The sequence below is a fragment of the Primorskyibacter sedentarius genome (assembly GCF_004342065.1).
Lineage (GTDB): Bacteria > Pseudomonadota > Alphaproteobacteria > Rhodobacterales > Rhodobacteraceae > Primorskyibacter > Primorskyibacter sedentarius.
The window spans coordinates 1-113,920 of record NZ_SLZU01000002.1; the positions used below are offsets into that span (position 1 = coordinate 1).

Sequence of the window (113,920 nt, forward strand, 5' to 3'; positions counted from 1 at the left end):
CCGCCCCGTCCGGCGTCCCGTTAGCGCCTCAGCGCCGCCGGTGAAGGGGGTTCTACGGTTAGTTGACGATGCCCGCAAGCAGTTTTTTGAAGAAACCGCATCTTTTTTCGGATTGTCTGTTTTTCTGTTTATTTACAGGTAGTTGCTCGACAACATTTTCCGCAGACGCTCGGATTTCCGCTGTTAATGCGTTCACGACGGGGCTTTCACCAGGGCGGAATCGCTGCAATGCGGCACAAAGCGAAACAAGATGTTGGGTTACCCACAGACTTACCCCCAAGACGCCGCGACTCGACCTTGAAAATTGCTGCGACTCGCCCCGGCGATTCACGCATTGCAGCAGACTCGGGGGCCCATCAGGGCCGAAAATGGGGGGCGAAAAGGAAGATTTTTTGGGTGAAGGTGCGTTTTCGATGAAATCAGAGCTTCTCAGAGCGCCCATTCCATCGCCTGACGCCCCTCAGGCCGCCGCTTTTCTAAGCGGAATGCGAACTCTGAGCGCGAGAAGAGCCAGTATCGTCGCCAGATACATCAATGGCTCGATCTGAAACCCCTTTACGAGCATCACATAATGGAGCGCGCCCAACAGGACTGCGCCATATGTAAGCTTGTGCAGCTTGCGCCAAGTTGGTCCCAGTTTGCGCACCGACCAGTTGTTGGACGTCAGGGCGAGCGGGACAAGCAGCAAGAAGCCCACCATCCCAACAGTAATATAGGGGCGCTTCAGAATGTCGGCCCAGATCTGACCAAGAAGCTGCACATCAAGCACCAACCAGACCAGAAGATGTGCCACGACATAGAAGAAGGCCACGAGGCCCAGCATGCGGCGGAACTTCAGAAGATTGACGCCCAGTTGGCGGCGAAGTGGCGTCACCGCCAGGCCCGCGACAAGAAACTGAAGCGCAAGCTCGCCCAGCTTGTGTTCGAGCGCCTTGATCGGCTCCACGCCCAGCCCCCCGGTCAGGCCCAGATAGAAGAACCAGACCCCCGGCAGAACGGCGAGCGCATATACAGGTGCGGTGGGCACGCTACGCGCCGCTGCGTTGAACCGATCAACCAGTGTCATACGATATGCCTCAGAAGTTCGCCTTGAGGTCCATGCCCTCATAAAGCGCGGCCACCTCTGTTTCGTACCCGTTGAACATCAACGTTGGCTGCCGCTTGGCAAACAGCCCGCCACCGATGGGGCGTTCGGACGCCTGCGTCCATCGAGGGTGATCCACAGTCGGGTTCACGTTCGAATAGAAACCGTATTCGCTTGCATTGGCCTTGTTCCAGCTGGTGGGCGGTTCATCGTCTGTCACGGTGATCCGCACCACGGACTTGATCGATTTGAATCCGTATTTCCACGGCACGACAAGGCGCAGCGGAGCACCGTTCTGTATCGGGATGTCACGGCCGTAGATACCCGTCGCCATTATAGTGAGCGGATGCAGTGCCTCGTCCAGCCGCAATCCTTCGACATAGGGCCAGTCAAGCACCGGGTAGCGGGCGCCCGGCATCTCTTCGGGCCGGTGCAGGGTTTCGAAGGCCACGTATTTCCCGCCCTCCTGAACGCCGGCCAGCGCCAGAAGGTCTGCAAGTTCGAAACCATTCCACGGCACGACCATCGACCACGCCTCGACACAGCGGAAACGGTAGATGCGTTCCTCAACCGTCATTTGTGACATGATCTCGTCGAACGCATAGTCGCCGGGACGATCAACAAGACCGTCGATCTTGACGGTCCAGGGCGCAATGGTCAGCTGGTCGGCGTATTTGGCGGGGTCTTCCTTGCCGGTGCCGAACTCATAATAGTTGTTGTACTGGGTGATCTCTTCCCACGTGTTGGGCGTGAGGTCCCCGGCCTCTTGCGCCATAGCGGGCGAGATCATGGTCCCAAGTCCAAGGCCAGCCGCCCCGGCGATGATCTGGCGCCGGTTCAGAAACGCCGCTTCGGGCGTCACGTCAGCATGTGTCAGTTTGTTTATCCAGCGTCCGGCCATCGAGTTCTCCTAAAGATCTTCAAGACGGTGTAGTCGAAATGGTCCGTCTCTCAAAACAACATCGTTTCACGAAGGCGTGCCGGCATTGTAACTTGGGGTCAGCGTGTTCATCGCCACGGATCGCCCATCCGCTTGGACCAGACGAACATGGCGGCGGCGCATCAGGCGCGGCTCGGCCACGCCGACCGAATGGGCAATCGTCTCGACCTCGTGGATGACAGAGCGCGCGTAATGCGCGACCCGGTGTTCTTTCTCCTCGACCACCAGACCCTTTTGCAGACCGGCATCATGCGTGGTGATCCCTGTCGGACAGGTGTTCCGGTCACAGCGCATGGCCTGAATGCACCCCAAAGAGAACATGAAGCCGCGCGCGGAAGTCACGAAATCCGCGCCCGCACACAGCGCCCAGGCCACGTCACCGGGATTGACCAGCTTGCCACTGGCCACCATGCGGATACGTTCCTTCAGATGGTGACGGTCGCGCAGATCGACCATTTTCACCAGTGCTTCCCGCAGAGGCATACCAACCAGATCCATCAACGGCATGGGCGCCGCACCCGTCCCGCCTTCGCCCCCGTCAATGGTGATGAAATCCGGCGCGCTTTCCGGGCCACGCTGGTTGATTAATTCGAACAGCTCCACGAACGGATCCGATGAGCCGATGCAGGTCTTGAAGCCCACCGGCTTGCCCGTAACTTCGCGAATGTGGCCGATCAGGTCCAGTAGCTGTCCGAAATCCTGTACTTCGCGGTGCCGGTTGGGCGAGATGCTGTCCTCTCCGGGGTGAATCCCGCGGATCTTGGCAATCTCAGGGGAGATCTTGCTGCCGGGCAGGATGCCGCCCTTGCCGGGCTTGGCGCCCTGACTCATCTTCAGCTCGAACATGCGGACATTTTCATGTGCTGCAATCTCTCGCAGCTTGTCGTCGTCCAGATTGCCCGTGGCGTCCCGCACGCCATATTTCGCCGTGCCGATCTGAAAGACGATGTCGCACCCGCCCTCCAGATGAAACGGCGAAAGCCCGCCCTCGCCGGTGTTCATCCAGATCCCGGCATGGGCCGCCCCGCGTGACAGTGCCCGAACCGCAGGCTTTGAAATCGCGCCATAGCTCATCCCCGAGATATTGAAGATCGACTTGGCGCTATACGGCTGCCGGCAATGCGGCCCGATCACCATCGGCATGGTGGCTGCGAACTGGTCATCCAGCGGAGGGAAGGCGGACGGCATGAAGATGGTCGTGCCCGGCACGTTCAGGCTGCGGGTCGATCCAAAGGCCACCATGTTGCTTTTACCGACTGCCGCACGCTCCACCCAATTTCGCTGCGCGCGGTTGAACGGCATTTCCTCGCGGTCCATCGCAAAGAAATACTGACGGAAGAACTCGCCAAGCTCCGTAAAGAGGTGCCGGAACCGTCCGATCACCGGATAGTTTCGGCGAATGGCGTCGCCTTTCTGTGACCGGTCGATCACGAAGAAAACCACCACCACGAGCCCCATCAGTCCGAGCAGCCCGATAAAGGCCACGGCGAGCAGTTCCAACGTCGTCATTGTGAAGCTCATAGAACTCTCCCAGCTTGATCCTCGTCAAGGCGTCCTCGACAGTTGCTGTCAGACTGGACAAATACCACCCTGCGGGCAAGCCTGCCCGTCATGATAGATGGAGGAGACACCATGACCCCCAAGCTGATCCCGTTCACCGCCGCCGTGATGACCGCAGGCATGGCGCTTGCGGACGACCCGGTCACCTACACTGTCGAACAAAGCTTCGAGGATGTCAGCTTTGGCTTGGAAAGCGCCATTCTGGATGCGGGCCTCGTGATTGATTCTGTCAGCCATGTCGGCGACATGCTGGAACGAACCCGCGCCGATGTCGGCTCAGATACAACGCTTTATGCGCATGCAGACGTGATGTCCTTCTGCTCGGCCACCCTGTCACGCAAGGTGATGGAGGCTGACCCGATGAACATCCAGTTCTGCCCCTACGGGATCTTCGTGATGCAAAGCCCCGACAGCCCGACGCAGACGACCATCGGCTATCGCAGCTTTCCTGATGGCCCGATGAAAGAGGTCGAAGCCCTTCTGGATCAGCTTGCGCGAACCGCTGTCGGTATGGATTAAAGTCACGGGGCGCGCACGTCCCGACACAAAGATGTGATTGGAAACAAACGGCGGCGCGGGCTTAGTGCCGCCCCGCCTGATGTCAAACCTGCCCGGCAAGAATCCCCGGTGAACTGACCGCCTCCACGGCCCGTAACCAACTCGATGCCAGTGACGGCATTGTCTTGAACCACAGTTCACCTGGAGGAATTTCGATGTTTCGCAGAACTTGCCTGAGCCTGACCGCAGCCGCCCTGATCGCAGCCCCGGTTTTCGCCGGAGGCCATTCCAAGGATATCGTCGACACAGCTGTCGAGGCCGGCAGCTTTACGACACTCGTCGCCGCCGTAGAGGCCGCGGGTCTTGTCGATACCCTGAAAGGCGACGGTCCCTTCACGGTCTTCGCACCGACCGATGACGCCTTCGCCGCACTGCCCGAAGGCACTGTTGAAACCTTGCTTCTGCCCGAAAACAAGGACCAGCTGACCGAGATCCTGACCTATCATGTCGTGCCGGGCAAAGTGATGTCGGGCGATCTGTCTGACAACATGATGGCGGCCTCGGTTCAGGGCGACAATGTCACCATCAAGACCGAAGGCGGCGTGATGGTGAATGACGCCAACGTCGTGACGCCGGACATTGAAGCCTCCAACGGCGTCATCCACGTGATCGACAAGGTCATCATGCCCAAGTAAGCGCGCCTGTCGCGTCAAACGGCGCCTCAGAGATGGGGCGCCGCACCTACATTCTATTGGAGGAAACATTCATGAAACGTCGTACTTTCTTTGGCCTTGCCAGTGCTGCAGGCCTCTCGCTTGCCGTGTCCGCCTGCGCGCCCATGGGGGGCGGACAGCCTGATATTGTTGATATTGCGGCCTCGAACGAACAATTCGCGACGCTGGTCGCCGCAGTCACCGCTGCCGATCTTGTTGATACATTGAAGGGGCCGGGGCCGTTTACGGTCTTCGCGCCGACCAATGCCGCATTCGAAAAGCTGCCCGCAGGCACGGTCGAGTCGCTGTTGATGCCGGAAAACAAAGATATGCTGGTCAGTGTACTGACCTACCACGTGGTGCCCGGCGCCGTGACATCCGACCAGTTGGCCGGAACGCGCACCAGTGTGGCGACCGTGCAGGGCCAAGACGTGCATATTGACGGACGGCATGGGGTCAAGGTCAACAACGCCCGCGTCACCCAGGCAGATATCATGGCCTCGAATGGTGTGATCCATCGGGTAGATACAGTGCTTTTGCCGAAATAAAGAAAACGCGCCGGTCCACCCGGCGCGCTTTCAACTTGTTTTAGTGGACCACCGCGTCATCCGGCTTGGGCCGGTTAGAGGCTCCGACCCGGTCACCGATTATAAGACCATCCACCCCGGCGCTTACCGGGATCGTGGACCCATCGACAACGTCACCCGACAAAAGCATCTCGGCCAGCGGATCCTGCAACGCCCGCTGAAGCACCCGCTTCAAAGGACGCGCACCAAAGACCGGATCATAGCCCTCATCCGCCAGCCACGTCTTCGCGGCATCATCGACTTCGAGCGTGACCTTGCGCCCAACCAGTCGCTTGAGCAGACGGCGCAACTGAATCTCGACGATTTCGGTCATGTCCTCGCGCTTGAGGCGGTCGAAGATGATCGTCTCGTCCAGACGGTTCAGGAATTCAGGGCGGAAATGGGCCCGCACTGCATCCATCACATCCCGCTTTGCCTGCGCGCCATCCGCGCCGTCGGGCAATTGGCTAAGCGCCTGCGACCCGAGGTTCGACGTGAGAATGATCAGCGTCTGCTTGAAATCCACGGTCCGGCCCTGCCCATCGGTCAGCACACCGTCGTCAAGCACCTGCAACAGCACGTTGAAGACATCCGGATGCGCCTTTTCGACCTCGTCAAACAGCACCACCTGATAGGGACGTCGCCGTACGGCCTCGGTCAGCACACCGCCTTCGTCATAACCGACATAGCCCGGAGGCGCGCCGATCAGACGGGCGACGGAATGCTTTTCCATGAACTCTGACATGTCGATGCGAACCATCGCGTTGTCATCGTCAAACAGGAACTCCGCCACGGCCTTCGTCAGTTCTGTCTTACCAACACCCGTCGGCCCGAGGAACAGGAACGACCCAAGCGGCCGGTTCTCGTCATTCAGGCCCGCACGCGCGCGGCGCACCGCGTTCGCGACCGCCTTGACCGCTGCATTCTGGCCGACCACGCGGCGATGAAGGTCATCCTCCATCCGCAGCAGCTTTTCACGGTCACCTTCCAGCATCTTCGATGTCGGAATGCCGGTCCAGCGTTCAACCACCTGCGCGATCTGTTCAGGGCGCACGGCCTCTTCGACCATGACGCCGTCCTGCTGCTGTGTCTCGGCCTCGTTCAGCTGTTTTTCCAGCTGCGGGATCACCCCGTAGGAAAGCTCCCCGGCTTTCGCCAGATCGCCGTTCCGCTTGGCAATCTCCAGCTCGGCACGAGCCCGGTCCAGCTTCTCCTTGAGATCCCGGGCAGAGGCGAGCTTGTCGCGTTCAGCCTGCCACTTCGCAGTCATCTCGGCAGATTGCTCCTGCAACTCGGCCAGATCCTTTTCCAGCTTTTCCAGCCGGTCGCGCGAGGCGGTGTCGTCCTCTTTCTTCAGCGCTTCCGCCTCGATCTGCATCTGCAGGATGTTGCGGTCCAACTGGTCCAGCTCTTCGGGCTTGCTGTCGACTTCCATGCGCAGACGGCTGGCCGCTTCGTCCACAAGGTCGATGGCCTTGTCGGGCAGGAACCGGTCGGTGATATAGCGATGCGACAGCGTCGCAGCAGCCACAAGCGCGGCGTCGGAAATACGCACACCGTGGTGCAGCTCGTATTTCTCCTTGATGCCCCGCAGGATCGAGATCGTGTCCTGCTCGGTCGGTTCCTCAACCATCAACGGCTGGAACCGGCGGGCAAGGGCTGCGTCCTTTTCCACATGCTTGCGGTACTCGTCCAGCGTCGTGGCACCCACGCAATGCAACTCACCCCGCGCCAAGGCAGGTTTCAGCAGGTTGGAGGCGTCCATCGCACCATCCGCCTTGCCCGCACCGACCAGCGTGTGCATCTCGTCGATAAACAGAATGATCTCGCCAGCAGCTGCGGTAACCTCTGACAGCACCGCCTTCAGCCGCTCCTCGAACTCGCCGCGATATTTCGCACCAGCAATCAACGCCCCCATGTCGAGCGACAAGAGCCGCTTGTTAAGCAGGCTTTCAGGGACATCGCCATTGACGATGCGCAAGGCAAGGCCTTCGGCGATTGCGGTCTTACCGACGCCGGGCTCGCCAATCAGAACCGGGTTGTTCTTGGTACGGCGGCTCAGCACCTGCATGGCGCGGCGAATTTCTTCGTCACGGCCGATGATCGGGTCGATCTTGCCCTCGCGGGCGCGCTCCGTCAGGTCCAGCGCGTATTTCTTCAGCGCGTCATAACCCTCTTCGGCCGAAGCACTGTCAGCCGTCCGGCCCTTGCGGATGTCATTGATCGCCCCGTTCAGCGCCTGCGGCGTCACAGCGCCCGCTTCCAGCGCATCTTTGGCCGCAGATTTCACCAAGGCCAGGGCGGTCAGCATACGCTCCACCGGGACAAAGCTGTCACCGGCCTTCTTCGCCAGCTTCTCGGCCTCGTCCAGAACCTTGCCGGTGGTGCTGTCCAGATAGACCTGCCCCGCGTCACCGGACACTTTCGGGATCTTCGCCAGCGCCAGTTCCAGGGCCTGAACGACACGCTCGGGCGCACCGCCCGCGCTCTTGATCAGGTTGCTGGCCAACCCTTGATCGTCATCCATCAAAGCCTTGAGAATATGTTCCGGGCTAAGCCGTTGGTGGCTTTCCCGCATCGCGATCGTCTGCGCGGCCTGAATGAACCCGCGCGCCCGCTCGGTGAACTTCTCCAAGTTCATCGTGTCTCTCCTTTGTTAAGCGCCCAACTCGACCATGCCTGCAATGCAGCACACGACTTTTCGGGCCTTCGGGAATAAGGTGGAGACGTTCCCGCTCTGTTTCAAGTACTTCACGACGAAACATCTCCGGTCCTGAATGCAAAGCCCGCCTGTCACCCATTGTGACGTTCAGGCGCCTGCCGTCATGCCTGCCTGCCCCCGGCCCAACCCCAAACTAGCGGCTGGCCCAACGCAGTCCTTGATACGGGTCAAATTCGGCCACGTCCTCGCGGCGTTTGCCCGCGTTCTTGCCACGACGACGTGCAAGTTTCCTTGACCTCGGCTCTGGCCTGCCGGAAAAGGACCCGAATTCAGCAAATGAAAGGTTACCCCATGTCCGATGACCGCCTCATCGTCGCCCTTGACGTGCCAAACGCCGTGCAGGGGCTGGAGCTGGCAAAAACGCTGGGGGATACCGTCTCCTTTTACAAGATCGGGCTTGGCATGCTGACAGGCGGCGGGCTGGCGCTGGCCAACGAGCTGAAACAGGAGCAGGGCAAGCGCATATTCCTCGACATGAAGCTGTTTGACATCGGCGCCACGGTCGAGGCGGCTGTGCGCGGTCTGGCACAGTTCGATCTGGATTTCCTGACCGTGCATGGTGATCCGCACGTGGTCCGCGCGGCGCGCGAAGGCGCGGCGGGCAGCGACATGAAGATCCTTGCCGTCACGATTCTGACGTCGCTTGACCGCGCTGATCTTGACGCCTGCATGATCCGGGACGGCGCGTTGCCCGACCTCGTGGCAGAGCGCGCCGCACGCGCCCTTGAGGCCGGGGCCGATGGCGTTATCGCCAGCCCGCACGAGGCCGCCCTGATCCGCGCCCTGCCCGAGGCAACGGACCGCCTGATCGTCACGCCCGGCGTGCGCCCGACCGGGTCCGACAAGGGAGATCAGAAGCGGATCGCCACGCCACGCAGCGCCGTCGACGCGGGCGCGGATCACATCGTTGTCGGACGCCCCGTCTGGCAGGCGAAAAGCCCTGCCGATGCCGCGCGATCCATCGTGGACGAGCTTCGCTGACGGGCACTTTACGGGCGCAGGGGGAACAAAACGCGGCAAAACGGCGTTAACGCATCATAATTCAGGCTCAGGAGTCCGGAACGATGCAAAATCCCCTCGCCCAGATCAGTGACGTCACATACAACGCGGCCAGCCAATGTTTCGAGGCGCTCGTCACCCTGCATGTCGGCAAGACGCTCGTTCACGTGGCCAGCGCGTTTCACGCGCCGATGAACACATCCTACCGGATAATCACCGGCGGTCTGACCCGCGTGGCGCTCAGGGATCTGGTTCGTGGCAATGCGATGCTGTCCCGGCGCAGCGCACACGCCCACACCAGCAGTGTCACCCCGCAACCGCGCTGGAAGACGCAGCTTTCGGGGCGGCGCGCCTCCTGACCTTCAGGCGTCTTTCTGTGTTGCGAGGTAATGTGCCACCTGATCGCGGAAATGCGGGATGGCATCGGAACGCGACAGATATTCCTCCGGCTCCATCAATCCCCAGCCCAGACCTTCATCGCCAAAGGTGATCTGCGCCTCGGCGCCCTCTGGCAAACGCGCGACAAAGAACCATGTCCGCCCACTCGGCCGTTCCAGCATATTCCGCCACACGATGTCCCCGGAATCGAGGGTCAGACCGACCTCCTCGCTGGTTTCGCGAAGCGCGCAGACTTCCGGGCTTTCGTCTTGCTCGCGTCCGCCACCCGGAAAATCAAGGAACCCCGGCCAGGGGATGCCCTTGGTGTAATCCCTTCGAATGACGAGCAATCGCTCCCCGATGAACGGGATCAGCTTTGCCCCGATGAAATTGGTGTCGTCCGGCATGTCGCTTCTGTTACAAGGGGCCCCGACGACGCTGATAACAACTCTCACCCGGAATAGCGACCATGCCCGCGCTTTGCCGCGATTGCCTGACAAGATTTGATGCAGGAAAGCGCTGCCCGGCCTGCCACAGCCGCCGCGTTGTGCAAAACGATGAACTTTTTGACCTTTCCATCGCGCATATGGACTGTGATGCCTTTTACGCAAGCGTCGAAAAGCGCGACAATCCCGAACTTGAAGGCAAGCCTGTCATCATCGGCGGTGGGCGGCGCGGCGTTGTGTCGACCGCCTGCTATATCGCGCGCATCAAGGGCGTGCGTTCAGCGATGCCGATGTTCCAGGCGCTGAAGCTTTGCCCGGAGGCGATTGTCGTCAAACCGCGCATGTCTGCCTATGTCGAGGCAAGCCGCGCGATACGGGCCATGATGGACGAACTGACGCCATCGATCGAACCCCTGTCGCTGGACGAAGCGTTTCTTGACCTGACCGGCACGGAACGCCTGCATGGCGCACCACCGGCGGTGATGCTGGCGCGGCTGGTGCGCAGGATGCGCAACGAGCTGGGGCTTACCGGTTCAATCGGCTTGTCGCATAACAAGTTTCTGGCAAAGGTCGCCTCGGACCTCGACAAACCGCATGGGTTTTCTGTGATCGACAAAGCGGGGACAGAGGCGTTCCTGCGGCCACGTTCGGTGCGGATGATATGGGGGGTCGGCCAGGCCGCTCAGGGCGCACTTGAAAAGGCGGGGATACGGACCTTTGACGACTTGCTGCGATGGGAACGCCGTGACCTGCAGGCGCGATTCGGGTCCATGGGCGACAGGCTCTGGCATCTTGCACGTGGGGAGGACCGGCGCCGCGTATCGGCGCATACGCCGATGAAATCGATCTCGAACGAGACCACGTTCCACGAGGACACCTCGGACCCGGATATTCTGGACGGTCACCTTTGGCGGATGTCGCAAAAGGTCGCTGACCGGGCAAAGGCGAAAGAGCTCGCAGGGCGCACCGTGACGCTAAAGCTGAAACGGGCGGATTTTTCGCTGATTTCCCGGCGCACCACATTGCGCGATGCCACGCAGATGGCCGACTCGATCTACCGGTCCGCGCGGGGCTTGTTTGACCAAGTGGGCAGCGTGGGGCCTTACCGGCTTATCGGCACGGGCATTTCTGACCTTGTTCCCGAAATCGATGCAGACCGCGCGCCCGATCTTTTGGACACCGGTGCCGCCAAGCGCGGACAGGCAGAGCGGGCGACGGACAAGATCCGCGCGCGGTTCGGCCCCGATGCCATTGTCAAGGGTCGTTCGCTGCGCTGACGCCTACATCACCTCGTCTTCTTCGTCCGAAGCCGAAATTCCCAATGCTTCAAGCGCGCTCTCCAGATGATCCGAAAGATGGGGCGTGCCGATCAGGTAATCGGCCGTGGGCGTCGTCGCTTCCTGCTTCGCGGTTGCGATCGCCTCTTGCAGATCGTCCACCTCGAAGCTGCCGCGACCGATCCACATCAGGGCCACAAGCTCTGCCTGTTCATCTTCGTTCAGCGTATCGATGAACGCGCGCAATTCGCCTTCGGCGCGGTTCAACTCCCGCGACATGACAATGATCTGGGCAACCTTTCGCGTACTGATATCCAACATGTGCGTCTCCTTCATTCCTGCACGTCACACAGGACATCGCATCCCTGAGGCGCAGCTGTCTTTGATCCTACGCAAGAAATGCCTAACCGAATATCCGGAAATACAACCAGTCCGGCATCAGCTGGCTGGCGCGGACCACAAGCGAGAAGAGCCGCGGAAAGCTGCGCTTGAAGGCCCGGCTGTTCATATGGGCGAACATCTGCGCCGCTGCCTCCTCCGGCTCCATCAGGAAGGGCATGTTGAAATCGTTCTTCTCGGTCAGCCTTGTGCGGATGAAGCCGGGATTGACGACCTGTACCGCCACGCCGGTCCTGCGCAGGTCACAGCGCATCGATTCTGCCAGAGCGAGGATGCCGGCCTTTGACGCGGAATAGCCGATCGCCCCCGGCAAACCGCGAAAGGCCGACAGGCTCGCCGTCAGCACGATATGGCCCGTGCCCCTGGCCACCATCGCGGGTACGACTTGCCCCAGAACCCGGAACTGGCCGGTGAAATTGACATCCGCCATGGCGACGCCGTGGTCCAGATCCCATTCCTTTGCGTCCATCGGCCAGTAGACACCGGCCAGAAAGACCAGACCGTCAATCTCGCCTATGGCCTTGATTGCCTCATCCACAGAGGATTGATCTGCAACATCCACCGTCTGGACCTGCGCATTGCCGGGAAGCTCGGACGCCAGCGCCTGCAACGGCTCCTGCCGGCGGCCGGACAGAACAAGCTCTGCGCCCGCTTCGCTCATTTTCATCGCCAAAGCGCGGCCCAGGCCTTCGGAGGCGCCGATCAACCAATAGCGTTTTCCGGTCCAGTCCCGCATCACGAGGCCTTTCTGGCAGGGGATGAATCTTCGCAGGCCGACACTTCTGCCGCCGGAGGGGATGGCCGATTGCGATATTTCGCCCCTTTCCACCACAGCTTCAGCGCCTGCCAATGGATCAGTCCCAATACCCGGCGAGAGCCGAAAGGTCGCCGCAGACACGCCGTCAGAATACCGCGATTGGTCAGCGGGAGGCGCGGGCCGGTCAGCGTGGCGATCAGCCCGCCATCGCCTGCCGTGTAGTCGATCCAGATGCCGATATGGTCTTCGCGAATATCGAACCGAAAGACATATCCACCCTCCACCGGCTGAAACGGCGAAACATGCAGCAGTTTCACGGCTTTCAACCGGTCCTGCGCCGTGATCGCGGCGCCATCCTCGTGGCGCACAAGATAGCTGTGGCGGTCGCCAAACGTGTTGGTGACCTCTGCGATCACCGCCCGCAACACTCCACCCTCATCGTGGCAAAGCCAAAAGCTGACCGGGTTGAAGACGTGCCCCAATACGCGCGGCTGCGCCATCAGCAAAAGCGGCCCAGTGAGGCCCGTCCCGTGTGCCGCCAAAACCTCGCGCACCCACGCGGCCCCGCGCCCCCGTTTCGGCGCGCCGCCATGATCGCTTTGGTGCATCGAGGTCAGGTTTGCGCGGCCCATCGAAAAGAGCCGCGGGCCGTCCGGGATGGCTTCGGGGTCCACCAGAACGTAGTCGACCGAATAGCGAAACCCGTTCTCTACCGCGCCCTTGCGGCCATGAAACGTGTGGCCCGGGATATGTTCAACGCGGCTCATGCGACCTGGTCAACCGCGTCTCGGGCCCGGATTGCCTGCGCGACATCCAGCGCGGATTTCAACCCATCCTCGTGAAAGCCATGACGCATCCAGGCGCCAGTGAACCAAGTGTTGCGCGTCCCGTTCAGCCTGCGCACTTCGTCCTGCGCCTTCAACGCGGCAAGGTCGAAGACAGGGTGGCGCAGGGTCGTCTGATCGTAAATCAACTCCTCCCGGATCGGGCGGGTGGAATTCAGCGTCACGAACACCGGATCATCCTGCGGGATGTCCTGAAGGCTGTTCATCCAGTAGGTCAGGTCGATCCTGTCAAAATCGCGCGACGCCCCTTCGGCGTAATTCCACGACGACCAACAGGCCCGCCTGCGCGGCATGATGGAAGCGTCGGCGTGCAAAGTCACGCTGTTGGGCTGATACCGTATCGCCCCTAGCGCGGCTTGCTCGTCCGGGCTGGCATCCGACAATAGCCTGAGCGTGTCATCGGAATGCGTGGCGAAGATTACGTCGTCAAACCGTTCCCACTCGCCACCTTCGGCCCGAACCTCCACACCAAGCGGCGTGCGTCTGACCCCGGCAATGAATGTCGACGGGCGCAAAGACACGCCGCGCCTGCGCAGCGAGTTTTCCAGCCGACGGACATATTCAACCGAACCGCCCTTCACCGTCCACCACTGATGCTGCCCAGTATGGCTGAGCAAAGCGTGATTTTCGAAAAACTGCACCAGCGCATGGGCCGGAAAATCAAGAATCCTGTCGGTTGGCGTTGACCAGATCGCACCAGATAGCGGGAGAAGGTAGTAATCTCTGAACCAATCGCCCGTCTGCAACTGTGCAAGAAAATCCCGCAACGGCTGCGTTCGGTCTGTCGCAACGGACAGCGCGCGCGCATTGAACCGCATGATGTCCCGCACCATGCCTATGAAGCGCGGCCGCATAAGATTGGATCGCTGCGCAAAGAGCGATGCCATGTTCGCGAGGCCATATTCGATTTTCCCGTCGCGGAGCGAGGCCGCAAAGCTCATGTTGCTTTTGACGACCGGCACATCGAGCCGCGCAAACAGCTTTTTCAGCGTCGGGTAGTTGGCGTAGTTGAAAACGATAAATCCCGTATCCACCGGCTGGTCGCCGCGCCTACCAGCCACGATGGTGCGTGCGTGGCCACCAAGCTTTGGGCCCGCCTCGAACAAGGTCACGCGAGCGGTGTCGGACAGGAAATGCGCGGCCCCCATCCCAGAGATGCCAGCCCCGATGACGGCGACTTTGCGGGGGGTGGCAGGGCGGGCTTCGAAAGGCATGTGGCATCCACTCATATAAATTACGGGTATGTGAGGTACGGCCCGGCACCCCGATTGGATGCAAAGAAAAATGCGCCCCCGTGATCCGACTGGCCCTGACAGGCGTATTCAACGCATGCTAAGCAACGTCGAACATCAACGAATACAGCCGCAGCACGCCTTTCGCGGATCCGCGTCGCGTGTGGTGGCAGGCTTTGTAGTGCCGGAGAACGTGTGTGTGACAAGGACAGTTCGCAGCGACAGAGCCGATTGGGTAGATCACGTGCGCCGCATTCGGGACGCGCAGGACCAAGAGGCATTTCGCGAACTGTTCGAATACTTCGCCCCCCGCGTGAAGGGTTTCGTGATGCGCGGCGGCACGGATGCGGCCCTCGCCGAAGAATGCGCCCAGGACGTCATGGCGACGCTTTGGCGCAAAGCGCATCTGTTCGATCCAAGCCGCGCGAGTGTGGCGACCTGGATCTTCACGATCGCGCGGAACCGCAAGATCGACCTGATCCGCAAACAACGCCGCCCCGAGCCAGAAGATCTGACCTGGGGCCCCGAAGCAGAGCCCGACCAGGACGAGGTTCTTGGACTGCAACAGGAAAGCGAACAGCTGGGGCGTGCCATCTTGGCCTTGCCCGCGAAACAGCGTGAACTGATCGAAAAAGCCTATTTCGGGGATCTCAGCCACAGCGAGATTGCCGAACAGACGGGCCTGCCTCTCGGCACGATCAAATCCCGAATCAGACTGGCGCTCGACCGTTTGCGCCATGCAATGAAGTGACGATGACCATGATAAAGCATCATATTCCCGACGATATGCTGATGCGTTATTCGGCTGGGACGCTGCCAGAGGCGTTCGACCTGATAATCGCGGCGCATATCTCCATGTGCGACGAATGCCGCGCCGCTGCCGAGAGCATTGACGCCATTGGGGGCAGCCTGATCGGCGACGGGCCGGGCGAAAGCCTGTCACCGGGAAGTTTCGAGCAAACATTGGCGCGGATAGGATCCGGGGTTCCGGTTGCACCGAGGCTAAGCCGTGATCCCGCCCTGCCGGTGCCGCTGTCCGACTATGTCGGCGGCTCGCTGGCAGAGGTGAAATGGCGGCCCGTCGGTATGGGCGTGAAGCAGGCGATCCTGCCAACCGGCCCCGAAGCAACCGCCCGGTTGCTATACATCCCTGCGGGCACCGCAGTTCCGAATCACGGGCATTCGGGCATGGAACTGACGCTGGTATTGCAGGGCGCGTTCGAGGACGAAACCGCACGTTTTGCACGCGGTGATGTCGAAGCTGCCGATGCGGATGTCGAACACACCCCGATCGCGGATATTTCCGAGGATTGCATCTGCCTTGCGGTGACCGATGCGCCACTGCGTTTCAAAGGCTGGTTGCCACGTCTGGCGCAACCGTTCCTTAAGATCTGACCGGCTGAGCAGCCACAAAAAAAAGGACCGGCAAGGGGCTGCCCTGCCGGTCCTTGTTCATGAAATCGGCCAGTCTCAGCCTTTCATCGAATCCCAGAAGTTCTTGACCGATTTGAAGAAGGTCGAGGATTCCGGGTTATTCTCTTCGCTCAGGTTTTCGAATTCGCGCAGCAGTTCTTTCTGACGGCTCGTCAGGTTGACTGGCGTTTCCACGGCAAGCTCGATGAACATGTCGCCGGAGGGTCCGCCACGCAATCCGGGCATGCCCTTGCTGCGCAGACGCATCTGCCGACCGGATTGGCTACCCGCCGGGATCTTCACCCGGCTTCGGCCGCCGTCGATCGTCGGCACCTCGATATCCCCGCCAAGAGCGGCGGCTGTCAGCGCGACCGGAACCCGGCAAAACAGGTTGTTGCCGTCCCGTTCAAAGATGTCATGCGGCGCCACTTCGATGAAGATATAAAGATCTCCGGGAGGGCCCCCGCGCATCCCCGCCTCACCCTCACCGGCAAGCCGTATCCGCGTGCCGGTTTCGACACCTGCGGGAATATTGACGCTCAGCGCGCGCTCTTTCTGAATCCGACCATTGCCACCGCATTTGGTGCAAGGGTTCTTGATGATCTGGCCAAGGCCGGAACAGGTCGGGCAGGTCCGCTCGACGGTAAAGAAACCCTGCTGGGCCCGCACCTTTCCCATGCCGGAACATGTGGGGCATGTCGTGGGCTCCGCCCCGCCTTCGGCTCCGGACCCGTCGCAGGCATCACATTGCACCGAGGTCGGCACGTTGATGGTTTTCTGCAAGCCGCTGTAAGCGTCTTCCAGCGTGACCCGAAGATTGTAGCGCAGGTCGGCTCCGCGCGCGGCGCGTTGACGTCCGCCCCGGCCACCCCCACCCATGAAGTCGCCAAAGAGATCGTCAAAAACGTCCGAGAAAGCGCTGGCAAAATCGCCGTTCTGGCCGGGATGAAACCCGCCACCCGGACGCCCACCGCCGCCGCCCATGCCACCCTCAAAGGCCGCGTGGCCGAACCTGTCATAGGCGGCTTTCTTGTCGGCATCCTTCAGGACCTCGTAGGCTTCGTTCACTTCCTTGAACTGGCCTTCGGACTCGGGATTGTCGGCATTGCGGTCGGGATGTAGTTCCTTGGCCTTTCTGCGGTAGGCTTTCTTGATCTCGTCCGCGTCAGCGCCCTTCTTGATCCCGAGAACATCATAATAGTCGCGTTTCGACATGTCGTTCTCCTTATCGCGGAACGAAACGGGCCGGTCCGGCATCCGGACCGGCCCATAGATGTTCCGCGGGCGCGGCCTTAGGCCCGCTTGCTGTCGTCGAGATCCTCGAAGTCGGCATCGACGATATCGTCGTCACCGCCGCCATGGGCCTCATCTGCCGAAGTCGGCTCGTCCCCGCCTTCGGCCTGGCTCGCCTTGTAGATCGCCTCGCCCAGCTTCATCGCCGCTTCAGTGACGTTCTGAATGCCCGAGCGGATCTTGTCCGCATTCTCGGTTTCCATCTCGTCCTTCAGCGCGGCAATTGCCAGTTCGATCGCTTCGACAGTTGTCGGGTCGACCTTGTCGGAATGCTCTTCCACCGATTTCTCGGTCGAATGGATGAGGCTTTCCGCCTGGTTTTTCGCCTCGACAAGCTCCTTGCGGGCCTTGTCGGCTTCGGCGTTTTCTTCGGCCTCGTGAACCATCTTTTCGATGTCAGCGTCAGACAGACCGCCCGATGCCTGAATGGTGATCTTGTGCTCTTTGTTGGTACCCTTGTCCTTGGCGGATACCGACACGATGCCGTTGGCGTCGATGTCAAAAGTCACTTCGATCTGCGGCATACCGCGCGGCGCGGGCGGGATGTCCTCAAGGTTGAACTGGCCGAGGATCTTGTTGTCGGCCGCCATCTCACGTTCGCCCTGGAACACCCGGATCGTCACGGCGTTCTGGTTGTCTTCGGCGGTCGAGAAGATCTGGCTTTTCTTCGTCGGGATCGTGGTGTTGCGGTCGATCAGGCGGGTGAACACGCCACCCAGCGTCTCGATGCCCAGCGACAGCGGGGTCACGTCGAGCAACACAACATCCTTGACGTCGCCTTGCAGAACGCCGGCCTGAATGGCAGCACCCATGGCCACAACCTCATCCGGGTTCACACCCTTATGCGGCTCCTTGCCAAAGAATTTGGTCACCTCTTCGATGACCTTGGGCATGCGGGTCATACCGCCAACCAGAACGACCTCGTCGATCTCGGACGTGGAGATACCGGCGTCTTTCAGCGCAGCAGCGCAGGGCTTCATCGACGCCTTGATCAGATCACCCACGAGGCTTTCCAGCTTCGCACGGGTCAGCTTCATCACCATGTGAAGCGGCTGGCCGTTGGCGCCCATCGAGATGAACGGCTGGTTGATCTCGGTCTGGCTGGAGCTGGACAGTTCGATCTTGGCCTTTTCAGCCGCCTCTTTCAGGCGCTGCAGGGCCATCTTGTCCTGAGTCAGGTCGACCTGATGCTCTTTCTTGAACGCGTCCGCCAGGTAGTTGACGATGCGCATGTCAAAGTCTTCACCACCAAGGAACGTGTCACCGTTGGTGGATTTCACTTCGAACAGACCGTCATCGATTTCGAGGATGGTCACGTCGAATGTACCACCACCAAGGTCATAAACGGCGATGGTGCGGGTCTCTTTCTTGTCCAGACCATAGGCCAGGGCAGCGGCGGTCGGTTCGTTGATGATCCGCAGAACTTCAAGACCGGCGATCTTGCCCGCATCCTTGGTGGCCTGACGCTGGGCGTCGTTGAAATAGGCAGGGACGGTAATGACCGCCTGTGTGACCTCTTCACCAAGGTAGGATTCAGCGGTCTCTTTCATCTTTTGCAGGATGAAGGCCGAAATCTGGCTGGGCGAATATTTTTCACCCTTGGCGCGCACCCATGCGTCGCCATTGCCGCCGTCGATCACTTCGAACGGCATGTTCTTGCGGTCCTTGGCCAGATCCGGATCGTCATTCCGGCGGCCGATGAGGCGCTTGACGCCAAAAACAGTGTTTTCCGGGTTGGTGACAGCCTGCCGTTTCGCGGGCTGGCCCACGAGGCGCTCGTCATCCGTAAATGCGACGATCGAAGGTGTGGTGCGTGCACCTTCCGCGTTTTCGATCACGCGCGGCTGCGATCCATCCATGATGGCGACGCAGCTGTTGGTGGTCCCAAGGTCGATACCAATCACTTTGGCCATGTTGCGATCCCTTTCTTATTCAAGGCGATGACACGAGGTCTGGACCCGTTACGGCATCCCTGCCCCGCTTTGTTTTGGACGCGCCAGAGTTGGCCACCCTGACCCGCGCTTCGCAGGCTATATAAGGAGGCGGAATTGACGCTGCAAGCGCCGCAATCCGACAGAGCCTGCAAAATTTTCCGATTTTCGTTGCACGCGGCGGGCGGACTGGTCGAAATGGCGATATGAAACCCACGCTTATGCTGCGCGAATTCGCCATCTATCAGGGCTATCTGGATCGTCCAACGCAGGACGCACTGGTCAATGACATTCGCGAAATCGTCGCCGCCGCGCCCCTGTTTTCGCCCGAGACCCGCTGGGGCAAGAAAATGTCGGTCCGCATGACCTCTGCCGGACGATTTGGCTGGATCTCTGACCGTAGCGGGTATCGCTACGCGGAAGAGCACCCGCAAGGCATGGCGTGGCCTCCGATTCCCGACCGGGTGATGAATATCTGGAACGACCTGTCGCAAAGCAGCCGGTCGCCGGAATGCTGTCTGGTCAACTGGTATGGCGAGGGCGCACGCATGGGACTTCACCAGGACCGCGACGAGGCCGATTTCACCTGTCCCGTCGTGTCGGTATCCTTGGGTGACGAGGGTCTGTTCCGGGTGGGCACCCAGGAACGGAAGGGCTCGACCGAATCTGTTTGGCTGAAATCGGGCGACGTGGTGGTGATGGGCGGCGCGGCGCGGCTCACGCATCACGGCGTGGACCGAATCCGCTTTGGATCGTCGAGCCTCTTGCCACAAGGCGGGCGGCTCAACCTGACGCTGCGGGTGGTGACCTGACCGGTGCAGTTCGCCAAGGCTTAGCGGCGCGCCGCCCAGGATGCAGAGGCGCGCTTGCGGGTGTAGAATTCGCCCATCAGGCCAAGAACGATCAGGACCACCCCGAGGTAGAACGCATATTCCCAGTTTGAATTGCGCGGGTTGTAATCGATGAACGCGTAACCCCTTGACTGGTCGATGGCGTGAAACAGCGGGTTCCAGTCAAAAAGCGAGAGCATGGCAGGCGGCAGCGTATTGGCCACGAACATCTTGCCCGAGGCGATCATGTTGGCGCGCTGATAAATCGTGCTGATAATGCTGACGGGCGTCGGAAACCACGGGCGCAGGGCCAGCAGAACCATGCCGATCGCGGCCCCGGTGAACCATGCCAGCAGAAGCATCGCCATGCAGCCAACGGGGTCGTGAATGTCCTCGATCACGTTTGGGTTCACCAGCACGTCATAGGCGAACAGAATCACGAACAAAGACAGGATCTGGATGTAGAGCGCTGACAGCATCGCCGAACAGATCACGATCGCTGTGTTCATCGGAGCGTGCTGCATCATCGGGCTGGTCGGGCCTTCGGCCCCCGACACGGCGCCCAACGTCTTTACATGGGTCATGAACAGGAAGACGCCGGTCATGATGTAGACCATGAAATCACCGCGAATTGCCATTCCACGCAATCCCAGCACGATAAACATGAAATAGAACGCCATCACGAAGATGATCGTTTGCAGCATGTTGATGAACAGTGACATGAAGGCATTGCCGTGGGTCTTGCGCACGGATCTGACACTGCTGTGGTAAATCAGCTCTGCTATATTGATGGCGGACCCGAAAACGGAGCGCGGTTTTGATTGTTGAAACATCAGCACAGTGCTCCAGCAGCTGGGACGCCGGGAACCCGGCCTTCTTGCCGTTCCGACTGGCGCACATCATAAGGGTGCAGACCCTGCTAATCAATGAATCCGCAGATCACATCGCGCGGGCACCCGAAGGAGACCGGAATTGAACTACGAAACCCTGACAAGCGTAATGCGCAAACTTGCTCTCGAAGCCGGCGATGTCATCATGGAGATTTACAACGCCGACGATTTCGAAGTGAAGGTGAAATCCGATGACAGCCCGGTGACGGCCGCGGATGAGGCGGCTGATGCCCATATCTCGGCCGGGCTGAAAGCGGCGTTCCCCGATGTGGCGCTGGTCACCGAGGAACAGGCGACGAGCCACACTGTCGACGCCAAGACCTTCCTGATCGTCGACCCGCTGGACGGCACCAAGGAATTCATCAACCGCCGGGGCGACTTCACGGTGAACATCGCGCTGGTCGAAGACGGCGTTCCGACACGCGGCGTCGTCTATGCGCCCGCCAAGGGGCGGCTGTTCTACACCGGATCGGCGGGCGCCTCTGTCGAGGAAACCGGCGAGCTGAACAAGGACGTTGCGGGCGAAACCAAGCCCATTCGCGTAACCGATCCTGACAACAGCGCGCTGATGGTCGTTGCATCGAAGTCTCATCGCGATCAGGCGACCGACGACTATATTGGCAAATACGATGTCAAGGACATGACCAGCGCCGGATCCTCGCTGAAGTTCTGCCTTGTCGCGACTGGTGAGGCCGATCTTTACCCGCGCCTCGGCCGGACAATGGAGTGGGATACCGCTGCGGGCCACGCCGTTTTGGCAGGCGCTGGCGGCAAGGTGGTCCGGTTCGATGATCACACGCCGCTTGCCTATGGCAAGGAAGGCTTTGCCAACCCGTTCTTCATTGCCTACGCGCCCGGTGTCACGCTGCAAAAGGCCTGACATGCGCCACATTCCAGAGGCGGCGGTCAGTTTGCGCCGCCTCTGACGTTATTGCATTTTGGTTAAGACGTTTTCGAAGGCGGTCGCCAAAATACCGCTCGGTCTGAAACAATTTGCATCAAATGTGTCAAATTCGATCCGCGCTCGGCACAATTCCCCGGTAAACAGCCGCATTATTGGCACTTTTTGAGTATGAATGTTAGGTATTGTTCGACTAAGAAGGTCCAGAAGCCATCTGGATTTTATCCAAGTTGACAAGGTCAGGAGTAGTTGCATGCGAAACAAGGTAACAAAGGCGATTTTTCCCGTTGCCGGTCTTGGGACCCGCTTCCTGCCGGCCACGAAATCGGTCCCGAAGGAAATCATGACCTTGGTTGACCGGCCGTTGATCCAATACGCGATCGACGAGGCGCGCGCCGCAGGGATCAAGGAATTCATCTTTGTCACGTCGCGTGGCAAGGGCGCGCTGGAAGATTACTTCGACCAGGCCCCACAGCTGGAAAGCGAGCTGCGCAAGAAGAACAAGACCGATCTGCTCGACATCCTGAAAAGCACGAACATGGAATCCGGCGCCATTGCCTATCTGCGCCAGCACAAGGCGCTCGGGCTTGGTCACGCGGTCTGGTGCGCACGTCGCCTGATCGGTGACGAGCCCTTCGCCGTGATGCTTCCCGATGACGTGATCGCCGGTGAAGTGCCCTGCCTTCAGCAGATGGTCGAGGCCTATCAGGATACTGGCGGCAACATGGTTGCTGCGATGGAAGTTCCGCGCGCCAAGGCCAGCTCCTATGGTGTTCTGGATATCGAGGAAGACATGGGATCAAAGGTTTCGGTCAAGGGGATGGTCGAAAAACCCGCCCCCGGAACAGAGCCGTCAAACCTGGCCGTGATCGGCCGTTACATCCTGTCGCCCAACGTGCTGAAGAACCTCAACAAGATGCGCGCCGGTTCGGGTGGCGAGATTCAACTGACCGACGCCATCGCTCAGGAAATCGGCTCAAAGGACGGGGTCTACGGCTTTCGCTTCCGGGGCCAGCGTTTCGATTGTGGGTCAAAGGCAGGGTTCCTGCAGGCCACCGTGTCCTTCGGTCTTGCCCGGGAAGAATTGCGGGACGATCTCCATCGCTACCTGACAGAGATCATTTCGACCGACAAAGCAGCGGAGTAACCCATCTCGGTGAAAAGAGGCGACCTTGCAGACGACGACGGCCAATCCGGGTCGGACGCGATCAAAGCGTTTCCCGGTGGTCGACGTCGTCACGCTTCTTTCTCCCGAAATGCGGCATGCAGAGGCGCGATTGCTGCAGGCCCGAGATCACTACCGAAATCACGCCGTGATGCGTCGATCTTCGCTCTGATCGGCAGGGTTTTGTCGCGTCCCGGTTTCCAATCGCGGCACCCAGATATTCGCCGTGTTTATCCTGCCGGAAGGAGCGCCCAGGCTACATGCCCTCATCCGACAAGAACGTCGCAAGTGACCATGCGATCTTCGTCGGGGCGCTAGGCCATGACCCAGCTGGCACAGCACGACCTCTGGACCGGGTATAAGCTTCGATGGAAACGGCGCAGGTTGCTATTCAGGGCGTTTCGCAAGCGTCGGCAGCTTGAACCCGTCATTGATCGAACCGGGTCAATCCCGTCCGACGGCATCCTTGTCTTCACGACCGTTCGGAACGAGGCCCTGCGCCTGCCGTTTTTCCTCGACCATTACCGGCGGTTGGGAGTGACGCAATTCCTGATCGTCGACAATGGCAGCACCGATGGCACCAAAGAGCTGCTCGCAGATCAGCCGGACGTCTCGTTGTGGCACACTTCCTACAGCTACCGGCTTTCACGGTTCGGGCTGGACTGGCTGACCTGGCTGATGATCCGCCATGGTCATGACCATTGGTGCCTGACCGTCGATGCAGACGAAATCCTGATCTATCCGCATTGGGAAACACGCCCCCTTCCGGCCCTGACTGAGTGGCTGGACGAATGCGACACCCGTTCCTTTGCAGCGATGATGATCGACATGTATCCCAAGGGGCCAGTCAACGCGCAGCGCTACGAGGCCGGGCAAGACCCATTCGATGTGCTCGAATGGTTCGACCGGGGCAACTACCGGATCCAGATGCAGGACCCGCTGAAGAACCTCTGGATTCAAGGCGGCGTACGGGCACGGATGTTCTTTGGCGACAGGCCAGAGCGCTCGCCTACGATGAACAAGACCCCGCTGGTCCGCTGGGACAGGCGCTACGCCTACCTCAACTCCACACATGCGTTGCTGCCCCGGCGCCTGAACGAGGTCTACGCAGAGCAGGAAAAGCTCTCGGGCCTGCTGCTGCACACGAAATTCCTCGACACGATTGTCGAAAAATCCAAAGAGGAAAAACACCGCAAGGAGCATTTCAACAATAGCAGTCTATACGACAGCTATTACGATGCGTTGATGACGGCACCAGAGCTGTGGTGCGAACGGTCGACCCGCTATCTTGGCTGGCGCCAGATGGAATCTCTCGGGCTTATGTCGCGAGGCAACTGGATATGACGCGCGACAAGTTTACTGGACGGATCAAAACGCCTATAGTCTGTTACAAATATCCAAACGACCCGGGGCCGCCCTCAACTCAAGCGCTTCCCTTTTTACAGTGCCAAGACCAAAGTTACGTTAACCAGTTCGGAATACACATGAGACAACGACCCGATGCAGTCGTTGCGAGGGATATGAATTGAGTTTGATCGATTCATACAAGCTGCGCCTTGAGCGCAAGAGGTACCAGGTTCGCGCCCGGCGCAAGAGCCTTGGCCTGCGCTCTGTTGCGAACCGAACCCGCGCCATCCAACCGGGCCAGATCCTTCTGTTTTCCACGATGCGCAACGAACTGGTCCGCCTGCCCCATTTCCTGCAGTATTATCGCGACCTTGGCATCGACCATTTCCTGATCGTCGACAATGACAGCACGGATGGCACGCGTGAATACCTGCAACAGCAGTCGGACATTTCGCTCTGGACGACCAAGGACAGCTACCGCGATGCGCGCTTCGGCGTCGATTGGCTGAACTGGCTGCAAAGCAAGTATGGCGACGGTCACTGGACGCTGGTCGTCGATCCGGACGAGCTGTTCCTGTACCCCTTCTGCGACTCGCGGCCGATCCAGGCGCTGACGGATTGGCTGGACAACTCGTCTATCCGATCGTTCGGCGCGATGCTGCTGGACATGTATCCCAAAGGGCGGCTGGATGCGCAGCGCTACAGACCAGGCCAAAACCCGCTGGAGATCGCATCCTGGTTCGACGCGGGCAACTATACTATCAGCCGCAACCCCAAATTCTGGAACCTCTGGATACAGGGGGGGCCAAGGTCGCGGGTCTTTTTTGCGGATGAGCCCGAAAAAGCCCCCGCGCTCAACAAGGTGCCACTTGTTCGGTGGAAACGGCGCTATGCCTATGTCAGCTCGACGCATATGCTTTTGCCGCGCGGGTTGAACAATGTTTACGATCAGGGCGGCGGCGAAAAGGCCAGCGGCGTCCTGATGCACACGAAATTTCTGGACACCTTCCCCGACAAGGCAGAGGAAGAGTTGAGCCGCAGGCAACATTATTCGGGATCAAAAGAGTATATCGCCTATACCGATGCCCTGCGCCATAACCCCGACCTTTGGTGTAAGTTCTCGGAAAAGTACATAAATTGGCGACAGTTGGAAATTCTGGGCCTCATGTCGAAAGGAAATTGGACGTGACCGTCGGCATTGTGATGCTGGTACATACCGCGCTTGACCGGGCCGCGCAGGTGGCGCGTCATTGGTCCCGTGCGGGCTGCCCGGTCGTGATCCATGTCGACAAGGCCGTGCCGCGGTCGGAATTTGACAGGTTCGCATCCGATCTCTCCGACGTCTCTGACCTCAGTTTTGCGCCCCGTTATCGTTGTGAATGGGGCAGTTGGGGCATTGTCGCCGCGACACAGGGCGCGAGCGAAATCATGCTGGATCGTTTCAAGCATGTCAGGCACGTCTACCTCGCGTCCGGAGCCTGCCTGCCCCTGCGCCCGGTGGCAGAGCTCGTTGCGTATCTCGACGACCATCCCCAGACCGACTTCATCGAAAGTGCCAGCCTGGCGACGGTGCTCTGGCCGGTTGGTGGGCTGGACCACGAAAGGTTCACGCTAAGATTTCCGTTTTCCTGGCGAAAGCACCGCTACATCTTCGATAAATATGTCGACTTTCAACGCCGAATTAATTTCCGAAGGCGCATTCCTGACGGCCTCTCCCCGCATCTGGGCAGCCAATGGTGGTGTCTGACTCGGCAAACGCTTTCGGCCATCCTTCAGGATCCGGCCCGCAAAACGTATGACAGGTATTTCCGGCGGGTCTGGATCCCGGATGAGAGCTACTTTCAGACGCTCGCACGGCGCTACTCGGTCAAGCTGGAAAGCCGTTCGCTGACACTGTCGAAATTCGACTTTCAAGGCAGGCCGCATATCTTCTACGACGATCATTTGCGTCTTCTCAAACGGTCCGAATGCTTCGTCGCCCGCAAGATCTGGCCGCGTGCAGACAGGCTGTACGAGTCTTTCTTGTCCGATTCTGCCGATGCTCTGAACACGACAGAGCCAGACCTGAACAAGGTTGACCGGCTGTTCTACAAGGCCACCCAGCGCAGGATCAAAGGTCGTCCGGGCCTGTATATGCAAAGCCGCTTTCCGCGGGGTGGGTATGGAAACGCCGGCACGGCCGCGAAATATTCGGTGTTCGAAGGTTTTGCCGATCTCTTTCAGGATTTCGACGACTGGCTGTTCAATGCGACCGGCACCAAGCCGCACGGGCATCTCTTCGGCCCGGATCGTGTCGAATTTGCGGGGGGCAAAACGATCGTCGAAGGGGCCCTGACCGACAGCGCCGCCCTGCGTGATGCCAATCCCCGAGCCTTTCTGACCAACCTCATATGGAACACGAGGGGCGAACGGCAGTGCTTTCAATTCGGTCCTGCCGACAATCAGCGGATCAGCAAGACCATCGCCCATGACCCGAACGCGCAGATTTCCGTTATCAGCGGGGCCTGGGCGATCCCCCTTTTCCGGTCGAACCTGAATTTCTCTGAGATCCGCAAGCAAGTCACGCGGCTACAGAAGATCGAGGCCGAACATCTGGCTGTCTTGCGATCGTCCAAGGCGAACGCCCGGATCAGGATCTGGACACTGTCGGAATTTATCGAATCACCGATCGGGTTGATGCAGCCCATCATTGATGAAATGTGCCAAAATCCCGCACGACGATTGGCAGAGGCCCCGCGCATGGTTGATCTGACGGGCTTTGGTCAGTTTCTGCAAAACCTCAATAACCAAGGCGTGCAGCCCTATCTGATGGGGGATTTCTGCAGCGAAGCCGCCCTGATCGATGACCCGGCGGTTGCCCAGAAGCCATATTTGGTGCGCTGACAGATGTCCTCACGTTTTGACTATTTCGTGGTGTTCGCTGAAATGCGCACCGGCTCCAACTTTCTGGAGGCCAATCTCAACGAACTTGACGGGATCACCTGTCACGGCGAGGCGTTCAATCCGAACTTTATCGGTTATCCGAATTCAAAGGACGTTCTGGGCGTCACCCAGACGCAACGCGACCGTGACCCAGAACTGCTGATCGGGGCGATCCGCGACCAGACCCCGGGATTGGGGGGCTTTCGCTTCTTTCACGATCATCACCCCGGCGCGCTTGACCTGATCCTGAATGATCCGCGCTGTGCCAAGATCATCCTGACGCGTAATCCGGCAGAAAGCTATGCCAGCTGGAAGATTGCGAAAGCCACCGGCCAGTGGAAACTGACCAATGTGGAGCGCAGGAAGGACAGTCTCGCGTGGTTCGACGCCGCAGAATTCGAAAACCATTTGGCACAGCTGCAGGCGTTTCAAATTCGTCTTCTGAATGCGCTGCAGACCTCCGGACAGACGGGTTTTTACATCGGCTACGAAGATCTGCACGACATCGACGTCATGAACGGTATGGCCACGTGGCTTGACGTGCCCGCCCGTCTGGACAGTCTGAACAAGAAGCTGAAGCGTCAGAACCCCGAACCTCTATCCGAGAAGGTCGCCAATTTCCCAGAGATGGAGACGGCGCTTGCCCGGCTGGACAGGTTTAACCTGACCCGTACGCCGAATTTTGAACCGCGGAGGGGTCCGCAAGTCCCCAGCTACGTTGCGGCCCCACAAAGCGCCCTTCTGTACATGCCGGTACGGTCAGGTCCCGAACAACAGGTTCTGGACTGGATGGCAGAGCTGGACGCGGGCAATGAGCGTGACTTGCAAACCCGATTTTCGCAGAACAGCCTGCGGAAATGGATGCAGGCGCATCCCGGGCATCGCTGCTTCACAGTCATCCGGCACCCGTTGGCACGCGCCCATTCCGCGTATTGTACGAAGATCGTCTCGCGTGGCGCGGGAAGTTTCGCGAGGATCCGGCAGACCCTGCAACGCGCACATGGGCTCGACCTGCCGGATGATCCGACGCATTCAAGCTATGACGTCGCCCAGCACAAGGCCGGATTTGCCGCCTTCCTGAAGTTTATCAAGGCCAACCTGAACGGACAGACTGCGATAAGGGTCGATGCGCATTGGGCCAGCCAGTCACAGTGCCTGCAAGACATGTGCGCCTTCGCCCTGCCCGACATGATCGTGCGCGAAGAGGAGATGGCCGCATACCTGCCAGCGCTGGCTATGCAGGTCGATCATGGCGCACCGCCCGACCCGCTGGTTGCGCACGCCGACGCACCGTTTACCCTGGAGGAAATATACGACGCCGAGCTGGAGGCGCTGGCACGCGATGCCTATCATCGCGATTACCTGAGTTTCGGGTTCGAGGATTGGCAGCCCTGATTCAACGCCGCGCCGCGCACCAAGAATTGGACGCGGCGGAGTAAGCCTCTTCTGAAACGCGGCGGGTCAGGCGACGGCGGCGGTCTCGCCCTCAGTCAGGATGCTGTAAAGCGTCGCCGTGTCCGGATTGGCGCGCAGTTTTGCGCAGATCGACGATTCCCGCAAAGTCCGGGAAACCAGTGCAAGCGCCTTGAGATGTTCAACGCCCGCATCTTCGGGCGCGAAAAGACCAAAGACAACATCCACGGGCTGGCGATCAACGGATTCGAAATTGATCGGCTTTTCCAACAGGATGAACGCGCCGACCACATCCGACAGCTCGGGAATGCGGGCATGGGGCAGAGCCACCCCGTGGCCCACACCTGTGGGCCCGAGGCTTTCGCGTTCCATCAGCGCCTCAACCGCGGCCGGGGCGCTGATGCCATAGGCAGTTTCGGCCAGATCAGCCAGGTCATGCATCAGTCGTTTCTTGCTGGAAACTGCGCCAACAACCTTGACCGCTTCCGGTTTCAAAAGCTTCAGAAAGTTCATCACATGCCTGTTTTCTGGGCGAGTCGTTCACAGCCTTGCGGCGTGCTGCCTCGTGGTCGATTAAGGGTCGATCCAACCGATGTTACCGTCATCGCGGCGGTACACCACGTTCACCCCGTCCTTTTTTTCGTTCCGGAACACGAGGACCGGCGCGCCGGCAAGTTCCATCTGCATCACCGCTTCACCAACGGTCAGGGATGGGATCTTGGTCTCCATCTCCGCCACGATGATCGGCTGCAACGTGTCCGTCTCCGACTCTTCCGACTCGGAATCGCTGGCGAGGATATACGAGGCTGCCCCGAAAAGTTCAACGGGTTCCGTCCGGTCCTTGTGGTGATCCTTCAGGCGGCGTTTGTAGCGACGCAGCTGCTTTTCCATTTTCTCGGCGCAGCTATCGAAAGAGGAATATATTTCAGTGGCATAAGCCTTCGCAGTCGCGGTCAGGCCAGTCGAAAGGTGCACAGTCACCTCGCAGACAAATTCATGGGCGCTCTTGGAAAAGATGACATTCGCGTCGGTGGGCCGTTCCGCATATTTCTGAACGACTGAGCCCAGTTCGTCCTTTACATGCGTTTGCAGGGCTTCGCCGACATCGATGTGTTTGCCTGTGATCTGGTAGAGCATCCTGAGATCCTTCTTATCTGACACTTCGGGCATGGGCGCACTGGGAAATCCGCAATGCGTCAGGTCCGAAGCGGGGAAAAAGACATCATTGCGAAAGAGCGTTGGCCCTCCATCGGAGAGTCCGGGATGCGGCGCACGGTGGTCGATCGCAGTGCTGTCATGACACCCATTTGAGGCGAGACGCAGGCCCACTGTCAATCGAATCCGGCCGCGAAACGCAGAAATTCGTACAAAATTGCGCCGTCTTCGGCCGGCTGCCCCTAGGTCAGGAGATCTTGAAGTTGTCGCCCAGGTAGACGCGGCGCACATTTTCGTTCTGGACGACCTCTTCGGGCGTGCCGGACATAAGGACAGTCCCGTCATGCAGGATATAGGCCCGGTCAACGATCTCCAGCGTCTCGCGGACGTTGTGATCCGTGATCAGCACGCCGATGCCCCTTTTCTTGAGGTCGGCCACCAGATGCCGGATCTCGTTGACAGAGATCGGATCGACGCCCGCAAAAGGTTCGTCCAGCAAGAGGTATTTCGGATCCGCCGCAAGACAGCGAGCAATCTCCACCCGGCGCCGCTCGCCCCCCGATAGCGCCAGCGCAGGGGCACGGCGCAGATGTTCGATGGAAAACTCGCTCAGCAACTCTTCCAGCCGCTCGCGTTGTTTGTGATGGTCCGACTGGCTGATATCCAGAATGGCGGCGATGTTGTCTTCGACCGACAATCCACGGAAGATCGACATCTCTTGAGGCAGATATCCGATACCCAGCTTCGCCCGTCGGTACATTGGCAGGTAAGTCACGTCGCGCCCATCGATCTTGACCTGCCCGCCCTCGGGGCTGACCAGACCGGCAATGGCGTAAAATGTCGTCGTCTTGCCGGACCCGTTGGGACCCAACAGGCCAACAACCTCCCCGCGCTGCAACGTCATGCTGACGTCGCGGATCACCACCCTTTTGCGATAGCTCTTGCGCAGGTGTTCGACGGTCAGGCCGCTGTCGCCCTCCGTCACGGTCAGTTCCGGCGGTGCCATCACTGGTCGCCGTTCTGAAGAAGCGTTTTCACCCGCCCGCTCATCTGTGCGGTCCCAGCATCCAGATCGACGACCATACGCTCGGACGTGACAGCGCTGGCGCCTTGCGTCAAAAGCACGTTGCCGGACATCTCGATGACGCCGCCTTCGATGTTGTAATCTGCCCGCTGCGCCTCGGCAGCATCCTCGCCGCTCACCAAGGTAACACCGCCGGTCGCTTCAAGCCGATCAATCTTGCTGTTGTCTTCGGTGAACACGACAAGCACACGCGGTGCAGCCAGGCGCATCTCGCCTTGCCCGATGACCACGTTGCCAGTGTAAAGCGCAGTCCCGTCAGATTGGTTGATCGACAGGTTGTCAGCGGTAACTTCCACCGGTCCGGAACTGTCCTGACGGGAGGCACCAAACGCGACATTCGCCCCTTGGGCATAAAGCGGCAGGGGCAGAATCAAGACGAGCGACAACAGCGCGGTACGGATCGGCAACATTGGGCAGACTTTCTAGTTTTGCGGTTCGTATACCAGTTTTACGCCATCGGTGAACAGTAAACGAACATCCTCGCCGTTTTCGATCGTCTCGATCCGCATGCGCCCGGCATTGATCGTGCCGGCGGGCCCGTCGGCCTGCACCGGCCCGGTGCTCTCCGCCTCGATCCGACTGAGGGACGAGACCAGCCCGGCGGTCCGCATGACATAACCAGTAGAGCTTTCGATCAGCACATCTCCGGTCAGAACTGCGGTGTCGTCAAGATCGCTGATCGTGGCATCATCCGCCGTCAGCATGATCTGGCTTTCGTCCTTCATTTTCATCCGGGCGGTGACGTCATTTGCGAAGGCCCGTCCTGCCTCCGTCGGGTCCGGCCGACCCGAAGTGGCAGAGATGGTCAGGCTTGCGCCGTTATTCGTGGTGCCGGAAAAATAGGGAGCGGTCACTTGCTGGGACTTGGCCCGGTCGGCCAGTTCCGCGTCACTGAAGGGCAGTTCGGTGCTGGTTTCAAGATCGGTGGACAGCAGGAAGACCGTCGACAACAGCCCGAGCGCGGCCAGCGGCAGCAGGATCTTCAGCCACGAGATGACGTGCGAATATATGCCTGCTGAACGCACCATTCCCGGATCCGCCTAGTGAGAGAAAATGTCGATTTCAGGCCAACCCGCGAGGTCCAGCCTGGCCCGCATTGGCAAAAAGTCAAAGCAAGCCTGCGCCATCTCGGTGCGCCCTTCACGGGCCAGCATTTCATCAAGCGCCTCGCGCAACCGGTGAAGGTAAAGAACATCCGACGCGGCATATTCAACCTGGGCGCGGGTCAGCTCAGCAGCGCCCCAATCGCTGGATTGCTGCTGCTTTGAAATGTCGATGCTTAGCAATTCCTGCAGAAGGTTCTTCAGCCCGTGGCGGTCCGTATAGGTGCGCACGAGTTTCGACGCGATCTTGGTGCAGTAAACCGGTGCCGTCAGCGCCCCGAAAGCATTGTACATTGCTGCAATGTCGAAACGGCCAAAGTGGAACAGCTTGAGCACATCCGGATCTTCCAGAAGTCGGCACAGGTTCGGCGCAGCATCCTGACCCTTGGCAACCTGCACCAGATGCGCATTCCCGTCGCCCCCCGAAAGCTGGACAACGCAAAGCCTGTCACGATGCGGATGCAGGCCCATCGTTTCGCAGTCAATCGCGACAACGGGTCCAAGATCTAGATCATCGGGCAAGTCGCCCTGGTAAAGAGTGTTCGCCACGGAGCTTCCCTTCCTTGGTCTGTTGCCTGTCAGGTAAACTCTCGAAGAGACGCTTGCAACTGCGGGCAAGCACCGTGACTGATGCCAAGAAGAGTCCGACTGACGCTAATGCGCGAAAACGCATGGCCTGAACAGTGTCAGCGATTCGGAAAAATCATCACGGATTGACACAAATCCCGACAAAATCTGAAACATATTGTAACAATGCCTTGTGTTTCGCCATGCCAGCATCCGCCAGGACCAAGAGCGCAATCACCCTTGCGTAGAACTTTGGCGGTCCGGGACAGGGCAGTCTTCGCGCGATCTGAGGCAAAAGGTCGTCGAGCCCACTCAGGCCACCATTTCCCCATCTATGCCTTTGATTGCACGTCGCGCAAAGATCGAAAGCCCAGCTAAATTCATATAAATAAGGCGGTTGCACCGGCGTCGCGTACCATCCAAACGCAGAAAGGCAACATTCCCGATTTTCAGGCAGTGTGAACGAAGCCAGGTTTCGGCCAAAATCCAGCCGCACAACGGGCATAATTCGTCGACTTTTCCCCTGAAATCTACCCGCGCAAAAACTTAGGTCAGCTGTGGAAAATGTCGCATGGCAGCCGCTCAAATCAACCTAAAGATGTTTGAACGGCCGCCAGTTGACGCAAACACGCCGGAAGGGCATAACCCGATGAGACAGTTAAAGTTTAAGTAACTTTCGAGTAAATGTCGCAGGAAGCTTTGGGGAAGGTTGACGGTGACAGTAATGAGTGAGGCTCAGTTTTGTACCGCCCGACATCACCACAAGGTTCCAGGTCCAGAAGAACCGGATACCCAATCTTTGGCTTTGGGGTGACATCGCCGCGCGAGACCGGGAAAACCGGCCTGTTGGCGATGACTGATGATGTCTGGACGTTTCATTTCATGTGCTGATTTTCCGCCTTCAAAGGGGACGGTTTAGTGACTTTACATATGACAAACATGACGCCTAGCGCAGAGCGCGAAGCTGATGTTGCTCTGACGTCCGGGCTTGGCCTGGCTTATTCCGGGTTTGGCAAGCGTTTCTTGGACGTCGCTCTGGCAATCATTGCGTTCATTCCGCTGCTGGCGATCATGATCGTTCTGGTTCCGCTCATCATGCTTGATGGCGGTAACCCGTTCTATTTTCAGGAACGCATAGGTCGTAACGGCAAGCGCTTCCGGATGTGGAAGTTGCGCAGCATGGTGCCCCATGCCGACGCGGCGTTGGCCTCTTACCTTCAACAGAACCCCGAGGCGAAGGCGGAGTGGAACCATAGCCAGAAGCTGCGCTACGATCCGCGCATCACCCGCATCGGTCGGATCATCCGCAAGACGTCGCTGGACGAGTTGCCGCAGCTTTGGAATGTGCTGATGGGCGACATGTCCATGGTTGGTCCGCGTCCGATGATGCCTTGTCAGCGCGGCATGTATCCGGGAACGGCATATTACGCTCTGCGCCCCGGCATCACTGGTTTCTGGCAAATCTCTGCCCGCAACAAATCCGGCTTTTCCGAGCGCGCCGCGTTTGACACGGATTACCTGCATCGGCTGTCTTTCACGACTGATGTGAAAGTCTTGCTGCGTACGGTGGGCGTTGTGCTGCGTGGAACAGGCTATTGAGGAGACCGGGCCGCGTCCTCGCGGCCCCTTCGCCGCAGCGGCTTAGCTTTTCCGACGCAAAGCTTCGCTGCGCAAATTCCCCATAAGCTCCTTCAGAACTTTCTGATATTGCTCGTTAGGTAACCTGTCGGCCTCGTCGAACTCGCTTGTCGGCCTCGCCAAGTGCATTTCCGGCCCCGGTAGCACATGCGGCCGGAAGGGGTTGAGGCACAATCGCAGCACCCATTGCGACCGCTCTCCACCCGCGCGCCCTGCAGCTGACGACATCACCGCGACGGGCTTGTCCAGCCAGGGGTTGCCTTCGGTACGGCTGACCCAATCCAGCGCATTCTTAAGCACGCCCGAGATGGCCTTGTTGTATTCCGGCGTAGAAATCACGACGGCGTCGGCAAAGGCGATCTGGTCGGCAAGCAGTTGAACCTCTGACGGGATGCCGGGGCCGTCCTGTATGTCTTGGTCAAACAGCGGCAATCGCAGATCGCCCATCATGAATTGGGCGTCTTCGAAATACCGTGCGGCTTCATGCACAAGTTTCGTATTTGTCGATGCTGCACGTAAGGAACCGGAGATACCCAGCAAGGTCAATTCAGTCATGTCAATCCTCTGATGTCATGTGGATTGAACGTAGCCCCGCCAGCTCTTCGCGCAAGGCCGGTCTCGACTTGCGCTTGTTGCTGCGCTGACGCAGTGTCACGCAAAGGGTTAACGTAAGGGGCGACAGATGACACGGCACGGCGGACAAATACTTGTCGATCAACTGGTCGCGCTGGGCGTCATCCGCGTGTTTTCCGTCCCGGGCGAAAGCTTCCTTGCCGCGCTGGACGGGCTGCATGACAGCGGCATCTCCAACATCGTCTGCCGCCAGGAAGGCGGCGCCGCGATGATGGCGGAAGCTCATGGAAAGCTGACCGGACGTCCGGGCGTTGCCTTCGTAACCCGCGGCCCGGGTGCGACCAATGCCAGCGCAGGCGTCCACGTCGCGCGGCAGGACAGCACGCCGATGGTGCTGTTTGTCGGTCAGATCGCACGCGGCCACCGCGATCGCGAAGCATTTCAGGAAGTGGACTACCGCGCCATGTTTGGCCCGCTTGCGAAATGGGTGGCAGAGATCGAGGACACCGCCCGCATTCCCGAATACGTCGCCAAGGCATTCCGCGTGGCATCGTCGGGCCGTCCGGGCCCGGTTGTTCTGGCGCTGCCCGAAGACATGCTTTCGGCCAAAGCCGACGTGCCGGATTTCAGCGGCAGGGGCGCCAGTCCTTCTCGACCCTCGCCGGACGATGCACAGGCCCTTCTTGACCGTTTGCACCAGGCGGAACGTCCGCTGGTCGTTGCTGGTGGCCCATGTTGGAGCGCCGATGCTGCCCGAAACCTAGCCAGATTTGCCGAAACCCAGCAGATCCCCGTAGCCGTCAGTTTCCGCAGGCAGGGGCATCTCGACAACCGCCACGCCTGCTATGCCGGGGACCTTGGCGTCGGGGCCAACCCGAAACTGGTACAGCGCCTGCGCGACGCAGATTGCCTGTTGCTGCTTGGCACCCGGTTCGGCGATATCGAAACGGCGGGTTACACGCTGGTCGACCCTTCCAGGCCGGACAAGACCATCCTGCACGTCCTGCCCGACCCTGACGAAATCGGCGCCGTCTATGGCGTTGACGGATCGCTGACCTGCACGGCGCCTGCGGCATTGGACGTGCTTGCCGAACTTCCGGGAAGCCAGGGATGGCCCGACTGGACGGCCTCTGCGCGCGCCGATTACGAAAGCTGGCGCGAGCCGACCGAAACGCCGGGAGAGGTGAAGCTGGAACGCGTGATGCGCTGGCTGTCAGACACATTGCCGGACGACGCGATCATCACAAATGGCGCGGGAAATTACGCGGCCTTCATCCACCGCTACTACCAGTTCCGGCAGCATGACAGTCAGGTCGCCCCGACCTCCGGCTCCATGGGATACGGGTTCCCGGCGGCGACTGCGGCCAAGCTGGAACATCCTGACCGGGTGGTGGTGTGCATGGCGGGCGATGGTTGTTTCCAGATGACGCTGAACGAAATGTCCACGGCCGTGCAACATGGCGCTGCTGTTATCACTGTTGTCGTCAACAATGGGCGCTACGGCACGATCCGCATGCATCAGGAAAAGACCTATCCGGGCCGCGTGTCCGGCACGGAAATGGCCAATCCCGACTTTGCGGCACTGGCAAAGGCCTATGGCGGCCATGGTGAGCGGGTGGAGAAAACCGAAGAGTTTGGCGCAGCCTTTGAACGCGCGCTCGCCTCTGGCCTGCCTGCGGTGATTGAAGTGGTCACCGACCCTGAAATGCTGTCAACCACGATGACGGTCAGCCAATTCCGGGCATTGGGCGAGAAGGCGAAAGGCTAACGCCCTCGCCTCCTCTGGCAAGGTCGACCCTAACGGACGACGAACACCGAAGCTTTGGCGAAACGGACAACCCGCGCCGCATTCGGGCCTAGGAGATAGTCTTTCAGGTCCGGTTTATGGGCCCCCAGCACGATCAGCTCCGGATCGGTTTCCTTCGCGACCTTCAGGATTTCCTCGTAGGCCTTGCCGGTCGTGACAATATGCCGGACGTTTTTCGCGTTTTGCGCGCCCAGCGTATCCGCGACGAACTTGTGCAATTCGTCGCTGACATGCTTCACCGCCTTTTCATGGTGATGTGCCTCGAAAAAACCGGCCACCATGCTGCTGCCAAAATCCGGCACAACCGTCACCACGTCCAAAGTGGCACCATCAAGAGCGGCCAGTTGCGACGCACGCGACAGCACCTTTGCCTCTTGCTTGGGTTCGTTGATGTCGACGGCGCAAAGAACAGACTTGCTCATGCGATTGCTCCTTCTGTTTCACGACCACTGCGCGCGTATTGCAGGAAGCCGATCAGGCCAAGCGCGAGAAGTGCCGGGATAAAGACCAGCTCTTTCGGCCATTGGTCTGCAGGGACACGGACCTGGGTGATCTCGACAGGCTCATCGCCGTAGAAGTCAAAATCGCCCAGCACTTCGAAGAATGGCGTTCCGGGGAACGGCTCGTCCAGAAGGCTCCGGCCATCTTCCTGCGTCAGGATCAGGCCTTGCGCTTCAAGTCGCTCTGCACCGGTTCCTTCGCTGTCGATATCGAGAACAAGGGTGGTTTCAGCAGCTTCACCGGTCAAGAAGTCCGGCCCCGAAACACGCACCCTTGCGACATCGCCAACTTCTGCCTCGTCCATGACCTGTTCAAGCTGCGCGGCCCCGAAATCGGAATAGGGCGGCTGGAACCGGTCAAGCACAATGCCGGGACGGAACAGTACGAAGGCGATCAGGACCAGTGCGACGCTCTCCCAGATGCGCGAGCGGGTGATGAACCAGCCCATTGTGCCAGCGGTGAACACCAGAATGGCGATGGTCGCGACAATGAAGATGATGATACCCTGCACCATTCCCACATCGATCAGCAGAAGATCGGTGTTGAAGATGAACATGAAGGGCAGCGCCACTGTTCGCAGGCTGTAGAAGAAGGCGATGAAGCCGGTGCGGATCGCGTCCCCGCCAGACACCGCCGCGGCGGCAAAACTGGCAAGACCAACAGGTGGCGTCACATCCGCCATGATCCCGAAGTAGAACACGAAGAGGTGGACCGCGATGAGCGGAACGATCAGCCCCGATTGCGCGCCCAGTTCCACGACAACCCCCGCCATCAGAGAACTGACAACGATGTAGTTGGCCGTGGTTGGCAGGCCCATGCCCAGGATCAGGCTGAGGATACCAACCATCACCAGCATCAGGATCAGGTTGCCGCCCGACAGGAATTCGACAAGGTCGGCCATGACCTGCCCCACACCGGTCAGCGTCACGGTGCCGACGATCACGCCCGCCGTTGCTGTGGCCAGACCGATGCCGATCATGTTGCGCGCACCGTCGATCATACCGCTGATCAGATCCTGCACACCCTGCTTGAATGCGTTGGCCACTTCGCTTTCGCCGCGGAACATCGCCTTGAGAGGCCGCTGCGTCAGAAGGATACCGAAGAGCAGGAAGGACGCCCAGAACGCGGACAGACCCGGTGATTTCTGTTCGATCATCAGGAAGTAGACCAGCACGATGATCGGCAGAAGGTAGTACAGACCCGATTTGTAGATATCGCCCACCACAGGCAGGGTCACATCTTCGGAATTGGGGTCATCAGGCTCGAGATCCGGCACCTGAGCGGCGAGATACAGCAACGCCACATAAACCGCGAAGGTCAGAACAGCGAGTATCCAGCCCGCGCCATCCGGCACCATCGAGGTAATAAGCGCCACCGGGTATTTCGTGCCATAGCAAAGAGCTGCGAAGCCGACGAAGAAGGCCGCCATGCCGCCGATCGTCTTGCCCATGCTGACGACGCGGTCGCCCAGCGTCGGCATGTTCAGCTTCACCGCTTCAAGGTGAACGATATAGACAAGCGCGATGTAGGAGATCACGGCAGGCAGGAAGGCGTGGGTGATCACCTCGACATAGGAGATGCCGACATATTCAACCATCAGGAAGGCCGCGGCCCCCATGACCGGTGGCATGATCTGGCCATTGACCGAGGAGGCAACCTCGACCGCGCCGGCCTTTTCGGATGAAAAGCCCACTCGCTTCATCAGCGGAATGGTGAATGTCCCCGTGGTGACCACGTTCGCGATGGAAGAGCCAGAGATCAGGCCGGTCGCGGCAGAGCCAACAACCGCCGCCTTGGCCGGACCGCCGCGCAGGTGGCCAAGCGCGCCGAAGGCCATCTTGATGAAATAGTTGCCCGCGCCCGCCTTGTCCAAGAGCGCGCCGAACAGCACGAAGAGGAAGACGAACTTGGTCGACACACCAAGCGCGATGCCGAAGACACCCTCGGATGTTATCCACATGTGGCTCATCGCCTTTTGCAGCGAGGCGCCTTTCCAACGGATGACTTCCGGCACGGCCGCAGAAGAGCCGAAGAAGACGTAAAGCAAAAAGATCGTGGCGATGATCGCCATTGCCGGGCCAAGCGCGCGGCGCGCACCTTCGAACAGGATGATCAAACCGGCCAGTGCAAACCACTTGTCCGTATTGTCAGCCAACCCGCCCGAAGAGACGATCTTGTCGTAGAAAAAATAGCCGTAGAGCGCGAGAAACGCTCCGAAGACGCCCATCGCCCAATCCTGGATCGGGATATAGCTGCGCGGGCTCGATTTCAGCGCGGGATAGGCCATGAAGGCCAGGAAGATAGCGAAGGCGAGGTGGATCTGGCGCGAGTTGTTGATGATGTCGCCGGGCAGAACAAGGTTTGAAATCGGCGACGCCAGCAGGACTTGGAAAATCGACCAGATCAATGCGACCGCTGCCATGAACAGGGCAATGGCCCCTTCCGGACTACGTGCGCCGGCGTCGGAGGATGCTACGAGATCCTGTAGCTCTTCTTCCGATAAAGCGCGATTCTTGTCTTCGGCCATCCCTCAGCCCCTTCTGTCATCAAATGCAAACTTTTTAACGGAAGCGGGGGGCACGATGGCCCCCCGCAGCGGTCAGCCGATCATTCGATCAGGCCGGCCTCTTTGTAGTACTTCTCGGCCCCCGGATGCAGCGGGGCGGACAGACCGTCATTCGCCATCTCTTCTTTCGTGAGGTTGGCGAAGGCAGGGTGCAGTTGCTTGAAGTCGTCGAAGTTATCGAAGACCGCAGCGGTCAGCGCATGGACGGCGTCCTCGGACACGTCGGCCGACGTGACGAGGGTCGCACCGACACCGAAGGTCGATACGTCCTCATCGGAACCGCGATACATGCCGCCGGGGATCGTCGCCGTACGGTAGAACGGGAAATCCGCGACAAGCTTGTCGACCGCCTCGCCAGTTACATTCACCAGCACGGAATCACACGCTGTGGTGGCTTCCTGGATCGAACCGGACGGGTGACCGACCGTGTAGACCATCGCGTCGATCTGGTTGTCACAAAGCGCTGCTGACTGTTCAGCCGCTTTCAGCTCTGTCGCGAGTGCGAAGTCATCCGTGCTCCAACCCATGGCTTCGAGCAGAACTTCCATCGTTGCGCGCTGACCGGAACCGGGGTTGCCGATATTCACGCGCTTGCCCTTGAGATCCTCGAAGGACGTGATGCCTGCATCGGCACGCGCCACAACGGTGAAGGGTTCCGGGTGGATCGAAAAGACCGAGCGCAGACCTTCGAACGCTTCACCGTCGAACTGCTCCACGCCTTCGAAGGCGTTGTACTGGATGTCCGACTGCGCAACGCCGAATTCCAGCTCGCCCGCGCGAATGGTGTTCACGTTGTAGACAGAACCGCCCGTGGATTCCACGGAACAGCGGATGCCGTGTTCCTTGCGGCCCTTGTTGACAAGACGGCAGATCGCGCCGCCGGTCGGGTAATACACACCCGTGACACCACCGGTGCCGATGGTGATGAAGTCCTGCGCCATGGCGGCGGGGGACATTGCGACCCCGGCGACAAGCACAGCAGCACCCAGTCCCAATTTGTTAAACATAGATTTACTCCCTTACAGTGGATCAAGTTTTCTTCAGCTCGACCAGAACTCTCCCAAGTTTCGGTTTTGCATTTCTACGTCCTTCACGATGGCGGCAACGTCACAGTCGCTATTGGCCACCAGCATCGCAATCATCGCCTCCAACAACGCAAGCGTCGCGACATAGGAGGAGAAGTAATTAGGACTGTTTGTCGGAACGATGAACGCATGGGTTGCAAAGGTCAACGCCGGACATACGTGACTGTCAGTCAAGACGATGGACTGCGCCCCACGGTTTCGTGCCATTTCGGCCGCGATGACGGCGCGGCGCACATATGGCGTCTTCGTCACCACCAAAAGCACATCTTCCGCGGTCAGCGCGCTTAGCAACGGGCCCAAGGCACTGCCCTGTCGCCCGGCCAGGGTCCACCGGCTGTCAAAGTAGTTCACCAGGTAACACAGGTATTCGGTGATCCCGGCCGAGGCGAGGGCCCCAAAGACGGTCACGCGCCGCGCCTGACCCAGCGCCTTCACCGCCGAAGCCAAGGCCGCCCGATCCGTATCAACCCGCATCTGCGCGCAATTGGCTTCGCATGCTTCCAGATGCCTTTCGAACAGGCTTTCGCAGCCATCCTCGCGCAGCTTGCCCGCCTTCTCGGCAAAGCTGGGCATCTGGTTGCCCATCAACCGGCGGGCGGATTCGCGCATGTCTTCGTAATTTTCAAACTGCAAAGCCCGCGCGAGCCGGGAATAGGTCGAAGGGCTGATCCCGCTGACCGCCGACACCTGCCGCAAGGACCGCGTGGCAACCTCGAACGGGTTGCCGACGACATAATCCGCCGCCTCCCGCAGTTTCGCAGAAAGCAGGGCGTAGTTCGTCGATATCCTTCGGGTCAAACCCGGACCTTCTGGCATTGAAGCCCCCCCACAGGGCGAACGCTACGCAAGTGTTTCGTTCTTTGTCAACGATTGAAACGAATGTACTATCACGGGCACCCCGTCGCGAACGCGCTCTGATTCGCGTTTGCTGAACGGGTGCCGCTGCGGCGGCATTGCCGTGTTTGGTCTGCTTCTGCTTCGCGAAGATTTCGCATCAACATCCCGGAAAACCAAAGTGTCTCATGTCTTTCCCCGCCATTCGAAGTCCAAACTGCCCACCGTTGTAGACGGTCAGGGGTGCTGTCTGATCGACCGTTCAGGAAAAAGCTATTTCGATGGCTCTGGCGGTGCCGCAGTTTCCTGTCTGGGTCATGGCGATCAGGAGGTCATTGCCGCCGCAAAGGCGCAGCTGGACCGAATCGCCTTTGCGCATACCAGCTTTTTCACGTCGGACCCGGCAGAGCAGCTTGCCGACCGGCTGATCGATCTGGCGCCGGGGGAACTGGACAGGGTTTATTTCGTGTCCGGCGGATCCGAAGCGATGGAAGCTGCGCTGAAACTCGCGCGCCAGTTCTTTGTCGAAACCGGGCAGCCGCAGCGGTCGCGCGTCATTGCCAGACGGCAAAGCTATCACGGCAATACGCTGGGGGCGCTGGCCATCGGCGGAAATGCCTGGCGGAGGGAGCCTTTCAAGCCGATCCTGATCGACAGCACCCATATCGCGCCCTGCTACGAATATCGCGGCTGCGAAGACGGCGAAAGCAGCTTTGACTACGGTCAGCGTGTCGCGAACGAACTGGAGACTGAGATCCTGCGCCTTGGCCCGGAGACGGTGATGGCCTTCGTCGCAGAGCCGGTTGTCGGCGCGACCATGGGCGCCGTGCCCGCAGTCGAGGGCTACTTCAGGCGTATCCGCGAGATTTGTGACCAATACGGCGTGTTGCTGATCCTTGACGAGGTGATGTGCGGCATGGGTCGGACCGGCACGCTGTTTGCCTGCGAACAGGACGGCATCGCGCCTGACATCATGACAATCGCGAAGGGTCTGGGCGCGGGCTATCAACCCATCGGTGCGATGCTGTGCACCAGTGCGATTTACGACGCCATCGCCTCCGGGTCGGGCTTTTTTCAGCACGGGCACACCTATATCGGCCACGCCACCGCCGCCGCCGTGGGCAATGCCGTTCTGTCGCGCCTTGTTGATGACGGTCTCGTCAGCGCCTGCGCCGTGATGGGCGAGAAATTACAGGCGGCCCTGGAAGACCGGTTCGGGCAACACCCGCATGTCGGCGATATCCGGGGGCGCGGCCTGTTCCGCGGGCTGGAACTGGTGGCCGACCGCGAAACGAAGGCCCCGTTCGACCCGGCGCTGCGCCTGAACGCAAAGGTCAAGGCCGCAGCGTTCGATGCGGGGCTGGCCTGCTACCCGATGGGGGGCACCATCGACGGGGTGAAGGGCGACCATGTCCTGCTCGCTCCCCCTTTCATCATGACCGACGAACAGGTCACCGAAGTGGTCGACAAGCTGGAAATCGCGCTGAACAAAGCGATCTGACCGCATCCTGCCTCTGGACCCTCCTGTCGCTTTCCGGTCTGCTGGTCGCGAAGCAGACAGGAGGCCCCCATCATGGCAGATCTCGAGACCCGTATCGCCGCCGGACGCGGCGATGACCCCGCCGATATCGTCTTGCGGGGAGGAAAGATTCTGGATCTTGTGACAGGCGAGCTTTTGGACGGCGACGTTGCCATTCTGGGCGACACCATTATCGGCACCTGTGACAGCTATGACGGGCGCAAGGTCATTGACGTCACCGGGCTGACCCTCGTGCCCGGCTTCATCGACACGCATCTGCATATCGAAAGCTCCTGCATCACGCCCTTTGAGTTCGACCGTTGCGTCGCCCCGCGCGGGGTGACCACCGCCATCTGTGACCCGCACGAGATTGCCAATGTGGTGGGCGTGGAAGGCATCCGGTATTTCCAGCAGGCCAGCGCACATACGGTGATGGATATTCGCGTGCAGCTGTCCTCCTGCGTGCCGTCGACGCATATGGAAACCGCTGGTGCGGAAATCCTTGCCGATGACCTCAAGGCGCTAATGGGGCATCCGTCCGGCATCGGGCTGGCAGAGTTCATGAACTATCCCGGCGTCATTCACTGCGACCCGCAGGCCATGGCCAAGCTGCGCCTGTTCGAGGGCGGCCACGTGGACGGCCACTGCCCCCAGCTGTCGGGACGCGACCTGAACGCCTATATCGCCGCAGGGATCAGCACGGAACACGAGGCGACCACCGCCGCAGAGGCCCGCGAGAAGCTGCAAAAGGGGATGCGGGTCCTTATCCGCGAAGGCTCCGTCTCCAAGGATCTGCACGCGTTGCAACCCGTACTGACAGAGCGTACCGCCCCCTACATGTGCCTGTGCACGGATGACCGCAATCCGCTGGACATCGCAGAACACGGGCATCTTGATTACATCATCCGGACGCTGATCGCACTGGGCACGCCGCCGCTGGCCGCCTATCGGGCAGCATCGCTTTCGGCGGCCGAGGCATTCGGGCTGAAGGATCGCGGGCTGATCGCGCCGGGTAAGCGCGCCGATATTGTCGCAGTGGAGAGCCTTGAGGATTGCCACGCGCAGACGGTCTTCTGCGGCGGCGTGCTGGTTGATGCTGCCGCCTTTGATGCCCGCAAAGAGGTGCCGCCCGTCGGCCGCAACTCTGTCAAGGCGCCGAGGTTGACGCCTGCAAGCTTCCGCAGCACCGGCAACCGCGAAGCCACCGACGTGATCGGCATCGTAGAAGGCAAGATCATCACGCAGCACCTGACAGAGGGCATCCCGATCATCGATGGCGACAAGGCACCCGACACGTCGCGCGACCTGATCCGCATCGCAGTGGTCGAACGGCACGGCAAGAACGGCAATATCGCCACCGGGTTCGTTCGGGGCTTTGGGCTGCAGAAAGGGGCTATCGCCTCGACTGTCTGTCACGATCACCACAATATCGCCTGTGTCGGCGCGGATTATGCCGACATGGCGCTGGCATCGAACCGGCTGGCAGAGATCGAGGGCGGATTCGTCGTCGCCTGCGACGGTAAGGTGCTGGCAGAGCTCGCGCTTCCCGTCGCGGGGCTGATGAGCCTGTCCCCTTTCGAGGAAGTCCGCGACCGGCTGATTGACCTGCGCGCCGCCGCGAAGGAGCTGGGCGTTGTACTGGAAGAACCCTTCCTGCAGCTGGCTTTCCTTGCCTTGCCGGTCATCCCCGCGTTGAAGATCACGGATCGTGGCATGGTCGATGTGACCCGGTTCGAGATCATTCCGGGCTGATCTGACTGCGCCTTTCGACAGCGATTCCCAGCGATCGTTTTCTATGGCTTGCGGGTCGGTTCATGTTGCGTTGCAGCGCGCATGAAGGCATGGTCCGGCGCGACTGACTTTTTTCCAAGGGGTTTTACGGTGACGATAACGGTCAATCTTTCCAGCCATAATCTGGACTATTTCGACGCGCTTGACCTAAGCGGATTGGACGCTTTGTCGCTTGATTTCGGCAGCGCGCTCGTTCCCTTCGACGCAGCATTTGACGGAGGCAGCGTCACGCGACTGACATCCAGCCGCATCTCGATCAGCAATGACGGTTATGCCGTCAACCTATTGGGGCGAGGCATTTCGCCCACGTCGTCCGTCGATGCTTTGGGCAGAGCGTTGGAAAGCGGGACCGCCAGGGGAACGCTGACAGGGTTGACGCTTACAGACCAGGGTACCGAAGTCGTCGGCCTGAGCCTCACCGCATCCTCCCTGCAGCTGCGTTATGACGATCTCGAGCTGGAGCTAACAGGCACCTTCCCGACCGGTCTGGGTGATGTGTTGTCCGCGATGATTGCCATCGTTGAACTGTCAGATCCCTATTTCCTTTCAAACGCGGAAATCGCTGAATACGAGGCCGCGCTTGCAGGCTATCAGGTCAGCGGCATGTCAGTATCTCAGTCCGGCTCCGAGATTGTCTCGGTCAGCCTTGGCAGAAACGTCGTATCCGTAAAGGTCGACGACTTCACGATAGAGGTGAACGGCCGCTTTCCGACCGACCTTGGGAGTTCGTCCTCGCTTACCGAGCTGCTGCCCGCCCTTCTGGATGGGGACGGGGATCTGGACCCAGATACGCTGAACGGGCTGCGGATCGACAATGTCACGCTCTTGGCACCGAACAATGCGCAGATCCTGCGTGCCACCGGGGATTTCATCGCGGACCTGTCCGACCCCTATGCGGACGAGACCTATCTGGTAGACGGCGTGGCCTTTGACCACGTCCATATCGACGTCGCGATTGGCGGACAAACCAGCAATCGCATCGTGACAGACGCCGCCAGCAGCTTTGTCGCCGGACTGGCCGGCGATGACACGATCATCGGCAATTACGGCAACGAAGTGCTTGCCGGGAACAAGGGCAACGACATCCTGGCCGCAAACGGCGCCAACACGGTGTTGCAGGGGGGGCAGGGCAGTGACCGGCTACGCGGATCGGGCTTTGCCGATGAGCTGTTTGGCGGGGACGGCGCGGATACCATCTTTGGTGCGCAGGGCGACGACTTCATCTTTGGTGGAGACACGTCAAACGACAAGCGCGACCTCGTCTATGGTGGGGGCGGAAACGACCGCATTGACGGCGGCCATGGCAATGACGAGCTGCGAGGCGACGCGGGCAATGACACGATCGCCGGCGGCTTCGGCGCGGACACCATCCTTGGCGGCAATGGGGATGACGTGCTGACCGGATCGTCCTTTTCAGACCGCATCATTGGCGGAAAGGGTAAGGATTTCATCAACGGGGGCTTCGGGTTTGACCGTCTGGTTGGCGGCAGCGATGCGGACCAGTTCTTTCATGTCGGCGTGCGCGGCCACGGCTCCGACTGGGTGCAAGATTACGATTCCGCCGAGGGCGATGTCCTGAGAACCGGCATCGCGCGGTCTTCGGCTTCGGACTACCTCGTTCGCTTTGCCGATACCGGTGCGGCCGATGCTTCGGCGGCCGAGGCGTTTGTCAGTTACCGGCCGACAGGTCAGATACTCTGGGTTCTGATCGATGGCGCGGCACAGGATGAAATCAACCTGCAGATAGGCGGTCAGGTCTACGACCTGCTCGCCTGATCGGAACGGCACCCGGCGATAAAGCGCGTCCGGCACAGACAGCCGGACGCCTTAGCGTATTCACTGCATCAAAGGCCGGTTTCCTGCGCGATCTGCGCGCGGGATTTGCGGGCCCGTTCGGTCGCCGATTTCAACTGCCCACAGGCTGCCATGATATCCTCGCCCCGCGGCGTGCGGATGGGCGAGGCATAGCCGGCCTTGTAGATGATATCGGCAAATGCATGGATCCGGTTATTCGAAGACCGCTGATACGGCGCGCCGGGCCATTCATTGAACGGGATCAGGTTGATCTTGGCCGGTATGCCCTCGATCAGCTTGATCAGCCGCTGCGCGTCTTCATCGCTGTCATTCACATCCTTGAGCATCACATATTCAAAGGTGATACGCTCCGAATTCGACAGGCGCGGGTATTCCCGAAGGGCGTTCAGCAGCGCCTCGATGTTCCACTTCTTGTTGATCGGCACCAGCTTGTCGCGCACCTCGTCGGTGGTCGCGTGAAAGCTGACCGCCAGAAGGCAGCCGATCTCTTCGGCCGTCTTGGCGATCTCGGGCACGACCCCGCTTGTCGACAGGGTGATGCGGCGGCGCGAGAGCGAAATACCTTCACCATCCATGGCGATCTTCATCGCGTCGCGCACGTTGTCGAAATTATAAAGCGGCTCTCCCATCCCCATCAGCACGATATTGGACAAAAGGCGCGGCCCGTTTTCACCAGTGCCAGTGCCCGGCTCCGGCCATTCGCCCAGATCGTCACGGGCCAGCATGATCTGCCCCACGATTTCCGCCGCCGTCAGATTGCGCACCAGCTTTTGCGTGCCGGTGTGGCAGAAAGAGCAGGTCAGCGTGCAACCCACCTGGCTGGAAATACACAGCGTCCCGCGATCCGTCTCGGGAATGTAAACGACCTCCACCTCGTGGCCGCCCGCGATCCGCACAAGGTATTTGCGCGTCCCGTCCGAGGACACCTGACGCGTCACGATCTCTGGCAGCGAGATCACGAATGTCCGGGCCAGCATCGCGCGGTAATCCTTGGCCAGATTGGTCATCTGGTCGAAATCGCGCACCCCCCAGTGATAGATCCATTGCCAGATCTGCCCGGCGCGCATCTTGGCCTGCTTTTCCGGGGTGCCCGCTTCTATCAGTGCCGAACGCAGATTTTCCCGCGTCAGCCCGACAAGATTCACGGGCCCTTCCGGCAACTTGCGAGGGATAGTGGCGACATCTTGTGTAATCGGCGCGCTGGCGGGCATCAGGTTCGTCCTTCGAGAGTGGATGCGGGTACATATAGGATTCGCAGGCCAATGCCAAAGGCTCAAATGCGAAAAGGCCTCTCCGCAAGGAAAGGCCTGTATTCATGTCACGCCTGGCGCGTGTGTGGCGTCAGTTAGAGCAGCGCTTTTGCGCATCCTCGGTTGCCGCGGTGAACCCCAGCAGCGAAAATGTGTCCTTGGTCTGCGTGCCACGTGCTGACCGCGCTGTCAGAACGGCATCGGTCCCGCGCTTCATCGCGGCCACGATCTTGGCATCGTCCTGCGGCGAGGCAGGCCAGGCCCACTCACCTTCGGTGAACAGCTCAAATTCCGTCCCGCCAATATTGACATTCACCGTCGATCCGCCCGCGAAAGGATAGCCGCCGGTAAAGGCAAGCTGGCCCTGCACGTCCGCTCCGGGACGGTAGAATACCATCAGCAGAATATCGCCACGCGTCACCGCCACGACGCGGCCACCCTTCGTGTTGACGCTTTCCTTGTAGGTCGTGACCGCCCAGCATTCCCGCGGATCTGTGCCCTCGAATACGCTCCAGTCAGTGATCGCGTTGACCTGATTGGTACTTGTTTCCTGCGCGGCAACGCCCGTAGCGGCCAGTGCCATGAAAGCCCCGGCAGCCAATCGCGCAAAACGTGATTTCATATGTCCAGCCTCCAGCTGTACTCAGCCTCAATTACGTTCAAGTGTCCCGACCGTTTCACGGCCCTTGATTGTTAGCGGAAGCACTCGTTTTCCTTCTCGACAAAAGCATTTTAGCCTGAAATGCGCTATGGGCGAAAGACCCCCACGGCATAAATTCGCCGAGAGCAAGGAGATCATGGATGACGCAGCCCCAACCGATTTGCGAAGTCTGGCGCGGCCCGTTCCTGGAGAGCCTGCATCTGGGACATGCCGTCATCACCGACGACACCGGCCAGGTCATTCAGGCGCATGGGGATCCGGGCGTGCTGATCTTCCCGCGCAGTTCGGCCAAGATGCTTCAGGCGCTGCCACTGGTGACCTCTGGCGCCGCTGATGCGAAGGGGCTGAGCGAGATGCGCCTCGCGCTGTCATGCGCCTCTCATTCAGGCGCGCCGCTGCATATCGAGGCGGTCGACAGCTGGCTTTCCGATCTGGGTCTTGGCGAAGGCGATCTGCGCTGCGGTACAGAGCCAAGCCGCGACAAGGAATTGCGTCACCAGATGATTCGAGACAGTCAGGCGCCCTGCCAGATCCACCACAACTGCTCTGGCAAGCACACCGGGTTCCTGACACTGAACCAGCATCTTGGCGGCGGTTCCGAATATGTCGACCCCGATCACCCGGTCCAGCGCGCCTGTCGCGAGGCGTTCGAAGACGTGACCGGCATGACCTCTCCCGGTTTCGGGATTGACGGATGCTCTGCCCCGAATTTCGCAACCAGCCTGCAGGCCCTTGCGCGCGCCATGTCCTTTTTTGCCACTGCGCACAGCCGGAATGACACGCAAAGCCGCGCCGCCGCCCGGCTTGCTGCGGCGATGCGCGCATGGCCCGAACATGTTGCGGGCAAGGGGCGGGCCTGCACGCTATTGATGCGTGCCGCCAAGGAACCATTGGTGGTCAAGACCGGGGCCGAGGGTGTGTTTATCGCCATCCTGCCCGGTCGCGGCATGGGCATCGCATTGAAAGCGTCCGACGGCGCGACCCGCGCCTCAGAATGCGCGATTGCCGCGTTGCTCGTCTCGCTTGGCGTCGTGGACGCAGCGCATCCGGACGTCGCCCGCTTCATGACGCCGAAATTGCACAATGGCCGGGGGGTGGAAGTCGGCTACCTGCGCCCTGCCCCGAGCCTGTTCGCGGGCTGACCCTCAGGAAGCAAATTCCGATTTGGCATAGCCTTGCAGATACAGCAGCGCCGTCAGGTCGCCATGGTTGACGCGGATGTCACATTGCTCTTGCACGCTGGGCTTGGCGTGCAGAGCCACCCCCATCCCTGCCCGGGACAGCATGCCCAGATCGTTGGCCCCGTCACCCACAGCAATCACATCAGCCTCGGCAATGCCCAGCGTTGCGGTGATCTGCTCTAGCGCTTCGATCTTGGCCTCGCGTCCCAGAATTGGCCGCGCGACATCGCCGGTCAGCGCACCGTTTTTAGCAATCAACGTGTTGGCGCGGTTCTCATCAAACCCCAGTTGAGACGCGACCCGCGATGTGAAGGCCGTGAACCCGCCCGACACCAGCGCCGCATAGCCGCCCTGCGCCTTCATCGTCGCAACCAGTTCCCGCCCACCCGGCATCAAGGTGATGCGCGTGTCCAGAACCTTGTCGATGACCGCCGCATCCAGACCTTTCAGCAGCGCGACGCGTTCGGTCAGCGCCCCTTCGAAGTCCAGCTCGCCATTCATCGCCCGCGCGGTGATGTCTTTCACATGCGCGCCGACGCCCGCCTCTTCCGCCAGTTCGTCGATACATTCCTGCTGGATCATTGTGGAATCCATATCCGCCAGCAGCATCCTCTTGCGGCGGCCTTCGGAGGGCTGCGCGATCAGGTCAACGCCCTGCCCCTGAAGGTCCTTCCAGACTCCCCAAAAGTTGGCAGGCACCTCTGCCAGAGCGAACTCGGCTGCCTCGTCCGGCGCCAGCCAGACCACATCCGCCCCACCCCAGGCATTGCGCAGAGCCTCTGCCAAGGCAGGGTCCAGATTGCCCGGTTTCGCGATCAAGACTGCGGTGTACATGGCATATCCTCTCGTTCTCGTCCCGGCTGCTTAATCACGAGACGCCGAAAATCTCCAGCCCCGACCTGCTCCTTTCGCGGCAAGACACGCCCAAGGTGACAGGCGCCCGGCGCAAACTGCGCGCCCGAGGCAAAAGATTTCCGATCCGCTCCATCGCGCTGCCCGAAAATGTGTCTTTGCGACACAGTATCGTCATTATCCGTCTTGCGGGTCGCCCAAGACCGCCGTATTTCCGGCCGTGGGACACCCTTCCCCAACGAAGGGCGCTTATCTGAGAGGGTAGCTACATGGCTATGACCAAACCGGCTTCGCGGCCGAACAATCCGCGTTTTTCTTCTGGCCCTTGTGCCAAAATCCCCACATTCGAATTGGCAAAGCTGTCGGACGCCGCATTGGGCCGTTCGCACCGCGCTGCTGTCGGCAAGGCCAAGCTGAAGGCCGCGATCGAAGAAACCCGGGAAATTCTGGGCATCCCCGCAGACTACCGCATCGGCATCGTACCCGCATCGGATACCGGCGCCGTGGAAATGGCGATGTGGTCGCTCTTGGGCGAACGCAAGGCGACCATGGTTGCCTGGGAAAGCTTTGGCGCAGGCTGGGTCACCGACGTGGTCAAGCAGCTCAAGATCGATGCCGAGGTCAAGACCGCCGATTACGGCCAGATCGTTGACCTTGCGACCGTCGATTTCGACACGGACGTCGTCTTTACTTGGAACGGCACCACCTCTGGCGTGCGCGTGCCCAATGGCGATGCGATCCCGGCGAACCGCGCGGGTCTGACAATCTGCGACGCAACCTCGGCCGCGTTTGCGCAGGACCTGCCGTGGGACAAGCTGGATGTGACAACCTTCTCCTGGCAGAAAGTCATGGGTGGAGAGGCCGCGCATGGGATGCTGATCCTCAGCCCCCGCGCTGTCGAGCGGCTGGAAAGCTACACGCCCGCATGGCCCCTGCCCAAGATCTTCCGCCTGACCAAGGGTGGCAAGCTGATCGAAGGCATCTTCGTCGGCGAGACGATCAACACACCCTCCATGCTGGCGGTTGAGGATTACCTCGTCGCACTTGACTGGGCAAAATCCGTCGGCGGGCTGAAAGGCCTGATGGCGCGCGCCGATGCCAATGCCAAGGTGCTTTGGGATTTCTGTGACCGCAACGACTGGATCGCGAACCTTGCCGACGATCCGGCCACACGGTCCAACACCTCCGTTTGCCTGAAATTCACCGATGAGCGGATCAAGGATGGTGCTGCCTTTGCCAAGGCGGTTGCCAAGAAGCTCGCCGATTACAATGCCGCCTATGACATTGGCGCCTACCGCGATGCCCCTGCGGGACTGCGGATCTGGTGCGGTGCCACCATCGAGGCGGCGGATGTCGAAAAGCTGACGCTCTGGCTGAAATGGGCCTTCGAAGAAGTGATGGCAGAACAGACCGAAGCGGTCTGATCGCAATCAAGCGAAACGTGTCCCGGGCCTGACCCGGGACCTCTCCCTTTCCCCTGAACAGGAGGCCCCGGATCAAGTCCGGGGCACGCAGAGAAATACCATGCCCAAAGTACTCATTTCCGACAAACTCTCCCCCGCCGCCGTTCAGATCTTCAAGGATCGCGGCATTGATGTGGATTTCCAGCCCGACCTTGGCAAGGACAAGGACAAACTGGCAGAGGTCATCGGCCAGTATGACGGCCTTGCCATCCGCTCGGCCACGAAGGTCACCGAGAAGATCCTTGAGAACGCCGACAATCTGAAGGTCATCGGCCGCGCAGGCATTGGTGTCGACAACGTCGACCGCGAGGCCGCCTCCAAGAAAGGCGTGATCGTGATGAACACGCCTTTCGGCAACATGATCACCACCGCCGAACACGCCATCGCGATGATGTTTGCCGTGGCCCGGCAGATCCCGGAGGCTTCGGCCTCGACCCATGCCGGCAAGTGGGAAAAATCCAAATTCATGGGGGTCGAACTTACCGGCAAGACCCTTGGCGTCATCGGCGCCGGCAACATTGGCGGTATCGTGTGCGACCGTGCCCGTGGGTTGAAGATGAAGGTCGTCGCTTACGACCCCTTCCTCAGCCAGGAAAAGGCCGACAAGATGGGTGTTGCCAAAGTCGAGCTGGAAGAGCTGCTGAAACGCGCCGATTTCATCACCCTGCACGTGCCGCTGACCGATCAGACCCGCAATATCCTCAGCCGTGAAAACCTTGAAAAGACCAAGAAGGGCGTCCGCATCATCAACTGTGCACGCGGTGGACTGGTGGACGAAGAAGCGCTCGCCGATCTGCTGAAGTCCGGCCATGTCGCGGGGGCTGCCTTCGACGTCTTCGCCGAGGAGCCTGCCAAGGAAAACCCCCTGTTCGGTCTGCCCAATGTTGTCTGCACTCCGCATCTGGGTGCCGCCACCACTGAAGCGCAGGAAAATGTTGCCCTTCAGGTCGCCGATCAGATGTCGGATTACCTGCTGACGGGGGCCGTGACCAATGCGCTCAACATGCCATCGGTCACCGCCGAAGAAGCCAAGGTCATGGGCCCGTGGATCAAGCTGTCGGAACATCTTGGCAGTTTCATCGGCCAGATGACGGACGAGCCGATCAAGGCGATCAACATTCTGTATGACGGCGTCGTATCCGAGATGAACCTCGCCGCCCTGAACTGCGCCGTGATCGCGGGCATCATGAAACGCGCCAACCCGGATGTGAACATGGTGTCTGCCCCGGTGATCGCGGCAGAGCGTGGCATCCAGATCTCGACCACCAATCAAGAGCAGTCGGGTGTGTTTGAAGGCTATGTCAAAGTGACCGTGGTCACCTCCAAGTTCGAGCGCAGCATTGCCGGCACGGTCTTCTCGGACGGCAAGCCGCGGTTCATCCAGATCAAGGGCATCAATATCGACGCCGAGATCGGGCAGCACATGCTTTACACCACCAACGAGGACGTGCCCGGCATCATCGGCACCCTGGGCGCGACCATGGGCGAAAACAACGTCAACATCGCGAACTTCACCCTTGGTCGCTCTGCGATAAAAGGCGAGGCGATTGCTCTGCTTTACGTCGACGATCCGGTTCCGGCCGCTGTGCTGGACAAGCTGCAAAGCACCGGGCTGTTCCAGCAGGTGAAGACGCTGGAATTCGACGTCGCCTGATGCGCCCGTCAAAAACCTGAAAGACCGCCGTCCCGTTCCCACGGGGCGGCGTTTTCATTTGGTGTTGCCCTCCGGGGTTTCAGAGCCAACTCGAAAGCGCTAGACCTTGCGTCAACCAAAGGACGCCCCCATGACACAACCCCTTTTCGCAATCGGTGACATTCACGGCCAGTTCGACGCCATGCAGGGCGCTTTGTCAAAGATCGAGGCCGACCCCGACTTTCCTGCCCGCGTCGTCTTTCTGGGCGACTATCTGGACCGCGGACCGCAGGCCAAAGATGTCATTCAATGTCTGATCGACGGTATCGCAGCTGGCCGGGATTGGGTTGCGCTGATGGGCAATCACGACCGCTACATGCTCAAATTTCTGGAAACACCGCGCTTTCGCGACCCCAATACGCGCGACCATCTGGAATGGCTCGATAGCCGGATCGGCGGGCGGGAAACGCTGGCCTCCTACGGGGTGGATGCCCATTCTCGCCGCAGTCCGGAAGACATCCATGCCGATGCGGTAGAGGCGATCCCGCAGGCGCATATCGACTTTATCCGCAACCTGCCGCTTATGCATGTCACGGACGAGCATATCTTTGTGCATGCGGGCATTCGACCCGGCGTTCCTTTGGATGAACAGGTCGAGGAAGACCTGATCTGGATCCGCAAGGGCTTTCTGGAGGATACGCGCGACCATGGCCGTCTGGTCGTCCACGGGCACACTGCGCTACACGTCCCGCAACGGTATGAGAACCGCGTTAACCTTGACGGCGGCGCGGGCTATGGGCGCCCGCTTTACCCTGCCATCATAGAGGGCCGCGCAGTCAGCCTTCTGGCGGGCGGGCACCGCGTCCCGTTATGACGCTTCTCTGGCAGGCGGATTGCCAAGCGCCGCCCAGGCATCAAATTGCGACAGGAAGACCTCTCCGGTCAGCTCGTCAAGGAAATGGCTGCGTTTTAGCCTGTCCATCACCGGGCCTTTGACTTCTGACAGGTGCAGGCGGATGCCCATATCGGACAACCGGTGCATGACCGCCTCAAGGCTTTCCAGCGCGCTCATGTCGATCTCGTTCACGGCAGAGCACATCAGGACGACATCCGTGATCGGCTCGTCACAGATAACGCGGTCGGTCACGTAATCCTCCAGAAAACGCGCATTCGCGAAATAGAGGTTCTCGTCGATCCGCAGCGTGACCAGGGAGGGCCGCGTTTCCACCTCGTGGCGATTGATGTTGCGGAAGTGCTGCGTGCCGGGGACCAGACCCACCTCTGCCACATGCGGGCGCGACGTCTTGTAAAGGAACAGGCCGATTGACAGCATGACACCAGCGGAGACACCCACTTCCACCCCGAAACCCAGTGTCAGCAGGATGGTCGCTGCGACGGCGGTGAAATCGACCCTCGAATAGCCCCATGTCTTCTTGAGGATCGAGAAATCGACGAGGCTGAGCACGGCCACGATGATCGTTGCGGCAAGTGTCGCCTTGGGCAGGAAGAACAGCAGCGGCGTCAACAAAAGCGCGGCCAGTGCGATGCCCACGGCCGTGAAGGCACCCGCCGCCGGCGTCTCTGCGCCTGCGTCGAAGTTCACGACCGAGCGCGCAAAGCCGCCGGTCACCGGATAGCCGCCGGAAATCGCGGCCGCGATGTTTGAGGCGCCAAGGCCGACCAGCTCTTGATCTGGCACGATACGCTGGCGCCGTTTTGCGGCCAGCGTTTGCGCCACGGAGACCGATTCAACAAACCCGATGACCGAGATCAGCAGGGCCGAGACGAACAGCGTGCCCCACATGTCCAAATCCCAGCTTGGCATGGTCAGCGGAGGCAGGCCCGTTGGCACTTCGCCCACGATCTTCACACCGCGCTCGCCCAGATTGAACAGCCAGACAGCAATGGTCGTGACCGCAACCGCCGCCACCGGCCCGGCCTTGGCCACGATATCGGCCATTCGCGGTTTCAAACCGGCGGACATAAGCAATGGCTTCAGCCCTTTGCGGACCCAGAACAGGAACGCCACCGTCGCCACGCCGATAATCATCGTGATGATATTGGTCTGTCCCAGATGGGAAACCAGCGACGACACAAGCTCGATCAGATTGTGGCCTTCCGCTTCCACGCCGAAAATATGTTTCAACTGCGATGTGGCAATCAGAATGCCCGACGCAGTGATGAAGCCGGCAATCACCGGATGCGACAGGAAATTCGCCAGAAACCCCAGCCGGAACAACCCCATCACCACAAGGATCAGCCCCGACAGGAAGGCGAGCGTGATCGCCGCTGCCGCGTATTCCGCTGTTCCTTGCAGCGCCATGTTGCCAACGGCCGCAGCTGTCATCAGCGACACAACGGCCACCGGCCCCACGGCCAGCACTCGGCTGGTGCCGAAGATCGCGTAGGCCACCAGCGGCAGAATGGATGCGTAGAGCCCCATCTCGGCAGGCAATCCCGCCAGAAGCGCATAGGCCAGCGATTGCGGGATCAGCATGATCGTCACGATCACCGCCGCCACCAGATCAGAGGTCAACGTGTCGCGGCCGTAGGTCTTCGTCCATGTCAGGATCGGCAAATGCCGTTCCAACGCGGCGCGGGTCAGTTTCGGCGGTGTCATCGATCTGTCCTGTTCTGCCAATTTCCAAGCCAAGGCTTTGCGCTACGGCGCTTTCAATTCGCTATGTATTCATTTTTTAGAATATGTAAAGCCCTGCATCGCGGACGCAGGGACATAGGCGCGCGGCAGACACGCCCCCCAACGATCATCCAGCCGTAACTTTTTCGGGCTTGGCCATCCACTCGCGCCCACGCAGCATTGCCTTCCAATAGATCGGCGGCAGGATCTGCTCTTTCAGAAGCCAAGCGGCACGGCTGGGTTTCGTTCCATCCAGAAGCCATTTGGGGAAGCTCGGCAACAGCGCGCCGCCGTAGCCGAACTCTGCCAGCACGATCTTGCCGCGCTCGACCGTCAGCGGGCAAGAGCCATAGCCATTATACACCGCCGTCGGCGAACGCCCCTCGATGTCATCCACCACGTTCTCGGCCACGATCGGGGCCTGAATGCGGGCAGCGGCCGCGGTCTTGGCATTCGGCGCGTTCATCACGTCGCCAAGCGCCCAGATGTTGTCATAGCTCTTGTGGCGCAGCGTTGATTGATCCACGTCCACCCAGCCAGCCCCATCCGCAAGCGGAGAGACTCGGATGAAATCGGGCGCAGTCTGGGGCGGGCAGACATGCATCATGTCGAATTCCACCGTGACCTGCCCGGCCTCTGTATCGGGTTTGTTCACAGCAAAGGTCGCCGTCTTTGCTTTACCATCCACGGCAATCAGGTTGTAGAAGAAGTTCAACGACGCATCGTATTTCTTGACGTATTCCATCAACGCCGGGACGTAATCCTTGACCCCGAACAGCACGCCACCCGCATTCATGAACTGGATGTCGATATTGGGCAGCAGGCCCTCGCGGAACCAGTGATCGCCCGACAGGTACATCGCCTTTTGCGGCGCGCCCGCGCATTTGATCGGCATGGGCGGCTGGGTAAACAGCGCACGGCCCTTGCGTAAGTCTTTCACCAGCTCCCACGTATAGGGTGCCAGATCGTAGCGGTAGTTCGAGGTGACGCCGTTCTTGCCCAGCGTCTCGACCAAACCGTCGACCCGGTCCCAATCCAGCTTCAGACCCGGACACACGATCAGACGGTCATATTTCACCACGCGGCAGCCATCCAGAATGACAGCGTTGTTGTCTGGCTCAAACGCGGCCACACCGGCCTTGATCCAATGCACTCCGCGCGGGATCAGGCTGCCCATCGTGCGCGCGGTCGAGGAGGCCTCGAATATGCCGCCGCCGACCATCGTCCAGCCGGGTTGGTAGTAATGCACATCCGCCGGATCAATCACCGCAACATTTGTCTGCGGGCTGCGGGATTTCAGACTGGCCGCGACAGAGATGCCCGCCGCACCGCCGCCAACAATGACGACGTTGTATTTGGCATCCCCCGTATCGGTCGGCGTTTTGCCACCGTTCACGATGCGCCGCACAACACCGGCCATGTCATAGCCCGCTGCCTTGGTCCGGGAGAGAACCTCTGCCGTGCCAAGCGTGTCGGCCTCTGCCAGTGACCAAAGCGTCGCCGAGCGCGTACCGGTGCGGCAATAGGCCAGCACCGGGCCGGGCAATTCGCGCATCGCATCGCCAAAGGCATCGGCATCCGCGTCCAGGACCTTGCCCGCCACCACCGGAACATAGGCGGCCTCCATCCCTGCGGACTTCGCCGCAGCCGAGATTTCCTCAAATGTGGGTTGGTCAGCGCCTTCGCCATCCGGGCGGTTGCAGATGATGGCACGATAGCCTTGTCGCGCAAGCTCCGGAATATCGGCGACGGTGATCTGGGGCGACACTGTCAGGCTGTCGGAAATCGGTTTGAGGTCCATGCGGCGTTCCTTGGCGAGGGTGAAGGGGGCAATCCCGACTCGTTTCGCTTCATATATTCACATTAATGAATTTTTTCGAAATCGAAAAAGGTGCCGCGGGCGGGTGGGGATAGGCCAGACGGAGACCACAACGCAAAGATGCAAGCAGTCGCATGTGTCGAGAAGGTGCCCGTTCCTGACCAATTGGCCTGCAAAACGACGTAATTTCAGGCGATTTGCTGGATTTGGTAACAATTTAGGGAGGCGCGGTTATTCCGTTGCTGTTATCCTGCGCTGATGTGTCGCTGCATAGGGCTGCGGCAACAGGTCAGGAGTAACGCAATGTCAGGAAAATTCGTCGTCGCATATGACGGCAGCCCAGCGTCCAAACGGGCGCTTGATTTTGCCGCCGAGCGCGCCGTTGCAAACGATGCAACGCTGGTCGTGACGCACGTGCTGGAATGGTCCCCTTATTCCTTCCTCACGCCGACAGAGATCGAAGAGCGTCACAAGCGCCGGACTGATGAACTTGAACGCGCCGAAAAGGCACTGATGGCCCCGGTCGTGGCCGAGCTGTCAGACAAAGGTGTCAAGAACGAGACGGTCATCAAATACGGACACATTGCGGACACCTTGTGCAAGGTCGTCAAGGATACCGGCGCGACCCAGATGTTTGTCGGGCGTGACGGACAGGGCGCTTTTTCTGCGCGGGTTTTCGGCTCGGTTGCGGGATCACTGGTTCAGATCGCCCCCGTGCCCTGCACCATCGTTCCATAAAAATTGCCGCATAAGAACAGATTAGCAGAACAGGGATATCACATGTCACGTCTTCCAATCCTTCTGACGCTCTTCGTCACAATGTTGGGTAGCCTTGCCGGTCCGGCAATGGCGCAATCCATCGACGAGAAGGTCAACCAGATATTCGCCAACTCCACAGGCTGGTTTGTCAGCTTCATCTTCAGCCCCTTTCCCGGCACATCCTTTCCCTGGATCGTCGCCTGGCTGGTCGTGGCTGCCACGGTTTTCACGTTTTACTTCATGTTCATCCAGTTCCGCGCGTTTCCACATTCCATCGCGCTGGTGAAGGGTGACTATTCCGACCCGGACGATGCGGGCGAAGTCAGCCATTTCCAGGCGCTTGCGACCGCCCTTTCGGGCACTGTCGGTCTGGGCAACATCGCGGGTGTCGCGGTTGCCGTTGGCATCGGCGGCCCCGGAGCCACGTTCTGGATGATCCTTGCAGGCCTGATGGGCATGGCGTCGAAATTCACCGAATGTACGCTGGGTGTGAAATACCGCAATGAATATGCAGACGGCACCGTCTCTGGTGGCCCGATGTATTACCTCACCAAGGGCTTTGCAGAGCGCAGCCTGCCCGGCGGGCGCTTCCTTGCGATCCTGTTCTCGATCTTCTGTATCCTTGGCGCCCTTGGCGGCGGCAACATGTTCCAGGCAAACCAGGCGCATGCACAGATCACCAATGTCGTGGGTGACTATCCGGGCTGGATCACTGGCGTCATCTTCGCGGGCATTGTCTTTGCGGTGATCGTGGGTGGCCTGCAGTCCATCGCAAAGGTGACCGAAAAGATCGTACCGATCATGGGTGTGCTTTACGTCGCGACCGCATTGATCATCCTGCTGGTGAACTATGACAAGATCGGCTGGGCCTTCGGCCAGATCTTCGGTGGTGCGTTCACCGGTCTTGGCGTCGCAGGCGGCATGGTCGGGGCACTGATCCAGGGCTTCAAGCGTGCGGCCTTCTCGAACGAAGCGGGCGTTGGTTCTGCTGCGATCGCGCACTCGGCGGTCCGCACCAAAGAGCCGATCACCGAAGGTTTCGTGTCCTTGCTCGAACCCTTCATCGACACGGTTGTGATCTGCACCATGACTGCGCTTGTGATCATCATCACCGGGCAGTTGATGGTGAACCCTGACACCGGTCTCTACATGCTCAATGAAGCCGGCAGCGCAATCGCGACGGTCGACGGGAATTCCGGCGTGGCTCTGACCTCTGCTGCGTTCAGCTCGACATTCGGATGGTTCAAATACGTGCTTGCGATCGCGGTGATCCTCTTCGCCTTCTCGACGATGATCTCCTGGTCCTACTACGGGTTGAAGGCATGGACCTACCTGTTCGGCGAAGGCAAAAGCAAGGAACTGGTCTTCAAGATCATCTTCTGCATCTTCGTCGTGATCGGTGCTGCCGCCAGCCTTGGCCCGGTTATCGACTTCTCGGATGCTGCGATCTTCGCCATGGCGGTCGTCAACATCATCGGGCTGTACTTCTTGATGCCCGTCGTGAAGCGCGAGCTGGAAAGCTATCTGACGCGCCTCAAGACAGGTGAGATCAAGCGCTTCAAAGCCTGATACCTGTAACATTGCCGACGAGGGGCCGCTTTCGGGCGGCCCCTTTTGCGTCACCTGCCCCGGACTTGATCCGGGGCCTCGTGGCCATTGCGAACTCGTGGCGGGGCAAAGGCCCCGGATCAAGTCCGGGGCGCGCATCGCTCCATACCCGGAAACCGGCGTGACAGCCGCCGCGCGCGGGTGTAATCACAGCCATCATGGCCAAGACAACATCAGATCCAAACTACAAGGTGATCGCCGAGAATCGGCGCGCGCGCTACGATTATGCCATCGAGGACGACCTCGAGGTCGGCATTATCCTGACCGGCTCCGAGGTGAAATCCCTGCGAACGGGCCAATCCAACATCGCCGAAAGCTATGCGACCGTCGATGAGGGCGAATTGTGGCTCGTGAATTCCTACATCGCACCTTACGAGCAGGCGATGTTCGGGCACGAGGATCGCCGCCGGCGCAAGCTGCTGGTAAGCCGCAGAGAGCTTTCCCGCCTGTGGAACGAGACCCAGCGCAAAGGCATGACGCTCGTCCCGCTGGTGATGTATTTCAACCACCGGGGTATCGTGAAGCTGAAGATCGGCATCGCCAAAGGCAAGAAGAACCACGACAAGCGCGCGACAGAGGCAAAACGCGACTGGGGTCGCCAGAAACAGCGACTGTTACGCCAGAACCACTGACCCTGCCAGAACCACTGACCCTATGGGGGAATTGGGCTGCGTATTTCCCGTGACCTTCAGGCCCGGACCATGACAGGCTTGCCCGGCAATTCGCCCGATCATGGGCTCAACGGGAAGGACATACTTCATGGAACTCATCATCGGACTTCTGTCTGGCGCGGTTGGCGGTAACGTCGCGGGCGGCCTGCTCAAGAACCTCAACCAGGGCACACTGATCAACTCTATCTCCGGCATCGTCGGCGGCGGATTGGGTGGGACGATCCTGTCCGGCCTGACCGGTGGCGGCATGGCCGAAGCAGCGGCGGGTGGCGGCCTGGATATCGCATCGATTCTCGGCCAGGTCGCTGGTGGCGGCGTCGGTGGCGGCGTTGTGCTGGCAATCGTCGGCGTTGTTCGCAACATGATGGCCAAATAAGCGAATTTCACCGCTCAGGTGGCCCATCCGGGCCGCCTGACCCTTGCCTACAATTCCCCCAGACCGTATGCACAGGTGCAACTGATTTCGGGGTTAACATGGCACAAGACGATCCCAAGACACTGGTTTCGACCGACTGGCTCGCCGCGCATCTCAAGGACCCGGACCTGCGTATTCTTGACGCGTCCTGGTACCTGCCTGACATGAACCGCGATCCGCGCGCCAACTATGACGCCGCGCATATCCCCGGGGCACGCTTTTTCGATATTAACGAGATTTCCGACAACCGCTCGGACCTGCCGCATATGGCGCCGCCGGTCGAGAAATTCATGTCGCGCCTGCGGGCGATGGGAGTGGGTGACGGGCATCAGGTGGTCGTCTATGACGGCATGGGCATGTTCTCTGCCGCGCGGGTCTGGTGGCTGTTCCGCCTGATGGGCCAGTTTGACATCGCGGTGCTGGATGGCGGTCTGCCGAAATGGCTGGCCGAAGGGCGCCCGACAGAAGACATGCCGCCCATCGTGCGCGACCGCCACATGACAGTGCGGCGTCAGAACCAGATGGTCAAAGACGTCACGCAGGTCGCGTCCGCGTCAAAGCTGTGCGACTATGAAATCATTGATGCGCGTTCGCCCGGCCGGTTCCGCGGGGACGAGCCGGAACCCCGCGAAGGGCTGCGCGCCGGGCATATTCCCAACTCCCGCAACGTCCATTATGCGACACTGCTGACCGAAGACGGCACGATGAAATCGGCCCCCGCGCTTCGCGAAGCGTTCGAGGCTGCGGGCGTCGATCTGACAAAGCCTGCGATCACCACTTGTGGATCCGGCGTGACCGCTGCGATCCTGTCCCTCGCCATGGAACGCATCGGCAAGACCGATCACGCGCTCTATGACGGGTCCTGGGCCGAATGGGGCATGTTCCCCACGGTCCCCGTTGCCACCGGAGACGCCTGATGTTCGAAAACCTCAAAGCCCAACCCGCCGACAAGATCCTTGCCCTGATGCAGGCCTACAAGGAAGATCCGCGGGACACCAAGATCGATCTGGGCGTCGGCGTCTACAAGAATGCCGAAGGCGTGACCCCGGTCATGCGCGCCATCAAGGCAGCCGAAAAACGGCTGTGGGAAGAGGAAACCACCAAAAGCTACGTGGCCCTAGCAGGCGATCCCGCTTTTTCTGACGCGCTGATCGCGCTTGTTCTGGGCGATGCAGTCGAGCGCGCGAATGTCGCCGCTGCGGCGACCCCGGGCGGCACCGGCGCGGTCCGCCACGCCTTCGAAATGGCGCGGATGGCGAACCCCGATGTGCGTGTGTTCGTGTCTGATCCGACATGGCCCAACCACCTGTCGATCCTGAAATTCATGGGCCTGCCCACCATCTCTTATCGCTATTTCGACAATGCCACCGGCGCGGTGAATTTCGAAGGCATGCTGGAGGATCTGTCGCAGGCGAAGAAGGGCGACCTCGTCCTGCTGCACGGCTGCTGCCACAACCCGTCGGGCGCGAACCTGAACCTGACGCAGTGGCAGGCGGTGGTCGACCTGCTGCTGAAAACCGGCGCCACACCGATGATCGACATCGCCTATCAGGGCTTTGGCGACGGGCTGGAAGACGATGCCGCAGGCACACGGCTGGTGGCATCGTCCATACCGGAATGTCTGATCGCGGCCAGCTGCTCGAAGAATTTCGGCGTCTACCGCGAACGCACCGGCCTGCTGATGGCCGTGTCGCAGGACGCGTCGGCCCGCAAGCTCAACCAGGGCACGCTGGCCTATCTCAACCGCCAGAACTTTTCTTTCCCGCCGGATCATGGCGCGCGTCTGGTGACGATGGTCCTGACCGACGAAGATCTGCGCGCCGATTGGGCGGCAGAGCTCGAAGATGTGCGCAAAGGCATGCTCGACCTGCGCGAACAATTGGCGAGCGAGCTGCAACGCCTTTCCGGCTCCGACCGGTTCGGCTTCATCGCGCAGCATCGCGGCATGTTCTCGCGGCTCGGCTGCTCGCCCGAACAGGTCGAAACCCTGCGTGCCGACCACGGCATCTACATGGTCGGTGACAGCCGGCTGAACATCGCCGGGCTGAACAAGACCACGGTGCCGATCCTCGCAAAGGCGATCATCGACTCCGGCATCTGATCCGGGAACCAACCCCGCGCTCTCCACTGTCCCGACAGTGAAAGCGCGGGCTCACATCGCAACAAGCGCCAGAATCCTGCGTGCCGCAGGCACTCAATCGGATCACGCCACCTCGCGTTTCGTCTGGCGCGTCAGGACGCCTTGCGATGTGGTGCAAACAGCGCCGCCGCTGCAAGGATCATCCCCGAAACAGTCGCGATCATGCCCGCCGCGCTGACAGAATTCTGACCACCCAGCCACAGCGGCCCGTACCCCGCCAGCACATATCCCAAAACAGCGGACAGCGTCGCAAAAGCCACGCTCCACCAGATCTGCGCCTCCAGACGCTGTGTCATCAGACGCGCGGCCGCTGGCGGACAGATGAACATCGCGATCACGATGATCGACCCCACAGCATCAAAGGCCGCAACCGCCGCTGCTGCGGCTGTCACGACCAGTGCCAGACCCAGCAGAGTGGCCGGTATTCCCTGTGCGCGGGCGAACCCTTCGTCGAAGGTCGAGATTTTCAAAGGCCGCCACAGCAGCCGTATGAACGCAATCACCGCGACGAGGGTTATGGCAATGCGGGTCAGTTCCGGCGGCAACGCCGCCAGGGCCACCGGGTCCAGCAGCGACTTCCAGCCCGCCGCTTCCAGCCAGATCAGGCTTTCGAGGTTACCGTAAAGCGCGTGCTGCACATCCAGATGGACCGAGGACGTGTCCGATTGCTCCAGCAGCAAGACCCCGCCTGCAAACATCGCGGTGAAAGTCACCCCCATCGCAGCGCCAGCATCGACACGGCCCAACCGCCTGATCAGCTCGATAAGCGCTACGGAAATCAGCGCGGCCCCCGCCGCCCCCAGCATCATGGGCCAGGTTCCGATCCGTCCGGTCACCAGAAACGCAACCACGATGCCGGGCAATACAACATGGCTGATCGCGTCACCGATCAACGCCTGCCGTCGCAGCACGAGGAAATTCCCCGGCAGCGCGCATGCGATCGCGGCAAATGTGCCGATCAGCAGCGGCGGCAGTGACAGGGCCACGAATTCGGCGCCGATCATGGCGTCACCGCCTTTGGTCCGCCGATCCGCGCATCGATCTCGGCCAATTGGTCGGATGTGAGCACCGATGCGATGTCTGTCATCCCGTCATCCTGTTGCGCCAGCAGTGCCAGGCTATCGCTGCGCCGCACAGCCTGCCAGCGCGCCTCGTCCCGCAGGACGGTCGCCGCGCGGGCGCGACCCTCGTCGGTTATCACGTTGTCAGCACGCAGATAACCTTCGCGCCGCAACAGCCGACGGGTCAGACGTTCATAGACAGGCTGCCCTTGCGCCAAAGAGATCAGGCCCTGCCGCAGGTGCAGCCGCTGCTGAAATCGGCGGTATCGCCACGCAGCTGCCAGCACCCCGCGTCCCGGCGCCACAAGCAGTGACGCGGCAAAGAGCGCAAAACCGATCAGCACAATGATTGGTCCCGTGGGCAAAGCGGGCGCCGTGGCAGAGATGGCCGCACCGACATAGCCTGCCAGCCCGCCGAACAGCCCTGCCAAAGCCACCACATGCTCTGCCCGGTTGGACCAGAACCGCGCAGTGACGGCCGGAATGATCAGCAGGGCCACAATCATGATCAGCCCGACGATCTTCAGCCCCACCACGGTGATTGCCATTACCAGCGTCATCGTAAGAAAATCTGTCCGGCTGACAGAGATACCTGTGGTTTCAGCAAATCCGGGGTCGAACGCCACCTGTATCATGGGCCTGCGCAGGACAAGCGCAAGCGCCAGCACCAACGCCCCGCCGATGGCCAGCGTCAGCGCATCGCTGAACAGCATCCCGGCGGTAGATCCCAGTAGGAAACTCTCCAGCCCCGCCTGACGCCCGCTGGAAAGCGTCTGGATGATCGTCAGAATGACGATCCCGGCCCCGAAGAAGACCGAAAGCACAGCGCCAATCGCCGCATCTTCGGCGAGCCGCGTGTTCCGCGTCAGCCAGTTGACGCACACCAGACCGGCAAGCGCCGACAGTGCGGAGCCCGCCAGAAGGCCGGGCAACCAGCGCCCATCCCCCCCAAGCGCGACCATCACAATAAAGGCCAGACCGATCCCCGGCAGGGTCGCGTGGCTGATGGCATCGGACACAAGCGACCGTTTGCGCAGAAACAGAAACGTTCCGGTCGCCCCAGCCGCGACACCAAGACTTGCCGCACCCAGCGCCACAAGCGTGGCGTTATAGCCCAATTGCAGCAGTAGCGCGTCAAGCAGCATGTCCTATGCGCGCCCCAACACCAGCTGTTCGATCTGTCCGGCGGCCAACCTACCACCATAGGCTTCTTGCAGGTTTTCGGCGGTGAACGCAGTGCCAACCGGCCCTTCGGCGATCCGCCGACGATTGATCAGAAAGACATTCTCGAAATATTCCGAAACGGTCGACAGGTCATGATGCACGGCCACGACAGTCTTGCCCTCGGCACGCAACTGTTTGAGCACGTCGATGATCGCACGTTCGGTGGCAGCATCGACGCCCGCGAAGGGTTCGTCCAGCAGGTAAAGCTCTGCATCCTGTGCCAGCGCGCGGGCAAGGAATACGCGTTGTTGCTGGCCGCCTGACAGCTGACCGATCTGCCGGTCTGCAAATTCGGCCATGCCGACGCGGTCAAGGCAGGCCAGCGCCCTAGCCTTGTGGCGCGCGCGCACCGGGCGCAGCAGGCCCAGCTCGCGGCTAAGCCCCATCAGCGCCACGTCGATGACGGTGGTCGGGAAATCCCAGTCAACGCTGGCGCGCTGCGGCATGTAGGCGATATGTGCACGCTGTTTGGACAGAGGCTTGCCAAAGACCATCGCCGCGCCCGAAAGCGGCCGGACGATCCCGAGCGCGGCTTTCAGAAGCGTCGACTTCCCGGCGCCGTTCGGCCCGATGATGGCGGTCATCGCACCGGGTTCTGCCGTCAGATCGATGGAAAAGATGGCGGGTTCTTCGCCGTAAGAAACGGTCATTCCCCGGATCGCCAGCGGGCTGTGCGAGACAGCATCCGGTATCTGCTGGCCCGCTTCGGCCACGAGTTCGGGCATCGCGTCTTTCATGTCAACTTCCCACCGTCAGCTTGCCTGCCATGCCGCCTGCCGACACGTCAGCCCCCAGCGCACGGGCGATCACGGTGATGTTGTGATCGAGCATCCCGATGTAAGTGCCTTCGTAGGTGCCGTCCTGCCCCATCGCGTCAGAGAAAAGCTCGCCCCCAATGCGCACCTCGTGCCCACGGGCGGCGGCCCCTTCGATCAAGGCGCGGATGTTGCGGTCAGATACAGAGCTTTCGACGAAAACCGCGCCGATCTGGCGGTCCACCAGCGTATCAACCAGCGTTCGGATGCGTTCCAGACCCGCCTCGCTTTCGGTCGAGATGCCCTGAATGCCCATCACTTCGAACCCATATGCGCGACCGAAATAGCCAAAGGCATCATGCGCGGTGACCAGCACGCGCGCGGCCTCTGGCACCTTGGCCAGAGTCTCGCCTGCATAGGCGGCCAGGGCGTCAAGTTCGGCCACGAACGCGTCGGCATTGGCGGCAAAGGTCTGCGCATGGTCCGGGCGCGCCTCGGTCAGGGCGTCCCGGATGCGCAGCGCGACCGGCCGCCAAAGCTCTGGCGCCATCCAGACATGCGGATCGGCCTTCGTTTCGTAATCGGCGTGGCGCAACAACAGATCTGCTGGAACAGCCTCGCCCACCGGCACGACATGTCGCGACGTCCCCAGACGAAGGAGGAACTCTTCCATCTGCGCCTCGAGGTAGAGCCCGTGAAACAACACCAGATCGGCGCGGGTCAGGGCGACAATGTCGGATCGCGTCTGGCGGTAGGAATGCGGATCGACCCCCGGCCCCATCAGCCCGCGCACTTGTGCCAACGGCCCGGCGATACGCCGCGCGGTGTCGGCGATCATGCCTGTGGTGGCGACAACGGTAAGGGTGTCCTGCGCTGCCGCGATGCGCGGAAGCGTGGTGGTGGCGGCGGCCCCGGCAAGGCCGAGAAGGAGATCACGGCGTTTCATACCCGATGCATATGCGAGTCATTCTCACAAAGTCAATGATATTGAGAATAATTCGCAACTACTGCGCCCGATTTACCCCGCCGCTGGCGCGCGCTAAGACGAATGCATAGCAAACGTGCAGGAAAGGCCGGAGAATGGACCGAACAGGCGGACGCGGGGTAATGTATATCGCATGGGGCAGCGCCCATGTGGACGTGGCCCGGCGATCGGCGGCCAGTGTGAAGAAGTCGAACCCCGGCCTTCAGACCTGCATCTGGTGCGCCGCGGACGATGACACCAGCGGCTTTGACCTCAGTTTCGTGATCCCGGCGGGGCTGAAGCGGCCCAAGGTGGACCTTCTTCCCGACACACCTTTTGACGAGACGCTGTACCTGGATAACGACACGATCATCCGCGAGGACCTGTCGAGCCTGTTTGATCTTCTGCAGAAGTTCGAGCTTTGCGGCGCGCAGGTCATGCTGTGGCACCGCCCCCGGCATCGCAAAATCTGGCGCAAGGAACCGCCCGATGCCTTCCCGGAGATCAATTGCGGGGTGCTGCTTTACCGCTCTTCGGATCGTGTCTTTGACTTTTTCCGCGACTGGAGCCGCGCCTTTATCGAAGCCGGGTTCCGCGTGGACCAGCCGACCTTCCGGGAATTGCTTTGGGAAAGCGATCTGCGTTTCTACGTTCTGCCGCCCCAGTACAACAAGCGCATCTTCGAGGGATCAGAGGTCATCTGGTCCGATCAACCCAAGCCCCGCATCGTGCACCTGCCGATCCTGCGCCCGCAGAAATCCCGGTTCAAGACATGGCTGGGGGAACGCGTGGCCCGCTACTGGAACTGACGTCACGGGCGTGCTTGCCAGCGGCGCGCCACCATGACACGCTTGGTGTCTCTGCAGCAGTCGGGGCATGAAGATGAACAGCACGACAAAGACCGCAACGCACCAGCTTCCCCAAACGCTGGAGCCGCGCAATCCGGGAACGGAGCTTGATCTGGATTGGGTCGCGCGGGCGCGGGCCAACCGGTCAGCGATAGAGCGGCGCGCGGCTTCCCTGCCCGGCCGCCGGTCGGTCAAGAAGGACTATCAGGCCGCGTGGCTGCTGAAGGCCATCAGCTGCATCGATCTGACCACGCTGTCTGGGGATGACACCGAAGGCCGGGTGCGCCGCCTGTGTGCAAAGGCGCGCCAACCCGTGCGCGCCGATCTTCTGGCCGCTTTGGGCGTCGAGGGTCTGACCACCGGCGCAGTTTGCGTCTATCATGACATGGTGCCCTGCGCCGTCGATGCACTGCAAGGTTCCGGCATCCCGGTGGCTGCCGTATCTACCGGCTTTCCGGCCGGCCTGTCGCCCTTTCACCTTCGCGTGGCAGAGATAGAGGAAAGCGTGCGCGCCGGGGCGTCCGAGATCGACATCGTGATCTCTCGCCGTCATGTTCTGACAGGCAACTGGCAGGCGCTCTATGACGAGATGCGCGCCTTCCGTGCTGCTTGCGGCGATGCCCATGTCAAGGCGATCCTCGCCACCGGGGAATTGGGGACGTTGCAGAATGTTGCCCGCGCCTCGCTGATTTGCATGATGGCAGGCGCGGATTTCATCAAGACCTCCACCGGCAAGGAGAGCGTCAACGCTACGCTTCCGGTGACGCTGGTCATGGTGCGGGCGATCCGCGAATTCTTTGACACGACCGGCTACCGCGTCGGGTACAAACCGGCGGGCGGCATATCCAAGGCCAAAGACGCGCTGACCTATCTTGCCCTGATGAAGGACGAGCTTGGCAACCGCTGGGTACAGCCGGATCTCTTTCGCTTTGGCGCGTCGTCCCTGCTGGGTGATATCGAACGGCAGTTGGAACATCATGTAACCGGCGCCTATTCGGCGGCGTGGCGTCACGCGACGAGCTGACCTGCCATGCCAATCTCCAGCAACCACGCACTCATCACCGTTTTCGCCATGCTGATCGTGCTGTCGACGATGTGGCGGCGCAGACGCCTGCGGCGCGCCGTCCGCGATCTGCCAACCCGCATGCAGCGGCTTCTGGGACCAGAGCCCCTGTTCATACCGCCGCCGGATGATCGTTTGCCGGATGATCTGCGGGCCTACGCGGCGCTGCACAAACGTACCCGCTGGGTGATCTATCTTTGCTGGACGGTCGCGGCAGCCTACGCCGCGATGATCGTTTTCTCCGTGCTGAAAGGCAACCCGTCATGACCGTGAAAGAAATCCTCGAGACGATGGACTATGGCCCCGCCCCGGAAAGTGCTGCCGACGCTCTGGCCTGGCTGGACGAACGTGACAGGCGTTTCGGCCATTTCATCGACGGCACCTTCACCAAGCCCGGAGCAGGCTTTGACAGCCGCAACCCGGCGACGGGGGCGACGCTTGCCACGCTGACACAGGCCACGCAGGCAGATATCGACGCGGCCGTCGCGGCTGCGCGCAAGGCGCAGGCGGGCTGGGCCAGGCTGGGCGGCAAGGGGCGTGCGCGCTACCTTTATGCGCTGGCCCGGCTTTTGCAGAAACACGCGCGGCTGTTTGCAGTGCTGGAGACGCTCGACAACGGCAAGCCCATCCGCGAAAGCCGCGATATCGACGTGCCACTGGCCCAACGGCATTTCTACTATCATGCGGGCATGGCCCAGCTGATGGATCAGACCTTGCCGGGGCGGGAGGCGCTTGGCGTCTGTGGCCAGATCATCCCGTGGAACTTCCCGCTGCTGATGCTGTCGTGGAAGATTGCGCCCGCACTGGCGATGGGCAACACGGTTGTCCTGAAACCTGCGGAATACACCTCACTGACGGCCCTTCTGTTTGCCGATCTTTGCCGTCAGGCCGGGCTGCCCAAGGGCGTGGTGAACATCGTGACCGGCGATGGTGACGTTGGCCGGATGATCGTTGGAGCCGATGTCGACAAGATCGCCTTTACCGGCTCGACCGAAGTTGGCCGCGCGATCCGCGAAACCACCGCCGGGTCGGGCAAATCCCTGACGCTGGAGCTGGGCGGCAAATCCCCCTACATCGTGTTCGAGGATGCCGATCTGGATTCCGCGGTCGAAGGGCTGGTCGATGCGATCTGGTTCAATGGTGGGCAGGTCTGCTGCGCAGGTTCTCGCCTTTTGGTGCAAGAGGGCGTCGCAGAAGATTTCTACCGCCGCCTGCGCCGCCGCATGGACGGGCTGCGCGTCGGTGATCCGCTGGACAAATGTATCGATGTGGGCGCCATCGTCGATCCCGTGCAGCGTGACAGCATCGCCCGCATGGTCGAGGCGAATACCGACGGTGAAACCTATCGCTCTGCCGCGACGCTGCCTGCCGAGGGGTGCTATTATCCGCCAACGCTGATCACCGGGCTCAGCCCCGCCAGCACCCTGATGCAGGACGAGATTTTCGGGCCCGTGCTGGTGGGCACCACCTTCCGTACGCCCTCCGAAGCTGTCGAACTGGCCAACAATACCCGCTACGGGCTGGCCGCGAGCGTCTGGAGCGAGAACATAAACGTCGCACTCGATATCGCGCCCAAGCTGGTCGCGGGTGTGGTCTGGGTGAACGGCACCAACATGTTTGACGCGGCCGCGGGCTTCGGTGGCGTGCGCGAATCCGGCTTTGGCCGCGAAGGCGGTTGGGAGGGGCTGGCGGCCTACACCAGACCCTCGGGCAAGGCGAAACCCTTGGCCAAGGTCGACGCTTTCGCCGGTGACAAGGGGCCAGAGGACGGTATCGACCGCACCGCAAAGCTTTATATCGGGGGCAAGCAGGCGCGCCCCGATGGCGGCTATTCGCGCAACATTTATGGCAGGAACGGATCGCTTGTCGGTCAGGTGCCCATCGCCAACCGCAAGGACATCCGCAACGCGGTAGAGGCTGCACAGGCATCCAAGGGCTGGCCCGCCGCGACGGCCCATCTGCGGGCGCAGGTGCTGTATTATCTGGGCGAAAACCTGTCCGCGCGGGCCGGGGAATTCGCGCAACGTCTGGACCAGCTGACCGGAGCGCGAGCCGGCGCCAAGGAGGTCGACGCCGCCGTGGATCGCCTGTTCACCTACGCGGCCTGGGCGGACAAGCTGGACGGTGATGTCCGGTCTGTCCCCCTGCGCGGGGTAGCCCTGGCAATGCGTGAACCCGTCGGCGTGATCGGCGCACTTTGCCCGGACGAGGCACCGCTCCTGGGGCTGGTCTCGGTCATGGCGCCCGCCATTGCGATGGGCAACCGCGTGGTGCTGGCCGCGTCAGAGCCTTTCCCGCTGGCCGCCACCGATTTCTATCAGGTGCTGGACACGTCGGACATGCCCGCGGGCGTCGTCAACATCCTGACCGGCAACCATGCCGAGCTGGCACCCACGCTTGCCAGCCATATGGATGTGGATGCGGTCTGGAGCTTTTCCTCAACCGATCTTTCCGCCGCCATCGAACGCGGCGCCGCAGGCAATCTGAAACGCACCTGGGTGAACAACGGCCACGCACGCGACTGGATGGGGGAGGATGGCGAAGGTCAGATCTTCCTTGACGCCGCGACAGAGGTCAAAACAGTCTGGGTTCCCTACGGCGCGTGATGCAAACCGGTAGGGCGCACCTGTAACTGGCGCGCCCTTTTGCCTGCCGTGGATCGGCAAAGCAGCATTCAAGCGGCAGCGTCAGCCCCAGTCCAGCACAACCTTGCCGCTGGACCCGCCCCGCATCGCGGCAAAGCCAGCCTCGAATTCAGTGGCCGGAAAACGGTGGGTGATGATGCCGGACACATCAAGCCCGTTCTCCAACATCGCGATCATCTTGTACCACGTCTCGAAGATCTCTCGCCCGTAGACGCCCTTTATTGTCAGCGCCTTGAAGACGATGCGGCTCCAATCCACGGGCGACTTGCCCGGCGGGATGCCCAGCATCGCGATGCGTCCGCCCATGACAAGGCTCTCGACCATCTGGTCAAAGGCGCGGGCATTGCCGGACATTTCCAGCCCCACGTCGAAACCCTGCCGCATCTTGAGGCGCGGCACGACGTCGGCCAGATCCTCTCTGGCGACATTCACAGGCACCACGTCCGTCACGCGTTCCGCCAGCACCAGCCGGTCGTCATTCACATCCGTGATCACCACGTGACGCGCACCGACATGGCGGGCAATCGCAGCGGCCATGATCCCGATGGGACCAGCGCCGGTGATCAACACATCCTCGCCCACGAGATCAAAACTCAGCGCCGTATGCACGGCATTGCCCAGCGGATCGAGGATCGCCCCGATATCGTCAGGGATGCTGTCAGGCAAAGGCACGACGTTGAAGGCGGGCAGGCGCAGATATTCGGCAAAGGCACCCTGTTCGTTCACCCCGATCCCCCGCGTTTCGGGGTCCAGATGAAACTTGCCCGCGCGGCTCTGGCGGCTGTGCTTGCCGATCAGATGCCCCTCGCCGGAACAACGTTGCCCGATCTGCAGATCCTGAACATCGCGGCCCATCGCTACGATCTCGCCCGCGAATTCATGGCCGGTGACCAAAGGCACTGGCACGGTTTTCTGCGCCCACTCGTCCCAGTTCCAGATATGAACATCCGTGCCGCAGATCCCGGTTTTGTGGACCCGGATCAGCACGTCGTCCGGGCCTATCTCCGGGATGGGGCGCTCTTCCAGCCACAACCCTTCGGCGGGCTGCGCCTTGACCAGTGCTTTCATCGTCCCGGACATCAGATTACCCCCGTGGCCTTGCCCGCGACCTCAAAGGCGGCAAGGGCAGCATCCAGATCGGCGCGGCTGAGCGCGGCATTCATTTGCGTGCGGATACGGGCGCGGCCTTTGGGGACGACCGGGAAGAAGAAGCCCGAGACATAGACACCTTCATCAAAGAGGCGCGCTGCCATATCCTGCGCAAGCTGTGCCTCACCCAGCATGACCGGGATAATCGGATGCTCGCCCGGCAAGAGGTCAAATCCCAGCCGCGTCAGCCCTTCACGCCAGTAGCGGGCGTTCTCGAACAGCTGCGCGCGCAACCCGTCGCCCTCTTCCACCAGACGGATCGCCTCGATCCCTGCCGCGACGACCGAGGGCGGCAAAGCGTTGGAGAAAAGGTAGGGCCGCGCACGCTGGCGCAGCAGGTCCACAACCGCCTGCGGCCCCGCGATGTAGCCGCCGATCGCCCCGCCAAGCGCCTTGCCCAGCGTTCCGGTCAAAATGTCGGCACGCACATCAAAATGCGCAGGCGTGCCCGCACCTTTCGGCCCCATAAATCCCGTGGCGTGGCAATCATCGACCATCAGCAGCGCATCATACCTGTCCGCCAGTGCGCGGATTTCCGGCAGCTTTGCAAGGTAGCCGTCCATACTGAATACGCCGTCCGTGGCGATCATCACATGGCGCGCGCCTCCTTCGCGGGCAGCCTTCAGCTGTGCCTCGAGATCATCCATGTCGGAATTGGCAAAGCGGAAACGCTTGGCCTTGCACAGGCGGATACCGTCGATGATCGACGCGTGGTTCAGACTGTCCGAGATGATGGCGTCCTCTGGCCCCAGCAAAGGCTCGAACACGGCGGCATTCGCATCGAAACAGGCTGCGAACAGGATCGCATCATCGGTGCCAAGAAAGCTGGCAAGCCGCTTTTCCAACTGGGCGTGCAGGTCCTGCGTGCCGCAGATGAAGCGGACAGAGGCCATGCCGTAACCGTGGTCATCCATCGCCTGTTTCGCTGCCCGGATCAGGTCCGGGTGGTCGGCCAGACCAAGGTAGTTGTTGGCGCAAAGGTTCAGCACCTCGCGCCCGCCCACGTCGATATGGGCCCCCTGCGGCGAAGTGATCAGGCGTTCCCGCTTCATCAGGCCGTCAGCCTCGATGCCGCGCAGTTCGTCTTGCAGATGGGTCAGAAAGGCATTGGTCATGCGGCGAATCTCCTTGTGCAAGGAAACTCTAGCATAACGGATTTTGTTCCGAAATAGAAGAATTCCGTAATTACGGATTCCTGCCGTTATCCCGGATTATCCGCCGGTGACGATCAGGAACGCCTGCACAGAGTCCCCCTCGGCGGCGATGCGGTGGGGGATGTCGGCGGCATAGCGCGCGGTGTCCCCTGCACTCAATCGCTCGACCGCGTCACCCGATTGCACCATCACCGTGCCGGAGACGACCGACAACTGCTCGCGCGCGCCACGGGTATGCGGCTGGCTGTCCAGCATCCCGCCAGGGCGAAGCAGCAATTCGTAAATCTCGTGACGCCCCGCCTCTTCGGGAGGCGAGAGGATGCGGATGCGGCACCCCTCCCCCATATTGTCGATGGTCGGCACCTGATCTGCGCGCAGCACTTCGACCTTTTGCGCCGTTTCACCGGCTTCGAGAAGCCCGGCAAAATCCACCTGAAGCGCCCGCGTCAGGTTCCAGAGCGTGGCAATCGTAGGTGAGGATTCACCGCGTTCGATCTGGCTGACCATCGAGCGAGAAACGCCAGACAGCTTTGCCACCGCCTCCAGCGAGAGCCCCTGAATGCGCCGTGCCTCCTTCAGCCGCGCGGGCAGCCGGGACAGTATGTCGTCATCTTCATCCGTCATGGCGGAAATCTGGGCGGCGGACAGGCCACTGTCAAGCATGCGTCGTTCCCAGCCACTGCGCTGCGACAAAAAGATAGCGCAAACCGTGACGGAACGTCAGGCTGACGCGCGCCTGCGCCCGCGTCATAACTTCGGTGAGAAGAGGAGAGGAACCCAAATCATGTCAGACGATATCGTCATTCTCGGCGGCGCCCGCACTGCCATCGGCACTTTCGGCGGCGCGCTGGCCGGAACGCCCCCCATCGACCTTGGTGCCACCGTCGCCAAGGCCGCGCTGGAACGCTCCGGCGTGGAAGGCGCCCAGATCGGCCATGTCACCTTTGGCCATGTCATCAACACCGAACCTCGCGACATGTACCTTAGCCGCGTCGCCGCGATGCAGGCGGGCGTGCCAGAGACGACGCCCGCGATGAACGTCAACCGGCTGTGCGGGTCGGGCGCGCAGGCCATCGTGTCTGTCGTGCAGTCCCTGATGCTGGGTGATGCAGATTTTGGCCTTGCAGGTGGCGCCGAGAACATGTCGCGCAGCCCCTACATCGTGCCGGATCAGCGCTGGGGCGCGAAAATGGGCGATATCCGCACGCTGGACATGATGCTGGGCGCGCTGAACTGCCCCTTTGGCACCGGCCATATGGGCGTCACGGCAGAGAATGTGGCAGCCGAGCATGACATCAGCCGCGATGCGCAAGACGCCTTCGCGCTGGAAAGCCAAAGGCGTGCCGCGGCCGCGATCACCGAAGGGCAGTTCAAGGACCAGATCGTCCCGGTAGAGGTCCGGGTGAAGCGTGACATGGTGGCCTTTGACACGGATGAACATCCCAAGGCCTCGACCACGGCGGAAATCCTGGCCGGGCTGCGATCTGCTTTCCAGAAGGACGGGACCGTCACGGCTGGCAATGCGAGCGGGATCAATGACGGCGCTGCCGCGCTGGTGCTGGCACGGGCAGGCGCGGCGGAAAAGGCTGGCCTGACACCTCGGGCGAGGGTGCTGGGTTATGCCCATGCCGGTGTGCGGCCAGAGGTGATGGGCATCGGCCCCGTTCCGGCGGTCGAGGCCCTGCTGGCGCGGACCGGGCTTACCGCGAGCGACTTTGACGTCGTCGAATCGAACGAGGCCTTTGCCGCGCAGGCCTTGGCCGTGAACAAGGGGCTGGGGCTGGACCCAGCGCGCGTGAACCCCAATGGTGGTGCCATAGCACTAGGTCATCCGGTCGGTGCAACAGGTGCCATCATCACCGTAAAAGCGCTATACGAGCTGGAGAGAATCGGCGGCAAACGTGCGCTTGTCACCATGTGTATCGGCGGCGGGCAAGGCATCGCTCTGGCGATCGAGCGCATCTGACCCGCGTATGACCAAGATTGTTGCCGGGGGCGTCATCTGCGCCCCTGGCAGAGCTCAAGGCAACGTCTGCGCTTCCCAATATCCCGGATACAGCGTTACGAACCCGTCGCCCGACACTTTCAGCTCTGTCTGGAACCCTGTCTGTTCGGCCTCGTAGCGGACCAGCCCACCACGTTCGCGCGTGTAGGCCTGGTTGAGCGGTTGCAGCCCGCTTTCCGGATCGCGCAGCCAGGCCGCGCGGGCCTGCATCCGGCCAACCTCGCACAGACGCCTTAACGGCATAAGATTGGTCGCAGGCGTGAAGCCCAGATCAATATCAACAGCCCCTTCCACGTCTGGCTGCGGCAGATCGTTCAGCACCCAGTCATTGCCGGAACGCTTGATACACAGGGCAACGGGCTTTTCGCGGTAAACACCCGACACATCAGCGCCTTGCGTGTGCCATTCCGCGTCGCATCTGATCACGTAATCAAGCCGCGACCGGCCCTCGGCCTCGCCGAACCGCGCGTGACCGACAAGCATCCAGCCGCCGTCGGAACGGACAAGTCGGCACTGATCGCGCCCATCGCGATCCAATGCGCGCCATTCGGCAATGGCCACGGTTTCGGTCGTCATGGTTCACCTCCAACGGGCCGGAATCGTGAATTGCCGGACCAATACCCTCCACCCACGCGGGGCAAGGATGCCCGCAAGGCAGCGCTGCCGCGATGGTGGCACGACCCGGCCCCGGCGGGCAAGGATTCCTCTAACTATCGGGTTTAAGAAGTTTTTCATTTCAATGCAGCATCGTCCGAACAGGGAACGAACCGATCCGGTACCAGCATGAGCTTTTCGACAAAATTGGCCGAGGAACGCCGCGCGCGTCTTGCGGCAGAGCGCCTGCTGGAGCTCAAGCAAGCGGAGCTTTCTGCCGCGAATCGCAAACTGGGGCGTCATGCCCGCGCGCTCTCGCACGAGATCACCGAAACCCGGGCCGAGGTCCAGACCGTGAGGAGCGAAAACCAGCAGTTCAAATCGGACCTGACCGAAGCCAACCAGAAGATCGCAACCGCAGAGCGCCGCCTCTGGCAGTCGATCGAAACCTTCCCGGATGGGTTCGCGTTCTTCGATGCGGACAACATGATGATTGCCGCGAACCAGGCCTACCTGTCTGTCTTCGAGGGGGTCGAAGAGGTCAGGCCGGGAATTTTCTATCCGCGCCTGCTTCAGGTGGCGACGGAAGAGGGGATTGTGAACACCCGTGCCCTTTCTGCCGCCGATTGGCGCGCCATGATGATCGACCGGTGGGAAGCGCCCAATCCGGACCCGATCATTCTGCGCCTGTGGAACAATCAATACATCAAACTGGTCGACGAGCGCGGTCAGCAGGGCGATGTGGTCAGCCTTGCCCTGAACATCACCGCCACCGTGCGCTATGAAAAGCGACTGAAAAAGGCGCAGCGTCGCGCCGAATCCGCAAACCGCGCCAAATCCGCTTTCCTTGCCAATATGAGCCACGAGATCCGCACACCGATGAACGGGGTGATCGGCATGGCGGATGTGCTTGCCGACAGCGCGCTCAGCGAGGAACAGCGCCTTTATGTCGAGACGATCAAGAATTCTGGTGAGGCGCTGCTGGTTATCATCAATGACGTGCTCGATTATTCCAAGATCGAGGCGGACAAGTTGGTCCTGCACCACGAACCCTTCGATCTGGAGCGTTGCGTGCACGAGGTCGCCATGCTGCTGCAACCGGCCGCGCATGAAAAGAACCTCGATATGATGATCGATTACGACATGTTCCTGCCCACACGGTTCATGGGAGATCCGGGCCGGGTCCGGCAGATCCTGACGAACCTGATCGGGAACGCGCTGAAATTCACCCAGATTGGCCATGTCCTGATCCGCGTCACCGGCATCTGTTCCGAGCAGTCCGGCGCGACCATCCATGTGACCGTCGAAGATACCGGGATCGGTCTGCCGCAAGAGAAGTCCGATCATATCTTCGGCGAGTTCAATCAGGTCGAGGATGCGCAGAACCGCGCATTCGAGGGCACCGGCCTGGGACTTGCCATCACCAAGCGGCTGATCAATCGCATGGGTGGCGACATCTGGGTCGACTCGCAAATCGGGCGCGGCTCGTGCTTTGGGTTCCGCGTCTCGTTGCCCATAGCGGAACCGCCCTCATACCAGAACCCTGTCCTTCCCCGAAACCTCCGGCGCGTGATGATCGTCGACAGTCAGCCGGTAAGCAGTGCGATCCTGTGCAAACAGCTGACCGCTCTGGACATCGAAACGCTGGTCTGCGCCTCTGCGGCAACGGCGCTGGACAGGCTCTCTCCCCCGCCCGATGTCATTATCATCGAACAGAAACTGCCCGGTACAGGCGACAAATGTCTGGCGCAACAGATGCGCGAGCTTGGGGTCACAGCACCAATCATCGCGCTGTCCTCCACGCCGGGCGGTGCCATGGCCGATCCGTCCCGGCCCCACGTGAACTCCGTCCTGCAAAAGCCGCTGTCGAGGAGGGCGCTTTTTGCGGAAATGGAGGCTCTGACGAGCGATACGCTCCCCCAGCCCCAGGCGGCTCTTCCTGCCCAGCCTTCCGTGATCGGGCCGAACCTGCGCGCCCCCGTGGCCCGTCAAATGACGCTGTTGGTGGCCGAGGATAATGAGACCAACCGGCTGGTCTTCAAGAAGATGGTCGGCGCGCTCGATATTTCGTTGCGCTTCGCCAAGGACGGGATCGAGGCTGTCGCAGCCGCGGGGGAGGAGCGCCCTGATCTGATCTTCATGGATATCTCCATGCCGAAAATGGATGGCACCGAAGCCACCGCCCGCATCCGCGCGACAGAGCCCGCAGGATCGCATATTCCGATTGTTGCGCTCACCGCCCATGCGATGCCCGAGGATCGGGACGCCCTGATCGCCTGCGGGCTGGACGATCACATGACCAAGCCGCTGCGCAAGGCCGTATTGACGGAGATGATCGAGCGGCACCGACCAAAAGACACGCGGCCCCTCATCCCGCCGGAATAGCGCTCAGGCGGCTTGCGCGGCTTGGCTGCGCACGAAAACCGGCCGGTCAGCGGTGCTCAGATCCGGTTGCAGCGCATATCCACCGATGTCGAATTCGGCCAGTGCTGCCGGGTCCGTCAGCCTGCGCTGGATAATGTAGCGCGCCATAGCCCCTCTGGCACGCTTGGCGAAGAAGCTGACAATTTTCGGCCCGCCCGGTTTTTCCTCCATGAAGACCGGCGTCACCACGCGCAGCTTCAGCGCATCCAGAGCGACCGCACCGAAATATTCCTGGCTGGCACAGTTTACCAGAACATCCGTCCCGGCAGCCACTGCCTGCGTATTCAGCGCTTTGGAAAGGTCATCGCGCCAGTAGTCATAAAGGTTGCTCCCGCGCCGGGTTTTCAGCCTGCTGCCCATCTCCAGCCGGTATGGCTGAATTCCGTCGCGTGGCCGCAGGATCCCGTAAAGCCCCGAAAGGATGCGCAGGTGGTCCTGCGCCCAGTCCATTTCTTCGGGGTCGAGCGAGCCCGCCTCCAACCCAAGATAGGTGTCCCCCGCAAAGGCAAGCGCGGCAAGGCGCAGCGCAGATGCTTCGGGCGCATCCGAAAAGGCGCGGTAGCGGTCGCGGTTGAGCCGCGCCAGATCGGGGCTGAGATCCATCAGCTTCTGCAACTGCCCAAGGGTCTGGTTGCGCATGGTCTTTGCCAGCCGGTTGGCATCGTCCAGCATGCCCGGCGTCGTCATGTTCTGCCCCGGGCATTCCGCCCAATCCAGACGCTTTGCCGGAGAAATCACGATCAGCATGTCATCCCTTTCCAAATCTGGCGGTGGATCTAGCCCGCATCCCGGATCGCGTCCAGAAAAGCGTCACCGAACCGCGCGACCTTCTGCGCCCCCATGCCCTGCAGCGCCTCAAGCTCCTCGACAGTGTCGGGGCGCCGCTCAGCGATATGGCGCAGGGTCGCGGTGGTGCAGCTGAGAAACTTTTCGGTGCCATCCTTGCCCCGCGCCAACCGCGCCTGCGCCTCTTGCAACCGGTCAAACAGCGGCCCCGACGGGCGACCCGCCATCTTGCGCCGCATCGGGTGCATCTCTTCTACCGCGCCGGTGATGACCTCCAGAAAAGCGCTGCCATAGCTTTCCAGTTTCTTTGCGCCCACGCCGCTGATGCGGGCCATCTGGTCCAGCGTTTCGGGTCGGGTTTCGGCCATCTCGACCAGCGTCCGGTCGGTGAAGATGATATAGGCGGGCACGCGGGCTGCCTCGGCCAGCGCGCGCCGCTTGGCCTTGAGCGCCGACAAAAGCGGTGCGTCCTCCTCGCTGACCATGGCTTTGACCGCCGGCCTGCGATTGGCAGAGGCTGCACGGATACTGTCGCGCCGAAGGCTGATCTGCGCCTCGCCCCTGAGAAGCGGCAGCGCCGCATCGGTCATCCGCAGCGCGCCGTGGCGTTCAGGGTCAGGCCGCAGCAGATCGTGCCCCATCATCTGACGAAACAGCGCCTGCCAGCCGCGTTTGTCGAATTCGCGCCCGACCCCGAATGTCGGCAGGTTGTCATGGCCCTTGTCACGGATCCTGTCGGTCAGATTGCCGGTCAGCACGTCAATCAGATGACCCGCGCCGAAATACTCGCCCGTGCGCAACGCGGCGGACAGCGCCTTTCGCACCGCCTCTGTCCCGTCGAACACCTCTGCCGGAGAGTCGCAAAGGTCGCAATTTCCGCAAGACACATCGCTTTCGCCGAAATAGCCCAGAAGCGTCTTGCGGCGGCATTCCAGCGCCTCGGCCAGACCCAGCAACGCGTTCAGCCGCCCATGATCGGCGGCCCGGCGCTCAGGAGGGGCCAGACCTTCGTCAATCTGACTGCGGCGCAGCCGGATATCCTCTGGCCCGAACAGCGTAAGCGTCTCTGCCGGACCACCATCCCGCCCGGCGCGCCCGATTTCCTGATAATAAGCCTCAATGCTTTTGGGCAGGTCAGCATGGGCGACCCAGCGGATATCTGGCTTGTCCACACCCATCCCGAAAGCGACAGTGGCCACGACGATCAACCCGTCCTCACGGGCGAAACGCCCCTCGACGATGCGCCGATCCTCTGCCTCCATCCCGCCATGATAGTGGCAGGCATTGTGCCCGGCTTGCCGCAGCGCCCCTGCAAGGCCCTCGGTCTTGGCGCGCGTGCCGCAATAAACGATACCGGCCTGCCCTTTTCGCGCATCCGCAAAGCCCAGGATCTGCCGCCGGGGGTTGTCTTTTCCGGCAAAGGCCAAATGAATGTTCGGACGGTCAAAGCCCCGGAGAAATCTTTGTGGTTCGGCCCCGGCGAACAGGCGCGAGACGATCTCGTCCTGCGTTTCGGCATCTGCGGTGGCGGTGAAGGCTGCCAGCGGCACGTCCAGCATCTGCCGAAGCTCTCCGATCCGCAGGTAATCGGGGCGGAAATCATGGCCCCACTGGCTGACGCAATGCGCCTCGTCCACCGCGATCAGGGAAACGCCGATCCGGCGCAGCATCGACATGGTGCCACCGGCGGCCAGACGTTCCGGCGCGAGATAAAGCAGCTTGAGCGTGCCCGCCTCGATCTCCTGCCAGACGGCATCGGTTTCTTCGGGCGTGTTGCCAGAGGTCAGCGCACCGGCCACCACCCCGGATTCCCGCAACCCCCGCACCTGATCGCGCATCAGCGCAATGAGCGGCGAAATCACCACCGTCACACCATCGCGCATCAGCGCCGGCAGTTGGAAACACAGGGATTTGCCGCCCCCGGTGGGCATGATCGCCAGCACGTTCCGGCCATCCGCCACCGCGCGCACGATCTCTTCCTGTCCCGGACGGAAGGCGCCGAAACCGAATACATCGCTTAGCAGCGCGTCGGCACTGGCGGAGTCGCGGGGCATGTGAACCTGCTCTTATTGTCTACATCTGCTCTGATGCAGACAATCACATACCAAGTGTCGTGAAACAAGGCCGAGTGACGCGCGACCACGGGTAAAACCGTTCCCCGCGCTGTCCGGTATCAGTAGCTGTAAAAGAGCGCGGCGTTGTTGGCCAGGATGATCCGGATCGCGTAGATCCCGACCAGCGCCACCAGGGGTGCCAGGTCAAGCCCGCTCATCGGGGGCAGGATGCGCCGGATGCGGCTGTAGATCGGATCCAACAGGCGGTTGAGCCCGTCCCATATTTGTGCCACTAGCGGCTGCCGCAGGTTCAGAACCTGAAAACTAATCAGCCAGCTCATGATCACATGCGCGATGATGATGAACCAGACGATGTCCAGGATCAGCATCAGGATCTGGTAAAGCGATTGCATGCGATATGTCCTCTCAGGTCGGTATCGCAGGCACAGGTAATGGCGCGGCGCCCAAAGGGCAAGAGTGCCGCAAGGTAGCAATTGACGCGCAGGTCATCGCGGCGAAGTTGTGATGACAAAGGAGACCGCCCATGTACCCGTTCATTCGGATGGCCAAGGAATTGGTAATCAACCGAAATGCCGCAAAGCTTCCGCCGACCGGCACGCATGTCTCGCACCACATGTGCATGCCCTGGGACATCGACCTGTGGGCCGAACTGAACAATGGCCGCACATTGACGATCTACGATCTGGGGCGGATCCCGCTGGCGCAGCGCACCGGGCTGATCAAAGTGCTGCGGCGGCAACGCTGGGGGCTGACAGTGGCGGGCGTATCGGTGCGCTATCGTCGCCGGATCCGGATGTTCGACGTGATCGAGCTGCACAGCCGCCTTGTTGGATGGGATGATCGGTTTCTCTATATCGACCAGTCGATGTGGCGGAAGGATGGCATTTGCGCCAATCAGGCCCTGTTCCGGACCGCCGTCACCAGCTCGGATGGCATTGTCGCACCCGAGCGCGTCGCCAAGTCCCTGGGAACCAAAACGGTCTCCCCGCCTCTACCCGGTTGGATTCAGGCCTGGATCGATGCAGATGCGCAGCGTCCCTGGCCGCCAGAGCGGCATTGACACCGGCTCTGGCACCGGCGCAGGGTCGCGCCACATGAAAGGCGGGGAGGCCGACAAAGTGCAAACAACGGCGCTGCGAAAGCGAATTTGGGGCTGGTTCTTCTTCGATTGGGCCCAGCAACCCTACGCGACGCTTGGATTGACCTTCATCTTTGCCCCCTATTTCGCGGCCGTTGCGACGGACGCGCTGGTCGCCCAAGGCACAAGCCTTGGCGATGCCAAGGTCGACGCGCAAAACCTGTGGTCGTCGGCCCAGACCATCGCCGGACTGATCATCGCCTTCTCTGCCCCGTTCCTGGGCGCCTGGGCGGACGCGTCGGGGCGCAAACGGCCATGGATACTGGCCTTTTCCATGATGGCAGTGCTGTGCGCAGGGATGCTCTGGACGCTGACACCGGATGGCGGCAACCTGATGCTCGCCCTTACACTGTTCTGGGTGGGCTTCGTCTTTTCCGAAGCTGCCTTCAACCTCAACAACGCCTTCCTTCCGGATCTGGGCACAGCCGAGCAGATCGGGCGCATCTCCGGTGGTGCGACGGCCTTCGGCTATTGGGGAGGTGTGCTTTCGCTGTTCGCGATGCTGATCTTCTTCGCCGAGAATGAAAGCGGCACGACGCTTGTCGGTATCGCGCCGGTTTTCGGGCTTGATCCCGAGGCGCGCGAGGGCACGCGGTTTGTTGGGCCGTTCATCGCTTTGTGGCTCGCGATCTTCTTGATCCCCTTTGTTCTCTGGACGCGCGAAAACCCCGCGATCAACCGCAAACGTCCCCGGTTTCGTCAGGTTCTGGCAGAGCTTTGGTCCAGCATTCGGCGCGTATCGGGCGAGCCTTCGACCCGCGCCTTCCTTCTGGCGTCGCTCTTTTACCGCGACGCGCTGACAGCGCTTTATGCCTATGGCGGGATCTATGCGCGGCAGGTGCTGGACTGGCAAACGATCCAGATCGGCGTCTTCGGCATCATCGCCGCCATCGCAGCCGCCATCCTCAGCTGGGTCGGCGGGATTGCAGACCAGCGGCTTGGCCCCAAACCCGTCATCACCTTCTCTATCTGGATGATGCTTGGCGTCGGCTCGATCATCGTTGGCATGTCGCGCGAAGCGATCTTTGGCTTTGCCCTGCCGGAAGGGTCGAACCTGCCCGACATCCTGTTCTACTTCTGCGGCGCAGCCATCGGCGGGGCGGGCGGGGCGCTGTATTCCGCATCGCGATCCATGATGGTCCGCCACACCCGGCCAGAGAACGCTGCGGAATCCTTCGGGCTGTTTGCATTTGCGGGCAAGGCCACGGCGTTTCTTGCACCGGCCTTGATCACCGTCTTCGGGGTGATCACAAATTCAAACCAATTGGCCTTCTTGCCTGTGATCTTTCTTTTTATCATCGGCCTCTTTCTGCTACGCTACGTGCATCCAGACGGAGAACGAGCAGTATGATCCGCATTTTTATGAGTCTAACCTTGGCCCTTGGCCTTGCCGCCTGCGGTGGTGGCAAAACCGAAAAAACGATAGAAACCGTCGGCAGCTCTGCCGGGGTTCTCAGCTCAAAGAGCGCGAAGCAGCTATTTGGGTATAAATCCGAAGGGTCCGGGCAGACACCTTCGCCTTTCGGCAGCTATGCCAAAGGATGTCTCGCAGGCGGTGCCGAATTGCCTGAAACGGGACCCACCTGGCAGGCAATGCGCTTGTCGCGCAACCGTAACTGGGCCCATCCGAACACGGTCGATTTCGTACAGGATCTCAGCCGCAAGGCCGCGCGCCAACCCGGTTGGAACGGTCTTTACGTGGGCGATCTCAGCCAGCCGCGTGGCGGGCCGATGCTGTCGGGCCATGCCAGCCACCAGATCGGGCTTGATGCCGACATCTGGCTGCGCCCTGCCGACAACCTGAACCTCAGCGCCTCGGCGCGCGAAAACATTTCGTCGATTTCAATGCGGCGGTCCAACGGCGCCTACACCAATGGCAACTGGACCCGCGCGCATCACGAAATCATCAAGGCCGCGGCAAAGGATCCGCGCGTGGCCCGCATCTTTATCTTCCCCGGTGCGAAGGTTCAGATGTGCAACGATGAAAAGGGCGACCGCGCCTGGCTGAACAAGGTTCGGCCGTGGTGGGGTCATCACTACCATTTCCACGTACGGCTGAGCTGCCCTTCCGGGACGGCCGGGTGCGTCGATCAGGCCCCGCCCCCGGCTGGTGATGGCTGCGCCGACGCGCAGGCTTGGGTGAACAATATCCTCAACCCACCGCCGCCCAACCCCAATGCCCCCAAGCCAAAGCCGAAGCGCGAATTGACGCTTGCCGACCTGCCCCGCCAATGCGCCACCGTATTGTCGGCGCGCTAGGCGCGGCCATTGGGCTCACGCTCGCGCTGAACGCGCTCGCCGCGCCTGCTCACAAGGCGCGGCTCATCGGCTCATTCACATGGCAAGGCGAGGATGAACGCTTTGGTGGGTTCTCTGGTCTGGAACTGTCTGACGATGGGCTGACCCTGACCACCATCAGTGATCGCGGCAGCTATGTCACCGCCCGGCTGACGCGGCAGGACGGTCGCGTCACCGCAATAGATGCAGACCCTATAAAGACGCTGCGAGACTATCGCGCGACGGATATTAAGGGGGGCGGCGATGCAGAAGGGCTCGCGATAGCGCAGGACGGGCGCTGGTTCGTCTCGTTGGAGGCCTTTCACAGGGTCGTCGCCTATTCCTCTTTGGATACCGCCTCCTGGGTGCCAATCCCTGACGAGTTCACAAAGCTTCAACACAATTCCGGGCTGGAGGCTTTGGCGGTAGACGACGCCGGGCGGCTTTATGCCATACCGGAACGATCCGGGGGGGTTACACAGCCCTTTTCCGTCTATCGGTTTGAGGACAAAGTCTGGACCACCCCCTTTACCCTGCCCCGCGACGGTGGGTTTTTGCCCGTTGGGGCGGATTTCGGGCCCGACGGGCGGCTCTACCTGCTGGAACGCGAATTCTCTGGCTTTGGATTTCGAAGCCGCGTGCGGCGCTTCACACTGGATGGCGATGCTATTGCGGGGTCAGAAATCCTGTTGACGACCTCAACCTGGACCCATGGCAATCTTGAAGGCATTGCAGTCTGGCAAGACACCCAAGGTACCCACCTGACGATGATTTCCGATGACAATTTCCAGTCGTTCCTGCGAACCGAGCTGGTGGATTATGTCGTAACGGACTGACTTGCGCTGAAAAGGCCTTGCCGGTACGAAGCGCTGTTCCCGCGAATCGGGCGCCAAGTCTCCGCTACCTTGAAAAAACGGACCAGTTTCATGACCCGCAAACATCTTCCCGGCATTCTTGCCATGGCCGCCATCGTGGTGGCGTCCAACATCCTCGTGCAATTCCTGTTCGGTCAATGGCTGACCTGGGGTGCATTCACCTATCCGCTGGCCTTCCTTGTGACCGATGTGATGAACCGCGTCTACGGCGCCGGTCCCGCCCGCAAGGTCGTCATTGCTGGCTTCGTCGTCGGCGTGATCTGTTCGCTGATCGGCACGCAGATCATGGGCGAATACGGCCCGCTTGTGACGCTTCGGATCGCGATGGGGTCCGGCCTGGCCTTCCTGACGGCGCAGCTTCTGGACGTCGCGATCTTTGATCGGTTGCGGCAGGGCAAATGGTGGCGCGCGCCGCTGGTGTCCACGCTGGTGGGCTCGTCCATCGACACGGCGCTGTTCTTCACCATCGCCTTTTCCGACGCGTTGAGCTTTCTTGAACCGTCCAACGATGTCAGCTGGGCGACTGAAGGGCTGCCACTTCTGGGCGCGGGCCCGATCGTGCCGCTATGGGTGTCGCTGGGCCTTGCCGACTGGCTGGTAAAGCTCAGCCTCGCGCTTGTTGCACTTGTGCCGTTCCGCGCCATCGTTGCCCATTTGGAAGGCAGTCGCGCCGCCACGTGACCCTGTCACGAAAAAAACATTTTGCGTCAGACGCTTTCCGTGCCAACCTGAAGTTGCGTTTTTTAACAGCTGAAAGGAGGTGATCCAGTGTCGAGAGAGATGTTGGAGAAAGGTGTCGGAACAGTTCGGAGGATGATCTGCTAGGGCAGCCCTTGGCAGACCCAAAGTCCGAATTGGCGAGAGTCTGAACCGACGCCCGCCTCCCGAGTTCTCGAAGGGCCGTCCCGATTTGGGCGGCCCTTTTTGTTGTCCCATGCCGCTCGGGACAAACCGAAATTTGACTGCTAAAGAAGACCCATGTTGCGCATTAACGATCAGATCACCATCGAACCCTGGGAGCTGACAGAGCAGTTCACCCGCGCCTCTGGCCCCGGTGGCCAGAACGTCAACAAGGTGTCAACCGCCGTTGAACTGCGGTTCGAGGCAGAGCGTTCCCCCAACCTTCCCGGCCCGGTCAAAGCCCGGCTTCGACGTCTGGCAGGACGCCGCTGGACGAAGGAAGGCGCGCTGGTGCTTCAGGTTGACGACACCCGCTCGCAGGCGCGCAACCGCGAGATCGCCCGCGAACGTCTGGCAGAGCTGATCCGAAAGGCTCTGGAACGGCCAAAGCGGCGCATTCCGACGAAGGTATCGCCCAACCAAAAGCGCAAACGGGTCGAAGCCAAGAAAGCACGGAGCGAGGTCAAGGCGCTGCGCGGCAGGGTCGATGAAGGCTGAGCGGACCTCTCAGACGAATATCTCCATCCGGGTCTGATCGCCCACGCCAAACACCCTCTTGTAGCGCGCGATTTCATCTTCCGGGCCCATTGCCTTGTTGGGATTGTCGGACAATTTGACCGTGGGTTTTCCCTCGGCGCTGATGGCTTTGCACACCAGACTGAACGGGGCCAGCCGGTCATCCGGGGTCAGTCCGCGGAAATCATTGGTCAGCAATGTGCCCCAGCCGAAGGACACTCTGACCCGCCCCGCGAATTGAGCGTGCAATTCCAGGATCTTCTTTTCGTCCAGACCGTCCGAGAAGATCACCAGCTTCTGCGTCGGATCTTCGCCGCGTTCTTTCCACCAGCGGATGGCTGTTTCGGCCCCGGTCGCCGGGTCGCCGGAATCGATACGAATGCCCGTCCAGCCGGCCAGCCAGTCGGGCGCATTGCGCAGGAATCCTTCCGTCCCGTAGGTATCGGGCAGAATGATCCGCAGGTTGCCGTCATGCTCTTCGTGCCAATCGGCCAGAACATCATAGGGCGCGCGCGCAAGGGCGGCGTCATCTTCGGCAAGTGCTGCGTAAACCATCGGCAGCTCATGCGCATTGGTGCCGATCGCCTCCAGATCACGGTTCTTTGCGATCAGACAGTTGGACGTGCCCACAAAACTCTCGCCCAGACCCTCTGTCATGGCTTGCACGCACCAGTCCTGCCACAGGAAACTGTGCCTGCGGCGGGTTCCGAAATCAGCGATGCGCAACCCCGGGACGTCGCGCAAGTGGCCGACTTTTTCCCAAAGCTTCGTCGTCGCACGCGCGTAAAGGACCTGAAGTTCGAATTTGCCCATCGTGTTCAGAACCGCGCGACCGCGCAGCTCCATTAAGATGGCGAGGGCAGGGATTTCCCATAGCATGACCTCGGGCCAGGCGCCCTCAAAGGTCAGCTCATATTGGTCGCCAACACGTTCCAGATGGTAGGGCGGCAGGCGCATGCCCTCGAACCACTCCATGAAATCCGGCCGGAACATCTGGCGCTTGCCATAAAACGTATTGCCGCGCAGCCAGGTGCTTTCCCCCCGCGACAGCGATAGCGAGCGGACGTGGTCAAGCTGTTCGCGCAGTTCGCCTTCGTCGATCAACTTTGCAAGCGGCACGTGCTTGGACCGGTTGATCAGGCTGAAGACAACCTGCGTATCGGGTTTGTTGCGAAAGACCGATTGGCACATCAGCAACTTGTAGAAATCCGTATCGATCAACGACCTTACGATCGGGTCGATTTTCCATTTATGGTTCCAGACGCGGGTGGCGATTTCCAAGATGCTGTCCTCATTCGCGAATGTTTCTTTGATATGCGAATGCGCCAAGCACGTCCAACCGGTTTCTCAACTCGGTGGAACCCGCGCCAGAGCCTGAAACAGCTGGGCCTTGCGCAGGGGTTTGGCCAGAAAATCATCCATGCCCGCCTCGAAACAGGCTTCGCGGTCTGAAGCAAAGGCATTCGCCGTCAGCGCGATGATATGCGGCTGTGTCCCGGTGATGGCCCGGATCTCCCGCGTGGCAGCCAAACCGTCCATCTCGGGCATCGACATGTCCATCAAGATCACGTCCGGCATGTCTGCCCGAACCTGTTCGACCGCCTGCAGCCCGTTCTCGGCAAAGCGCAGATCAATGGGCTGATCGTTCAGGAATTTCTGGATCAGAAGCCGGTTGGTGCTGTTGTCTTCAACAACAAGCACGCGAACGCCTTTCGGCAAGAATGTGGGTTCCTGTTTCGGCGTGTCGGGTTTGTCCTCGTCGACCGGATCCAGAAACAAGGTCAGTTCGAACCTCGCACCGGCTGCTTCCGAAGGCACAAGCACAAGGTCGCCCCCCATGCTTCGCGCCAGCAGGCGAGATATGGACAGGCCAAGCCCCGTGCCACCAAAACGCCGCGTGGTGGCCGCGTCGGCTTGGGAAAACTGATCAAATATGTGGTCCGCATCGCCGGGCGCGACACCAATTCCGGTATCGGTCACCAACACACTCAATTTGATGCGTCCCTCTACCCTGGCCCAGCGGCTTTGGACGGTGACGCCGCCCTTGGATGTGAATTTTACGGCGTTGCTCAGAAGGTTGACCAGTATCTGGCGCACCCTTCCCTGATCGCCAGATACCATTCTGGGCAAAGGCGTGGTGTGACAAATGTCGATGAAAAGCCGCTTGTCGCTGGCCTGCAATCGCAGCAGATCGGCTGCTTCGCGGATGCAGGCTGTGGGCGAGAAGCGCTCGGAGCACAGGCTCATCCGGCCCGCGTCGAGCCGCGAGAAATCCAGCACATCGTTGACGATTTTCAGCAGCGCCCCTGCGGAGCTGCGTATCGTTTCTGCATAGACCCTCTGTTCGCTCGTGAATTGCGTGTCTGCCAACAGTTCTGCCATTCCGATGATGCCATTCATCGGCGTACGGATTTCGTGGCTCATAGTGGCAAGGAATTCTGCCTTGGTCCGGGCAGCATCCTCGGCAGAACGCTTGGCCTCGGCCAGTAGCCGCTCCTGCTCCTTGGCGCTGGTGATATCACGCTCGATTGCGACCGTGGTTTCGACCTCGCCGTCCCTGTTCAGGATCGGAACGATATTGGCTTCGACCCAGATCGTTCTGCCGTCACGGGTGAGGTTCAGGACTTCCTCACGGCAGGGCACCCCCGATTCCCGCGCCTCCACGATCCGGCGGCAGGTCTCGGGGCAGGTGTCGGGGCCATTAAGAAGCTCCGCAGGTGTCTTGCCCACCGCCTCTTCCAGCGGGTAACCGGTGATCCGGGTGAAAGCGTCGTTCGCCCAGATGATGGTCGAATCGGCATCTGACAGGATGACTGAATCGGTTGCATATCGCGCGACCAGCGACAGTTGGTTGGCCTCGCGTTCCTTTATCAGCAAATCCTGGTTCGCCCGTTCCTGCGCCAACTTGCCCAAAAGGAGCGCCTCGCTATTGGAGGTTTCCCGCTGATGCCCGGCGACGACGAATCCGACAAAGACCCGCACCATATACAGCAGGATAACCGCCCCCAGCAGATCATACCCGTGTCGCGAAACCCAGCCGCCCGCACGGCTGAGGTCGATCGCGAAATGGGCAAGAAGGGCCAGACCATAGATGGTCAGCCGCGCCGCGGTGGCTGCCCGGTGGAAGGGATAGACCACGCCCGCATTTATCGCCGCGCCAGTAAGATAGGCCAGTGCGATCAGGCTGGCCTGACCGGGTTGCGATGCGATGTCCGCCAAAAGGACGCACGCGGTAATGGTGATTGCCTGGACCGTCGCGGTCACAGTTGACGTCAGATATGCCCGCCTGAAGGCTGCTTCATTCGGCAGATGGTCTGGAAGGGACCGCAGGTAGAGGCAATCGATCGCCTCCCCCATAAGGGCAAAGCAGGCGGCCAAAGCGGCAATCTGCCAATTCCCGAGGATAACCAGCGTCAGGGCGCCTGAGAGTGTCAGGACCTGGCGCGTCAGGAAAAAGGCCACACGCCCGCGTGCATAGCGGATAAGCAACCCTTCCGGGCTGTTTCGCGCTTTGAACGCGGCAAGCTGCCGTTCCGATTGCAGAACGGAGTCGGGCATTTTCGCTGGCGCTCCTGTCCGTGTTGGTCAGGGACAGGTAACCCGCATCAAGTTAACAAATTGGCAAGGCCGTAACTACCGTAGCGTCACCCCTGCTTCCCCCATCCCGGACAGTGCCGCAGCCAACGACCCGTCAAGGTCTATGCCTCGGCACGCGGATTGCAGGACGCTGACATCAAAGCCCAGCCCGGCAGCATCCACCGCAGAGAAATTCACGCAGAAATCCGTGGCGAGCCCCACAAGGGTCAGCTGGCTGATGCCGCGCGTGCGCAGGTATCCCTCCAGCCCGGTGGGCGTGGTGCGGTCATTCTCGAAAAAGGCGGAATAACTGTCGATGCCGGGGCGAAACCCCTTGCGGATGATAAGGTCTGCACGTTCCGTCTTCAGATCGGGATGAAACGCAGCGCCGTCAGTGCCTTGCACGCAATGATCCGGCCAAAGCACCTGTGGCCCGTAGGGCATCTGCGTCAGGTCGAACGGCGCTTTGCCCGGATGCTGGCTTGCGAAAGAGGAATGGCCGGAAGGGTGCCAATCCTGCGTAAGAACGACCGCGTCGAAGTCATCCATCATCGCGTTGATGGGCGCGACGATCTCGTCGCCCCCCGCAACCGCAAGCGCCCCGCCGGGGCAGAAATCATTCTGGACGTCGATCACGATAAGCGCATGCATGTCGGAGCCTCATTGTCTGTCACGATCATGGGTAGGCTCTGGACGAGGCCCGGTCAACGCACTGCGCCATTTCTGCCCCTTGATCGAAAGGGTTTCCAAGCGTAAATCGCGCCCATGTTCACCGTCGCAGCACTCTATCACTTCACCCGGTTTCCCGATCCCGCAGCCTTGCGCGGGCCGCTGCTGGAGCTGTGCCGATCCGAAGGGATTACTGGCACGCTGCTTTTGGCGCAGGAAGGGATCAACGGCACCATCGCCGGCTCCGTCAGGGGGATCGAGGCTGTGCTGGCACATCTGCGCACCCTTCCCGGCTGCGACGACCTGGAATGGAAACTCTCCACCGCGAGCGAACAGCCCTTCGCCCGGATGAAAGTGCGCCTGAAGCGCGAGATCGTGACCATGGGGCAGCCGGATGTCGACCCCAAGGCGCGTGTCGGGCATTATGTCGACCCCAACGCCTGGAACGAGCTGATCAAGAGCCCCGATGTGGCGGTCATCGACACGCGCAACGAATACGAAGTGGCCATCGGGACCTTCGAGGGCGCAGAGGATCCGCATACGGAAAGCTTTCGCGATTTTCCCGCGTGGTGGGAGGAGAACAAGGAACGGTTCCACAACAAGCGGATCGCCATGTTCTGCACCGGCGGCATACGGTGCGAAAAATCCACCAACTACTTGCTGGGACAGGGTGTGCCGGAGGTCTATCACCTCAAGGGCGGCATCCTGAAATATCTCGAAGAGGTCCCCGAGGAGAACAGCACCTGGCAAGGCGAATGTTTCGTCTTTGACGGGCGGGTCTCTGTCGGGCACGGGCTGCGCGAAGGCCCGCACCTGCTTTGCCATGCCTGCCGCCGTCCGATCCTCCCCGAAGATCGCACCCGCCCGGAATATGAACACGGTGTATCCTGCCACCACTGCATCGACGAAACCTCTGACGCCGACAAGGCAAGGTTCCGCGAGCGGCAGAAACAGATCGAACTGGCCCGCGCGCGCGGCGAAACGCATCTGGGCGGCGAAACCGGCGTTTGACGCCGCGCCGCAGTCTTTGTGAATCGCACCTCTCCGACAGTCGCCACGTTACTTTGAAAAGCTTCGTGGACGGCGGGCTGGGCGTCGGCCTATGGTCATCGGTGAGGGCTATTTAGCGTCCAGTTTCGCGCGCCCCCGACATCCGTCACCGTTTTAATTTGACACTCGAATTATATTGACGGAAAATTCGAAACACACGCCGGGAGGAGCATGATGTTTCTAGGTCTTGATTTGGGCACGTCCGGGCTTCGGGCGCTGCTTGTACGCGTGGATGGCAGCGTGGTGGGGTCGGCCGAGGCCACCTACCCCGTGTCGCATCCGCAAAGTGGCTGGTCAGAACAGAACCCGGCCGATTGGGTCACCGCCTGCGAAAGCGTCGTTGCAAAGCTGCGCGCCGCGCATCCGCAGGACTGGCCGGACCTGTCCGGCATTGCCGTGGCCGGGCAGATGCACGGCGCGACCCTGCTGGATGCGAAGGACGATGTGCTGCGACCGTGCATTCTGTGGAACGATACCCGCAGCTTTGCCGAGGCGACAGAGCTGGACGGCCAGCCCGGGATGCGCGAAATTTCCGGCAATATCGTCTTTCCCGGCTTCACGGCGCCAAAGCTGGTTTGGCTCGCGCGCCACGAACCCAAGATATTCGAACGCGTTGCGAAAGTCCTGCTTCCCAAGGATTACCTCACCTTCTGGCTGACCGGGGAGCACGTGTCCGAGATGTCCGATGCGGCGGGAACCGCCTGGCTGGATGTGGAAAAACGCGCCTGGTCGCCCGAGCTTCTGGACGCGTCCGGCATGCGGATGGACCAGATGCCGCGACTTGTCGAAGGCTCTGCACTCGCCGGACGTTTGCGCGCGTCGCTGGCGCAGGATTGGGGCATCTCGCAGCCGGTCGCCGTGGCGGGCGGCGGCGGTGACAATGCTGTGGCCGCTTGCGGCGTGGGCGCGTTGACAGAAGGCGACGGATTTGTCTCGCTCGGCACCTCCGGCGTGCTGCTGGCGGCAAAGGACAGCTTTGCGCCCATGCCGGAAACCGCCGTGCACACGTTTTGCCACGCCATCCCGGAGACGTGGTATCAGATGGGGGTCATCCTCGCCGCAACCGATAGCCTGAACTGGCTGGCCCGCAATCTGGGGCAGGACGCGGCGGCGCTGTCAAAGGCACTTGGCGACCGGATCGACGGGCCGGGAAAGATGCGCTTTCTGCCGTATCTTTCGGGCGAACGGACGCCGCATAATGACAGCAGCATTCGGGGAGCGTTGCTGAACCTCGACATCGCGCACGGTCCAGCGGATCTGACGCAAGCCGTGATGGAAGGCGTGGCATTTGCACTGCGCGACAACCTCGAAGCACTGAAATCCACCGGCACGAAGCTTGACCGTGTTCTGGCCATCGGCGGCGGTGCGCAATCACCCTATTGGGTGGAATTGTGCGCGACGCTGCTGGATCTGCCCATCGACCTGCCTGCCAAGGGTGAATTCGGCGCGGCCATGGGCGCCGCCCGTCTTGCACAATGCGCGGCCACCGGCGCCGCCCCGAAAGACGTCATGTCAGCACCCGAAGTTGCAAGGACCGTGCCCCCCCGCCCTGAACTCCAGCCCGCTTATGAAGAGGCCTATCAGGCCTTCCGCGCCACCTATCCAGCCCTGAAGGATTTGCCATGACATCCGGTTTTTTCGACGCCATCGCACCCGTGTCCTACGAGGGGCCGGACAGCACCAACCCGCTGGCCTTCCGGCATTACAACCCCGAAGAGATCGTGATGGGCAAGCGCATGGAGGAGCACCTGCGCTTTGCCGTCGCCTATTGGCACAGCTTTGCATGGGAAGGCGGCGACCCCTTTGGCGGGCAGACCTTCATCCGGCCCTGGCATCCGCAGGATTCAATGGCGAAGGCCAAGGCCAAGGCCGATACCGCGTTCGAGATGTTCCGCATCCTTGGGCAGCCCTATTTCTGCTTTCATGACGCCGATGTCCGCCCCGAGGGCAACAGCTTTGCCGAGAACCTCAAGGGGCTGGAAGAGATCACCGATTATTTCGGCCAAAAGATGGAAGAGACCGGCACAAAGCTGCTTTGGGGCACGGCGAATATGTTCAGCCACCGTCGCTGGATGGCGGGTGCCTCGACCAACCCCGATCCTGATGTTTTTGCGTTCGCGGCGGCAACGGTCAAAAGCTGCATGGATGCCACACAAAAGCTCGGCGGGCAGAACTACGTCCTGTGGGGCGGGCGCGAAGGCTATGAGACGCTGCTGAACACAGATCTGGGGCTGGAACTGGACCATATGGGGCGGTTTCTGAGCATGGTCGTGGAGTACAAGCACAAGATCGGCTACAAAGGCGCGATCCTTGTGGAACCCAAGCCGCAGGAACCGTCAAAGCATCAATATGACTACGACGCCGCAACCTGCATCGGGTTCCTGCGGAAATATGGCCTTGAGGATGAGGTGAAGCTGAACCTTGAACAGGGCCACGCGATACTCGCCGGTCACAGTTTCGAGCACGAAATCGCGGTGGCCGCCGCCGAAGGGATGCTTGGGTCCATTGATATGAACCGCAACGATTACCAGTCGGGGTGGGACACGGATCAATTCCCGAACAATGTGCCAGAGGTCGCGCTGGCCTATTACCACATCCTGAAATCCGGCGGATTCACCACCGGGGGCACCAATTTCGACGCCAAACTGCGCAGGCAGTCGCTGGATGCCGAGGATCTGATCGCGGCCCATGTCGGTGGTATGGATATCTGCGCGCGCGGGCTCAAGGCCGCTGCCGCAATGCTGGAGGATGGCGGTCTTGAGGACGCACTTGCCGCTCGTTACGCAGGCTGGCAGACAGATAGCGCAAAGGCGATGCTGCAAAGCAATCTGGGCGACATCTTTGACCGGGTACTGGCCGAGGATATCAATCCGCAACCCCATTCCGGGCGACAGGAGATCCTTGAAAACTACGTCAACAGGTTCGTATGATGGCCGTCGGGCTGGATATCCCCGCCGACCAGATCCGTCGCCACGTGTTGGAAGGCGACGACACGCAGGTTGCTGTCCTGTCGGTAGGGTGCGCTGTTCAGGACTGGCGTGTCGCACATGATGGCGGCGAAACACCGGTTGTGCTGGGTTATGCCGACCCGGCCGATTACCGCGCCGGAGCCAACGCAATGGGGTTGGTGGTGGGCCGCGTCGCAAACCGGACCGATCGCGGCCGGTTCACACTGGGTGGCGAGACCTGGCACCTGCCCGCGAACAACCCGCCACATCACCTGCATGGGGGACCGGGCGGGCTGGGCCGCTGCAACTGGGTGATGGAGCCTGAAGGCTCCCGCGCGGTCAGGCTGACATATCATTCGCCCCATCTGGATCAAGGCTATCCCGGTGCGGTGGATTTCGAGGTGACGATCACGCTGGAAGGGCGGCGCTTGATCTACGACATGAGGGCGGTGCCGGATCGCGCAACGCCGATCAACCTTGCCCATCACAGCTATTACAATCTGATGGGGCGCGGCCCGGTCAACGCGCATGAATTGCGGATTGCAGCGCAGGAATACACGCCAACCGGGCCGGATCTGCTGCCGCTTGGCCATCTCGCCCCCGTTGAAGGCACAGAGTATGATTTCCGCGACGCGCGCCCGATAGGCGATGCCGATCTTGACGGCAACCTTGCGCTGGAGGGCGGCGAAGCGCCTGCGGCAGAGGTCACCGCCCCCAACGGGCTGCGCCTGCGCCTGTGGACGGATCAACCTGGGTTGCAGCTATATAACGGGGTGTCACTGGCGCCGCATGGAACGCCGCTCGCCGGTCAGGACCACCAACGCTACGGCGGCGTTTGCCTCGAAGCCCAAGGGTTTCCGAACGCTGTGAACACGCCTGCATTCCCCTCCATCCTCTGCTCGCCAGACACCCCCTACACGCAGCGCACACAGATCGAGATCGCACCGGGCTGAGGCGCTTTTCTCAGGCGACGTTTCGAGCCGCGATCTCTTGCAAGGACAGGTCAGCGACCCGGTCCAGCGCATAGGCCGCGGCACCGCGCGCCCACATCAGATCGCCCCATTTATGCGCAAATATCTCTGGCGGCGGCAGGTCGATCTGGACAATGGACCGGCGGGCATCGGCAAGGACATCCTCGGCATAGAGGTGGTCAAACTGCATCTGTTCGCCCGCAAGAATGATCAATTCCGGGTCGAAGATGTTCACAAGGTTCGCAAGGCCCATCGCAAAGACACGGCCTGCCTGCTCCACGATCCCGACCGCCGTGGCGTCTCCCCGTCGCGCCGCATCAAGCAGCGGTCCAATGGGGTTTTCCGCATCCGGCACGGGAAGTGCCATCCCCGCCGCCTCTGCCTCTCGCAGCAAGGCGTAATCGGCGACATAGGCCTCCAGACAACCACGCTGTCCACAGCGGCATGGCGCCCCGTCGAGCTGAACCTTGGTATGGCCGAACTCTGCCCCGCACCCGCGCGACCCACGGTAAAGCGCGCCGTCAAGGACGATCCCCATGCCAACGCCGGCCTCTATGGTGACGACGATGAAATCGCGGTGCGCCTTGCCATGGCCGAAATACATCTCGGCCACCGCCACGAGATTGGCATCGTTATCGGCATAGACCGGCAGGCCAAGTTCTTTCGATACGATGTCACTGATCGGCTGATTACGCTCTGTCAGGGAGGGCGACCAATAGACAAAGCCCTGCGCCGCATCCACCACGCCTGCCATGCCCAGCCCGACGGCAGAAATGTCCTGCATCGCAAGGCCCGCCGCATCAACGGCGCGCCCGAGCGCTATGCGCAGGGTGCGGGCAAGCTCGGCCGCGGACATGACGCTGGCGGCCAGATCTTCGGTATGCTCTCCCTTGATCTCCCCCGCGAAATCCATCAGCGCGATGGACAAGGAGCGGGTGGCGACCTTGACCCCGGCCACCAGATGCGCCGCCCCGCGCAGGGCAAGATCGACGCGCGGACGCCCCCTGCGGTGGTCGCGACCCTCGACCGGGGCGGACATCTCGTCAATTAGCCCCTGACGCAGCAGCTCTGCCGTGATCGTGGTCACTGTTGCCTGGCTGATCCCGGTCCGGCGCGCGAGATCGATCCGCGCGATGGGCCCGTCACGACGGATCGCATCAAGCAGTTTTCGTCGGCTCTGCGTTCGTTGATCTTTGGCCATGCACTGCAGCCTCCAAGATTCGCGCTCAACCCCAAGGGGCATCAGAACGGCAGACCTGAGGCATTGCAAGCACTGGCTCGCCAGTCATCCGGTCGCATTGTCGTCATTTGGTCAACCCTGCATGCCAAGAAGCGCCATAGCGTTGCGCAGGGCGATCTGGAACACCTGATCCTGCGGCGACTGCGTGGTTTCCGGACGTCGCATCAGCCCGACGGGCCCGCGCATCATCGACGTGTCCCAAGGCAGCGCCACCAGATGCCCGTCGGCAATCTCGTTCGCCACAACGCCGGCCGAGATGATCCAGACCGCATCCGACTTCCGCGTGAAAACCCGTCCGAACGCGCCCGAGACGGTTTCGAGCCGCTTGTCGATCCGCCCGATACCATGACTGATGAGAAACCGTTCGACCAGCGGAAGGATGGCAGAGCCTTGCGAGGGGTAGATCACCTGGTAATCGTTGATCCGCGAAAGCTCTGGCGTCCTTAGCAAAGGATGCCCCGCCCGTACGATGAACCGCACCTCTTCGTTGTAGAGCTGCGTGAAAGAGATGTTCTGCATCGTGTCCGGCGGGCCAAGCCGCCCGATCACGATATCAAGCTCTCCGCGTCGCAGCCTGTCGATCAGATAGCCATGCGGCCCGTCCATGATGCGCAATGTCGTACCGGGAGAGAGATAGGCGAATTCGCCCGCCACCTCAGGCATCAGCCGTGCGGCAACAGAGGGTAATGCCCCGACGGCAAGCCGGGATCGCCCCTGCCCTGCCAGATCTTCGACCCCGGCCACGCCCTGCTGAAGAGAGGCCAGCGACATTTCGGCAAAGTGCAGGAACACGTCACCATGCCGCGTCAACGATATGCCCGCACGGCTTCGCGTCAGCAAAGGCGCGCCCAGAATATCTTCCAACTCCTTGAGGGTCTTGGAGATTGCGGGTTGGGTCAGGTTCAGCTTTTCCGCAGCGTTTTTCATACTGCGCTCGCGGCAGATTTCCACGAAGCTTTGCAGATGGCGTATCTTTATCCTGCGATCCAGCATACACTTTCCAATTTCGATAACTATTCTGCAAAAAGCATCATTTTACATACGACAAGCAATCATCAAATATGCGATCAAGCAAGGGAGAGGGATGATCCATGCGCGCACAGGTTGTCATCATCGGCGGCGGCCCATCCGGGCTTTTACTGTCGCAGCTGCTGTTGCGCCGGGGCATCGACACCGTGGTGCTGGAACGCAAGACCCGCGACTATGTCCTTGGGCGCATCCGCGCAGGCGTTCTGGAAACCGGGATGGTCAGCCTGATGCGCAAGGCCGGGATCGCCGACCGCATGGACCGCGAAGGCATCATCCACGAAAGCACCGTGCTGTCTTTCGACGATCAGGAATTCTCGATCAACTTCACCGAGCACACCGGCACGCATGTCATGATCTACGGTCAGACAGAGGTGACGCGCGACCTTTACGACGCCCGCGAGGCGGCTGGCGGCAGGATCATCTACAATGTCGAAAACGTGGTGATCAACGACGCCGATACCGACAAACCCTTCGTGACCTTTGACGTGGGCGGCGCCACCCAACAGATCGATTGCGATTTCGTGGCAGGCTGCGACGGTTTTCACGGTGTCAGCCGCCGGACCATCCCCCACGGGGTGCGGCGCGAATACGAAAAGGTCTACCCGTTCGGCTGGCTGGGCATCCTGTCGGAAACCCCGCCCGTCAATGACGAGCTGATCTATGCCAATTCGGCCCGCGGCTTTGCGCTCTGCTCGATGCGGAACGCCAATCTCAGCCGCTACTACGTGCAATGCCAGTTGGAAGACACCCCCGATGACTGGAGCGACCAGAGGTTCTGGGACGAATTGCGCAGCCGTATTCCCGAGAAATACGCCGACACGCTGATCACTGGCCCTTCGATCGAGAAATCCATCGCGCCGCTGCGATCTTTCGTAACCGAACCGATGCGCTGGGGTCGGCTGTTCCTGTGCGGGGATGCTGCCCATATCGTGCCGCCAACCGGCGCCAAGGGGCTCAATACCGCGGCTTCGGACGTGCATTACCTCTATCACGGGCTGATGCAATATTACGAAGAGGCCGACCCCGAAGGCATCGACCGCTACTCTGAACGGGCCTTGGCGCGGGTGTGGAAGGCCGAAAGGTTCAGCTGGTGGATGACGACGCTGCTGCACCGTTTCCCCGACCAGACCGCCTTTGACCTCAAGATCCAACGCGCCGATCTGGAATTCCTGCGCGCCAATCGCGAAGCACAAAGCGTGCTGGCACAAAACTACGTGGGCCTGCCCTATTGATGCGGTCCGGATTGAATGTCACGAAGGAGTATGACCATGGCTGAGCGCTTTGACGAAGGCACGAAAGTTCGCAGGTCCGTGTTGGGCGATGCGCATGTCGACCGTGCCGAGGCTGCCAAGACGCCCTTCGATGAGCCATTCCAGATCCTGATCACCGAAGGCGCTTGGGGCACGGTTTGGGCCAGCGATGGCATCAGTCCCCGCGACAGATCCATGTTGACCCTGGCCCTTCTGGCCGCTCTTGGTAATTTCGAAGAAATTCCCATGCATATCCGCGCCACGGCCCGTACCGGGGCCAGCAAGACCGACGTGCTTGAGGCGTTTCAGCATGTGGCGATCTATGCCGGAGTGCCGCGCGCCAATCAGGCGCTGAAACTGGCCAAGCAAACCTATGCGGAAATGGAACAGGAATGATTACAGGCAAGCGCGCGCGCCCGATTGCACGAGAGGTTAAGACAGATGAGAAAACCCGCAGAATTTTACCAGCGCGACCGTGGACGCCATCCGCCCGCCTATGTCGACACCTACAAGACAAGCGTGACGCGCTCGCCTCAATACTCGCTGATCAGCCTGCAAAACTCCGCCTCCGAAATCACCGGGCCAGTGTTCGGGCATAATGACATCGACCCGACAGACAACGACCTGATCGTGAACTACGCAAAGCCCGGCGAAATGCCGATTGGCGAGCGGATCATTCTGCATGGGCGCGTTCTGGATGAAAATGCCCGGCCCGTCCGGAACACGCTTGTGGAAATCTGGCAGGCCAATGCGGGCGGTCGATACCGACACAAGAAAGACACGTACCTTGCGCCGATCGACCCCAATTTCGGCGGGTGCGGGCGCACCATGACGGATGAGGACGGCTATTACTATTTTCGCACCGTCAAACCCGGCGCCTATCCCTGGCGCAACTACGTCAACAGCTGGCGCCCGGCGCATATCCACGTCTCTGTCTTCGGCACCGGATTTGCCCAGCGGCTGATCAGCCAGATCTATTTCGAGGGCGATCCGCTGATCCCCATGTGCCCTATCGTGCAAGCCATCCCCGACCCCGACGCGATTGAGCAGGTGACAGCCAAGCTGGACATGAACAGCACCATTCCGCTGGATACCATTGCCTATAAATTCGATATCGTGCTCCGGGGTCGCCGGTCCACCTTGTTTGAAAACCGTCTGGAGGGGAATTGAGCCATGCCACAGGACTTGAATTACCTGCGCGAGACACCGTCGCAAACGGCCGGCCCCTACGTACATATCGGCCTGGCGCCGGGTGCGGCGGGGTTTGACATTTACCGCGAAGAGCTGGGCCACGACATTGCCGGACCGAACGCAAAGGGCGAGCGTATCCGGGTCGAGGGTCTGGTGATGGATGGCACGGGCAGCCCCATCAAGGATGTCTTGCTGGAAGCATGGCAGGCCAATTCCGATGGCATCTATGCCCATCCGGAACATCCCGGTGAAGTCGAGGACGGCTTTCGCGGCTGGGGCCGCGTAATCACGGATTTTGACACCGGCGAATGGGGTTTTGACACTATAAAGCCGGGCCCCGTAATGGGGCGGAACGGGCGCATCATGGCGCCGCATATCAACCTCTGGCTGGTTGCGCGCGGTATCAACATCGGGTTGAACACGAGGATCTATTTCTCGGACGAGGACGCCGCGAATGCTGCCGACCCGGTGATTAACCTTGTCGAATGGGAACGACGCCGCGAGACCCTGATCGCACGGCGCAGCGAAGCGGACGGCAAGATCGTTTACCGCTTTGACGTCCAAATCCAGGGCGAGAACGAAACCGTCTTTTTCGACATCTGACGAAAGGGCCCGCGCTACGGCGGCGGGCCTGGCCTCCAACACGGGACGATATCATGACGAACCCCTGCATTATCTGTGTCGCGATCACCGGATCGGTGCCGACCAAAAAGAACAACCCCGCCGTCCCGGTCACGATCACAGAGCAGGTGGAAAGCACCCAGGCCGCGTTTGAAGCGGGCGCGTCCATCGCACATTGCCATGTGCGCAATGATGACCAGACCCCAACCTCGGACCCTGAACGCTTCGCACGGTTGGTCGAGGGCCTGCAAAAACATTGCCCGGGCATGATCGTGCAACTGTCGACAGGGGGGCGTTCCGGTGCGGGGCATGAGCGCGGCGGCATGCTGCCGCTTTCGCCCGATATGGCGTCGCTGTCCGTGGGATCCAACAATTTTCCCACGCGCGTCTATGAAAACGCACCGGACCTTGTCGCCTGGCTGGCTGGTGAGATGCAAAAGTATAAGGTGACACCCGAGATTGAGGCATTTGACCTAAGCCACATTTTGCATGCCATCCGGATGCATGACGAAGGCTTGATCTATGGCAAGCTCTACGTCCAGTTCGTGATGGGTGTCAAAAATGCGATGCCTGCCGACAAGGAGGTGTTTGATTTCTACGTTCATACGATGAAAACGCGTGCGCCCGGGGCAAATTGGTGCGCTGCGGGGATCGGTCCAAATCAGATTGTCGTCAATGAATGGGCGATTGCCGCTGGCGGCCACACCCGCACAGGTCTGGAAGACAACATGCGCCTAGATCGCGACACGCTGGCCCCGTCCAATGCGGCGCTGGTCGCGCGCGCGGCGAAGCTATGCGAAGAGTACGAGCGCCCCGTCGCCACATGGCAGCAAGCCCGGGACATCCTGCAAGTGCCGCAGAAAGCTACTTGAGGCGGCATCCGGCTTTCAATCGGACGGTTGATCGTACTAATGGCCGGTTTCAAGGATTAGTTCAGGTCACCTGTCATCACGGCAGCATGTTCCCGCGGACCTTCGTCAGGCAAAGAGAAACCCTGTGCCTTGTCGCGGAAGCCGAGGGACAGCAGCCTTTCCCGGACGTCTGAGAGCAGGCCTTCCGGCATTTTACGGATCTCTTTCTGGTCGAGGTAGAAGGCCACCTCAAGAAAGGATTGCGTGCTACCTTGCGCGGCGGCTTTTCCGATCACGTTGGAAATCAGCGCGCGCCGCGCCTTGGGGGACAAGACCTCCGCATTGCGGATCTCCGCGATCGCAGCCTTGTATTCCCTTTCTTCAACGCGAGCGTTGATGGACAGCTTCGCCAGTACCACTTCGGGCAATGCTCCGTCATATTCCTTCACGAAGGTCTGCATGAGCGCCGGATCTGTCGAAACGGCCGGGTCTTGTCCTGCACCCGCCCCAGCGGAATGGATTTCATCACGGCCTTGTCCATCGGGGGCAGGCGGAAGTTGCGCCGCCGCCTCAAGTTCCAGCACCACTTCGGAAAACCTGTTTTGCGCCAGGGCCTTTGACCGGGACGTTTCAGCCGGTGAAGCGTTTCCCAGGAATGCATCGAGTGCTGCGGCGTAGTCGTTCTTTGCGTTGCTGCGAAGTACAGCCACGATCCGTTGACCAAGCAGTGTCCGCAAGTGCGGCGAGAGCGCTGCGAACCGCGCCACGAATTCATCAGGCGAATCCTGAAGGCCTGCAGAACCATCTTTGGAGACAGTCTCCGTCACCTCTGCAAGCCCCTCGCAGGCAACGGTTCTGGGGGGCGGCTGACCGCCTTCCCAGCCGTCGATATCCAAAAAGGAAATGGCCGGAGCAAACATCTCGGCGACCGGCTGATCCGCAAGGAACAGTATATTCCTGGCCTCTTGCGGAAGGCCAAAGTAAATGAAACTGCGCGCCATGCGCTGCACCACATCACCAGATACTTCACCTCTTTCGGTGATCAGTTGCGTTTGCAGATCTGCGATTTCTGCAATGAATTCATGTTCTTCTACACCCGGTCGCTTCGCCGCCCCGCAGTTGAAGCGGAGTGGCGTGACCGGCTCGGCCACATGAGGTCCGTTTCGGTTGCGGTCCGGCATTACGGGGCTGCTGCTCAATGCCTTGGTGAGGTTCGGTATCGCTTCGGCAGGCGCGGTATTCTCGGCAACTGAGAGATCGTTCGCGGTAAGATAGCCCTGAGAGGCCTTCTGCACGACGGCATCCACAATCCCCGAAAGTACATCAGATTCGTGCACTTCCGGCGTCGTTTCAGCCGGCGCGACTGGTTCTTTCGCATCCGGGACTGGAACGGTATCAAGCGCCGCCTGCACCCAGTCCTTGAACGGAAACGGCGCAGCGGCTGGCTTCGTAAGCCGAACCGGAGACTGCCCCGGCGCGACATCCACAACAAGAATCCTGGGTGAATATTCGACAGTGGTCGCGAAACAGTCGCAATTGAGGCGGAGAACAATGCTCTCCTCGGTCGGCACTGCCTTGACGTCTGCAATCCTGTCGCGCGTGATCTTGATGAACACCTCGTCCAGAAAGACGCCGTATCTCTGCCCCGGAAAAGAAATCGTGACTTCTCGATCCTGCTGATCCATGTGCCACTCGACGGCTTCGGGAAGGTAGAAAACCAATCGGGTGAAGGGCCCGTGTTCACCTGACTTAACCCTGACGGTGGCGGCAGATGCCGACGCGGCAAGACAACACAGGACGAGAGATCCGAGCAAAGCCCTCATGCCGCTTCCTTTAGGTTACGAAGGGCTTCTTCCAACTCGTTGTAACCGGGGCGGATATGCTTGGGAGCATTTTGACGGCCCACCTCGATGCAGTTGCCTGCAGAGTGGTTGTGAAGGTTTGCGACCAGAACCTCCCGGATCAGGTGGTAAAAATGGCTGTCTTCCTCAACTACTGCTTTCACCTTCGCTGCGAATGGCGCGACCAAACCGTAGGCCAGAAAAACGCCAAGAAAGGTGCCAACGAGCGCGCCGCCGATCAGCTTGCCAAGCACTTCCGGCGGCTGATCGATCGAACCCATTGTCTTGATCACACCCAAAACGGCCGCAACAATCCCCAGGGCGGGCAGTCCATCGGCGACTGTCTGAAGCGCGTGGCTGGAATGCAAGGCATGCTGCTGAGTCGCTTCCATGCGCTTGTCGAGGACTTCTTCTACCTGGTGGGGGTCGTCATAATTCATGGAGGCAGAGCGCAGCGTGTCACAGATCAGATCAATGGCCTCCTTGTCGGCAAGGATTCTTGGGTATTTTCCAAAGATCGTAGAACCTTTGGGATCCTCCACATGTTCCTCGATGGCGACAGGGTTGCTCCGGGCCAAGCGGATCAACTCATACAGGAGGCAAAGCAGATCCCGGTAGTCGGCCGGCTTCCACCTTTGCCCCTTGAAGACCTTCGAGATGTCCTTGACGGTGTGTTTGATGGCGGGACCGTCATTGCTGATCAGGAAAGCCCCGACTGCGGCGCCCCCGATCATCATCATCTCGAAGGGCAGTGTTTTCATGATGATGGCCATCTTGCCTCCGGCGGCAAGATACCCCCCAAAGACCATGGCGAAGATCGTAATGATGCCAATGATACCGAACACGCTAAGTACTCCTGATTCTGCCACCAACGACGTTAGATGCCGGGGTCTTAAGAAACCCCTTTCAACTCAGCGGTGCCGACAAGCGAAGCCATTGAATTTCCGTAAGATTGTCCTGAAATTTGCGCGCAAGCGAGCAAAGGCCGACGCGTTGCGTCGGTCCATATGGTACCTTGTCTGGCGTCAGCGGCCCGCTATTGGTCTACCAAACCCGCACCAAGGTTGCGCCCGGCAATCACGACGCTGATCGCATAGGCTGACTTCGGGGTCATGCCGGCCATCACCTGGGCAGCTGCGTCCGGTGCCATGCGGGCCAGGAAACCTGCCGCAAATTCCGGATCCATCTCCTCGAACAGCCCTGCTGCCTGCTTGGGTTTCATGTTGGCGTAGACCTTGGTGAGCTGTGAGACGTCGTTTTCCGCGGCCGTGGCTGCGGCGGCCATCGTGGCGCGCAGTTTTTCATCCTCAGCCTTCATCGCGGCGATTTTCGCTTCCGCCTCGGCCTTCTGGATCTCAAGCGCTTCCATTTGTCGGGCGATTTCAACTTCCTGAGCGCTCACCTCTTCCTCGCGCCGGGTGAGAGCGTGGATGACCTCTTCAAGCTCCGCATTGTCGGGGCAGACTTGCGGCTCTTTAATCTCTGCAACGTCGATCTTGGGGGCTGACTGAAAGGCTAACGCCGTGCCTGCATGCATTCCAAGCCGAATCGCACCCGAGGCAATGAGAAGACCTGCGATGATCGATAACGTCCCGCGCCCCCGACGGCGCCGTAGAGGAGCATTCCTGACCTTGGTCATTTACCGCCTCCAAACTGGTTGTGACGCACGAAGAACGGCTCTTTGGCGACCGGCGCTCCGTTGGTTTTCTCGCCCCCCGACGGCAGATCGTGCATGGAGGCCACCAGCATCTCCAGTCTACGCGCGACGTCGTCCGCCCGTGATGTCAGATCCTTAAGCGATCCTTCAGAGGCTGAAGCGCTGTTTTGTGCGGTCTCCAGAGTTTTCTTCAGATCATCGACCTGCATTGAAAGAACGGCAACTGCGCCACCGACCCCACCTTCGAGGTCATTGAACCGGCTCAGTCTCCTGGAAAGGACGAAGCAATAAAACCCGGCGCCCAAGGCGCCGGAAACGAGCAGAATGTCCGCGATATATTCCATCTCGGGCTCCTCAATTAACAATGAATTCCATGACGAGGATGTCGTTCACACGCCCCTCGCCCACGACGAGCTGAACCCGTCGCAACATTTGACCACGCAGCTTTGGAAGTGCCGCGGGCGCTTCGAAATCCTTCAGCTCCAGCGCGCGAAGGTAGCTGTTGAGCACATTGACAACCCGCGGCAGCAGGAACCCGACCTCGTCCTGATAGGCGGACGGCACTTCCAGCTGGGCCGCGAATCGCACATGCGATCGCTGCGCGCCCTCTCCGATCGAAATCACCATCGGGTCCATCGGAAGAAAGGCCACATCCGGCAGGCTGTCCGGCACGTGCATTTCCTTCGCCGGGTCTTCCGTGACGGGTTCGTGGCCGAGGCCGGGAATCAGCCCGTTCTGAGCGGCAAAATATCCCCCGCTGCCCCCCGCCACTGCAAGCACAAGGCCGAGTATCATAGGCATTTTGGAGCGTTTGGGCGCGATAATTTCCTCGGGTACGGCCGCATCCGTCATAGCGTGTTCCTTCGTTGTGCTGTGAGTTTATAAGCACGCAGGGACTAACCGATTGTTAAGCCTGTTGCGCCAAACATGCCGGTATCCGGGCAGAACGCCTGATGAACGGAGAACACCAGTGCAGCAGCTAATTACCCTGTGGAACGCTTTGGATTTGCGTAGAAAAGTCATTATTTCGGGCGCAACCGTCGCGATCTTCGCAGCCGTTCTGGGGCTGTCTCGCATGGCCACCACGCCTTCGATGGACCTTCTCTATGCCGGGTTAGAGCCTGTCGCTGCCGGAGAGGTCGTTGCGGCCCTCACGCAGCGCAACGCTGCTTACGAGATTCGCGGAAGCTCTATCTTTGTCGAATCCGACCGGCGGGACGAATTGCGCATGACCCTCGCCGCCGAAGGTCTACCTGCGAACGGTACACAAGGCTACGAATTGCTCGACAGCTTGTCCGGTTTCGGGACAACATCACAGATGTTCGATGCCGCTTACTGGCGGGCAAAGGAAGGCGAACTGGCACGTACGATCCTGGCCAGCCCGTCTGTCACGTCGGCTCGTGTGCATATCGCGAATGTCGGATCGAATCCGTTTCAACGCGATCTGAAACCTTCTGCATCTTTGTCGGTTGCCACAGGCGGTGGCCAGTTGGCCGCTCCGCAGGCACGGGCATTCCGCTATCTGGTCGCCTCTGCCGTCCCCGGCCTTCAGCCCGATGATGTCGCGGTAATTGACGGCAAGGGCAACCTTGTGGCCGGGGATGAGGAGCTGAGCTCTGCCACGACCGCGGAGGACAGGGCCGAAATGCTGCGAAACCGCGTTCAACGGCTGGTCGAAGCGCGCGTCGGTTTCGGCAATGCCGTCGTGGAAGTCAGCGTTGATACGGTGACCGAAAGTGAATTGATCACCGAACGCAGGTTCGACCCCGACGCCCGCGTGATCATCAGCACGGACAGCGAAGAAGTCTCCACCGAAGAAGAAGATCAGGGGGGCGGCAATGTAACCGTGGCCTCCAACCTTCCAGACGGAGAAGCCGCAAACACCGATTCGTCCAAGAGCAGAAACTCTGAAACGCGGGAACGCGTGAATTATGAGGTGTCCGAAACGCGCCGAGAGATCACGCGGCTGCCCGGCGCGATCAAGCGGTTGAGCGTCGCGGTTCTGGTCAACGGCATTTCAACAACGAATGCGGACGGCACAAAGGTTTTCGAGCCGCTCCCAGATACAGAGATCGAGGCACTGCATGCGCTCGTGGCCTCTGCCGTCGGGTATGAGGAAAGCCGCGGCGACGACATCACCATCCGTTCCCTCGCCTTTGAGCCAAGGCACGCAATCGGAACCGAGGCATTGCCTCAGCCTTGGATGAACTGGAACCTTCAGCCGATGCGGCTGGTACAGATGGCGGTCCTGGCTGTCGTCGCCTTGATCCTTGGTCTGTTCGTTGTGCGCCCGGTCCTGTCCCGGCCCCAGCCGAATGCGCTTCCTGCCCCCGACGCTACCGCAATCGGTAACGGAGAGCTTCCTGCCCTGACTGGCGAAATTGACGACGGCGACGGGCGCTTTTCCAGCGTCCAACTGGTCGAAAAAGATCAGGCCGCCGCAGCAGTGGGTTACGGCGACGAGAACGACCCGGTTGATCGCCTTCGCGGTCTGATTGCTGAACGCCGCGAAGAAACTGTCGAAGTGCTTCGCACCTGGCTTGACGAGAAGGAGCCCGCGACATGACCGATCTTGCCGATCTTCTGGAAGATTTCGGGACAGCACTGCAACACGCAACGACCGTCTTTCAGATGACAGAGGACGAAGCGGACGTATTACGGGCCGAAGCCTTCGAGCAGGGCTACAAATCCGGTTGGGAAGACGCGATCAAGGCGCAATCCCAGGATCAGACACGAATTTCCAGTGATTTGGCCCAAAACCTTCAGGATTTGTCCTTCACCTACCACGAGGCCTACTCGCAAGTGGTCGAAGGCATGGCACCGCTTCTCAACGACATGGTGGAATCGCTTTTGCCCAAAGTGGCACGCGACGCCCTGGGGTTGCATGTCGTGGAATTGCTGAACGACCTCACGCGCTCATACTCTGAACAACCGGTCGAAATTGTCATCGCCACGGACAACAGCGAAGCGGTCGCCCCTCTCCTCAAGGGTGACTTCAAGATGCCGGTCTCGTTGACCGAAGATCCGCAACTGGCCGAGGGCCAAGCTGAGATCCGGTTCGGCAAGGTCGAACGGCGCGTCGATCTGACGGCCGTTCTGCACAATATCCAGGAAGCCCTCCGTGGCTTCATGCACGACAACCGCAAGGAGGTGGTCAATGGCTGACAGTGACACCACACAAGCCCCGACACAGGCAGATCCGCAAAGCATGCTGACCCGCATTCCGATCGAGATCACGGTCAGTGTCGGCAAGGCGCGCCCTCTGGTGCGTGATTTGCTGAGCCTGGAGGAACAATCCGTACTCGTGCTCGACAAACTGGTGAATGACCCGGTCGAGCTTTATGTCGGGGACAAGTTGATCGGCACCGGATCTTTGGAGATGGTCGAAGGCGACGAAACGGGGCGGCTTGCCGTTCGCATCATGGAAATCGCCGACCTTCAGTCCAGCCTGACCTGATGCACCGCCACATTTTCCCGGTTCTGACCGCGCTGCTGTGCCTTTTTGCCCTTCCAGCAGGAGCGCAACAGCTGTCGCTGGAACTTGGCGAGGGGGGCTCGCTCACCGCGACGAGCCTGCAATTGATCGCGATCGTCACCGTGCTTGGTCTGGCGCCCGGCATCCTGATTATGGTCACCTGTTTTCCGTTCATCGTGACGGTTCTGGCCATTCTGCGGCAAGCGGTCGGGCTGCAGCAATCGCCCCCGAACATGTTGATCGTCAGCCTTGCCTTGTTCCTGACCTATTTCGTGATGGAGCCGGTCTTTACCGAGGCATGGACGGTCGCGGTGGAGCCGCTGCTGGCCGAACAGATCGAACTTACGGAGGCCGTGACCCGAGGGGCCGAACCATTCCGCAGCTTCATGGCCAACAGGATGGATGACCAGACCTTCGCCGCGATGGCCGAACTGCGGGAGACAGAAGGCACGCGCTACACCCCTGCGGATGCGCCATTTTCCGTCCTGGTCCCCAGCTTTCTGTTGTCGGAAATCGCGCGGGCGTTCCAGATCGGCTTTCTCGTCTTCCTGCCCTTCCTGATCATCGACCTCGTCGTGGCCGCAGTGTTGATGTCGATGGGCATGATGATGGTGCCACCCGCGATTGTCTCCCTGCCGTTCAAACTCGCCTTCTTCGTAATTGCCAACGGCTGGTCCCTGATCGCCGGAGGTCTGGTCAAAAGCTATTTCTGACGGGACGAGGCGTGGCGCATTCCCGACCCATGACAGCGTCACACGCCACTTGCATCGCCCGGGCTGACTCTTGATGTTGGATCAAACCCGGCCGTCAGGAGATCAAGATGCAGAACCGCCAATGGGTCCTTGACCACTATCCCGACGGCCCGGCAACGCCGGATGTCTGGCGGCTGGAAGAGGTCGACATGCCAGAGCCCGGTCCGGGCCAGATCCTGATCCGCACGCGGTGGCTTTCGATGGATCCTTATATGCGCGGACGGTTAAGCCCGGCGGCCAATTACACCGCAGGTGTGGCGATTGGCGGTGTGATGCATGGTGGTGGATTGGGCGAGGTCATTGCCTCCAATCACCCGGACTGGAAGGTCGGAGAGCTTGCCGAATCTATGAGCGTGGGATGGCGCGAACACGCCGTTCTGACGCCTGACCTTCCCGGCGCAGCCGCCACGAACCGTGTGCCGGAGGGCGTGCCTGCACAGGCGACGCTGTCCTGGCTGGGCATGCCGGGTCTGACCGCCTATGTGGGCCTGACCGAAATCGGTCGCCCGATTCCGGGTGAAACGCTGGTGGTTTCCGCGGCATCCGGTGCCGCGGGGCAGTTGGTGGGCCAGATCGCAAAACTTATGGGCGCCCGCGTCATCGGCATCGCCGGGAGCGATGACAAGCTCGACTATTGCCGGTCCATCGGCTTCGACGCCGGGATCAATTACAAGACCTGCCCCGACATGTCAGCGGCGATCGCCGAACTCGCCCCCAATGGCGTCGACGTTTTCTTCGACAATACCGGCGGGCCCATTCACGATGCGGTTCTGGCCAATCTGGCGACCTTTGCGCGGGTCATCATTTGCGGGCGCATCGCCGTGGTGGATCAGGCCCCGTCCGAGGATATCGGGCTGCGCGCCTCGTCCCGGCTGATCGTAACCCGGGCACGCATTCAGGGGCTGATTGTGTTTGACTGGTGGCACAAGCGGGCCGAAGCTTTCCGCCATCTGATTAACTGGCATGCGCAAGGGCATATCCGTTTCAGAGAGGATATCCTCGACGGGTTTGAGCATGCACCGGAAGCCTTTGTTCGAATGATGGCGGGCGGGAATCGCGGCAAACAACTGTTGCGGCTATAGCGGTCCGGGTCAAAGCCCCTTCAGGGCACGGTTGGCGCTTGCCTATCCCTTCTTGACGGCAGCCTCCCAGAGCTGACCGAAGCCCCGTATTTCCACCGGCGCTCGCAAAACTGCACCTCAGGCGTCGGTGTTCTGCGGCGCAGCCATTTGCGCAATCTTGCCCATCACCGTTTCGTACCAGACGATCAACGCACGGTTCTGCTTTCGCCCGGACGTGCAGACGACAAGGTTCGACAGGAGCCATCCGCGACAGGCTTACGCATCATGTTCACATTCTTGAATGGTGAGAGCTTCCGGCTGCGCGTAAGCCGCAAAGTCAGAACAAAGAACTGATCAGAATTTGCCAGCAACCAGTGTGCATTGGCAAGCTTAGCTTTGTGAAGAGGACGCGTGCCAATGCGCGATATGGCGCAAACCAAGTGGCCCAGTTTTACACCGGTACGTAGCCCCATTTTTCTCCGGGATTGACACCCTCCCCACCCTTTCGGCGCAGACCTCAGTTTGCGATCCATCAGTTCGCATTCGCATGGCACCCGATACCAGAGGCGGCCTTGCTGTCTGCGCCAAAAAGAACACCGCCGACTATGACCGGTTTCTCTAAGATTTCTTGTCCCACCAAACAGCCCTATCGTCGGCGCAATCCAATTTCCTGTTTTAGAGTTCAGGCCTTCACCCGCAGCGTGCCCCAACGGTCATTGACTGTTGCCGCACCCGCCCGCCGTTCCTGCACCCCTGTCGCCAGCGACGGGCAAACTGCGGATATTTCGGATCTCACCACTTGCGCGGCCTTCGCCAAATGTCTAAACGGTCGGCGTCGTGCCCCAATAGCTCAGCTGGTAGAGCAACTGTTTCGTAAATAGTAGGTCGGCGGTTCGAGTCCGTCTTGGGGCACCATAGCATACGCTAAGCACATGAAACGCCTCAGCTTTATCTCAGGGTGGAGCAAGCGTAGAACAATAACGCATCGTGCTGCTTCGTGACACTGGCGCCATACGTTTCATCAAGCGGGTACCGAACGTCGGACAGCTTCGTGACGCGCCGCTGAAGATCTGGCGCTCACTTATTTTTCAGGCCAGCCGCAGGAGCTGTTTCACCTGCCGCAAGTCGGCCCAAATCACTTCATGCCGTTTTGTGCCGGATCGGGCCCGGGGACAGCGCTCATTCAGAAGTGCACATGCTGACGCTGGCCGCCGACATCTGCTCTGCCACACATCGTTGCAAGGCGGCCAAACGCTGCGCCGTGGGGTCAGGGAAGAAAAACCTAACTTTTATTCGGTGGCAGCCATAAGTTGGCCGGTAACGTCGAAAAGAATCGCGGTCGGGAGCGGCACGGAGGAAGGCAGCATGCATGTCGAATCTTACGAACATATGGAGGCTGCCTTCACGCAGCATCTGGCGCCTATGGGGCCGGGCCGAGTGTTGGAGATTGGCTCCAAGAGCCGCAAGGCCGAATACCGGCGGTTGTTCGAATCGCACGGGTGGACCTTTTCGGGCGCCGATCTGGGCGAAGGCCCGAATGTAACTGATGTGCTGGAAGACCCCTTCAGGTTTCCGTTTGAGAATGACGCTTTCGACGCGATCATCTCGGGTCAGATGCTGGAGCATAATGCGATGT

At 60.7% G+C, this 113,920-nt stretch carries 106 protein-coding genes and 1 tRNA gene (1 of these 107 cut by a window edge); 58 read left to right on the forward strand and 49 right to left on the reverse strand.

Annotation, left to right across the window (positions count from 1 at the left end; all coding sequences use genetic code 11):
* Nucleotides 1-460: 460 nt before the first annotated feature.
* The 3 genes from msrQ to EDD52_RS03870 form a co-directional block, all read right to left on the reverse strand.
* Entirely contained in the window at nt 461-1,066 is a 606-nt protein-coding gene (gene msrQ, locus EDD52_RS03860) for a protein-methionine-sulfoxide reductase heme-binding subunit MsrQ (RefSeq protein ID WP_132242055.1), read from the reverse strand.
* 10 nt (nt 1,067-1,076) lie between these two features.
* Complete coding sequence (msrP, locus tag EDD52_RS03865) at nt 1,077-1,985, reverse strand: protein-methionine-sulfoxide reductase catalytic subunit MsrP (RefSeq protein ID WP_132242057.1); 909 nt, start codon at nt 1,983-1,985, stop codon at nt 1,077-1,079.
* Between the two features lie 66 nt (nt 1,986-2,051).
* Nucleotides 2,052-3,545 carry an FMN-binding glutamate synthase family protein gene (locus tag EDD52_RS03870; RefSeq protein ID WP_132242059.1) on the reverse strand — a complete coding sequence of 498 codons (1,494 nt, stop codon included), beginning with the start codon at nt 3,543-3,545 and terminating at the stop codon, nt 2,052-2,054.
* A gap of 111 nt (nt 3,546-3,656) precedes the next feature.
* Here EDD52_RS03870 and EDD52_RS03875 point away from each other — a divergent pair, with 111 nt between their 5' ends.
* The 3 genes from EDD52_RS03875 (at nt 3,657) to EDD52_RS03885 (ending at nt 5,343) form a co-directional block, all read left to right on the forward strand.
* The gene (locus EDD52_RS03875) at nt 3,657-4,103 is read left to right on the forward strand and encodes a DUF302 domain-containing protein (RefSeq protein ID WP_243651828.1); all 447 of its coding nucleotides are present in this window, start codon (nt 3,657-3,659) and stop codon (nt 4,101-4,103) included.
* 194 nt (nt 4,104-4,297) lie between these two features.
* Nucleotides 4,298-4,777: a fasciclin domain-containing protein gene (locus EDD52_RS03880; RefSeq protein ID WP_132242061.1), complete on the forward strand. Its 480-nt coding sequence runs from the start codon at nt 4,298-4,300 to the stop codon at nt 4,775-4,777.
* 71 nt (nt 4,778-4,848) lie between these two features.
* Nucleotides 4,849-5,343: a fasciclin domain-containing protein gene (locus EDD52_RS03885; RefSeq protein WP_132242063.1), complete on the forward strand. Its 495-nt coding sequence runs from the start codon at nt 4,849-4,851 to the stop codon at nt 5,341-5,343.
* A 40-nt stretch (nt 5,344-5,383) separates the two neighbouring features.
* Here the strand turns inward: EDD52_RS03885 and clpB are convergent, their stop codons facing one another.
* Nucleotides 5,384-8,002: an ATP-dependent chaperone ClpB gene (gene clpB / locus EDD52_RS03890; protein WP_132242065.1), complete on the reverse strand. Its 2,619-nt coding sequence runs from the start codon at nt 8,000-8,002 to the stop codon at nt 5,384-5,386.
* A gap of 372 nt (nt 8,003-8,374) precedes the next feature.
* Between clpB and pyrF the strand changes: the two genes are divergently transcribed.
* Both pyrF and EDD52_RS03900 read left to right on the forward strand, forming a co-directional pair.
* Nucleotides 8,375-9,064 carry an orotidine-5'-phosphate decarboxylase gene (gene pyrF / locus EDD52_RS03895; RefSeq protein WP_132242067.1) on the forward strand — a complete coding sequence of 230 codons (690 nt, stop codon included), beginning with the start codon at nt 8,375-8,377 and terminating at the stop codon, nt 9,062-9,064.
* A gap of 83 nt (nt 9,065-9,147) precedes the next feature.
* Nucleotides 9,148-9,441, forward strand: coding sequence for an orotidine 5-phosphate decarboxylase (locus EDD52_RS03900; protein ID WP_132242069.1), 294 nt, complete (start codon nt 9,148-9,150; stop codon nt 9,439-9,441).
* 3 nt (nt 9,442-9,444) lie between these two features.
* Here EDD52_RS03900 and EDD52_RS03905 read toward each other — a convergent pair whose 3' ends face one another.
* Nucleotides 9,445-9,867 (reverse strand): NUDIX domain-containing protein, encoded by a 423-nt coding sequence (locus tag EDD52_RS03905; RefSeq protein WP_132242071.1) that lies wholly within the window; start codon nt 9,865-9,867, stop codon nt 9,445-9,447.
* Between the two features lie 62 nt (nt 9,868-9,929).
* On the opposite strand from EDD52_RS03905, the gene EDD52_RS03910 reads away from it, so the two are divergent.
* On the forward strand, nt 9,930-11,183 hold the full coding sequence (locus tag EDD52_RS03910; protein WP_132242073.1) for a DNA polymerase IV: 1,254 nt from the start codon (nt 9,930-9,932) through the stop codon (nt 11,181-11,183).
* Nucleotides 11,184-11,186: 3 nt separating this feature from the next.
* On the opposite strand, the gene EDD52_RS03915 is transcribed toward EDD52_RS03910, so the two are convergent.
* The 4 genes from EDD52_RS03915 to EDD52_RS03930 form a co-directional block, all read right to left on the reverse strand.
* On the reverse strand, nt 11,187-11,504 hold the full coding sequence (locus EDD52_RS03915) for a DUF3775 domain-containing protein (RefSeq protein WP_132242075.1): 318 nt from the start codon (nt 11,502-11,504) through the stop codon (nt 11,187-11,189).
* Between the two features lie 82 nt (nt 11,505-11,586).
* Entirely contained in the window at nt 11,587-12,318 is a 732-nt protein-coding gene (locus EDD52_RS03920; protein WP_132242077.1) for an SDR family NAD(P)-dependent oxidoreductase, read from the reverse strand.
* Nucleotides 12,318-13,106, reverse strand: a complete 789-nt coding sequence (locus EDD52_RS03925) for a DUF1365 domain-containing protein (protein ID WP_132242079.1) — start codon at nt 13,104-13,106, stop codon at nt 12,318-12,320. Before EDD52_RS03925 ends, EDD52_RS03920 begins: the two co-directional genes overlap by 1 nt.
* On the reverse strand, nt 13,103-14,398 hold the full coding sequence (locus tag EDD52_RS03930; RefSeq protein WP_132242081.1) for an NAD(P)/FAD-dependent oxidoreductase: 1,296 nt from the start codon (nt 14,396-14,398) through the stop codon (nt 13,103-13,105). The genes EDD52_RS03925 and EDD52_RS03930 overlap by 4 nt, the downstream gene beginning before the upstream one ends.
* 217 nt (nt 14,399-14,615) lie before the next feature.
* Here EDD52_RS03930 and EDD52_RS03935 point away from each other — a divergent pair, with 217 nt between their 5' ends.
* Together EDD52_RS03935 and EDD52_RS03940 are read left to right on the forward strand one after the other, a co-directional pair.
* On the forward strand, nt 14,616-15,167 hold the full coding sequence (locus tag EDD52_RS03935; protein ID WP_243651829.1) for a sigma-70 family RNA polymerase sigma factor: 552 nt from the start codon (nt 14,616-14,618) through the stop codon (nt 15,165-15,167).
* 2 nt (nt 15,168-15,169) lie between these two features.
* Entirely contained in the window at nt 15,170-15,811 is a 642-nt protein-coding gene (locus tag EDD52_RS03940; protein ID WP_132242085.1) for a ChrR family anti-sigma-E factor, read from the forward strand.
* A 75-nt stretch (nt 15,812-15,886) separates the two neighbouring features.
* Here EDD52_RS03940 and dnaJ read toward each other — a convergent pair whose 3' ends face one another.
* Together dnaJ and dnaK are read right to left on the reverse strand one after the other, a co-directional pair.
* Complete coding sequence (gene dnaJ / locus EDD52_RS03945) at nt 15,887-17,044, reverse strand: molecular chaperone DnaJ (protein WP_132242087.1); 1,158 nt, start codon at nt 17,042-17,044, stop codon at nt 15,887-15,889.
* A gap of 77 nt (nt 17,045-17,121) precedes the next feature.
* Nucleotides 17,122-19,035: a molecular chaperone DnaK gene (gene dnaK, locus EDD52_RS03950; protein WP_132242089.1), complete on the reverse strand. Its 1,914-nt coding sequence runs from the start codon at nt 19,033-19,035 to the stop codon at nt 17,122-17,124.
* Nucleotides 19,036-19,259: 224 nt separating this feature from the next.
* Here dnaK and EDD52_RS03955 point away from each other — a divergent pair, with 224 nt between their 5' ends.
* Nucleotides 19,260-19,865, forward strand: a complete 606-nt coding sequence (locus EDD52_RS03955; RefSeq protein WP_132242091.1) for an alpha-ketoglutarate-dependent dioxygenase AlkB family protein — start codon at nt 19,260-19,262, stop codon at nt 19,863-19,865.
* Between the two features lie 20 nt (nt 19,866-19,885).
* Here EDD52_RS03955 and EDD52_RS03960 read toward each other — a convergent pair whose 3' ends face one another.
* A complete protein-coding gene (locus tag EDD52_RS03960; RefSeq protein ID WP_132242093.1) occupies nt 19,886-20,716 on the reverse strand; it encodes an ABC transporter permease in 831 nt (276 codons plus the stop codon).
* Nucleotides 20,717-20,855: 139 nt separating this feature from the next.
* Between EDD52_RS03960 and cysQ the strand changes: the two genes are divergently transcribed.
* From cysQ to EDD52_RS03990, 6 genes are all read left to right on the forward strand, one after another.
* Nucleotides 20,856-21,653: a 3'(2'),5'-bisphosphate nucleotidase CysQ gene (gene cysQ / locus EDD52_RS03965; protein ID WP_132242095.1), complete on the forward strand. Its 798-nt coding sequence runs from the start codon at nt 20,856-20,858 to the stop codon at nt 21,651-21,653.
* A gap of 274 nt (nt 21,654-21,927) precedes the next feature.
* Nucleotides 21,928-22,821, forward strand: a complete 894-nt coding sequence (locus EDD52_RS03970; RefSeq protein ID WP_132242097.1) for a UTP--glucose-1-phosphate uridylyltransferase — start codon at nt 21,928-21,930, stop codon at nt 22,819-22,821.
* 339 nt (nt 22,822-23,160) lie between these two features.
* Nucleotides 23,161-24,183 carry a glycosyltransferase family 2 protein gene (locus tag EDD52_RS03975; RefSeq protein ID WP_132242099.1) on the forward strand — a complete coding sequence of 341 codons (1,023 nt, stop codon included), beginning with the start codon at nt 23,161-23,163 and terminating at the stop codon, nt 24,181-24,183.
* Nucleotides 24,184-24,388: 205 nt separating this feature from the next.
* Nucleotides 24,389-25,375, forward strand: coding sequence for a glycosyltransferase family 2 protein (locus tag EDD52_RS03980; protein WP_132242928.1), 987 nt, complete (start codon nt 24,389-24,391; stop codon nt 25,373-25,375).
* The gene (locus tag EDD52_RS03985) at nt 25,372-27,069 is read left to right on the forward strand and encodes a DUF5927 domain-containing protein (RefSeq protein WP_132242101.1); all 1,698 of its coding nucleotides are present in this window, start codon (nt 25,372-25,374) and stop codon (nt 27,067-27,069) included. The genes EDD52_RS03980 and EDD52_RS03985 overlap by 4 nt, the downstream gene beginning before the upstream one ends.
* 3 nt (nt 27,070-27,072) lie before the next feature.
* The gene (locus EDD52_RS03990) at nt 27,073-28,503 is read left to right on the forward strand and encodes a sulfotransferase family 2 domain-containing protein (protein ID WP_132242103.1); all 1,431 of its coding nucleotides are present in this window, start codon (nt 27,073-27,075) and stop codon (nt 28,501-28,503) included.
* Nucleotides 28,504-28,569: 66 nt separating this feature from the next.
* Here EDD52_RS03990 and EDD52_RS03995 read toward each other — a convergent pair whose 3' ends face one another.
* From EDD52_RS03995 to EDD52_RS04020, 6 genes are all read right to left on the reverse strand, one after another.
* Nucleotides 28,570-29,034: a PTS sugar transporter subunit IIA gene (locus EDD52_RS03995; RefSeq protein WP_132242105.1), complete on the reverse strand. Its 465-nt coding sequence runs from the start codon at nt 29,032-29,034 to the stop codon at nt 28,570-28,572.
* A 60-nt stretch (nt 29,035-29,094) separates the two neighbouring features.
* On the reverse strand, nt 29,095-29,658 hold the full coding sequence (gene hpf / locus EDD52_RS04000; protein WP_132242107.1) for a ribosome hibernation-promoting factor, HPF/YfiA family: 564 nt from the start codon (nt 29,656-29,658) through the stop codon (nt 29,095-29,097).
* A 265-nt stretch (nt 29,659-29,923) separates the two neighbouring features.
* Nucleotides 29,924-30,682: an LPS export ABC transporter ATP-binding protein gene (gene lptB, locus EDD52_RS04005; RefSeq protein WP_132242109.1), complete on the reverse strand. Its 759-nt coding sequence runs from the start codon at nt 30,680-30,682 to the stop codon at nt 29,924-29,926.
* Complete coding sequence (locus EDD52_RS04010; protein WP_132242111.1) at nt 30,682-31,170, reverse strand: LptA/OstA family protein; 489 nt, start codon at nt 31,168-31,170, stop codon at nt 30,682-30,684. Before EDD52_RS04010 ends, lptB begins: the two co-directional genes overlap by 1 nt.
* 12 nt (nt 31,171-31,182) lie before the next feature.
* The gene (gene lptC, locus EDD52_RS04015) at nt 31,183-31,788 is read right to left on the reverse strand and encodes an LPS export ABC transporter periplasmic protein LptC (RefSeq protein WP_132242113.1); all 606 of its coding nucleotides are present in this window, start codon (nt 31,786-31,788) and stop codon (nt 31,183-31,185) included.
* A gap of 12 nt (nt 31,789-31,800) precedes the next feature.
* Nucleotides 31,801-32,412: a ribonuclease D gene (locus tag EDD52_RS04020; protein ID WP_132242115.1), complete on the reverse strand. Its 612-nt coding sequence runs from the start codon at nt 32,410-32,412 to the stop codon at nt 31,801-31,803.
* A gap of 957 nt (nt 32,413-33,369) precedes the next feature.
* Here EDD52_RS04020 and EDD52_RS04025 point away from each other — a divergent pair.
* Nucleotides 33,370-34,029, forward strand: coding sequence for a sugar transferase (locus EDD52_RS04025; protein ID WP_243651831.1), 660 nt, complete (start codon nt 33,370-33,372; stop codon nt 34,027-34,029).
* A 42-nt stretch (nt 34,030-34,071) separates the two neighbouring features.
* On the opposite strand, the gene EDD52_RS04030 is transcribed toward EDD52_RS04025, so the two are convergent.
* Complete coding sequence (locus tag EDD52_RS04030) at nt 34,072-34,623, reverse strand: NADPH-dependent FMN reductase (RefSeq protein ID WP_132242119.1); 552 nt, start codon at nt 34,621-34,623, stop codon at nt 34,072-34,074.
* A 127-nt stretch (nt 34,624-34,750) separates the two neighbouring features.
* On the opposite strand from EDD52_RS04030, the gene EDD52_RS04035 reads away from it, so the two are divergent.
* A complete protein-coding gene (locus EDD52_RS04035; protein ID WP_132242121.1) occupies nt 34,751-36,409 on the forward strand; it encodes a thiamine pyrophosphate-binding protein in 1,659 nt (552 codons plus the stop codon).
* A gap of 29 nt (nt 36,410-36,438) precedes the next feature.
* Here the strand turns inward: EDD52_RS04035 and EDD52_RS04040 are convergent, their stop codons facing one another.
* From EDD52_RS04040 to EDD52_RS04055, 4 genes are all read right to left on the reverse strand, one after another.
* Nucleotides 36,439-36,870, reverse strand: a complete 432-nt coding sequence (locus EDD52_RS04040; RefSeq protein ID WP_132242123.1) for a universal stress protein — start codon at nt 36,868-36,870, stop codon at nt 36,439-36,441.
* On the reverse strand, nt 36,867-39,476 hold the full coding sequence (locus tag EDD52_RS04045) for a TRAP transporter permease (RefSeq protein ID WP_132242125.1): 2,610 nt from the start codon (nt 39,474-39,476) through the stop codon (nt 36,867-36,869). The genes EDD52_RS04040 and EDD52_RS04045 overlap by 4 nt, the downstream gene beginning before the upstream one ends.
* Nucleotides 39,477-39,556: 80 nt before the next feature.
* Nucleotides 39,557-40,522, reverse strand: a complete 966-nt coding sequence (locus EDD52_RS04050; RefSeq protein ID WP_132242127.1) for a TAXI family TRAP transporter solute-binding subunit — start codon at nt 40,520-40,522, stop codon at nt 39,557-39,559.
* A gap of 33 nt (nt 40,523-40,555) precedes the next feature.
* Complete coding sequence (locus EDD52_RS04055; RefSeq protein ID WP_165907453.1) at nt 40,556-41,398, reverse strand: MurR/RpiR family transcriptional regulator; 843 nt, start codon at nt 41,396-41,398, stop codon at nt 40,556-40,558.
* A 217-nt stretch (nt 41,399-41,615) separates the two neighbouring features.
* Here EDD52_RS04055 and EDD52_RS04060 point away from each other — a divergent pair, with 217 nt between their 5' ends.
* The 3 genes from EDD52_RS04060 to EDD52_RS04070 all read left to right on the forward strand — a co-directional run bounded on the left by EDD52_RS04060 (nt 41,616) and on the right by EDD52_RS04070 (nt 46,520).
* Nucleotides 41,616-42,935, forward strand: a complete 1,320-nt coding sequence (locus EDD52_RS04060; protein ID WP_132242131.1) for an aspartate aminotransferase family protein — start codon at nt 41,616-41,618, stop codon at nt 42,933-42,935.
* Between the two features lie 72 nt (nt 42,936-43,007).
* The gene (gene ade / locus EDD52_RS04065; protein WP_132242133.1) at nt 43,008-44,705 is read left to right on the forward strand and encodes an adenine deaminase; all 1,698 of its coding nucleotides are present in this window, start codon (nt 43,008-43,010) and stop codon (nt 44,703-44,705) included.
* A 129-nt stretch (nt 44,706-44,834) separates the two neighbouring features.
* Entirely contained in the window at nt 44,835-46,520 is a 1,686-nt protein-coding gene (locus EDD52_RS04070) for a calcium-binding protein (protein WP_243651832.1), read from the forward strand.
* Nucleotides 46,521-46,588: 68 nt separating this feature from the next.
* Here EDD52_RS04070 and rlmN read toward each other — a convergent pair whose 3' ends face one another.
* Nucleotides 46,589-47,770 carry a dual-specificity RNA methyltransferase RlmN gene (rlmN, locus tag EDD52_RS04075; protein WP_132242137.1) on the reverse strand — a complete coding sequence of 394 codons (1,182 nt, stop codon included), beginning with the start codon at nt 47,768-47,770 and terminating at the stop codon, nt 46,589-46,591.
* Between the two features lie 130 nt (nt 47,771-47,900).
* Nucleotides 47,901-48,431: an invasion associated locus B family protein gene (locus EDD52_RS04080; protein ID WP_207905966.1), complete on the reverse strand. Its 531-nt coding sequence runs from the start codon at nt 48,429-48,431 to the stop codon at nt 47,901-47,903.
* Between the two features lie 179 nt (nt 48,432-48,610).
* Here EDD52_RS04080 and EDD52_RS04085 point away from each other — a divergent pair, with 179 nt between their 5' ends.
* A complete protein-coding gene (locus tag EDD52_RS04085) occupies nt 48,611-49,612 on the forward strand; it encodes an asparaginase (RefSeq protein ID WP_132242139.1) in 1,002 nt (333 codons plus the stop codon).
* A gap of 3 nt (nt 49,613-49,615) precedes the next feature.
* On the opposite strand, the gene serB is transcribed toward EDD52_RS04085, so the two are convergent.
* Complete coding sequence (gene serB, locus EDD52_RS04090; protein ID WP_132242141.1) at nt 49,616-50,485, reverse strand: phosphoserine phosphatase SerB; 870 nt, start codon at nt 50,483-50,485, stop codon at nt 49,616-49,618.
* 287 nt (nt 50,486-50,772) lie between these two features.
* Between serB and EDD52_RS04095 the strand changes: the two genes are divergently transcribed.
* The 3 genes from EDD52_RS04095 (at nt 50,773) to EDD52_RS04105 (ending at nt 54,473) form a co-directional block, all read left to right on the forward strand.
* A complete protein-coding gene (locus EDD52_RS04095) occupies nt 50,773-51,927 on the forward strand; it encodes a phosphoserine transaminase (RefSeq protein ID WP_132242143.1) in 1,155 nt (384 codons plus the stop codon).
* Nucleotides 51,928-52,027: 100 nt separating this feature from the next.
* Nucleotides 52,028-53,620 carry a phosphoglycerate dehydrogenase gene (gene serA, locus EDD52_RS04100; protein ID WP_132242145.1) on the forward strand — a complete coding sequence of 531 codons (1,593 nt, stop codon included), beginning with the start codon at nt 52,028-52,030 and terminating at the stop codon, nt 53,618-53,620.
* A 130-nt stretch (nt 53,621-53,750) separates the two neighbouring features.
* Complete coding sequence (locus tag EDD52_RS04105) at nt 53,751-54,473, forward strand: metallophosphoesterase family protein (RefSeq protein WP_132242147.1); 723 nt, start codon at nt 53,751-53,753, stop codon at nt 54,471-54,473.
* On the opposite strand, the gene EDD52_RS04110 is transcribed toward EDD52_RS04105, so the two are convergent.
* Both EDD52_RS04110 and EDD52_RS04115 read right to left on the reverse strand, forming a co-directional pair.
* The gene (locus EDD52_RS04110) at nt 54,468-56,219 is read right to left on the reverse strand and encodes a SulP family inorganic anion transporter (protein WP_132242149.1); all 1,752 of its coding nucleotides are present in this window, start codon (nt 56,217-56,219) and stop codon (nt 54,468-54,470) included. The genes EDD52_RS04105 and EDD52_RS04110 overlap by 6 nt on opposite strands.
* A gap of 145 nt (nt 56,220-56,364) precedes the next feature.
* Nucleotides 56,365-58,038, reverse strand: a complete 1,674-nt coding sequence (locus tag EDD52_RS04115; RefSeq protein ID WP_132242151.1) for a bifunctional protein tyrosine phosphatase family protein/NAD(P)/FAD-dependent oxidoreductase — start codon at nt 58,036-58,038, stop codon at nt 56,365-56,367.
* A gap of 321 nt (nt 58,039-58,359) precedes the next feature.
* Between EDD52_RS04115 and EDD52_RS04120 the strand changes: the two genes are divergently transcribed.
* The 6 genes from EDD52_RS04120 to EDD52_RS04145 all read left to right on the forward strand — a co-directional run bounded on the left by EDD52_RS04120 (nt 58,360) and on the right by EDD52_RS04145 (nt 63,610).
* Nucleotides 58,360-58,794: a universal stress protein gene (locus EDD52_RS04120; protein ID WP_132242153.1), complete on the forward strand. Its 435-nt coding sequence runs from the start codon at nt 58,360-58,362 to the stop codon at nt 58,792-58,794.
* A 42-nt stretch (nt 58,795-58,836) separates the two neighbouring features.
* Nucleotides 58,837-60,384, forward strand: a complete 1,548-nt coding sequence (locus EDD52_RS04125) for an alanine/glycine:cation symporter family protein (RefSeq protein ID WP_132242155.1) — start codon at nt 58,837-58,839, stop codon at nt 60,382-60,384.
* 197 nt (nt 60,385-60,581) lie between these two features.
* A complete protein-coding gene (gene smpB / locus EDD52_RS04130) occupies nt 60,582-61,055 on the forward strand; it encodes an SsrA-binding protein SmpB (RefSeq protein WP_132242157.1) in 474 nt (157 codons plus the stop codon).
* A 127-nt stretch (nt 61,056-61,182) separates the two neighbouring features.
* Nucleotides 61,183-61,470, forward strand: coding sequence for a hypothetical protein (locus tag EDD52_RS04135; protein ID WP_132242159.1), 288 nt, complete (start codon nt 61,183-61,185; stop codon nt 61,468-61,470).
* A 98-nt stretch (nt 61,471-61,568) separates the two neighbouring features.
* Nucleotides 61,569-62,426 carry a 3-mercaptopyruvate sulfurtransferase gene (gene sseA / locus EDD52_RS04140; RefSeq protein WP_132242161.1) on the forward strand — a complete coding sequence of 286 codons (858 nt, stop codon included), beginning with the start codon at nt 61,569-61,571 and terminating at the stop codon, nt 62,424-62,426.
* The gene (locus EDD52_RS04145; protein WP_132242163.1) at nt 62,426-63,610 is read left to right on the forward strand and encodes an amino acid aminotransferase; all 1,185 of its coding nucleotides are present in this window, start codon (nt 62,426-62,428) and stop codon (nt 63,608-63,610) included. Before sseA ends, EDD52_RS04145 begins: the two co-directional genes overlap by 1 nt.
* A gap of 131 nt (nt 63,611-63,741) precedes the next feature.
* Here EDD52_RS04145 and EDD52_RS04150 read toward each other — a convergent pair whose 3' ends face one another.
* From EDD52_RS04150 to EDD52_RS04165, 4 genes are read right to left on the reverse strand one after another with little or no spacing between them, the layout of a single operon-like run.
* On the reverse strand, nt 63,742-64,653 hold the full coding sequence (locus EDD52_RS04150) for a metal ABC transporter permease (protein ID WP_132242165.1): 912 nt from the start codon (nt 64,651-64,653) through the stop codon (nt 63,742-63,744).
* Nucleotides 64,650-65,855 (reverse strand): metal ABC transporter permease, encoded by a 1,206-nt coding sequence (locus EDD52_RS04155; RefSeq protein WP_132242167.1) that lies wholly within the window; start codon nt 65,853-65,855, stop codon nt 64,650-64,652. Before EDD52_RS04155 ends, EDD52_RS04150 begins: the two co-directional genes overlap by 4 nt.
* 3 nt (nt 65,856-65,858) lie before the next feature.
* The gene (locus tag EDD52_RS04160) at nt 65,859-66,659 is read right to left on the reverse strand and encodes a metal ABC transporter ATP-binding protein (RefSeq protein ID WP_132242932.1); all 801 of its coding nucleotides are present in this window, start codon (nt 66,657-66,659) and stop codon (nt 65,859-65,861) included.
* A gap of 13 nt (nt 66,660-66,672) precedes the next feature.
* Nucleotides 66,673-67,635, reverse strand: a complete 963-nt coding sequence (locus EDD52_RS04165; RefSeq protein ID WP_132242169.1) for a metal ABC transporter solute-binding protein, Zn/Mn family — start codon at nt 67,633-67,635, stop codon at nt 66,673-66,675.
* Between the two features lie 134 nt (nt 67,636-67,769).
* On the opposite strand from EDD52_RS04165, the gene EDD52_RS04170 reads away from it, so the two are divergent.
* The 4 genes from EDD52_RS04170 to EDD52_RS04185 all read left to right on the forward strand — a co-directional run bounded on the left by EDD52_RS04170 (nt 67,770) and on the right by EDD52_RS04185 (nt 72,170).
* The gene (locus EDD52_RS04170; protein ID WP_132242171.1) at nt 67,770-68,462 is read left to right on the forward strand and encodes a glycosyltransferase family protein; all 693 of its coding nucleotides are present in this window, start codon (nt 67,770-67,772) and stop codon (nt 68,460-68,462) included.
* Between the two features lie 73 nt (nt 68,463-68,535).
* The gene (gene deoC, locus EDD52_RS04175) at nt 68,536-69,525 is read left to right on the forward strand and encodes a deoxyribose-phosphate aldolase (protein ID WP_132242173.1); all 990 of its coding nucleotides are present in this window, start codon (nt 68,536-68,538) and stop codon (nt 69,523-69,525) included.
* 6 nt (nt 69,526-69,531) lie between these two features.
* Nucleotides 69,532-69,831 carry a hypothetical protein gene (locus EDD52_RS04180; protein ID WP_132242175.1) on the forward strand — a complete coding sequence of 100 codons (300 nt, stop codon included), beginning with the start codon at nt 69,532-69,534 and terminating at the stop codon, nt 69,829-69,831.
* The gene (locus EDD52_RS04185; protein WP_132242177.1) at nt 69,828-72,170 is read left to right on the forward strand and encodes an aldehyde dehydrogenase family protein; all 2,343 of its coding nucleotides are present in this window, start codon (nt 69,828-69,830) and stop codon (nt 72,168-72,170) included. The genes EDD52_RS04180 and EDD52_RS04185 overlap by 4 nt, the downstream gene beginning before the upstream one ends.
* 81 nt (nt 72,171-72,251) lie before the next feature.
* On the opposite strand, the gene tdh is transcribed toward EDD52_RS04185, so the two are convergent.
* The 3 genes from tdh to EDD52_RS04200 all read right to left on the reverse strand — a co-directional run bounded on the left by tdh (nt 72,252) and on the right by EDD52_RS04200 (nt 75,136).
* The gene (gene tdh, locus EDD52_RS04190) at nt 72,252-73,277 is read right to left on the reverse strand and encodes an L-threonine 3-dehydrogenase (protein WP_132242934.1); all 1,026 of its coding nucleotides are present in this window, start codon (nt 73,275-73,277) and stop codon (nt 72,252-72,254) included.
* Between the two features lie 11 nt (nt 73,278-73,288).
* Complete coding sequence (locus EDD52_RS04195; protein WP_132242179.1) at nt 73,289-74,473, reverse strand: glycine C-acetyltransferase; 1,185 nt, start codon at nt 74,471-74,473, stop codon at nt 73,289-73,291.
* 96 nt (nt 74,474-74,569) lie between these two features.
* Entirely contained in the window at nt 74,570-75,136 is a 567-nt protein-coding gene (locus EDD52_RS04200; protein ID WP_132242936.1) for a helix-turn-helix domain-containing protein, read from the reverse strand.
* Between the two features lie 160 nt (nt 75,137-75,296).
* Between EDD52_RS04200 and EDD52_RS04205 the strand changes: the two genes are divergently transcribed.
* Nucleotides 75,297-76,478 (forward strand): acetyl-CoA C-acyltransferase family protein, encoded by a 1,182-nt coding sequence (locus tag EDD52_RS04205; RefSeq protein WP_132242181.1) that lies wholly within the window; start codon nt 75,297-75,299, stop codon nt 76,476-76,478.
* A gap of 54 nt (nt 76,479-76,532) precedes the next feature.
* Here the strand turns inward: EDD52_RS04205 and EDD52_RS04210 are convergent, their stop codons facing one another.
* Nucleotides 76,533-77,093: a putative glycolipid-binding domain-containing protein gene (locus EDD52_RS04210; protein WP_132242183.1), complete on the reverse strand. Its 561-nt coding sequence runs from the start codon at nt 77,091-77,093 to the stop codon at nt 76,533-76,535.
* 207 nt (nt 77,094-77,300) lie between these two features.
* Between EDD52_RS04210 and EDD52_RS04215 the strand changes: the two genes are divergently transcribed.
* Entirely contained in the window at nt 77,301-79,496 is a 2,196-nt protein-coding gene (locus tag EDD52_RS04215; RefSeq protein WP_132242185.1) for a response regulator, read from the forward strand.
* A gap of 3 nt (nt 79,497-79,499) precedes the next feature.
* Here EDD52_RS04215 and yaaA read toward each other — a convergent pair whose 3' ends face one another.
* From yaaA to EDD52_RS04230, 3 genes are all read right to left on the reverse strand, one after another.
* A complete protein-coding gene (gene yaaA / locus EDD52_RS04220; RefSeq protein ID WP_132242187.1) occupies nt 79,500-80,282 on the reverse strand; it encodes a peroxide stress protein YaaA in 783 nt (260 codons plus the stop codon).
* Nucleotides 80,283-80,311: 29 nt separating this feature from the next.
* Entirely contained in the window at nt 80,312-82,375 is a 2,064-nt protein-coding gene (gene recQ, locus EDD52_RS04225; protein ID WP_132242189.1) for a DNA helicase RecQ, read from the reverse strand.
* 119 nt (nt 82,376-82,494) lie between these two features.
* Nucleotides 82,495-82,788, reverse strand: a complete 294-nt coding sequence (locus EDD52_RS04230; protein ID WP_132242191.1) for a YggT family protein — start codon at nt 82,786-82,788, stop codon at nt 82,495-82,497.
* Nucleotides 82,789-82,919: 131 nt separating this feature from the next.
* On the opposite strand from EDD52_RS04230, the gene EDD52_RS04235 reads away from it, so the two are divergent.
* From EDD52_RS04235 to arfB, 6 genes are all read left to right on the forward strand, one after another.
* A complete protein-coding gene (locus EDD52_RS04235) occupies nt 82,920-83,456 on the forward strand; it encodes an acyl-CoA thioesterase (protein ID WP_132242193.1) in 537 nt (178 codons plus the stop codon).
* A gap of 34 nt (nt 83,457-83,490) precedes the next feature.
* Nucleotides 83,491-84,885 (forward strand): MFS transporter, encoded by a 1,395-nt coding sequence (locus tag EDD52_RS04240; protein WP_132242938.1) that lies wholly within the window; start codon nt 83,491-83,493, stop codon nt 84,883-84,885.
* Nucleotides 84,882-85,793, forward strand: a complete 912-nt coding sequence (gene mepA / locus EDD52_RS04245) for a penicillin-insensitive murein endopeptidase (RefSeq protein WP_132242195.1) — start codon at nt 84,882-84,884, stop codon at nt 85,791-85,793. Before EDD52_RS04240 ends, mepA begins: the two co-directional genes overlap by 4 nt.
* A complete protein-coding gene (locus EDD52_RS04250) occupies nt 85,766-86,647 on the forward strand; it encodes an esterase-like activity of phytase family protein (protein WP_132242197.1) in 882 nt (293 codons plus the stop codon). The genes mepA and EDD52_RS04250 overlap by 28 nt, the downstream gene beginning before the upstream one ends.
* 90 nt (nt 86,648-86,737) lie before the next feature.
* The gene (locus EDD52_RS04255) at nt 86,738-87,367 is read left to right on the forward strand and encodes a queuosine precursor transporter (protein WP_132242199.1); all 630 of its coding nucleotides are present in this window, start codon (nt 86,738-86,740) and stop codon (nt 87,365-87,367) included.
* 297 nt (nt 87,368-87,664) lie between these two features.
* Nucleotides 87,665-88,084: an alternative ribosome rescue aminoacyl-tRNA hydrolase ArfB gene (gene arfB, locus EDD52_RS04260; protein WP_132242201.1), complete on the forward strand. Its 420-nt coding sequence runs from the start codon at nt 87,665-87,667 to the stop codon at nt 88,082-88,084.
* A gap of 9 nt (nt 88,085-88,093) precedes the next feature.
* Here arfB and pncB read toward each other — a convergent pair whose 3' ends face one another.
* The 3 genes from pncB to pncA all read right to left on the reverse strand — a co-directional run bounded on the left by pncB (nt 88,094) and on the right by pncA (nt 92,329).
* Nucleotides 88,094-89,383, reverse strand: coding sequence for a nicotinate phosphoribosyltransferase (gene pncB, locus EDD52_RS04265; protein WP_132242203.1), 1,290 nt, complete (start codon nt 89,381-89,383; stop codon nt 88,094-88,096).
* Nucleotides 89,384-89,449: 66 nt separating this feature from the next.
* Nucleotides 89,450-91,660 (reverse strand): response regulator, encoded by a 2,211-nt coding sequence (locus EDD52_RS04270; RefSeq protein ID WP_132242205.1) that lies wholly within the window; start codon nt 91,658-91,660, stop codon nt 89,450-89,452.
* Between the two features lie 75 nt (nt 91,661-91,735).
* On the reverse strand, nt 91,736-92,329 hold the full coding sequence (pncA, locus tag EDD52_RS04275) for a bifunctional nicotinamidase/pyrazinamidase (protein WP_132242207.1): 594 nt from the start codon (nt 92,327-92,329) through the stop codon (nt 91,736-91,738).
* A gap of 114 nt (nt 92,330-92,443) precedes the next feature.
* On the opposite strand from pncA, the gene trhO reads away from it, so the two are divergent.
* From trhO to EDD52_RS04295, 4 genes are all read left to right on the forward strand, one after another.
* Nucleotides 92,444-93,358, forward strand: a complete 915-nt coding sequence (gene trhO / locus EDD52_RS04280) for an oxygen-dependent tRNA uridine(34) hydroxylase TrhO (RefSeq protein WP_132242209.1) — start codon at nt 92,444-92,446, stop codon at nt 93,356-93,358.
* A gap of 213 nt (nt 93,359-93,571) precedes the next feature.
* Entirely contained in the window at nt 93,572-95,023 is a 1,452-nt protein-coding gene (gene xylB / locus EDD52_RS04285) for a xylulokinase (RefSeq protein ID WP_132242211.1), read from the forward strand.
* Nucleotides 95,020-96,327, forward strand: a complete 1,308-nt coding sequence (xylA, locus tag EDD52_RS04290; protein ID WP_132242213.1) for a xylose isomerase — start codon at nt 95,020-95,022, stop codon at nt 96,325-96,327. The genes xylB and xylA overlap by 4 nt, the downstream gene beginning before the upstream one ends.
* Nucleotides 96,327-97,298, forward strand: a complete 972-nt coding sequence (locus EDD52_RS04295; RefSeq protein ID WP_165907455.1) for an aldose epimerase family protein — start codon at nt 96,327-96,329, stop codon at nt 97,296-97,298. Before xylA ends, EDD52_RS04295 begins: the two co-directional genes overlap by 1 nt.
* Before the next feature lie 10 nt (nt 97,299-97,308).
* Here EDD52_RS04295 and EDD52_RS04300 read toward each other — a convergent pair whose 3' ends face one another.
* Both EDD52_RS04300 and pcaQ read right to left on the reverse strand, forming a co-directional pair.
* Nucleotides 97,309-98,517 carry an ROK family transcriptional regulator gene (locus tag EDD52_RS04300; protein ID WP_132242217.1) on the reverse strand — a complete coding sequence of 403 codons (1,209 nt, stop codon included), beginning with the start codon at nt 98,515-98,517 and terminating at the stop codon, nt 97,309-97,311.
* Nucleotides 98,518-98,628: 111 nt separating this feature from the next.
* Nucleotides 98,629-99,549, reverse strand: a complete 921-nt coding sequence (pcaQ, locus tag EDD52_RS04305; RefSeq protein WP_132242219.1) for a pca operon transcription factor PcaQ — start codon at nt 99,547-99,549, stop codon at nt 98,629-98,631.
* 98 nt (nt 99,550-99,647) lie between these two features.
* Between pcaQ and pobA the strand changes: the two genes are divergently transcribed.
* From pobA to EDD52_RS04330, 5 genes are read left to right on the forward strand one after another with little or no spacing between them, the layout of a single operon-like run.
* Nucleotides 99,648-100,817: a 4-hydroxybenzoate 3-monooxygenase gene (pobA, locus tag EDD52_RS04310; RefSeq protein WP_132242221.1), complete on the forward strand. Its 1,170-nt coding sequence runs from the start codon at nt 99,648-99,650 to the stop codon at nt 100,815-100,817.
* 36 nt (nt 100,818-100,853) lie between these two features.
* On the forward strand, nt 100,854-101,231 hold the full coding sequence (pcaC, locus tag EDD52_RS04315; protein ID WP_132242223.1) for a 4-carboxymuconolactone decarboxylase: 378 nt from the start codon (nt 100,854-100,856) through the stop codon (nt 101,229-101,231).
* Between the two features lie 45 nt (nt 101,232-101,276).
* Complete coding sequence (gene pcaH, locus EDD52_RS04320; protein WP_132242225.1) at nt 101,277-102,005, forward strand: protocatechuate 3,4-dioxygenase subunit beta; 729 nt, start codon at nt 101,277-101,279, stop codon at nt 102,003-102,005.
* 3 nt (nt 102,006-102,008) lie between these two features.
* Nucleotides 102,009-102,629, forward strand: a complete 621-nt coding sequence (gene pcaG / locus EDD52_RS04325) for a protocatechuate 3,4-dioxygenase subunit alpha (protein ID WP_132242227.1) — start codon at nt 102,009-102,011, stop codon at nt 102,627-102,629.
* Between the two features lie 53 nt (nt 102,630-102,682).
* Entirely contained in the window at nt 102,683-103,519 is an 837-nt protein-coding gene (locus EDD52_RS04330) for a 3-oxoadipate:acetyl-CoA acetyltransferase (RefSeq protein WP_132242229.1), read from the forward strand.
* Between the two features lie 56 nt (nt 103,520-103,575).
* Here the strand turns inward: EDD52_RS04330 and EDD52_RS04335 are convergent, their stop codons facing one another.
* The 5 genes from EDD52_RS04335 to EDD52_RS04355 form a co-directional block, all read right to left on the reverse strand.
* Nucleotides 103,576-105,321 (reverse strand): hypothetical protein, encoded by a 1,746-nt coding sequence (locus tag EDD52_RS04335; RefSeq protein ID WP_132242231.1) that lies wholly within the window; start codon nt 105,319-105,321, stop codon nt 103,576-103,578.
* Nucleotides 105,318-106,184, reverse strand: a complete 867-nt coding sequence (gene motA / locus EDD52_RS04340) for a flagellar motor stator protein MotA (RefSeq protein ID WP_132242233.1) — start codon at nt 106,182-106,184, stop codon at nt 105,318-105,320. The genes EDD52_RS04335 and motA overlap by 4 nt, the downstream gene beginning before the upstream one ends.
* A 191-nt stretch (nt 106,185-106,375) precedes the next feature.
* Nucleotides 106,376-106,978 (reverse strand): MotE family protein, encoded by a 603-nt coding sequence (locus EDD52_RS04345; protein WP_132242235.1) that lies wholly within the window; start codon nt 106,976-106,978, stop codon nt 106,376-106,378.
* The gene (locus tag EDD52_RS04350; protein WP_243651834.1) at nt 106,975-107,340 is read right to left on the reverse strand and encodes a hypothetical protein; all 366 of its coding nucleotides are present in this window, start codon (nt 107,338-107,340) and stop codon (nt 106,975-106,977) included. Before EDD52_RS04350 ends, EDD52_RS04345 begins: the two co-directional genes overlap by 4 nt.
* A gap of 10 nt (nt 107,341-107,350) precedes the next feature.
* A complete protein-coding gene (locus EDD52_RS04355) occupies nt 107,351-107,848 on the reverse strand; it encodes a flagellar basal body-associated FliL family protein (RefSeq protein WP_132242237.1) in 498 nt (165 codons plus the stop codon).
* Nucleotides 107,849-107,966: 118 nt separating this feature from the next.
* Between EDD52_RS04355 and fliF the strand changes: the two genes are divergently transcribed.
* From fliF to EDD52_RS04390, 7 genes are all read left to right on the forward strand, one after another.
* A complete protein-coding gene (fliF, locus tag EDD52_RS04360; protein WP_132242239.1) occupies nt 107,967-109,562 on the forward strand; it encodes a flagellar basal-body MS-ring/collar protein FliF in 1,596 nt (531 codons plus the stop codon).
* Nucleotides 109,559-110,161: a FliH/SctL family protein gene (locus EDD52_RS04365; RefSeq protein ID WP_132242241.1), complete on the forward strand. Its 603-nt coding sequence runs from the start codon at nt 109,559-109,561 to the stop codon at nt 110,159-110,161. Before fliF ends, EDD52_RS04365 begins: the two co-directional genes overlap by 4 nt.
* On the forward strand, nt 110,154-110,453 hold the full coding sequence (locus tag EDD52_RS04370) for a FliM/FliN family flagellar motor switch protein (protein ID WP_207905967.1): 300 nt from the start codon (nt 110,154-110,156) through the stop codon (nt 110,451-110,453). Before EDD52_RS04365 ends, EDD52_RS04370 begins: the two co-directional genes overlap by 8 nt.
* Complete coding sequence (gene fliP, locus EDD52_RS04375) at nt 110,453-111,184, forward strand: flagellar type III secretion system pore protein FliP (RefSeq protein WP_132242243.1); 732 nt, start codon at nt 110,453-110,455, stop codon at nt 111,182-111,184. The genes EDD52_RS04370 and fliP overlap by 1 nt, the downstream gene beginning before the upstream one ends.
* Before the next feature lie 107 nt (nt 111,185-111,291).
* Complete coding sequence (locus EDD52_RS04380) at nt 111,292-112,305, forward strand: NADP-dependent oxidoreductase (RefSeq protein WP_132242245.1); 1,014 nt, start codon at nt 111,292-111,294, stop codon at nt 112,303-112,305.
* Nucleotides 112,306-113,123: 818 nt separating this feature from the next.
* A tRNA-Thr gene (locus tag EDD52_RS04385) sits at nt 113,124-113,199 on the forward strand.
* Nucleotides 113,200-113,649: 450 nt separating this feature from the next.
* A protein-coding gene (locus tag EDD52_RS04390; protein WP_132242247.1) for a methyltransferase domain-containing protein crosses the window boundary here: on the forward strand, nt 113,650-113,920 show its beginning. It continues 419 nt past the right edge of the window; 271 of the gene's 690 nt are visible here — the first part of the coding sequence; the start codon lies at nt 113,650-113,652; its stop codon lies off the right edge, out of view.

Bases quoted from the DNA above. Each gene is read 5' to 3' on its own strand.
- EDD52_RS04010 (WP_132242111.1), bottom strand. From the start codon at position 31,170: ATGTTGCCGATCCGTACCGCGCTGTTGTCGCTCGTCTTGATTCTGCCC.
- EDD52_RS04145 (WP_132242163.1), top strand. From the start codon at position 62,426: ATGTTCGAAAACCTCAAAGCCCAACCCGCCGACAAGATCCTTGCCCTG.
- EDD52_RS04045 (WP_132242125.1), bottom strand. From the start codon at position 39,476: ATGGCCGAAGACAAGAATCGCGCTTTATCGGAAGAAGAGCTACAGGAT.
- pcaC (WP_132242223.1), top strand. From the start codon at position 100,854: ATGGCTGAGCGCTTTGACGAAGGCACGAAAGTTCGCAGGTCCGTGTTG.
- pcaG (WP_132242227.1), top strand. From the start codon at position 102,009: ATGCCACAGGACTTGAATTACCTGCGCGAGACACCGTCGCAAACGGCC.
- yaaA (WP_132242187.1), bottom strand. From the start codon at position 80,282: ATGCTGATCGTGATTTCTCCGGCAAAGCGTCTGGATTGGGCGGAATGC.
- trhO (WP_132242209.1), top strand. From the start codon at position 92,444: ATGTTCACCGTCGCAGCACTCTATCACTTCACCCGGTTTCCCGATCCC.
- pncA (WP_132242207.1), bottom strand. From the start codon at position 92,329: ATGCATGCGCTTATCGTGATCGACGTCCAGAATGATTTCTGCCCCGGC.
- EDD52_RS04240 (WP_132242938.1), top strand. From the start codon at position 83,491: ATGAAAGGCGGGGAGGCCGACAAAGTGCAAACAACGGCGCTGCGAAAG.
- EDD52_RS04080 (WP_207905966.1), bottom strand. From the start codon at position 48,431: ATGAAATCACGTTTTGCGCGATTGGCTGCCGGGGCTTTCATGGCACTG.
- EDD52_RS04150 (WP_132242165.1), bottom strand. From the start codon at position 64,653: ATGATCGGCGCCGAATTCGTGGCCCTGTCACTGCCGCCGCTGCTGATC.
- EDD52_RS03975 (WP_132242099.1), top strand. From the start codon at position 23,161: ATGACCCAGCTGGCACAGCACGACCTCTGGACCGGGTATAAGCTTCGA.
- EDD52_RS04270 (WP_132242205.1), bottom strand. From the start codon at position 91,660: ATGCCCGACTCCGTTCTGCAATCGGAACGGCAGCTTGCCGCGTTCAAA.
- EDD52_RS04345 (WP_132242235.1), bottom strand. From the start codon at position 106,978: ATGACCAAGGTCAGGAATGCTCCTCTACGGCGCCGTCGGGGGCGCGGG.
- EDD52_RS04330 (WP_132242229.1), top strand. From the start codon at position 102,683: ATGACGAACCCCTGCATTATCTGTGTCGCGATCACCGGATCGGTGCCG.
- EDD52_RS03905 (WP_132242071.1), bottom strand. From the start codon at position 9,867: ATGCCGGACGACACCAATTTCATCGGGGCAAAGCTGATCCCGTTCATC.
- EDD52_RS04295 (WP_165907455.1), top strand. From the start codon at position 96,327: ATGGCCGTCGGGCTGGATATCCCCGCCGACCAGATCCGTCGCCACGTG.
- EDD52_RS04255 (WP_132242199.1), top strand. From the start codon at position 86,738: ATGACCCGCAAACATCTTCCCGGCATTCTTGCCATGGCCGCCATCGTG.
- EDD52_RS04235 (WP_132242193.1), top strand. From the start codon at position 82,920: ATGTACCCGTTCATTCGGATGGCCAAGGAATTGGTAATCAACCGAAAT.
- dnaK (WP_132242089.1), bottom strand. From the start codon at position 19,035: ATGGCCAAAGTGATTGGTATCGACCTTGGGACCACCAACAGCTGCGTC.
- EDD52_RS04205 (WP_132242181.1), top strand. From the start codon at position 75,297: ATGTCAGACGATATCGTCATTCTCGGCGGCGCCCGCACTGCCATCGGC.
- pcaQ (WP_132242219.1), bottom strand. From the start codon at position 99,549: ATGCTGGATCGCAGGATAAAGATACGCCATCTGCAAAGCTTCGTGGAA.
- xylA (WP_132242213.1), top strand. From the start codon at position 95,020: ATGACATCCGGTTTTTTCGACGCCATCGCACCCGTGTCCTACGAGGGG.
- EDD52_RS04030 (WP_132242119.1), bottom strand. From the start codon at position 34,623: ATGACTGAATTGACCTTGCTGGGTATCTCCGGTTCCTTACGTGCAGCA.
- mepA (WP_132242195.1), top strand. From the start codon at position 84,882: ATGATCCGCATTTTTATGAGTCTAACCTTGGCCCTTGGCCTTGCCGCC.
- fliP (WP_132242243.1), top strand. From the start codon at position 110,453: ATGCACCGCCACATTTTCCCGGTTCTGACCGCGCTGCTGTGCCTTTTT.
- EDD52_RS03920 (WP_132242077.1), bottom strand. From the start codon at position 12,318: ATGCGGGACTGGACCGGAAAACGCTATTGGTTGATCGGCGCCTCCGAA.
- EDD52_RS03990 (WP_132242103.1), top strand. From the start codon at position 27,073: ATGTCCTCACGTTTTGACTATTTCGTGGTGTTCGCTGAAATGCGCACC.
- lptC (WP_132242113.1), bottom strand. From the start codon at position 31,788: ATGGTGCGTTCAGCAGGCATATATTCGCACGTCATCTCGTGGCTGAAG.
- EDD52_RS04210 (WP_132242183.1), bottom strand. From the start codon at position 77,093: ATGACGACCGAAACCGTGGCCATTGCCGAATGGCGCGCATTGGATCGC.
- EDD52_RS04160 (WP_132242932.1), bottom strand. From the start codon at position 66,659: ATGCCCGAACTCGTGGCCGAAGCGGGCCAGCAGATACCGGATGCTGTC.
- EDD52_RS04155 (WP_132242167.1), bottom strand. From the start codon at position 65,855: ATGCTGCTTGACGCGCTACTGCTGCAATTGGGCTATAACGCCACGCTT.
- ade (WP_132242133.1), top strand. From the start codon at position 43,008: ATGGCAGATCTCGAGACCCGTATCGCCGCCGGACGCGGCGATGACCCC.
- EDD52_RS03915 (WP_132242075.1), bottom strand. From the start codon at position 11,504: ATGTTGGATATCAGTACGCGAAAGGTTGCCCAGATCATTGTCATGTCG.
- EDD52_RS03875 (WP_243651828.1), top strand. From the start codon at position 3,657: ATGACCCCCAAGCTGATCCCGTTCACCGCCGCCGTGATGACCGCAGGC.
- EDD52_RS04135 (WP_132242159.1), top strand. From the start codon at position 61,183: ATGGAACTCATCATCGGACTTCTGTCTGGCGCGGTTGGCGGTAACGTC.
- EDD52_RS03940 (WP_132242085.1), top strand. From the start codon at position 15,170: ATGACCATGATAAAGCATCATATTCCCGACGATATGCTGATGCGTTAT.
- xylB (WP_132242211.1), top strand. From the start codon at position 93,572: ATGTTTCTAGGTCTTGATTTGGGCACGTCCGGGCTTCGGGCGCTGCTT.
- EDD52_RS04195 (WP_132242179.1), bottom strand. From the start codon at position 74,473: ATGACCAATGCCTTTCTGACCCATCTGCAAGACGAACTGCGCGGCATC.
- EDD52_RS03900 (WP_132242069.1), top strand. From the start codon at position 9,148: ATGCAAAATCCCCTCGCCCAGATCAGTGACGTCACATACAACGCGGCC.
- EDD52_RS04025 (WP_243651831.1), top strand. From the start codon at position 33,370: ATGACGCCTAGCGCAGAGCGCGAAGCTGATGTTGCTCTGACGTCCGGG.
- serB (WP_132242141.1), bottom strand. From the start codon at position 50,485: ATGTACACCGCAGTCTTGATCGCGAAACCGGGCAATCTGGACCCTGCC.
- smpB (WP_132242157.1), top strand. From the start codon at position 60,582: ATGGCCAAGACAACATCAGATCCAAACTACAAGGTGATCGCCGAGAAT.
- lptB (WP_132242109.1), bottom strand. From the start codon at position 30,682: ATGGCACCGCCGGAACTGACCGTGACGGAGGGCGACAGCGGCCTGACC.
- EDD52_RS04180 (WP_132242175.1), top strand. From the start codon at position 69,532: ATGCCAATCTCCAGCAACCACGCACTCATCACCGTTTTCGCCATGCTG.
- EDD52_RS03955 (WP_132242091.1), top strand. From the start codon at position 19,260: ATGAAACCCACGCTTATGCTGCGCGAATTCGCCATCTATCAGGGCTAT.
- pobA (WP_132242221.1), top strand. From the start codon at position 99,648: ATGCGCGCACAGGTTGTCATCATCGGCGGCGGCCCATCCGGGCTTTTA.
- pyrF (WP_132242067.1), top strand. From the start codon at position 8,375: ATGTCCGATGACCGCCTCATCGTCGCCCTTGACGTGCCAAACGCCGTG.
- EDD52_RS04085 (WP_132242139.1), top strand. From the start codon at position 48,611: ATGACGCAGCCCCAACCGATTTGCGAAGTCTGGCGCGGCCCGTTCCTG.
- EDD52_RS04170 (WP_132242171.1), top strand. From the start codon at position 67,770: ATGGACCGAACAGGCGGACGCGGGGTAATGTATATCGCATGGGGCAGC.
- msrP (WP_132242057.1), bottom strand. From the start codon at position 1,985: ATGGCCGGACGCTGGATAAACAAACTGACACATGCTGACGTGACGCCC.
- EDD52_RS04350 (WP_243651834.1), bottom strand. From the start codon at position 107,340: ATGGAATATATCGCGGACATTCTGCTCGTTTCCGGCGCCTTGGGCGCC.
- EDD52_RS04215 (WP_132242185.1), top strand. From the start codon at position 77,301: ATGAGCTTTTCGACAAAATTGGCCGAGGAACGCCGCGCGCGTCTTGCG.
- EDD52_RS04370 (WP_207905967.1), top strand. From the start codon at position 110,154: ATGGCTGACAGTGACACCACACAAGCCCCGACACAGGCAGATCCGCAA.
- dnaJ (WP_132242087.1), bottom strand. From the start codon at position 17,044: ATGTCGAAACGCGACTATTATGATGTTCTCGGGATCAAGAAGGGCGCT.
- EDD52_RS04380 (WP_132242245.1), top strand. From the start codon at position 111,292: ATGCAGAACCGCCAATGGGTCCTTGACCACTATCCCGACGGCCCGGCA.
- EDD52_RS03970 (WP_132242097.1), top strand. From the start codon at position 21,928: ATGCGAAACAAGGTAACAAAGGCGATTTTTCCCGTTGCCGGTCTTGGG.
- EDD52_RS04095 (WP_132242143.1), top strand. From the start codon at position 50,773: ATGGCTATGACCAAACCGGCTTCGCGGCCGAACAATCCGCGTTTTTCT.
- msrQ (WP_132242055.1), bottom strand. From the start codon at position 1,066: ATGACACTGGTTGATCGGTTCAACGCAGCGGCGCGTAGCGTGCCCACC.
- EDD52_RS04335 (WP_132242231.1), bottom strand. From the start codon at position 105,321: ATGAGGGCTTTGCTCGGATCTCTCGTCCTGTGTTGTCTTGCCGCGTCG.
- sseA (WP_132242161.1), top strand. From the start codon at position 61,569: ATGGCACAAGACGATCCCAAGACACTGGTTTCGACCGACTGGCTCGCC.
- EDD52_RS03910 (WP_132242073.1), top strand. From the start codon at position 9,930: ATGCCCGCGCTTTGCCGCGATTGCCTGACAAGATTTGATGCAGGAAAG.
- EDD52_RS04300 (WP_132242217.1), bottom strand. From the start codon at position 98,517: ATGGCCAAAGATCAACGAACGCAGAGCCGACGAAAACTGCTTGATGCG.
- clpB (WP_132242065.1), bottom strand. From the start codon at position 8,002: ATGAACTTGGAGAAGTTCACCGAGCGGGCGCGCGGGTTCATTCAGGCC.
- EDD52_RS03880 (WP_132242061.1), top strand. From the start codon at position 4,298: ATGTTTCGCAGAACTTGCCTGAGCCTGACCGCAGCCGCCCTGATCGCA.
- EDD52_RS04250 (WP_132242197.1), top strand. From the start codon at position 85,766: ATGCGCCACCGTATTGTCGGCGCGCTAGGCGCGGCCATTGGGCTCACG.
- EDD52_RS03930 (WP_132242081.1), bottom strand. From the start codon at position 14,398: ATGCCTTTCGAAGCCCGCCCTGCCACCCCCCGCAAAGTCGCCGTCATC.
- EDD52_RS04185 (WP_132242177.1), top strand. From the start codon at position 69,828: ATGACCGTGAAAGAAATCCTCGAGACGATGGACTATGGCCCCGCCCCG.
- recQ (WP_132242189.1), bottom strand. From the start codon at position 82,375: ATGCCCCGCGACTCCGCCAGTGCCGACGCGCTGCTAAGCGATGTATTC.
- EDD52_RS04115 (WP_132242151.1), bottom strand. From the start codon at position 58,038: ATGGACCTCAAACCGATTTCCGACAGCCTGACAGTGTCGCCCCAGATC.
- EDD52_RS03925 (WP_132242079.1), bottom strand. From the start codon at position 13,106: ATGAGCCGCGTTGAACATATCCCGGGCCACACGTTTCATGGCCGCAAG.
- serA (WP_132242145.1), top strand. From the start codon at position 52,028: ATGCCCAAAGTACTCATTTCCGACAAACTCTCCCCCGCCGCCGTTCAG.
- EDD52_RS04035 (WP_132242121.1), top strand. From the start codon at position 34,751: ATGACACGGCACGGCGGACAAATACTTGTCGATCAACTGGTCGCGCTG.
- rlmN (WP_132242137.1), bottom strand. From the start codon at position 47,770: ATGCCCGCCAGCGCGCCGATTACACAAGATGTCGCCACTATCCCTCGC.
- EDD52_RS04355 (WP_132242237.1), bottom strand. From the start codon at position 107,848: ATGACGGATGCGGCCGTACCCGAGGAAATTATCGCGCCCAAACGCTCC.
- EDD52_RS04040 (WP_132242123.1), bottom strand. From the start codon at position 36,870: ATGAGCAAGTCTGTTCTTTGCGCCGTCGACATCAACGAACCCAAGCAA.
- pcaH (WP_132242225.1), top strand. From the start codon at position 101,277: ATGAGAAAACCCGCAGAATTTTACCAGCGCGACCGTGGACGCCATCCG.
- EDD52_RS04050 (WP_132242127.1), bottom strand. From the start codon at position 40,522: ATGTTTAACAAATTGGGACTGGGTGCTGCTGTGCTTGTCGCCGGGGTC.
- EDD52_RS03885 (WP_132242063.1), top strand. From the start codon at position 4,849: ATGAAACGTCGTACTTTCTTTGGCCTTGCCAGTGCTGCAGGCCTCTCG.
- arfB (WP_132242201.1), top strand. From the start codon at position 87,665: ATGTTGCGCATTAACGATCAGATCACCATCGAACCCTGGGAGCTGACA.
- EDD52_RS04125 (WP_132242155.1), top strand. From the start codon at position 58,837: ATGTCACGTCTTCCAATCCTTCTGACGCTCTTCGTCACAATGTTGGGT.
- EDD52_RS03960 (WP_132242093.1), bottom strand. From the start codon at position 20,716: ATGTTTCAACAATCAAAACCGCGCTCCGTTTTCGGGTCCGCCATCAAT.
- hpf (WP_132242107.1), bottom strand. From the start codon at position 29,658: ATGCTCTACCAGATCACAGGCAAACACATCGATGTCGGCGAAGCCCTG.
- deoC (WP_132242173.1), top strand. From the start codon at position 68,536: ATGAACAGCACGACAAAGACCGCAACGCACCAGCTTCCCCAAACGCTG.
- EDD52_RS04110 (WP_132242149.1), bottom strand. From the start codon at position 56,219: ATGACACCGCCGAAACTGACCCGCGCCGCGTTGGAACGGCATTTGCCG.
- EDD52_RS04120 (WP_132242153.1), top strand. From the start codon at position 58,360: ATGTCAGGAAAATTCGTCGTCGCATATGACGGCAGCCCAGCGTCCAAA.
- EDD52_RS03995 (WP_132242105.1), bottom strand. From the start codon at position 29,034: ATGAACTTTCTGAAGCTTTTGAAACCGGAAGCGGTCAAGGTTGTTGGC.
- EDD52_RS04365 (WP_132242241.1), top strand. From the start codon at position 109,559: ATGACCGATCTTGCCGATCTTCTGGAAGATTTCGGGACAGCACTGCAA.
- EDD52_RS04105 (WP_132242147.1), top strand. From the start codon at position 53,751: ATGACACAACCCCTTTTCGCAATCGGTGACATTCACGGCCAGTTCGAC.
- EDD52_RS03870 (WP_132242059.1), bottom strand. From the start codon at position 3,545: ATGAGCTTCACAATGACGACGTTGGAACTGCTCGCCGTGGCCTTTATC.
- EDD52_RS04165 (WP_132242169.1), bottom strand. From the start codon at position 67,635: ATGAAACGCCGTGATCTCCTTCTCGGCCTTGCCGGGGCCGCCGCCACC.
- tdh (WP_132242934.1), bottom strand. From the start codon at position 73,277: ATGAAAGCACTGGTCAAGGCGCAGCCCGCCGAAGGGTTGTGGCTGGAA.
- EDD52_RS04230 (WP_132242191.1), bottom strand. From the start codon at position 82,788: ATGCAATCGCTTTACCAGATCCTGATGCTGATCCTGGACATCGTCTGG.
- EDD52_RS04200 (WP_132242936.1), bottom strand. From the start codon at position 75,136: ATGACGGATGAAGATGACGACATACTGTCCCGGCTGCCCGCGCGGCTG.